This is a genomic window from Janthinobacterium sp. PSRC1-1, assembly GCF_049897525.1.
GTDB lineage: Bacteria > Pseudomonadota > Gammaproteobacteria > Burkholderiales > Burkholderiaceae_D > Janthinobacterium > Janthinobacterium tructae.
Genome location: NZ_JAFCWK010000017.1, coordinates 1 through 103,028 on the forward strand (window position 1 = coordinate 1; position 103,028 = coordinate 103,028).

At 62.6% G+C, this 103,028-nt stretch carries 89 protein-coding genes and 9 tRNA genes; 32 read left to right on the forward strand and 66 right to left on the reverse strand.

Annotation, left to right across the window (positions count from 1 at the left end; all coding sequences use genetic code 11):
• Positions 1 to 156: 156 nt before the first annotated feature.
• On the reverse strand, positions 157 to 1,008 hold the full coding sequence (locus ACP7DW_RS25850) for an SDR family oxidoreductase (protein ID WP_426057414.1): 852 nt from the start codon (positions 1,006 to 1,008) through the stop codon (positions 157 to 159).
• A gap of 116 nt (positions 1,009 to 1,124) precedes the next feature.
• Here ACP7DW_RS25850 and ACP7DW_RS25855 point away from each other — a divergent pair, with 116 nt between their 5' ends.
• The 4 genes from ACP7DW_RS25855 (at position 1,125) to phaP (ending at position 4,855) form a co-directional block, all read left to right on the forward strand.
• A complete protein-coding gene (locus ACP7DW_RS25855) occupies positions 1,125 to 1,550 on the forward strand; it encodes a winged helix-turn-helix transcriptional regulator (protein ID WP_426057413.1) in 426 nt (141 codons plus the stop codon).
• 103 nt (positions 1,551 to 1,653) lie between these two features.
• Complete coding sequence (locus tag ACP7DW_RS25860) at positions 1,654 to 3,906, forward strand: ATP-binding protein (RefSeq protein WP_426057412.1); 2,253 nt, start codon at positions 1,654 to 1,656, stop codon at positions 3,904 to 3,906.
• A 47-nt stretch (positions 3,907 to 3,953) separates the two neighbouring features.
• The gene (locus ACP7DW_RS25865) at positions 3,954 to 4,148 is read left to right on the forward strand and encodes a hypothetical protein (protein ID WP_219134827.1); all 195 of its coding nucleotides are present in this window, start codon (positions 3,954 to 3,956) and stop codon (positions 4,146 to 4,148) included.
• A 107-nt stretch (positions 4,149 to 4,255) separates the two neighbouring features.
• Positions 4,256 to 4,855: a TIGR01841 family phasin gene (gene phaP, locus ACP7DW_RS25870; protein ID WP_071078191.1), complete on the forward strand. Its 600-nt coding sequence runs from the start codon at positions 4,256 to 4,258 to the stop codon at positions 4,853 to 4,855.
• Between the two features lie 197 nt (positions 4,856 to 5,052).
• On the opposite strand, the gene ACP7DW_RS25875 is transcribed toward phaP, so the two are convergent.
• Entirely contained in the window at positions 5,053 to 6,282 is a 1,230-nt protein-coding gene (locus ACP7DW_RS25875; protein ID WP_426057411.1) for an MFS transporter, read from the reverse strand.
• A 156-nt stretch (positions 6,283 to 6,438) separates the two neighbouring features.
• Here ACP7DW_RS25875 and ACP7DW_RS25880 point away from each other — a divergent pair, with 156 nt between their 5' ends.
• The 3 genes from ACP7DW_RS25880 to ACP7DW_RS25890 all read left to right on the forward strand — a co-directional run bounded on the left by ACP7DW_RS25880 (position 6,439) and on the right by ACP7DW_RS25890 (position 11,151).
• The gene (locus tag ACP7DW_RS25880; RefSeq protein ID WP_426057410.1) at positions 6,439 to 7,143 is read left to right on the forward strand and encodes an SMI1/KNR4 family protein; all 705 of its coding nucleotides are present in this window, start codon (positions 6,439 to 6,441) and stop codon (positions 7,141 to 7,143) included.
• Between the two features lie 94 nt (positions 7,144 to 7,237).
• Entirely contained in the window at positions 7,238 to 8,890 is a 1,653-nt protein-coding gene (locus ACP7DW_RS25885) for a VRR-NUC domain-containing protein (RefSeq protein ID WP_426057409.1), read from the forward strand.
• Positions 8,887 to 11,151, forward strand: a complete 2,265-nt coding sequence (locus ACP7DW_RS25890) for a helicase C-terminal domain-containing protein (RefSeq protein ID WP_426057408.1) — start codon at positions 8,887 to 8,889, stop codon at positions 11,149 to 11,151. The genes ACP7DW_RS25885 and ACP7DW_RS25890 overlap by 4 nt, the downstream gene beginning before the upstream one ends.
• Positions 11,152 to 11,167: 16 nt before the next feature.
• Here the strand turns inward: ACP7DW_RS25890 and ACP7DW_RS25895 are convergent, their stop codons facing one another.
• The 16 genes from ACP7DW_RS25895 to pstS all read right to left on the reverse strand — a co-directional run bounded on the left by ACP7DW_RS25895 (position 11,168) and on the right by pstS (position 26,464).
• Positions 11,168 to 11,596 (reverse strand): XRE family transcriptional regulator, encoded by a 429-nt coding sequence (locus tag ACP7DW_RS25895; RefSeq protein ID WP_426057407.1) that lies wholly within the window; start codon positions 11,594 to 11,596, stop codon positions 11,168 to 11,170.
• 21 nt (positions 11,597 to 11,617) lie between these two features.
• Positions 11,618 to 12,022 carry a type II toxin-antitoxin system RelE/ParE family toxin gene (locus tag ACP7DW_RS25900; protein WP_426057406.1) on the reverse strand — a complete coding sequence of 135 codons (405 nt, stop codon included), beginning with the start codon at positions 12,020 to 12,022 and terminating at the stop codon, positions 11,618 to 11,620.
• Positions 12,023 to 12,076: 54 nt separating this feature from the next.
• Positions 12,077 to 12,805, reverse strand: a complete 729-nt coding sequence (locus ACP7DW_RS25905; RefSeq protein WP_426057415.1) for a LytR/AlgR family response regulator transcription factor — start codon at positions 12,803 to 12,805, stop codon at positions 12,077 to 12,079.
• Positions 12,806 to 12,816: 11 nt separating this feature from the next.
• On the reverse strand, positions 12,817 to 13,893 hold the full coding sequence (locus ACP7DW_RS25910) for a sensor histidine kinase (protein WP_426057405.1): 1,077 nt from the start codon (positions 13,891 to 13,893) through the stop codon (positions 12,817 to 12,819).
• 6 nt (positions 13,894 to 13,899) lie between these two features.
• Positions 13,900 to 14,715, reverse strand: coding sequence for a LiaI-LiaF-like domain-containing protein (locus ACP7DW_RS25915; protein ID WP_426057404.1), 816 nt, complete (start codon positions 14,713 to 14,715; stop codon positions 13,900 to 13,902).
• Positions 14,705 to 15,088: a LiaF transmembrane domain-containing protein gene (locus tag ACP7DW_RS25920; protein ID WP_426057403.1), complete on the reverse strand. Its 384-nt coding sequence runs from the start codon at positions 15,086 to 15,088 to the stop codon at positions 14,705 to 14,707. The genes ACP7DW_RS25915 and ACP7DW_RS25920 overlap by 11 nt, the downstream gene beginning before the upstream one ends.
• A gap of 391 nt (positions 15,089 to 15,479) precedes the next feature.
• Entirely contained in the window at positions 15,480 to 16,394 is a 915-nt protein-coding gene (locus tag ACP7DW_RS25925; RefSeq protein WP_426057402.1) for an NAD-dependent epimerase/dehydratase family protein, read from the reverse strand.
• 94 nt (positions 16,395 to 16,488) lie between these two features.
• Entirely contained in the window at positions 16,489 to 18,435 is a 1,947-nt protein-coding gene (locus ACP7DW_RS25930) for a UvrD-helicase domain-containing protein (RefSeq protein WP_426057401.1), read from the reverse strand.
• 33 nt (positions 18,436 to 18,468) lie between these two features.
• Complete coding sequence (gene senA, locus ACP7DW_RS25935; protein ID WP_426057400.1) at positions 18,469 to 19,665, reverse strand: selenoneine synthase SenA; 1,197 nt, start codon at positions 19,663 to 19,665, stop codon at positions 18,469 to 18,471.
• A 73-nt stretch (positions 19,666 to 19,738) separates the two neighbouring features.
• Entirely contained in the window at positions 19,739 to 21,055 is a 1,317-nt protein-coding gene (gene phoR / locus ACP7DW_RS25940; RefSeq protein ID WP_116743881.1) for a phosphate regulon sensor histidine kinase PhoR, read from the reverse strand.
• A 12-nt stretch (positions 21,056 to 21,067) separates the two neighbouring features.
• On the reverse strand, positions 21,068 to 21,757 hold the full coding sequence (locus tag ACP7DW_RS25945) for a response regulator (protein WP_034755074.1): 690 nt from the start codon (positions 21,755 to 21,757) through the stop codon (positions 21,068 to 21,070).
• A gap of 5 nt (positions 21,758 to 21,762) precedes the next feature.
• Positions 21,763 to 22,473, reverse strand: coding sequence for a phosphate signaling complex protein PhoU (gene phoU / locus ACP7DW_RS25950; RefSeq protein ID WP_071078202.1), 711 nt, complete (start codon positions 22,471 to 22,473; stop codon positions 21,763 to 21,765).
• 48 nt (positions 22,474 to 22,521) lie between these two features.
• The gene (gene pstB, locus ACP7DW_RS25955; protein WP_373629715.1) at positions 22,522 to 23,304 is read right to left on the reverse strand and encodes a phosphate ABC transporter ATP-binding protein PstB; all 783 of its coding nucleotides are present in this window, start codon (positions 23,302 to 23,304) and stop codon (positions 22,522 to 22,524) included.
• Positions 23,305 to 23,342: 38 nt separating this feature from the next.
• On the reverse strand, positions 23,343 to 24,239 hold the full coding sequence (gene pstA, locus ACP7DW_RS25960) for a phosphate ABC transporter permease PstA (protein ID WP_426057399.1): 897 nt from the start codon (positions 24,237 to 24,239) through the stop codon (positions 23,343 to 23,345).
• Positions 24,236 to 25,207: a phosphate ABC transporter permease subunit PstC gene (gene pstC, locus ACP7DW_RS25965; RefSeq protein ID WP_232730888.1), complete on the reverse strand. Its 972-nt coding sequence runs from the start codon at positions 25,205 to 25,207 to the stop codon at positions 24,236 to 24,238. The genes pstA and pstC overlap by 4 nt, the downstream gene beginning before the upstream one ends.
• Positions 25,208 to 25,414: 207 nt before the next feature.
• The gene (pstS, locus tag ACP7DW_RS25970) at positions 25,415 to 26,464 is read right to left on the reverse strand and encodes a phosphate ABC transporter substrate-binding protein PstS (RefSeq protein WP_426085242.1); all 1,050 of its coding nucleotides are present in this window, start codon (positions 26,462 to 26,464) and stop codon (positions 25,415 to 25,417) included.
• Positions 26,465 to 26,735: 271 nt separating this feature from the next.
• Between pstS and ppk1 the strand changes: the two genes are divergently transcribed.
• The 3 genes from ppk1 to ACP7DW_RS25985 all read left to right on the forward strand — a co-directional run bounded on the left by ppk1 (position 26,736) and on the right by ACP7DW_RS25985 (position 29,635).
• The gene (ppk1, locus tag ACP7DW_RS25975; RefSeq protein ID WP_141172536.1) at positions 26,736 to 28,829 is read left to right on the forward strand and encodes a polyphosphate kinase 1; all 2,094 of its coding nucleotides are present in this window, start codon (positions 26,736 to 26,738) and stop codon (positions 28,827 to 28,829) included.
• 25 nt (positions 28,830 to 28,854) lie between these two features.
• Positions 28,855 to 29,313: a phosphohistidine phosphatase SixA gene (sixA, locus tag ACP7DW_RS25980; protein ID WP_099759849.1), complete on the forward strand. Its 459-nt coding sequence runs from the start codon at positions 28,855 to 28,857 to the stop codon at positions 29,311 to 29,313.
• A 193-nt stretch (positions 29,314 to 29,506) separates the two neighbouring features.
• Complete coding sequence (locus tag ACP7DW_RS25985) at positions 29,507 to 29,635, forward strand: hypothetical protein (protein WP_257224845.1); 129 nt, start codon at positions 29,507 to 29,509, stop codon at positions 29,633 to 29,635.
• Between the two features lie 69 nt (positions 29,636 to 29,704).
• Here the strand turns inward: ACP7DW_RS25985 and ACP7DW_RS25990 are convergent, their stop codons facing one another.
• From ACP7DW_RS25990 to ACP7DW_RS26025, 8 genes are all read right to left on the reverse strand, one after another.
• Positions 29,705 to 30,820 (reverse strand): polyamine ABC transporter substrate-binding protein, encoded by a 1,116-nt coding sequence (locus ACP7DW_RS25990; protein ID WP_141172535.1) that lies wholly within the window; start codon positions 30,818 to 30,820, stop codon positions 29,705 to 29,707.
• A 205-nt stretch (positions 30,821 to 31,025) separates the two neighbouring features.
• Positions 31,026 to 33,632 carry an ATP-dependent chaperone ClpB gene (clpB, locus tag ACP7DW_RS25995; protein ID WP_426057397.1) on the reverse strand — a complete coding sequence of 869 codons (2,607 nt, stop codon included), beginning with the start codon at positions 33,630 to 33,632 and terminating at the stop codon, positions 31,026 to 31,028.
• A 121-nt stretch (positions 33,633 to 33,753) separates the two neighbouring features.
• Positions 33,754 to 34,227 carry a molybdopterin synthase catalytic subunit MoaE gene (gene moaE, locus ACP7DW_RS26000; RefSeq protein ID WP_298414209.1) on the reverse strand — a complete coding sequence of 158 codons (474 nt, stop codon included), beginning with the start codon at positions 34,225 to 34,227 and terminating at the stop codon, positions 33,754 to 33,756.
• Positions 34,224 to 36,815, reverse strand: a complete 2,592-nt coding sequence (locus ACP7DW_RS26005) for a DUF349 domain-containing protein (protein ID WP_426057396.1) — start codon at positions 36,813 to 36,815, stop codon at positions 34,224 to 34,226. Before ACP7DW_RS26005 ends, moaE begins: the two co-directional genes overlap by 4 nt.
• A 178-nt stretch (positions 36,816 to 36,993) precedes the next feature.
• Complete coding sequence (locus tag ACP7DW_RS26010) at positions 36,994 to 37,599, reverse strand: hypothetical protein (RefSeq protein ID WP_298414214.1); 606 nt, start codon at positions 37,597 to 37,599, stop codon at positions 36,994 to 36,996.
• A 162-nt stretch (positions 37,600 to 37,761) separates the two neighbouring features.
• The gene (locus tag ACP7DW_RS26015; protein WP_426057395.1) at positions 37,762 to 40,443 is read right to left on the reverse strand and encodes a bifunctional acetate--CoA ligase family protein/GNAT family N-acetyltransferase; all 2,682 of its coding nucleotides are present in this window, start codon (positions 40,441 to 40,443) and stop codon (positions 37,762 to 37,764) included.
• A 116-nt stretch (positions 40,444 to 40,559) separates the two neighbouring features.
• Positions 40,560 to 41,552 (reverse strand): DUF2804 domain-containing protein, encoded by a 993-nt coding sequence (locus ACP7DW_RS26020; protein ID WP_426057394.1) that lies wholly within the window; start codon positions 41,550 to 41,552, stop codon positions 40,560 to 40,562.
• Entirely contained in the window at positions 41,549 to 42,832 is a 1,284-nt protein-coding gene (locus ACP7DW_RS26025; RefSeq protein WP_426057393.1) for a winged helix-turn-helix domain-containing protein, read from the reverse strand. Before ACP7DW_RS26025 ends, ACP7DW_RS26020 begins: the two co-directional genes overlap by 4 nt.
• Before the next feature lie 200 nt (positions 42,833 to 43,032).
• Between ACP7DW_RS26025 and ACP7DW_RS26030 the strand changes: the two genes are divergently transcribed.
• The gene (locus tag ACP7DW_RS26030) at positions 43,033 to 45,177 is read left to right on the forward strand and encodes a TonB-dependent receptor domain-containing protein (RefSeq protein ID WP_426057392.1); all 2,145 of its coding nucleotides are present in this window, start codon (positions 43,033 to 43,035) and stop codon (positions 45,175 to 45,177) included.
• Between the two features lie 61 nt (positions 45,178 to 45,238).
• On the opposite strand, the gene ACP7DW_RS26035 is transcribed toward ACP7DW_RS26030, so the two are convergent.
• Complete coding sequence (locus tag ACP7DW_RS26035) at positions 45,239 to 45,907, reverse strand: response regulator (RefSeq protein WP_426057391.1); 669 nt, start codon at positions 45,905 to 45,907, stop codon at positions 45,239 to 45,241.
• A gap of 19 nt (positions 45,908 to 45,926) precedes the next feature.
• Positions 45,927 to 46,298 carry a YajD family HNH nuclease gene (locus ACP7DW_RS26040; RefSeq protein WP_010396763.1) on the reverse strand — a complete coding sequence of 124 codons (372 nt, stop codon included), beginning with the start codon at positions 46,296 to 46,298 and terminating at the stop codon, positions 45,927 to 45,929.
• 282 nt (positions 46,299 to 46,580) lie between these two features.
• Here ACP7DW_RS26040 and ACP7DW_RS26045 point away from each other — a divergent pair, with 282 nt between their 5' ends.
• The 3 genes from ACP7DW_RS26045 (at position 46,581) to ACP7DW_RS26055 (ending at position 54,670) form a co-directional block, all read left to right on the forward strand.
• Positions 46,581 to 49,601: a PAS domain-containing protein gene (locus tag ACP7DW_RS26045; protein ID WP_426057390.1), complete on the forward strand. Its 3,021-nt coding sequence runs from the start codon at positions 46,581 to 46,583 to the stop codon at positions 49,599 to 49,601.
• Between the two features lie 67 nt (positions 49,602 to 49,668).
• Entirely contained in the window at positions 49,669 to 50,895 is a 1,227-nt protein-coding gene (locus tag ACP7DW_RS26050; protein WP_426057389.1) for an exonuclease SbcCD subunit D C-terminal domain-containing protein, read from the forward strand.
• Positions 50,896 to 50,911: 16 nt separating this feature from the next.
• Positions 50,912 to 54,670, forward strand: a complete 3,759-nt coding sequence (locus ACP7DW_RS26055; RefSeq protein WP_426057388.1) for an AAA family ATPase — start codon at positions 50,912 to 50,914, stop codon at positions 54,668 to 54,670.
• On the opposite strand, the gene ACP7DW_RS26060 is transcribed toward ACP7DW_RS26055, so the two are convergent.
• The gene (locus ACP7DW_RS26060) at positions 54,667 to 54,834 is read right to left on the reverse strand and encodes a hypothetical protein (RefSeq protein ID WP_426057387.1); all 168 of its coding nucleotides are present in this window, start codon (positions 54,832 to 54,834) and stop codon (positions 54,667 to 54,669) included. The two genes, ACP7DW_RS26055 and ACP7DW_RS26060, sit on opposite strands and share 4 nt — an antisense overlap.
• 178 nt (positions 54,835 to 55,012) lie before the next feature.
• Between ACP7DW_RS26060 and ACP7DW_RS26065 the strand changes: the two genes are divergently transcribed.
• The 4 genes from ACP7DW_RS26065 to ACP7DW_RS26080 all read left to right on the forward strand — a co-directional run bounded on the left by ACP7DW_RS26065 (position 55,013) and on the right by ACP7DW_RS26080 (position 57,501).
• A complete protein-coding gene (locus ACP7DW_RS26065) occupies positions 55,013 to 55,222 on the forward strand; it encodes a hypothetical protein (RefSeq protein ID WP_034755039.1) in 210 nt (69 codons plus the stop codon).
• A gap of 59 nt (positions 55,223 to 55,281) precedes the next feature.
• A complete protein-coding gene (locus ACP7DW_RS26070) occupies positions 55,282 to 56,130 on the forward strand; it encodes a hypothetical protein (protein WP_426057386.1) in 849 nt (282 codons plus the stop codon).
• Between the two features lie 59 nt (positions 56,131 to 56,189).
• On the forward strand, positions 56,190 to 57,368 hold the full coding sequence (locus ACP7DW_RS26075) for a methyltransferase (RefSeq protein WP_426057385.1): 1,179 nt from the start codon (positions 56,190 to 56,192) through the stop codon (positions 57,366 to 57,368).
• A 56-nt stretch (positions 57,369 to 57,424) separates the two neighbouring features.
• A tRNA-Met gene (locus ACP7DW_RS26080) sits at positions 57,425 to 57,501 on the forward strand.
• Positions 57,502 to 57,996: 495 nt separating this feature from the next.
• Here ACP7DW_RS26080 and ACP7DW_RS26085 read toward each other — a convergent pair.
• The 6 genes from ACP7DW_RS26085 to ACP7DW_RS26110 form a co-directional block, all read right to left on the reverse strand.
• Entirely contained in the window at positions 57,997 to 60,330 is a 2,334-nt protein-coding gene (locus ACP7DW_RS26085; RefSeq protein WP_426057384.1) for a DotA/TraY family protein, read from the reverse strand.
• Positions 60,327 to 60,770 (reverse strand): hypothetical protein, encoded by a 444-nt coding sequence (locus tag ACP7DW_RS26090; protein WP_426057383.1) that lies wholly within the window; start codon positions 60,768 to 60,770, stop codon positions 60,327 to 60,329. The genes ACP7DW_RS26085 and ACP7DW_RS26090 overlap by 4 nt, the downstream gene beginning before the upstream one ends.
• Before the next feature lie 128 nt (positions 60,771 to 60,898).
• On the reverse strand, positions 60,899 to 63,922 hold the full coding sequence (gene mobF, locus ACP7DW_RS26095) for a MobF family relaxase (RefSeq protein WP_426085243.1): 3,024 nt from the start codon (positions 63,920 to 63,922) through the stop codon (positions 60,899 to 60,901).
• On the reverse strand, positions 63,919 to 64,182 hold the full coding sequence (locus ACP7DW_RS26100) for a hypothetical protein (protein WP_426057381.1): 264 nt from the start codon (positions 64,180 to 64,182) through the stop codon (positions 63,919 to 63,921). The genes mobF and ACP7DW_RS26100 overlap by 4 nt, the downstream gene beginning before the upstream one ends.
• A complete protein-coding gene (locus tag ACP7DW_RS26105) occupies positions 64,179 to 64,520 on the reverse strand; it encodes a ribbon-helix-helix protein, CopG family (RefSeq protein ID WP_426057380.1) in 342 nt (113 codons plus the stop codon). The genes ACP7DW_RS26100 and ACP7DW_RS26105 overlap by 4 nt, the downstream gene beginning before the upstream one ends.
• On the reverse strand, positions 64,517 to 64,786 hold the full coding sequence (locus ACP7DW_RS26110) for a hypothetical protein (protein WP_426057379.1): 270 nt from the start codon (positions 64,784 to 64,786) through the stop codon (positions 64,517 to 64,519). The genes ACP7DW_RS26105 and ACP7DW_RS26110 overlap by 4 nt, the downstream gene beginning before the upstream one ends.
• Before the next feature lie 1,086 nt (positions 64,787 to 65,872).
• Here ACP7DW_RS26110 and ACP7DW_RS26115 point away from each other — a divergent pair.
• Together ACP7DW_RS26115 and ACP7DW_RS26120 are read left to right on the forward strand one after the other, a co-directional pair.
• The gene (locus tag ACP7DW_RS26115; protein WP_426057378.1) at positions 65,873 to 66,292 is read left to right on the forward strand and encodes a type IV pilin protein; all 420 of its coding nucleotides are present in this window, start codon (positions 65,873 to 65,875) and stop codon (positions 66,290 to 66,292) included.
• Between the two features lie 84 nt (positions 66,293 to 66,376).
• Positions 66,377 to 66,697, forward strand: a complete 321-nt coding sequence (locus ACP7DW_RS26120; protein ID WP_426057377.1) for a hypothetical protein — start codon at positions 66,377 to 66,379, stop codon at positions 66,695 to 66,697.
• Between the two features lie 102 nt (positions 66,698 to 66,799).
• Here ACP7DW_RS26120 and ACP7DW_RS26125 read toward each other — a convergent pair whose 3' ends face one another.
• From ACP7DW_RS26125 to ACP7DW_RS26150, 6 genes are all read right to left on the reverse strand, one after another.
• Positions 66,800 to 67,963 (reverse strand): hypothetical protein, encoded by a 1,164-nt coding sequence (locus tag ACP7DW_RS26125; protein WP_426057376.1) that lies wholly within the window; start codon positions 67,961 to 67,963, stop codon positions 66,800 to 66,802.
• Between the two features lie 24 nt (positions 67,964 to 67,987).
• Positions 67,988 to 68,527: a hypothetical protein gene (locus ACP7DW_RS26130; protein ID WP_426057375.1), complete on the reverse strand. Its 540-nt coding sequence runs from the start codon at positions 68,525 to 68,527 to the stop codon at positions 67,988 to 67,990.
• A 16-nt stretch (positions 68,528 to 68,543) separates the two neighbouring features.
• Complete coding sequence (locus ACP7DW_RS26135; protein WP_426057374.1) at positions 68,544 to 69,107, reverse strand: hypothetical protein; 564 nt, start codon at positions 69,105 to 69,107, stop codon at positions 68,544 to 68,546.
• A gap of 18 nt (positions 69,108 to 69,125) precedes the next feature.
• A complete protein-coding gene (locus ACP7DW_RS26140) occupies positions 69,126 to 69,737 on the reverse strand; it encodes a hypothetical protein (RefSeq protein ID WP_426057373.1) in 612 nt (203 codons plus the stop codon).
• 60 nt (positions 69,738 to 69,797) lie between these two features.
• Positions 69,798 to 70,082: a hypothetical protein gene (locus ACP7DW_RS26145; protein WP_426057372.1), complete on the reverse strand. Its 285-nt coding sequence runs from the start codon at positions 70,080 to 70,082 to the stop codon at positions 69,798 to 69,800.
• A gap of 138 nt (positions 70,083 to 70,220) precedes the next feature.
• Positions 70,221 to 71,531 (reverse strand): DUF3987 domain-containing protein, encoded by a 1,311-nt coding sequence (locus ACP7DW_RS26150; RefSeq protein ID WP_426057371.1) that lies wholly within the window; start codon positions 71,529 to 71,531, stop codon positions 70,221 to 70,223.
• A 288-nt stretch (positions 71,532 to 71,819) separates the two neighbouring features.
• On the opposite strand from ACP7DW_RS26150, the gene ACP7DW_RS26155 reads away from it, so the two are divergent.
• Positions 71,820 to 72,026 (forward strand): hypothetical protein, encoded by a 207-nt coding sequence (locus ACP7DW_RS26155; RefSeq protein WP_426085245.1) that lies wholly within the window; start codon positions 71,820 to 71,822, stop codon positions 72,024 to 72,026.
• Between the two features lie 123 nt (positions 72,027 to 72,149).
• Positions 72,150 to 72,578, forward strand: a complete 429-nt coding sequence (locus tag ACP7DW_RS26160; RefSeq protein ID WP_426057369.1) for a hypothetical protein — start codon at positions 72,150 to 72,152, stop codon at positions 72,576 to 72,578.
• Between the two features lie 52 nt (positions 72,579 to 72,630).
• On the opposite strand, the gene ACP7DW_RS26165 is transcribed toward ACP7DW_RS26160, so the two are convergent.
• Positions 72,631 to 73,920 carry a tyrosine-type recombinase/integrase gene (locus ACP7DW_RS26165; RefSeq protein ID WP_426057368.1) on the reverse strand — a complete coding sequence of 430 codons (1,290 nt, stop codon included), beginning with the start codon at positions 73,918 to 73,920 and terminating at the stop codon, positions 72,631 to 72,633.
• A 335-nt stretch (positions 73,921 to 74,255) separates the two neighbouring features.
• The gene (locus ACP7DW_RS26170; protein WP_426057367.1) at positions 74,256 to 74,816 is read right to left on the reverse strand and encodes a hypothetical protein; all 561 of its coding nucleotides are present in this window, start codon (positions 74,814 to 74,816) and stop codon (positions 74,256 to 74,258) included.
• Between ACP7DW_RS26170 and ACP7DW_RS26175 the strand changes: the two genes are divergently transcribed.
• The 4 genes from ACP7DW_RS26175 to ACP7DW_RS26190 all read left to right on the forward strand — a co-directional run bounded on the left by ACP7DW_RS26175 (position 74,800) and on the right by ACP7DW_RS26190 (position 79,260).
• Positions 74,800 to 75,069 carry a hypothetical protein gene (locus ACP7DW_RS26175; protein ID WP_426057366.1) on the forward strand — a complete coding sequence of 90 codons (270 nt, stop codon included), beginning with the start codon at positions 74,800 to 74,802 and terminating at the stop codon, positions 75,067 to 75,069. The genes ACP7DW_RS26170 and ACP7DW_RS26175 overlap by 17 nt on opposite strands.
• A 67-nt stretch (positions 75,070 to 75,136) precedes the next feature.
• Entirely contained in the window at positions 75,137 to 75,655 is a 519-nt protein-coding gene (locus ACP7DW_RS26180; RefSeq protein WP_426057365.1) for a sigma-70 family RNA polymerase sigma factor, read from the forward strand.
• Position 75,656: 1 nt separating this feature from the next.
• Entirely contained in the window at positions 75,657 to 76,661 is a 1,005-nt protein-coding gene (locus ACP7DW_RS26185) for a FecR domain-containing protein (protein ID WP_426057364.1), read from the forward strand.
• Positions 76,662 to 76,761: 100 nt separating this feature from the next.
• Entirely contained in the window at positions 76,762 to 79,260 is a 2,499-nt protein-coding gene (locus ACP7DW_RS26190) for a TonB-dependent siderophore receptor (protein ID WP_426057363.1), read from the forward strand.
• Here ACP7DW_RS26190 and ACP7DW_RS26195 read toward each other — a convergent pair.
• Together ACP7DW_RS26195 and ACP7DW_RS26200 are read right to left on the reverse strand one after the other, a co-directional pair.
• Positions 79,251 to 80,084, reverse strand: a complete 834-nt coding sequence (locus ACP7DW_RS26195; RefSeq protein WP_426057362.1) for a helix-turn-helix domain-containing protein — start codon at positions 80,082 to 80,084, stop codon at positions 79,251 to 79,253. The genes ACP7DW_RS26190 and ACP7DW_RS26195 overlap by 10 nt on opposite strands.
• A gap of 141 nt (positions 80,085 to 80,225) precedes the next feature.
• Positions 80,226 to 81,023, reverse strand: a complete 798-nt coding sequence (locus ACP7DW_RS26200; protein WP_426057361.1) for a hypothetical protein — start codon at positions 81,021 to 81,023, stop codon at positions 80,226 to 80,228.
• A gap of 135 nt (positions 81,024 to 81,158) precedes the next feature.
• Between ACP7DW_RS26200 and ACP7DW_RS26205 the strand changes: the two genes are divergently transcribed.
• From ACP7DW_RS26205 to dbpA, 3 genes are all read left to right on the forward strand, one after another.
• A complete protein-coding gene (locus ACP7DW_RS26205; RefSeq protein ID WP_426057360.1) occupies positions 81,159 to 82,823 on the forward strand; it encodes an acid phosphatase in 1,665 nt (554 codons plus the stop codon).
• Between the two features lie 217 nt (positions 82,824 to 83,040).
• Positions 83,041 to 83,277 carry a hypothetical protein gene (locus tag ACP7DW_RS26210; RefSeq protein WP_071078230.1) on the forward strand — a complete coding sequence of 79 codons (237 nt, stop codon included), beginning with the start codon at positions 83,041 to 83,043 and terminating at the stop codon, positions 83,275 to 83,277.
• 102 nt (positions 83,278 to 83,379) lie between these two features.
• Positions 83,380 to 84,807 (forward strand): ATP-dependent RNA helicase DbpA, encoded by a 1,428-nt coding sequence (gene dbpA, locus ACP7DW_RS26215; RefSeq protein ID WP_426057359.1) that lies wholly within the window; start codon positions 83,380 to 83,382, stop codon positions 84,805 to 84,807.
• Here the strand turns inward: dbpA and ACP7DW_RS26220 are convergent.
• The 4 genes from ACP7DW_RS26220 to ACP7DW_RS26235 all read right to left on the reverse strand — a co-directional run bounded on the left by ACP7DW_RS26220 (position 84,794) and on the right by ACP7DW_RS26235 (position 88,817).
• Positions 84,794 to 85,336, reverse strand: a complete 543-nt coding sequence (locus tag ACP7DW_RS26220) for a hypothetical protein (protein ID WP_426057358.1) — start codon at positions 85,334 to 85,336, stop codon at positions 84,794 to 84,796. The two genes, dbpA and ACP7DW_RS26220, sit on opposite strands and share 14 nt — an antisense overlap.
• The gene (locus ACP7DW_RS26225) at positions 85,329 to 85,907 is read right to left on the reverse strand and encodes a hypothetical protein (protein ID WP_426057357.1); all 579 of its coding nucleotides are present in this window, start codon (positions 85,905 to 85,907) and stop codon (positions 85,329 to 85,331) included. The genes ACP7DW_RS26220 and ACP7DW_RS26225 overlap by 8 nt, the downstream gene beginning before the upstream one ends.
• A 42-nt stretch (positions 85,908 to 85,949) precedes the next feature.
• Positions 85,950 to 87,326: a cysteine--tRNA ligase gene (cysS, locus tag ACP7DW_RS26230; protein ID WP_426057356.1), complete on the reverse strand. Its 1,377-nt coding sequence runs from the start codon at positions 87,324 to 87,326 to the stop codon at positions 85,950 to 85,952.
• Positions 87,327 to 87,575: 249 nt separating this feature from the next.
• Positions 87,576 to 88,817 (reverse strand): MFS transporter, encoded by a 1,242-nt coding sequence (locus ACP7DW_RS26235; protein ID WP_426057355.1) that lies wholly within the window; start codon positions 88,815 to 88,817, stop codon positions 87,576 to 87,578.
• Positions 88,818 to 88,944: 127 nt separating this feature from the next.
• Between ACP7DW_RS26235 and ACP7DW_RS26240 the strand changes: the two genes are divergently transcribed.
• Positions 88,945 to 89,775: an AraC family transcriptional regulator gene (locus ACP7DW_RS26240; protein ID WP_426057354.1), complete on the forward strand. Its 831-nt coding sequence runs from the start codon at positions 88,945 to 88,947 to the stop codon at positions 89,773 to 89,775.
• Between the two features lie 207 nt (positions 89,776 to 89,982).
• Here ACP7DW_RS26240 and aqpZ read toward each other — a convergent pair whose 3' ends face one another.
• The 17 genes from aqpZ to ACP7DW_RS26325 form a co-directional block, all read right to left on the reverse strand.
• Positions 89,983 to 90,672, reverse strand: coding sequence for an aquaporin Z (gene aqpZ / locus ACP7DW_RS26245; RefSeq protein WP_426057353.1), 690 nt, complete (start codon positions 90,670 to 90,672; stop codon positions 89,983 to 89,985).
• Positions 90,673 to 90,893: 221 nt separating this feature from the next.
• Positions 90,894 to 91,304 carry a GNAT family N-acetyltransferase gene (locus tag ACP7DW_RS26250; protein WP_426057352.1) on the reverse strand — a complete coding sequence of 137 codons (411 nt, stop codon included), beginning with the start codon at positions 91,302 to 91,304 and terminating at the stop codon, positions 90,894 to 90,896.
• Complete coding sequence (locus ACP7DW_RS26255) at positions 91,304 to 91,762, reverse strand: Ivy family c-type lysozyme inhibitor (RefSeq protein ID WP_426057351.1); 459 nt, start codon at positions 91,760 to 91,762, stop codon at positions 91,304 to 91,306. The genes ACP7DW_RS26250 and ACP7DW_RS26255 overlap by 1 nt, the downstream gene beginning before the upstream one ends.
• A gap of 65 nt (positions 91,763 to 91,827) precedes the next feature.
• Positions 91,828 to 92,238: a hypothetical protein gene (locus tag ACP7DW_RS26260; protein ID WP_426057350.1), complete on the reverse strand. Its 411-nt coding sequence runs from the start codon at positions 92,236 to 92,238 to the stop codon at positions 91,828 to 91,830.
• A gap of 35 nt (positions 92,239 to 92,273) precedes the next feature.
• Positions 92,274 to 93,404 (reverse strand): amidase family protein, encoded by a 1,131-nt coding sequence (locus tag ACP7DW_RS26265; RefSeq protein ID WP_426057349.1) that lies wholly within the window; start codon positions 93,402 to 93,404, stop codon positions 92,274 to 92,276.
• Positions 93,405 to 93,561: 157 nt separating this feature from the next.
• Positions 93,562 to 94,137 (reverse strand): elongation factor P, encoded by a 576-nt coding sequence (locus ACP7DW_RS26270; protein ID WP_071078242.1) that lies wholly within the window; start codon positions 94,135 to 94,137, stop codon positions 93,562 to 93,564.
• Between the two features lie 135 nt (positions 94,138 to 94,272).
• The gene (gene earP, locus ACP7DW_RS26275; protein ID WP_426057348.1) at positions 94,273 to 95,442 is read right to left on the reverse strand and encodes an elongation factor P maturation arginine rhamnosyltransferase EarP; all 1,170 of its coding nucleotides are present in this window, start codon (positions 95,440 to 95,442) and stop codon (positions 94,273 to 94,275) included.
• Between the two features lie 94 nt (positions 95,443 to 95,536).
• Positions 95,537 to 95,612, reverse strand: a tRNA-Glu gene (locus ACP7DW_RS26280).
• 70 nt (positions 95,613 to 95,682) lie between these two features.
• Positions 95,683 to 95,758, reverse strand: a tRNA-Glu gene (locus tag ACP7DW_RS26285).
• Positions 95,759 to 95,880: 122 nt separating this feature from the next.
• Positions 95,881 to 95,956, reverse strand: a tRNA-Glu gene (locus tag ACP7DW_RS26290).
• Positions 95,957 to 96,633: 677 nt separating this feature from the next.
• Positions 96,634 to 96,709 (reverse strand) — tRNA-Ala (locus ACP7DW_RS26295).
• 50 nt (positions 96,710 to 96,759) lie between these two features.
• Positions 96,760 to 96,835, reverse strand: a tRNA-Glu gene (locus tag ACP7DW_RS26300).
• 51 nt (positions 96,836 to 96,886) lie between these two features.
• Positions 96,887 to 96,962 (reverse strand) — tRNA-Ala (locus ACP7DW_RS26305).
• A 134-nt stretch (positions 96,963 to 97,096) separates the two neighbouring features.
• A tRNA-Glu gene (locus ACP7DW_RS26310) sits at positions 97,097 to 97,172 on the reverse strand.
• Positions 97,173 to 97,239: 67 nt separating this feature from the next.
• Positions 97,240 to 97,315: transfer RNA gene (locus tag ACP7DW_RS26315), tRNA-Ala, on the reverse strand.
• A 124-nt stretch (positions 97,316 to 97,439) separates the two neighbouring features.
• Complete coding sequence (gltX, locus tag ACP7DW_RS26320; RefSeq protein WP_426057347.1) at positions 97,440 to 98,846, reverse strand: glutamate--tRNA ligase; 1,407 nt, start codon at positions 98,844 to 98,846, stop codon at positions 97,440 to 97,442.
• Between the two features lie 70 nt (positions 98,847 to 98,916).
• A complete protein-coding gene (locus ACP7DW_RS26325) occupies positions 98,917 to 99,828 on the reverse strand; it encodes a LysR family transcriptional regulator (RefSeq protein ID WP_426057346.1) in 912 nt (303 codons plus the stop codon).
• A 167-nt stretch (positions 99,829 to 99,995) separates the two neighbouring features.
• Between ACP7DW_RS26325 and lysA the strand changes: the two genes are divergently transcribed.
• On the forward strand, positions 99,996 to 101,246 hold the full coding sequence (gene lysA / locus ACP7DW_RS26330; RefSeq protein WP_426057345.1) for a diaminopimelate decarboxylase: 1,251 nt from the start codon (positions 99,996 to 99,998) through the stop codon (positions 101,244 to 101,246).
• Positions 101,247 to 101,309: 63 nt separating this feature from the next.
• Positions 101,310 to 102,875 (forward strand): phospholipase D family protein, encoded by a 1,566-nt coding sequence (locus tag ACP7DW_RS26335; protein WP_426057344.1) that lies wholly within the window; start codon positions 101,310 to 101,312, stop codon positions 102,873 to 102,875.
• Positions 102,876 to 103,028 lie beyond the last annotated feature (153 nt).

Sequence of the window (103,028 nt, forward strand, 5' to 3'; positions counted from 1 at the left end):
TGCGCATCTATAACCAGGAACGGCCGCATACGGCCTTGCAATACAAAACGCCCGATGCGGTGCATCGGGCGTTTCTACAGCAGTAAATACTGTCAACCTATTTTAGGACTGGACACAGAATGCCGCGCGGTTTCCCCAACCTGCGGCACCCTCCCCTTATTTCGCCAGCGCCGCCTTCACGCCGTCTTGCAGGCGCGTCGTCGGACGGCCTGTCAGCGCGCTCAATTGCTTGCCATTGTCTTCCAGACCACCATTGGCCGCACCCGCATCGGAATCGGCCAGCAGGTCGGCAAAGCCTTCCGGCACGCCCACACTCACCAGCGCCGCCTTGAAGTCCGCCTGCGGCAAGTCTTTATACACAATTGCCTTGCCCGACTGGCGCGCCACTTCGGCCGCATACTCGGCCAGGGTAAAGCCCTGGTCGCCAGCGAGCTCATAGATGGCTTGCGGTTTGTCGGCCGTCAGGACGGCGGCGGCGGCGGCGGCGTAATCAGCGCGCGCGGCGGACGAAAAACGCCCGTTTTGCGCCGCGCCCAGCACCACACCATGCTCGAGCACGGGCGCCAGGTGTTCCGTATGGTTTTCCAGGTACCAGCCGTTGCGCAGGAAAGTGTACGGCAGGCCCGACGCGCGAATCGCCGCTTCCGTAATCACGTGCTCGGCGGCCAGGCCCAGCGGCGATGTATCGGCGCGCAACACGCTGGTGTAAGCCAGCAAGGCCACGCCGGCCCGCCTGGCCGCATCGATGACGTTCTGGTGCTGCTGCGCGCGCTGCCCCACTTCACTCGACGAAATCAGCAAGATTTTCGTTGCGCCCTTGAACGCCGCATCGAGGCTGGCGCCATCGTTATAGTCAGCCTGGCGCACTTGCACGCCCAGTGCCAGCAGGTTGGCTGCCTTGGCCGGATTGCGCACGGCGGCGATGATGTTCGCTGCGGGGACGGATGCGAGCAGGCTGGCGATGACGTGCTGGCCCAGCTTGCCTGTGGCGCCGGTGATGACGATCATGATTTCTCCTTGGTACGTGAGTGGTAAAACCCTATAATAGGACTATTACTTACTTATTGTAAGTACGTACCTTTTGGTAAGTACTATTGAATACCATCCTTCGAAGGCCAACTATCATGTCCACAGACACTCCCGGCGCCAGTCTGCGCGCCGCCCTCGCCCGGCAAAACCAGGGAGCGCACCTGCTGGCGGCCGCCTGCCCGTCGCGCGCCGTGCTCAGCCACCTGACCAGCCGCTGGGCCGTGCTGGTGCTGGTATTGCTCTTGAGCGGCACGCGGCGCTTCAGCGAACTGCGCCGCGAAGTGGGCGGCGTCAGCGAAAAAATGCTGGCGCAAACCCTGGACGCGCTGGCGGGCGACGGCTTCGTGCTGCGCCAGGCATATCTGGTGATACCGCCCAAGGTGGAATACAGCCTCACGCCGCTGGGACGCGAGGCGGCCGAACGCCTGGCCGTGCTGGTCGACTGGATCGAGGATAATTATCCGCGCATCGAACAGGCGCGCGCCGAACTCGCGCTGCCGTACGCACCAAACGCAGCGTAGCACGGCGCACAAACGCATTGCTTTTGACCATCAAGAATTATCGTTTACTCCTCCTTGCCTTGATGTAATACTAGCCTCACACTACGCGTAAGGACGCGACACCATGAATCAGTTGATTTCTTCCATCGCCGACCGGGCCAACGTGCTACTGGTGAGCAATTCGCCGAATGATGTGCGCGAACTGCTGTATGTGCTGGACCGGCACAATCTGGGCACGGGACTGGCGGGCGATATCGACGAAGGCGTGGAACTGGCGGCCGGCGGCACGGACCTGATCCTGCTCGACGCGGCCCTGGCCGGCACGAATATCGGCGCCACCTGCATGCGCCTGCGCAATGCGGGCGGACGCCACGGCGTGCCCCTGCTGCTGATGTCGGCCACCCCCAGCGCCGAGGAACAGGGCCGCAGCGTGGGCGCCGGTGCTTCCGACTACATCAAGATGCCCTTCAATGCGCGCGACGTGGCGGAAAAAATTCTCATGGAACTGGCGCTGCACAAGGCCGATGCGCCCGCCGCCCGCCCTTCCGCCACCCTTGCCACGCCACCGCGCCCCCTGCATCCGCAAACGCTGGAAGTCAATTACCACTCCATCCTGGCCGGCTCGCCCGACGCCGTGCTGCTGTTCGATATCGACAACCGCCTGCTGATCGACGCCAACCGCCTGGCCGAAGAATTGTTCGGCATGCCGCTGGCCGAGCTGCTGCAAGGCGGCATGGAGCCGCTGTTCCCCACCCATCAGGACGATGGCCTCGCCTCGCCGCAACTGCTGGAAGACAAGATCCGCGATACCCTGCAAGGCAAGATCGTCGTCTTCCGCGCCAGCTGCCGCCACCGCGACGGCGACGCGATCGCCTGCGAAATCCGGCTGATGCGCTTGTCCGTGCCGGGCCGCCAACTCGTGCATGCGCGCATCATCGACTTGACCGAACGCAACCTCGCCGACGCGATGCGCGCGGGCCAGAGTACCTTGCTGGAAATGGTCGCCAAGGGCGCGCCCCTGATCCCCACACTGAACCAGCTGCTGCTGATGATCGAAGGCCAGTCGCGCGGCGTGCTGTGCTCCATCATGCTGCTCGACGACGACGGCATCCACATGCACAGCGCGGCCGGCCCCAGCCTGCCGCCCGACTACATGGCCCTGCTCGAAGGCGTGGCCATCGGCCCCGGCGTGGGTTCTTGCGGCACGGCCATGTTCCTGCGCGAACCGGTGGTGGTCAGCGACATCATGCGCGATCCGCTGTGGGCGCCCTACCGCGAGCTGGCCGCACCGTTCGGCTTGCGCGCCTGCTGGTCGCGCCCCATCTTCGGCCAGGATGGCAGCGTCCTCGGTTCCTTCGCCATGTACTACCGCGAAGTGCGCCAGCCCGATGCGCGCGACCTGGAACTGATCGACACGGCGACCGACCTGGCCGGCATCGCCATCAGTCGCATGCGCCACGAACGCGAACTGCAGCGCCACCGCGCCCACCTCGAAGAGCTGGTGGCCGAACGCACGGCGGCCCTGACGCAGGCCAAGGAGCAGTCGGAGCAAACCAACCTGGAACTGGCCGCCGCGCTGGAAAACCTGTCCATCACGCAAGAAGAACTGGTGCGCCGCGACAAGCTGGCCGCGCTCGGCGCGCTGGTGGCCGGCATCGCGCATGAACTCAATACGCCGATCGGCAACGGCCTGGTGGTGGCCACCACGATGGCCGAGCGCACGCGCGAAATCCAGGCCAGCTTCCTCGATGGCTTGCGCCGCTCCGAACTGGGCGCCTACCTGACCCAGGCCAGCGAAGCGGACGCCATCATGCTGCGCAACCTGCAGCGCGCCGCCGACCTCGTCTCAAGCTTCAAGCAGATCGCCGTCGACCGCGCCAGCTCGCAGCGGCGCCACTTCCTGCTGCGCCAGTTCGTCGCCGAACTGATGCTGCCCATGTCCACGCCCCTCAAGGCCGCCGGCCTGAGCCTGACGCAAGACGTGCCGGACGGCCTGGCCATGGACAGCTATCCCGGTCCGCTGGGCCAGGTGCTGAGCAACCTGCTGGAAAACTGCCTGCGCCATGCCTTCGAGGGCCGCAGCGGCGGCACCATCGCCATCACGGCGCGCGGCAGCGACGACGGGCAGACGATCACCCTGTCGATTGCCGACACGGGCGTGGGCATCGCCGCCGACGACCTCGTGCATGTCTACGACCCCTTCTTCACGACCAAGCTCGGCTCGGGCGGCTCGGGCCTGGGCTTGCACGTGGCGCACAACATCGTCACGGGCGTGCTGGGCGGCCATATCGACGCCATCAGCAGCACCGGCGCCGGCAGCGGCACCACCTTCACCCTGCAACTGCCCGCCGCGGCGCCGCAGTCGCCCGCCCCCTGAATGGCAGGCGCGCTACAATGCCCGCAGGCTTTTCTTTCGGAGCACCTATGAAATACCTGATCGCCACGGCCCTGCTGGCCGCTTGCGCCTGCGCAATGGCCGGACCGGCGCCCTGGTACCAGTGGCGCAGCAAGATCGACGGCACCCTGTCGTGCGCCCAATCGACCTTGGGATTTGGCTGGGAACTGGCCTCTGGCCCCTACAAAGATAGCCGTTGCGAAAAACCGGCGCTTGTTAAATAATGGGGACATGACCACACGGGGCACCGGCTTGAGAGCAAGCGATGGCATTGCGGCGTCGAAAGAGTATGGAACGATAAGAACGTATCTATTCAAACCGAGGAGACCACATGTTTACGAATCCCGAACAATTCGCATCGGCCACCAAGGCCCTGTTTGAATTCCAGCTGATGACCTTCAACACCCTCACCTCCAAGGCCGTGCAAGGCGTGGAACAGGTGCTGGCATTGAACATGGCCACCGCCAAGTCCGGCATCGAGGATGGCCTTGCCGCCGGCAAGGAAATCAGCCAGGCCAAGGATCCGAAGGCCGCCATGGCCGCCGCCGCTGCCCAGCTGCAACCGGGCGTGGCCGGCGCGAAAGCGTATAAACAGCAACTCGACGACATCATCAAGGAAATCCACACGGAATTCACCACGGCCGCCGAAGCCCACGTGGCCGAAGCGAAAAGCAATCTGAGCGCCCTGATCTACGACGTCACGAAAAACGTGCCGCCAGGCTCGGAAAACGCCGTGGCCATCGTCAAGGCCGCGATCGACAATGCCTTCCTCGGCTACGAGCAAGTCACCAAGGCCACGAAACAGGCCGTGAAAACCGTGGAAGATCAAATTGCCAAAGCGAGCGCGCAAGTGGCGCAGGCCACGGCGGGCGCACAAGCCGCGGCTGAAAAGGCGGCGCCAGCGGCCAAGCCGAAGGCTGCCAAAAAGTAAGCGATGTAGGTCGGATTAGCGCGGCAACGCCGCGCGTAATCCGACGCATTGTTGGCGCTAATGGTGATGTCGGGTTACGCGCGCAGCGCTAACCCGACCTACAACCCGGCCGACGACACATCCACCGGCACGATCCAGTCCCCCCCCTCCAGCAGATATTCGCCGCCCCCCAATACCCGCCGAAAGATAAGCAGCTCCTAGCTGCATACATCCTGGCAGGCCTTCGCGCCCACGGCGCCGTCCAGCTGCCGGCGCCAGGCGGCCATGCGCCACGCGGCCCAGGCGGCGGACACGGCGCCCGCGACGAGGATCAGCCGCGTGTCGATCAGGGTCAGCACGGAACCGCTCAGGGCGACGATGATGTTGGCGATGCAAAAGGTGGTGGCCAGCAAGCCCATCACGGCACCCTGCCCGTGCGCACTGAAGCGCTCGGCGCACCAGCCCTGGATCACCGTGTTGTACAACGCATTCGGAATGCCGAACAGCACGATGGCGGCGATGCCCACCCAGATATTGCCCAGCGCCAGCACGCCTACGGCCAGCGCCACGCCACAGGCATACCAGCTGGCGCGCAGCAAGGGCGCATGGCGGCTGGGACCGCCCGCCAGCAAGGAGGTGATAGTCATCGTGCCGCACAGGCCCACATTCACCCAGGCAATCTCCTGCGCACGGTAAGCGGCCGTCTCGACCAGCCACAGCGGATAAAACTCGTAAAAACTGGCCACGCCGCAGGTCAGCGCCAGCTGCACGATGAACAGGGTGCGCAGCTCTTCATGGCGCAGCAAGTTCAGCGAATGGCGGTCGCGCGCGACCTGCCACCACGACGTCGTCAAGAGCGAAGGCGTTTCGCGCGGCAAGCCCACGGCCACCAGCACGGCGACGAGCATCAGGGCGGCGGCGGCAATCCAGAACGGCACCGTCACACCCCAATGCAGGGTCGCGCCCGCCAGGATCGGGCCCACCAGCCAGCCCAAGTAAAACGCGCCATTCAGCCAGGACATGGCACGCAGGCGCAACGGCCCCGTCAGCTGGTCGGCCAGCATGGCGCGCGCCACGGCGCCATTTCCCTCCAGCAAACCGGTGATGAAACGGGCCACGATGAACAGCGGATAGGACTGGATCACCAGCGCCCAGGCCGTGATCGCATGGCCGATGGCGGCGCCCACGGCCGTGCGCATCAGCAAGGGACGGCGGCCATAGCGGTCCGACAGCGGCCCCAGCAGGGCCGAGCCGATCAGCAAGCCCAGCGGGTTGATGGTCAGCGCCAGACCGAACAGCAATTTGGACGGCAAGCCGAGAAAATTATTGAAGGCATTCGGTGCCTCGGCGGCGAACAGCGGCGGCAGGATCGGATAGGGCAGCGAGGCGCCGATGGTCGACAGCAGCGCCAGCAGACAGGCGGCGGAAATCAGGATGATGTTTTTCATGCGGGTTTGGCGGATTTTAATCTGGCAAGCATACGTGACCATGCCACACCAGCAAACTTAAATGTTTATGAATGATGCCCATCATTACCGCCGTGAAGCGTGCCAGACATCGCCTCGGCTATCATGCCAACATGAATGACGTTGAACAGGGCAAACATGATACTGTCAGAAATGGAACAGCAACACGGCTTTACTTACCCTTCGCTGTACCGCCAACTGGAGCGCGACGCCATGCTGGCCGTGGGCGAATATGGCCCCGACTGGTACAAGCTGGTCTATCCCACATTAAAAGATAAACCCACCCTGCTGCTGCATGCCGACGATTTCGAATTGTTGAGCGTCAAGGCCGTAGCGGCAGCCATGGAAGAACTGGCCGACCCCGATGATTACCGGCGGATCGACCCCGCCTTCCGCTTCATTCCCTTCGCGCAAACGGGCGCGGGCGACCATTACTGTTTTTTCGCTTCCAGCCAGCACGATGGCGAAACGCCCATCGTGCTGCTGTGGCATGACCAGAATGCAGCCCAGTACCTGGCGAAAAACCTGCACGACTTCTTGTTTCACATGTTGTTAAGCAGTATGGCCGACCAGGACACGTACAACGAGGTCAGCGACGAGGAATTCAAGGAACAGCTGGCAAACACACTGGGCACGCATGCGCGCTACCTGACGCCGGAACAGGCGCAAATCCTGCAAACGCTGCTGGCCAGGGACATCATCGATTACGAGGTGCCGCTGCCGAAGGGCCGCAAGGAAGCGCATCGGGGCTTGCTGACCGATACCGAGCTGGCCAGCCTGCGCGCCGAACTGATTCCCTACGAAAGGTTCGACAGCTGTTTCGCCTACAGCACGGCTGGCTGAACATAATTCGCTGGGCAAGCGGCGGCGGAAGGTTTAAACTGTATATAAACACAGTAAAAATCATCGCCTTGCCACTTGCCCTATTACCATCCCCATGCTGAGAGTCCTGGAAAATCCCCTGTACTATCTGGACAATTTCCAGGACGTGCTGAACTGGATCAGCGCGCGTTACGCCGATCTGCTGAGTCTTGAGGAAACGCAGTTCATCGCCGCATTCGGCGCATTGCCGCAGCCGTCGCGGGCGCTGTTCGTGCGCCTCGTCATGCGCAAGGGTTGCCTGTTTCGCGCCAGCAAGCTCAATTACCCGGAAATCGGCGACACGCGCGCCGCCGCCCTGCCCTTGCTGGCAACAGGCTGGGTCGAGGCCGATCCCGCCATCTCGCTCGATGCACTGTTCGAGCTGCTGCTGAAAGGGGAGATCGCCCAGGCCTTCGGCCTCGCCGCGCCCCTGAAGGCGGCGCGCAAGGCCGAGCAGCTCGACGCCTTGCGCGCACTGCATGCGGAAAATAAACCGTTTTCCGCCTGGCATCCGGCCTCCGGCGACGTGCTGTACCGCATCGGCCTGCAAGCGCTGTGTGACCGCCTGCGCCTGATTTACTTTGGCAACTATCACCAGGACTGGTCGGAATTCGTGCTGTCCGACCTCGGCGTGTATCAATACGAAAAAGTGGAATTTTCGCCCGCTTCGCGCGGCTTTCGCACGCGCCAGGATATCGAGCACTACGAAGTGCTGTACCAGTGCCGCGAACGCTACAACGACAGCGCGCCGGCCGACGAGGTGCTGCAGGAGCTGGCGGCGCTGCCCTTGTCCGAGGACAATACCTGGCTGGCCAGCCGGCGCGACAAGCTGCGCTTCCAGATCGCCCAGCACCTGGAGAAATGCCAGGACTGGCCGGCCGCCTACCGCGCCTACGCCGATTGCCGCTATCCGGGCGCGCGCGGCCGCGCCATCCGCGTGCTGGAAAAAGATGAGCAGCCGCAAGCGGCCTATGAGCGATTGACGCTCGCGCTGGCCGCGCCGGAAAGCGAAGCGGAACAGCAATTGCTGCTGCGCATGGCGCCCCGTTTGCGGCGCAAGCTGGGCCATGCGAAACAGGCGGCCAACGCGGCGGCCAGCGTCGAGCGCATCGACCTGCTGCTACCGTATCCTGAACAAGCGTGCTATGTCGAAGGCGTGGTGCAGCAGCATCTGATGCAGGACGACGCACCCGTGTATTACGTGGAAAACACCCTGATCAACTCGCTGTTCGGCCTGCTGTGCTGGCCCGCCATCTTCAAAGCCATGCCGGGCGCCTTCTTCCACCCGTTCCACCGTGGCCCGGCCGACTTGCACAGCGCCGATTTTTACCAGCGCCGCAGCCTGGACTTTGCCGCCTGCCTGGCGCAGCTGGACGACGGCACTTATCCAGCGACGATACGCGCCACGCTTGCGGCCAAGCACGGCATCGTCTCGCCCTTCGTCAGCTGGGAGGTGCTCGACGACGGCTTGCTGGACCTGGCGCTGGCCTGCATCCCGGCCAAGCACCTGAAGAAAGCGTTCGAGCGCATCTTGCTCGACATCAAAAGCAACCGCAGCGGCTTTCCCGACCTGATCCAGTTCTGGCCGGCCGAGCGACGCTACCGCATGATCGAAGTCAAGGGTCCGGGCGACCGCCTGCAAGACAACCAGCTGCGCTGGATCGCGTATTGCGCCGAGCACGCCATGCCCGTCAGCGTCTGCTACCTGCAATGGCAGGTGGCCACATGAGCGCCAGCAGGTACACGATCGCCGTGCGCGCCCTGTGCGAATTCACGGCCAAGGTGGGCGACCTGGACTTGCGCTTCACGCCGTCCCCCACGGCGCAGGAAGGCATGGCCGGCCACGCCACCGTCACGGGCCGGCGCGACGACGATTACCAGCGCGAAATCAGCCTGTGCGGCGACTTTGGGCCTTTGCACGTGCGCGGCCGCGCCGATGGCTACGACCCGGCGCGGCGCCAGCTGGAAGAAATCAAGACCTACCGGGGCGACCTAGATGCCATGCCCGCCAACCACCGCCAGCTGCACTGGGCGCAGGCGCGCATCTACGGCCATTTGCTGTGCCGGCAGCTGAATCTGCCCATGCTGCGCGTGGCGCTCGTGTATTTCGACATCGCCAGCCAGAAGGAAACGCTCATGCACGAGGAATGCACGGCCGAGGCGCTGCGTCTGTTCTTCGAACAGCATTGCGCGCTCTTCCTCGACTGGGCCGAGCAGGAGCTGGCGCACCGCGCCAGCCGCGACGCGCAGCTCAGCAGCATGGTCTTTCCCCATGCAAACTTTCGCCCGGGCCAGCGCCAGCTGGCCGAAGCCATGTACAAGGCCAGCAGCCGCGGCTGCGGCTTGCTGGCGCAGGCGCCCACCGGCATCGGCAAGACGGTGGGCAGCCTGTTCCCCATGCTGAAGGCCACGGCCGCGCATGGCCTCGATAAACTGTTTTTCCTGGCCGCCAAGGTGCCGGGCCGGCAAATGGCGCTCGACGCCTGCGCCATCTTGAAAGATAGCGCGCCGCTGCTGCCCTTGAGGGTGCTGGAACTGAGCGCCAAGAGCAGCGCCTGCGAGCATCCCGACAAAGCCTGCCACGGCGAATCGTGCCCGCTGGCCAAGGGCTTTTATGACCGCTTGCCGCTGGCGCGCGAGGTGGCGCTGACCAGCGGCTTGATTTTGGATAAGGAAGCCGTGCGCGCCATCGCCTTGCAGCAGGGTATTTGCCCCTACTATCTGGGCATGGAACTGGCGCGCTGGAGCGACGTCGTCATCGGCGACTACAATTACTATTTCGACCTCAGCGCCATGTTGTACGGCATGACCCTGGCCCACGACTGGAAAGTCAACGTGCTGGTCGACGAGGCGCACAATATGGTGTCGCGCGCGCGCAGCATGTATTCGGCCGAGCTGGCGCAGATCGACCTGAAGCTGCTGCGCAAGTTTGCGCCCGACGCCTTGAAAAAGCCGCTGGACCGCCTCTCGCGCCAGTGGACGGCCTTGCTGAAGGAACAGGATGGCGATTACCACGTGCATCCGGCCTTGCCCGAGAAATTCTTTGGCGCGCTGCAAGGCGTGGCCACGGCCATCGGCGATTACCTGGCCGAACACGCGGCGGCGCTCGATGAAGACTTGCAGCGCTTTTATTTCGACGTGCTGCTGATCAACCGCCTGGCGGAGAGCTTTGGCGCGCATTCGCTGTTCGACGTCAGCAAGACTGACACGGGTAGCACTGTGTGCATCCGCAACATCGTCCCGGCGCCGTTTCTCAAGGAACGCTTCGCGGCCAGCCACAGCACGGCCCTGTTTTCCGCCACCCTGAGTCCGTGGAATTACTACAGCGACACGCTGGGCATGCCGGCCGACACGGCCTGGGTCGATGTGGAGTCGCCGTTCCAGGCGGAGCAATTGTCCGTGCGCGTGGCCGACACCATTTCCACGCGCTACCAGCACCGCGCCGCCTCGCTGCTGCCCATCGCCCAGCTGATGGCGAAGCAATACGCGGAAACGCCGGGCAATTACCTGGCTTTCTTCAGCAGCTTTGATTACATGGAAAAGACGGCCACGCTGTTTGCCCAGCATTACCCGGACGTGCCCCTCTGGCAGCAGCCGCGCCGCATGGATGACGCTGCCCGCGCGCAATTCCTGGGCCGCTTCGGCCTGGACACGCGCGGCATCGGCTTTGCCGTGCTCGGTGGCGCGTTTGGCGAAGGCATCGACTTGCCCGGCGCGCGCCTGATCGGCGCCTTCATCGCCACCCTGGGTTTGCCACAGATCAATCCCGTCAACGAGCAGATCCGCCAGCGCATGGGCGACCTCTTCGGCGCCGGCTACGACTACACGTATCTGTATCCGGGCATGCAAAAAGTGGTGCAGGCGGCCGGCAGGGTCATCCGCACACAGTCGGACAAGGGTGTCGTCTATCTGATCGACGACCGCTTTTCGCGGCCGGAAATCCGCCAGCTGCTCCCCACGTGGTGGGATGTGCAGCTCGCTGGCGGATAGCACGCAGGTAATCTCTTCAGGTGTTGCCAGCCCGCTTGCGCGACACGCCGGTTTTCCGCTTTCCTGGGGGCGTTGCAGGAGCAGCAAGCGCACTGTCATGGACATCGGCATCAACTTCTTGGCTACGCGGAAAATTCTGCAGTTCGATACGAACGCCGTTTTGCGCAACGACCGACATCTCCAATGTCATGCCCAGCGATTGCAGAAACCGGCGCAAGGTCGAGACATAGGTATCAGTACGCTTTTCCAGTTGGGAAACAGCATGCTGTTGAATCCCGAGCTCCTTGGCGACCTCCGCCTGGGTCTTGCCCACTGCTTTGCGGAAATCCGTCAGCGTGGCAGCGTGCGCTATCATTTCCTGCATTTTTTCCTGGGACAGAACCGCAATTTTTGCCTGCCGCTCGGCTGGCAAACTGTGGATCACATCGTTCAGATTTCTTCCCATCGCAAACTCCTGTTCCTAAAATCATCCCCTGCCTTTGCCCTGCCTTGCTTTCGCCGTGGTCAGGTTTTTGAGGTGTTGCTCGTAACGTGCATTTGCCTTGAACAACAAATCCCTGTAAAACTTGTCCTCGTCGACACCCTGCTTGGCTGCCGCAACCAGAATCACCGCCTCTCGCCGGTTATCGAAAGCAAAGACCGCGCGCCACACCTCTGCCCCGTTATTGGCCTTGAAACGCAGCTCTTTCATGTTCGGGTGTTTAGGATTCTTCAACGTCCCAACATGAGGACGCCCAGCAGCCGGGCCCAGCTTCGACAGCGCATCGGCACTCGCCAGCAATTCATCCTGGACATCTATCGGCAGAGCATCGAATTCCGCATCGAAGTCATCGTGAAACGTAACCGGCCATGTCCTCGGCGCATTCACCATCACCTCCGGATGATATCATGCATAGATGATTATGCATCTATGCCACAGAAAATGCTAACCCACCAATAATCTCAGCTTCTGGTAGCCCGCCTTGCTCACGGGGATCCGCGTATCGTCGCGCAAGATGGCCACGTGGCTGTCTTTGGTCGCCGCCTCGATGCGGCGGATGCCGTCGATATTGAGCAGGTACGACCGGTGCACGCGCAGGAACTTGGCAGGATCGAGCTGGGCTTCCAGCTCCGACAGCCGCTGGCTTTTCAGGTAGGACTTGCCCTCGGAACGGATGCTGATGTAATCGTCCTGCGCCTCGATGTAATCGATGCGCGCGCTGGCGATCACGTGGACCTTGGCGCCATCGCGGATCAGCACGCGGGCCAAAGGTGCGGCGCGCGTGGCCGCCTCGCGCGCCAGCGTTTGCACAGCTTCGGGCGTGCCGCGGTTGGCGCGCGCATGGGCCAGCGCCTGGTCGAAGCGCTGTTCGCTGAACGGTTTCAGCAGGTAGTCCAGGGCATGGCATTCGAACGCCTTCAGGGCATACTGGTCGTAGGCGGTAACAAAGATCAGCTTTGTCTTCGCGCCGATCAGCTCGGCCACTTCAAAGCCGTCCAGGCGCGGCATCTGGATGTCGAGGAACACCAGCTCCGGCGCCAGTTCCGCGATGGCCTTGACGGCGTCGAAGCCGTTGGCGCATTCGGCCACGATGTCGATATCGTCATGGCGCGCCAGATATTCGCGCAACACGCCGCGCGCCAGCGCTTCATCGTCGACGATGGCCACGCGCATTCTTGCCTGCATCATGCTTCCTCCGTGTCGCCGGTCTGCGCCGGCATGGAAATCATCACTTCGAAATGGCCGTCGCGCCGGCCCCAGTGCACGCTGGCCTCGTGGCCATACGCGCCGGCCAGGCGCTGGCGCACGTTCTCCAGCCCTACGCCATTGCCGCGCGCCGGCCCCTGATCCGCATCGACCGGGTTGCGCACGGCAATCTGCAGCAGGCTGCCCACGCGCCGCACCTCGATGGCGATCAGGCCACCCTCCGTCAAGCCGCAGATGCCATGCTTGACGGCATTTTCCACCAGCGGCTGTATCAGCATGGGCGGCAGCAGGCAGGCCAGCGCGCCGGCGTCGATGCTTTCCGCCACTTGCAGTCGTGCGCCGAAACGCACTTGTTCGATGGCGAGAAAGTGGCGGATCAGCACCAGTTCCTGTTCCACGGTAATGTGCTTGTGCGCTTCCAGGCTCAGGCTCTGGCGGAAGAAACTGGCCAGTTGCACCGTCATCTGGCGCGCGCCCGCCGCATTGATGGACGTCAGGGCGCTGATGGAGTTCAGGCTGTTGAACAGGAAATGCGGATCGATCTGCGTGCGCAGCATGCGCAATTGCGCTTCCTGCGCCATCAATTGCGCTTCCAGCCCCCGCTGTTCGGCCATCCTGGCGCGCACGAATTCGAGCAACAGATAATGCACGGCGGCGGCCAGGCAATACAGCAGCGTGCCCAGGCCGAAGAACAGGGCCAGCAGCGATGGCGTCAGGCTCACGCCCAGCCAGCGCACGTCCGGCAACAGGCTGACGCTATTCAAAAATTGCAGCAGGGTAGCCCACAGCAAGCCCGCGAACAGGGCCGCCACGCTCATCACGCCGGCAATGGCGAGAGGATGGCGGACGTGCAAGGGGTAGGCGCGGCACAGGTAAAACGCGGAAAACCCCGAGCCGATCGCATACACGAGCGTGGCGGGCACCACCAGCAGCACGGCGTTGAGCCAGGGCGCATGGGCCACCCTGGCCAGGATGAACGCCAGCGCCAGGCCCAGCGCGACGCACACCAGGAACACCACCACGGCGCCGCGCCGCTTCGACAAGGACGCCGACATGCGCGCCTAGTTGCGGATTTCCAGGCCGCCCATGATGGCGTAACCCGTCACGTACAAACGCTTGTTCTGGTTCGGCGGCACGATGGTCTTTTCTTCGAAGCCGCCGAGGATGGGCGTGCCCTGCAGCACGACGCTCCAGTCGGGCGGAATCTTGATGGTGACGCCGCCGCACAAGGCAAATACGTTGAGCACGGCTTCGCCTTCGATCGACGCCTGGCGCAAGTCGATTTCGCAGCCGGCCATGATGACGTTGATATCGCCGCCCCTGAAGCGCTGCGACGACACGCGCCGCACATAGCCGCCCAGGATGGCCGTCACTTCGATGATGCTGTCGTCGTCCGCCTGGCCGCCGGCGCCGGGTGCCGCAGTGGCATCGGCGGCGTCCTTGTCCAGAGAAACGGCGCCATTCCTGGCCTGGCCGAATGCGTCAGGCGCAGCGCCGCCGTCGGGCGGCGCGGCAAAGTGCCGGCGCCGCTGCCGCTGCTGTGCGCCGGGCAAGGACTTCGACACCACGGCCACGCCAGCGGCAATGATGAGCAGCGGCCACAGCATGCTCCAATTGATATACAACAAGCCCATGGCTTTCAAGGTCCAGCTCAGGCCCAGCAAGACCATCACACCGCCAAGGATGTAGCCGGAGCGGGTATGGCTTTGCGAAATTTTCAGCAAGCCGAAAATGATGAGGATGGTGGGCCAGAAACGGAAGGTATAGCGCACATTGATGAAGCCCAGGTTATCGAGCAGGAACAGCAGCCCCAGGCCGATGACGATGACGCCCAGCACGATCTGCGATGGCGAGTGCAGCGGTGGTTTATTTTTCATGCTCGGACTCCCGGTAGGCAATAAAATGTTTGTTCAGCAGCGGTTCCAGCACCAGGCCCACGCCCCAGGCGATCAGCAAGGCGGGCCAGCTACTATAAAAACTCAGATTCCATAGTTCTTCATACGACACATACCACCAGGCGGCGAAGAAGATCAGCCACAGGCCGCTCAACACCTGCTTGGCGGACACGGGCGTGAGCAATTTGTTCAGGCCGAAGAGCACCAGTATCAGCGGCCAATAATGCCATAGTGCATAGTAATCGCGGAGATAGATCACATCGAGCCGGTCCAGCAGGATGACGGCGCCGATGGCGATCAGCAGCACGCCCCACAGCAGCTGGGTACGGCGGCAATAAGCTGGTTCAGGTTTCACGGTCGCCCCTTGAAGTTGGTTGATCGTAAAGATACGCGGAATTCGGCTAGGGGAAAACACCGCTTCGGCGAATGGCGGACAGGTGGCGGTGAATGGCGTGGCGGAGGAAACAACAGGCAAACGACAGATAAAAAAAGACCGGCTAGGCCGGCCTTGAAAGGGTTCGCGGTACACACCGCGACCTGGAGTTGCAGCGCGCAGCCGCACGGCGCGAGTGCGCCGACGGCAAGAATCTGGTGCCGATCCTTGAGGCGACCGGCTGACCTGCTGGAAGATCGAACATGCCGCCAACTTCACGGCAGTGCGTCTCAACCAAGCAACGCCATCATACTCCCGATCGCCAAACAGCACCGTTCGCTAGCGCACACAGATGCGCTTTTGCTGAGCTGCATCAAACGGCGATGGCGTGCGGCGGCTGGAGCATGTCGTGCTTGATCCACTCCAGCACCGATGGCCCCTGCGGCTGCCAGCCCAGCAGGGTGCGCGCCCGTGCGCCGCGCACGCGGCTATTGGAGCCGAGGCCGTACGACGCCATCTCGTAACCCCATTCGGCAATCGCCTCGGCCAGCGGCCAGTCCTGCGCGGGTCCCAGGTCCAGTGCCGTGGCGATGGCGGCCGTCATGTCGCGGAAAACCGCCTCGCCCGCTTCGACGAAATAAAACGTGCCGGCCGGGGATTTTTCCAGCGCCAGCAGATACAGGCTGACGACGTCGTCGATATGCACGTTCGACCAACTATTGCGGCCCGGCCCCACGTGGCGCACGATGCCGCTCTTGCGCGCCTGTTTCAACAGGCGGGGCAATTGCACGCTGTCGCGCGGCAAGGCGCCATGGCCGTAGATCAGGGTGTTGCACAGCACGCTGGCGCGCACGCCCTTGTTTGCACTGGCCAGCACCAGCTCATCGATGGCGACCCGTGCCGCCTTGTCGGCCGTGGGCGCCGGCAACTTGTCTTCGTAATAAATCTGCTCTGTGCCCTCGCCGCCCGAGGCGTCGCCGACGATGGATGAGCCGCTGGTGTGCAGAAACACCTTGTTCGTGCCCGCCAGCGCTTCGATGATGGCTTCCACGGCGGCCCGGTGGTCGCTGCTGGCCGCATTGATGACGGCATCGGCCGCCTGCGCCTGCTCGATGAGCAGTTCGCGATCATTGAGCGTGCCGACGATGCCGTGTACGCCGATGCTGGCCAGCTCGGCCACCTGTTCCGGCTTGCGCACCAGGCCCGTGACCTGGTGGCCGGCGCGCACGAGGCCCGCCGCGATGGAACTGCCGATGAAACCTGCCGCACCTGTCAAAAACACTCGCATCATTACTCCTTTGTTGGTTCAGATTGCAATCAATCACAGCAACAAAGTATGCCCGCTTTCGTCTTTCGCAAAAAGCGCTCACGCGGCAAAGGATTTATGACTTGGGCGCAACAGTCTTGTTTTTCAGCTGCAGGGCGGCGATGTAGCGGCTCCGGTAGGCGGGGTCTTCCGGCGTCAGCAAGGTGAGCCGGTCACGCGCGCGCGTGGCGGCCACATAAAAACGGTTTTCCTCTTCCAGCGGGTCGGTCTTGCTGCGGGGGAATTCATCGACGGCCAGGTAAGGCAGGATGACATGGTTGTATTCGAGGCCCTTGATCTGGTCGATGCAGGCGATGACCAGCTTGGCCTTGCCGGTCGAGACCGTCACGGCCTCTTCCATCTCGCCCAGCCAGCCGGCAAAGCCACCGAGCGCCACGCCCGCTTCGCGGCACACGGCAATGAAACCGTGCAGCGAACGGGCGACGACCCGCGCCTGGGCCGGGTCGACATAGATGCGGCGCGCCGTCTGTTCCAGCTGCATCAGGCCAAAGATGTGCTGCAGGGCGTCGCCCGCCAGGGCGTCGGGGGGCAGCGCGCGCAGGTAATCGACGGCGGCAAGGGTCAGCGCCGCCTTGTCCTGGTTGTGCGACTTGGCCAGCTGGTTGGTCAGGAAGCCTTCCAGCAAGTCCGGATAATTGGCCACGTCGGCCTTGGCTTGCTGCAACTCCGTGCGCGTAAAAGGGATTTCCGCGAAGGCCACCAGCGCTTCGAGGATGTCGCCACGGCGCGGGCCGCTCTTGATCGCATGTAAATCCTTGCGCGCGATGGCGACCATGCCGCGCAGCATCAGCACTTCCAGGCTCAGCAAATAGCTGTTCATGTCCACCAGGCCATACGCGATGCCGCTCTGGAACAGCGCCGTTTCCACGCGGATGGCCTGGTCGCGGTCGCGCAGCAAGATGGCCGTGGTGCCCGCATGCGCGTGTTCGAGCGCGGCGATCAGCTGGGCGCTGCACGCCTGCGGCTGCGCATGGTCGTACTCGAGCACGTCGATATGGGTGGCGCGCGACAGGGCCGACACGCTGGCCTTGTTTTTCAACACACCGACTGCCTGCGCCAGTTGCGGGCCGTAGCGGTAGGATGCCGTCAGCGGCAGGCGCTGCAAGGCGGGGAATTCCTGTTCGAAGCGCTGGCGCAGGAAGCGGTGATCGGCGCCCGACCACGTGTAGATGACTTGATCCTTGTCGCCGGCGCCGCAGAAAAACGCGTTGCCGCGGCGTATCAGCATGGTCAGCAGGCGGAACGACGCTTCGTTCAAGTCGTGCAATTCATCGGCCACGATGATCTGGAAGGCCGGCAATTGCTGGCGCAGCGGTTCGTCGCCGTCGAGCATGCGCACCAGGTCGTAGGTGGCGTCGAACGGCGCGCGGAACTGGATATCGCCCGTGTCGGCGCCGCGCAAGGCTTCGTATTCGCGCAGCCACAGATAATGCGTGCGCGACATGCCCAGCAGCTCCAGGTTATCATCGAGGGAATTGCTCTCGAAGTCAGGATTTTGAAAATCCAGGCGCGCCTTGGTGCGCAACTGCAGTTTCAAAAATTCGGCGATGGCCCCGTTGGTCGTGTTGATTTCCAGCGGGTAGCGGTGGGCATACTTTTCCGACACGACTTCCAGTGCTTCCCACGCCACGGGGCGCAGCTCTTCATCGCTGCGCATGAATGCCACCTGCATGTTTTCCAGCTGCAGCAGCACCTTGGCGGCGAACGCGTCGAAGGTGTCGACGCTCAGGCGCTTGACGACGCCGAGCGGCACGCCCACTTCCAGCAGGCGCTGGCGCAGGGCCACGCGCGCCGCTTCCGTGAAGACGAGGGCCAGCATGCGCTCGGGCGCGCGGCCACGGTGCAGCGCCTCGGCCAGGCGCAGGGCCAGGGTCGTCGTCTTGGCGGCGCCGGCATTGGCGTCGATCAAGACCACTTTCTTTTGCGCCGTCTGGATGGCGACCTGCTCCGGCGTGGGCGTGATGCGTTTAGGAATGAACTGCGGGGCGTTGTCTGTACTCAAGGGTATCCTGAAATGATGTCTGTTCTCGGCGCGTTACCAGGCGCAGGTGCGCAGGCCGGCAAAGATGTCGCCCCGTTCGGGCGCATGGAAGGCGCGCATGCGGGCCGAATGCAGGCGCAGCGGCGTGGCGAAGGCCGCGCCGCGCAGCACCTGGTGCTGCATGAAAAACGGCGCCGAATACTCGCGCCAGGCATCGGGCGCAAAGCCCGGATACGGCTCGAACGGCGTCGCCGTCCACTCCCACACCTGGCCCCAGTGAAAGCGCGGATGGCCGGACAGCGCAGCATACTCCCATTCCGCCTCCGTCGCCAGGCGGCGCCCCGCCCAGGCGCAGTACGCTTGCGCTTCATACAGATTGATGTGGCGCACGGCTTCATTCGGCGGCAAGGTGGTGCGCTGGCCGAAACGCATGGTGCGCCACTGCGTCGCTTCGCGCAGCCAGTACAAAGGCGACGAGCGCTCCTGCCGCATCAGCCAGGCGCTGCCGGCCGCGCTCCAGAACTGGCGGTTCTGGTAGCCGCCATCGGCGACGAAATCGGCAAACTGGGCGTTCGATACGGCGCATGCATCGATGGAAAACGGCGCCACGTAACAGGCATGAGGCGGCGATTCATTGTCGAAGGCAAACCCGGCACCGCGCGGCGAGCCCAGTTCGATGCTGCCGCCTGGAAAGGCGATCTGCCCCGCGCCGGGCGGCAAGGCCGGGCAGCCAGCCAGGGATTCCGGTGCTTCCAGACCCAGCCATTGCAAGCCGGCCAGCATTTCCTCGCCACACAAGTCTTCCTGCGCCAGCGCCAGCCGGTACGGCGCCAGGGCGCTGTCGACGTTGGGTTCGCGCGAGAGTTTATCGAGCACCCTGTCGAGCACTTCGCGGCAATACGTTTTCACGGCGCCCGGACTGGGCAGTTCCAGCTTCCAGCGCGCACGGTGCTGCACCATGTTGGCGTCGAACATATCGTCGCCACGTGTCAGCAGGGAATTGTAGATGGCGTCGGCCGGATGGCTGGACGCGGCTTCGCGCAGGATGAACCACTCGGCGAACCAGGCGATATGCGCGAGCTGCCATAACGGCGGGTTGAGGCGCGGATGACGGGGCAGGCCCGCTACCACGTCCAGCCCGGCACTGACATAACAGTCGAACAGGGAAAGCGTGTCCTGGCGCGCAGCCTGCAGCGATTGGGCCAGTTGCTGCGCGCCGGCGTGGCGAAAAGAGGCGTTGATTAAAGTCATGACCTGATTGTAACGACTTATGCCAGGCTTGCACCAGTCGCACGGGAAACAGGGGGAAGGCCCCCTGCCCGTCCTACTTGACCAGCAACTCGCCCTGCAGCGGCGTGACGACGGATTTCGGCATGCTGACGATGAAGCTGCTGCCCTTGTCGGCCACGGATTGGATGGCCAACGTGCCCCCGTGGCGCAGCAGCACGTGCTTGACGATGGCCAGGCCCAGGCCCGTGCCCTGGGTTTCGCGCGAACGGCTCTTGTCGACGCGGTAGAAACGCTCGGTCAGGCGCGAGATATGTTCCTGGCTGATGCCGATGCCCGTGTCTTGCGCGATGAATTGCGGTCCGGCCGGGCCATCCTGCCAGCGCAGGGTGATGCTGCCGCCGGCCGGCGTATAGCGCACGGCGTTCGACGCCAGGTTGCCGAACGCGCTATACAGCTCATCGTAACTGCCCAGCACGTCGGGACCGTTGCATTCCATCTTGATCTCGTGCTTGCCGGCAGATAATCCCTTGGCGTCGCGCAAGACCTGCTGCATGAGCTTCTTGATATCCACGGGCTCGGGGCGCAGCGGGTAGTCGACCGATTCCAGGCGCGACAAAGTCAGCATGTCCTCGATCAGATGCTGCATGCGGTGGCCCTGCTCCGTCATCAGCTTGAGGTGGGCGGCGCGCGTGGTGGCATCGAGGTCCAGCTCGGCGGAAGCGATTTCCAGGAAGCCGACGATGACCGTCAGCGGCGTGCGCAATTCGTGCGACGCGTTGGCGATGAAGTCGCGGCGCATCATTTCGATGCGTTCCGTCTCCGTCACATCGTGCGTGACGAGGATCTGGCGGCGGTTCTCGAACGGAATGATTTGCACGATCAGCTTGCGGTTGCGGAAGGTGATCGTCAGCGGCTGGTCGTAGCGGCCCAGGATGATGTAATCCATGAACTCGGGGCTGCGGATCAGGTTGGTGACGCGCATGCCCTTGTCGCGCTCGTGCGTCAGGCCCAGGTGTTTCTCGGCGGCCGGGTTGCACCATTCGAGGAACAGCACATCGTCCATGATGACGACGCCGTCGGGCAGCAGATGCATGGCCTGGCGGAAGCGCGCCAGCCATTCGGTCAGCTCGGCCTGGTTTTTCTCGTCGTCGCGGCGCATGCGGTACAGGCGCGCGAAGATGCTGGTCCAGGCGCCCCAGCCGTCGGGCAACTTGGCGCTTTGCGGATTGTCCAGCCAGTTACTCAGCTGGAACAGGTACGACAGCTGCACGAACACCATCATGGCCATCAGCACGAAGGCGATGCCCAGCGCATACGTGGCGCCAAACAGGTACCAGACGACAGCCACGCCCAGCAGCGCCAGCACCATGCGCAAGGCGGCCGGTACCCAGAACAGCAATTTCGGATTCATAAGAGACAGGCTTTATTTTTCAGACAACATGTAGCCGACGCTGCGCACCGTCTTGATCAGGCTTTCCGCCTCTTTCAAGGCTTTGCGCAAGCGCAATACGTGGACATCGACCGTGCGTTCCTCGATCACCACATGGTCGCCCCACACCTTGTCGAGCAGCTGGCTGCGCGAAAACACGCGCTCCGGATGGGCCAGCAGGAATTTCAGCAGCTTGTATTCGGCATGGCCGATATCGATCTTCTGTTCATCCATCATCACCGTGCAGCTGACGGGGTCCAGCGCCACGTTGCCAGCGCGCATGGGCGCCTGCGCGTGTTCCGGACTCTTGCGTCGCAACAGCGCTTTGGCGCGCGCCAGCAGCTCGCGCGGCGAGAACGGCTTGGTGACGTAATCGTCGGCCCCGCTGTTCAGGCCGGCCAGCTTGTCTTCTTCCATGCTCTTGGCGGTGAGCATGATGACGGGGATGGCGGCGAAATTGCGGTCGGCGCGGATGCGCGACAGCAGGCGCAAACCCGTCTGGTCCGGCAACATCCAGTCCAGCAGGATCAGGTGCGGCGTGCGGTGCTGGATGAATTCCCAGGCGTCGGCGACGTTTTGTACGGAACAGCAATTCCAGCCGGATTCGCGCAGCGAATAGGTCACCAGTTCAACGATGGCCGGCTCATCTTCAACAATCAATACCGTGGTTTTATCAGATGCCATAAAGCTTACTCAGGGAGCTCCTCGGAAATGGCGGGAGCCGCCACCTTGGTGTGGCGGATATCCTTGCCTTCAACCACGTAAATCACGTATTCGGCGATGTTTTTCGCATGGTCGCCGATCCGTTCGATGGCCTTGGCCACCCACAGGGTATCGAGCGCCGCCGAAATCGTGCGCGGGTCTTCCATCATAAAGGTGATCAAGTTGCGCATGATAGACCGAAACTCATGGTCGATGATGGCATCTTGTGCAATTAATTGTAAGGCCTGTTTGCCATCGTTGCGCGCGAATGCGTCGAGCGCATCGTGCAGCATGTCGGTGGCCGTGTTGGCAATGCCGCGCACCATCTCGTAATGGTTGACGACGCCGTTGCCGCGCTTGTGCAGATTCTTCGCCACGCGGGCGATCTTGGTCGCCTCGTCGCCTACGCGTTCGAGGTCGGTAATCACCTTGATGGTGGCCATGATGGTACGCAAATCGTTGGCGGCCGGCTGGCGGCGCACGATCAGATGGCTGCAGGCGTCGTCCAGCGACACTTCCAGCTGGTTGACGACGTCGTCTTCGCGCATCACGCGGTCGGCGCGTTCCGGGTTGCCGATGCGAAAGCACGTCATCGCGTCGAGGAACTGGGTTTCAACGATGCCGCCCATCAGGAGCACTTTCGAGCGGATCGCTTCGAGTTCGTTGTCGTATTGCTTGGATGAATGTTCGCCTAACATGCTGTCTCTCCGTATTCAGTTGTCTTGTATGTCGTTATTCTGGGCGGATCAGCCGAAGCGGCCCGTGATGTAATCCTGCGTTTCCTTGCGGGCCGGATTCATGAAAATCTGGTCCGTTTCGCCGAATTCCACCAGCTCGCCCAGGTACATATAGGCAGTGTAGTCGGAGCAGCGCGCCGCCTGCTGCATATTGTGCGTCACGATGGCGATCGTGTAATCCTGTTTCAGTTCGCTGATCAGCTCTTCCACCTTCGACGTCGAGATCGGGTCCAGCGCCGAGGTCGGCTCGTCGAGCAGCAAGACGTCCGGTTTCACGGCCACGCCGCGCGCGATGCACAAACGCTGCTGCTGGCCGCCCGACAGCGACAGGCCGCTCTTGTTCAGCTTATCCTTGACTTCACCCCACAGCGCGGCCTTTTTCAGAGCCCATTCGACGCGCTCATCCATCTCGCCTTTCGACAGGTCTTCATACAGGCGCACGCCGAAGGCGATGTTGTCGTAGACGGACATGGGGAACGGCGTCGGCTTCTGGAACACCATGCCGACCTTGGCGCGCAGCATGTTGACGTCCTGGTCGGCGTCGAGCACGTTGCGGCCGCGGTACAGGATGGAGCCTTCCGCGCGCTGGCCCGGATACAGGTCATACATGCGGTTCAGGGTGCGCAGCAGGGTCGACTTGCCGCAACCGGACGGGCCGATGAAAGCCGTGACCTTCTTTTCGTGGATGTCCAGGTTGACGTTATGCAAGCTTTGCGTTTTGCCGTAAAAAAAGTTCAGGCCCGAAATCTCGATGGTCTTTTTCTTTGGTGCCAGGTCTTGGGCTGGATTCATTTGCGTATTCATAGGGGTTCGCTTCGCTCGGTATCTGTTTAATTAGGGACTTTTTGGCTGAACACAGTGCGCGACAGGATATTCAAGGCCAGCACGCTGAAGGTGATCAGCAGTGCACCGCCCCAGGCCAGCGAGCGCCAGTTGTCGTACGGGCTCATCGCGAACGAGGCGATGACGGACGGCAAGTTGGCCATCGGCGCATTCATGTTGAAGCTTTGGAACTGGTTATTCAGGGCCGTGAACAGCAGCGGCGCCGTTTCGCCGGCGATGCGGGCCAAGGCCAGCAGGACACCGGTGATGACACCAGCTTTCACAGCGCGCAAGCGCACGAGCGTGGCGACTTTCCAGCGCGGCGCACCGAGGGCAAACGCGGCTTCGAGCAGGCTGTTCGGTACCAAACGCAGCATATTGTCCGTCGTGCGCACCACCACCGGCACGGCGATCAGCGACAGCGCGATGGCGCCGGCGTAACCGGAAAAGTGTTTCACGTGCGCCACGTACAGCGCATACACGAACAGGCCGATGACGATGGACGGGGCCGACAGCATGATGTCCGTCACAAAGCGCGTCACTTGCGCCAGCTTGTTTTCTTCGCCGTATTCGGCCAGGTAGATGCCAGCCAGGATGCCGATCGGGGTGCTGACGACAGTCGCCAGGCCCACCATCAGGGCGCTGCCGACGATGGCATTGATCAGGCCGCCGCCTTCGCTGCCGGGGGCCGGCGTGGTTTGCGTGAACAGGTCGATGGACAGCGCGCCGAAACCCTTGATCACCAGCGTGAACAAGATCCACACCAGCACGGCCAGGCCCAGGGCCATGGCCGCCACCGACAGGGCGATGCCGATGCGGTGCATCAGCAAACGCTTGCGGTAGACAGGGTTCATGGCCGGCTTGGCCGGAACGTCGTGGGTGCTAACTTGGCTGAGTTGGCTCATTTCGTGCCTTCCTTGCGGGACATGCCTGCCAGCATCAGCTTGGCGGCGGATAAGACGATAAAGGTGATGACAAACAGGATCAGCGCCAGCGAGAACAGCGAAGCGACGTGCAGCTCGGATTGCGCTTCGCCGAATTCATTGGCCAGCAGCGAGGTGATGCTGTTACCGGCGGCAAACAGCGACCACGACAGCTTGTTGGCATTGCCGATGACGAAGGTCACGGCCATGGTTTCACCGAGTGCGCGGCCCAGGCCCAGCATGACGCCGCCGACGACGCCGGTCTTGGTGTATGGCAAGACGATCTTGCGCACCACTTCCCAGCGTGTGCAGCCCAGGCCGTATGCGGATTCTTTCAGCACGGCAGGGACGATTTCAAACACGTCGCGCATCACGGAAGCGATGAAAGGGATGATCATGATGGCCAGCACCAGGCCAGCCGTCAGCAAGCCGATGCCCATCATGGGGCCGCTGAACAGCTGGCCGATGACGGGCACGTTGCCCAAGGTGGCTTTCAGGATGGGCTGGACGTGGTCGGCAAACAGCGGCGCAAACACGAACAGGCCCCAGATGCCGTAGATGATCGATGGCACGCCGGCCAGCAGTTCGACGGCCGTGCCCAGGGGGCGGCGCAGCCAGGCCGGGCAGATTTCCGTGAGGAACAGGGCGATGCCGAAGCTGACGGGAAAGGCGATCAGCAGGGCGATGACGGACGTCACCAGGGTGCCGATGATGGGGATCAGGGCGCCGTACTGGTCATTGACGGGGTCCCATTCCGCGGACACGATGAAATGCAGGCCGAAGGTCTTGAAGGCCGGTATCGATTCCATGATCAGCGAAATGATAATGCCGACCAGGACGATCAGCACCGACAGGGCGAACAGCATCGTCACCTTGTGGAACAAAAAATCCTGGATACGCTGCTTGCGCATGGTGGAAAGCATTTGCGCGTGACTGATGGAATCGGTCATGGTGCCGCCTGGCATGGGGATCGTGGAGGAGGTAGATTGTGCGCTCATAATGTGCCATGTGGGTGGTACTGCAGGTACTGCTATTTTTATCGTGCTCTTTTAGCCGGGAACGCCTGCAAGGGCTGGCGGGCGGTCCTGGCTAACTCCCTGCCCCGCCGTGCTGCTGGCGGGGACAAGGATGGATATTGCTGTATTCAGACTATCGGATTAGTAGATCGACTTGCCCGATGCATCTTTCAAATTGGCTTTCCACGATTCCTGCACCAGTTTCACGACCGATGCCGGCATCGGCACGTAGTCCAGTTCAACGGCAGCGGCGCCGCCGTTCTTGTAGGCCCAGTCGAAGAATTTCAGGACTTCTTTAGCCTTGGCTGCGTCAGCCTGGACTTTGTGCATCAGGATGAACGACACGCCCGTGATAGGCCAGCTGTTCTTGCCAGCCTGGTCGGTCAGGACCACGCCGAAGCCTGGGGTTTGCGTCCAAGGTGCCGAAGCGGCTGCTGCCTTGAAGTTGTCATCGTCAGGCTGCAGGAAGTTGCCGTCCTTGTTTTGCAACTGGGTGTGCGACATCTTGTTTTTCTTGGCGTAAGCCCACTCGACGTAGCCGATCGAACCCTTGATACGCTGCACGTTGGCGGCGACGCCTTCGTTACCCTTGCCGCCCACGCCCACGGCCCATTTCACAGCCGAGCCAGCGCCGATTTTCGATTTGAATTCCGGGTTGGTTTTCGACAGGAAGTCGGTGAACAGGAAGGACGTGCCCGAACCGTCGGCGCGGTGCACCACGGTGATTTCCGTGTCCGGCAGCTTGACGCCACTGTTCAGTGCGGCGATCTCAGGTGCGCTCCACTTGGTGATCTTGCCCAGGTAGATGTCGCCAACGACTTTACCGGTCATTTTCAGCTGGCCTGGGGTTACACCGTCCAGGTTGACGATGGTGACCACGCCGCCCATGATGGCCGGGAACTGCATCAGGCCTGCTTCTTCCAGCTCTTCTGCCTTCAGAGGCATGTCCGAAGCGCCGAATTCAACAGTCTTGGCCTTGATTTGCTTGATACCGGCGCCGGAACCGACGGACTGGTAGTTCAGGCCGTTGCCGGTGTTGGCTTTGTAAGTCTCGGCCCATTTGGCGTAGATCGGGTACGGGAAAGTAGCACCAGCACCTGTCATATCTGCCGCCATGACGGAAGCGGAAGAAAATGCCATCGCTGCCGAAGCACCCACGACGATAAATTTGAACATTTGCTTCATTTGCATATCAAGTCCTCAGGGTTGTTAGGGCTCAAAGTCCCGGTTGAATGCTGCGCAGTCTAGCAAGCGAATATGACAGCTTTATGACATGCGCCACATTTCATGAAATATTTGCCTACGCCCGGGGAAATGCCATTTTCAGCGCCGCAAATGACATCCGCGTCGGCGCTTTATGACAGAATATGTCACGGCCATGTCATATTTCATGATTACACTCATTGCGCGTCATACAAGCAAAAATACCGCTAGAATTAATCATCTGCAAAGACAAAAGAATATGAAACCTGAACTGCACATGGAAGTGACCAAATCGGGCATCCTGCTTGACCGCGAACTGTCGCAACTGACTTTCAACCGGCGCGTGATGGCCCAGGCGGAAGACCCGAACATTCCGCTGCTCGAGCGCCTGCGCTACCTGTGCATCGTCAGCAGTAACATGGATGAGTTCTTCGAAGTGCGCGTGGCCAGCCTGCTGGCGGCCGGCAGCATCGGCGGTACGCTGGCGGGCCACCCTGCCTTGGCGGCCAACCTGGAGCGCATCGGCAAGGAATGCCATGCGCTGGTGGAACGCCAGTACGAGATATTAAATAACGACGTCTTGCCGGCCCTGCGCGAAGCGGGCGTGCATTTGCTGCGCGACAGCGACCGCAACGAGGCGCAGCGCGCGTGGGTCAAGCAGTATTTCGACCGCGAAGTGCGCCCCCTGCTGACACCGATCGGCCTGGACCCGGCCCACCCGTTCCCGCAAGTGGTGAATAAAAGCCTCAATTTCATCGTTTCGCTGAGCGGCAAGGATGCGTTCGGGCGCGGCACGGCGATCGCCATCGTCAAGGCGCCCCGTGTCTTGCCGCGCGTCATCAAGCTGCCGGACGAGATATCGGGCGACGGCGTGTCCTTCTGTTTATTGTCCTCCGTCATCCATGCGCACATCTCGGACCTGTTCGCCGGGCGCGAGGTGATTGCCTATTCACAATTCCGCGTCACGCGCGACAGCGACCTGTGGGTCGACGAGGACGAAGTCAAGAACCTGCGCCAGGCCCTGAAGGGCGAACTGGTGGGGCGCCAGTTCGGCACTTCCGTGCGCCTGGAAGTGGCGCGCAATTGTCCACCGGAACTGTCGCAGTTCCTGCTCGACCAGTTCAGCCTCGATCAAAGCCGCCTCTACCGCGTCAACGGCCCCGTGAACCTGGTGCGTCTGTCGGAAATGATCGACCACGTCAAGCAGCCTGAGCTGCGCTTCCCGCCCTTCTTCCCGGGCCTCGCGCATAAAGCCATCGGCAACGACATCTTTGCCGCGCTGAACAAGCACGACATCCTGCTGCACCATCCCTACCAATCGTTCCAGACGGTGATCGACTTCATCCGCAGCGCCGCCTACGATCCGTCCGTCGTCGCCATCAAGCAGACGATCTACCGCACGGGCATGAATTCGGACCTGATGGAATCGCTGATCACGGCGGCGAAGATGGGCAAGGAAGTGACGGTCATCGTGGAATTGATGGCGCGTTTCGACGAAGAAGCCAATATCAACTGGGCCGACAAGCTGGAACAGGCGGGCGCGCAAGTCGTGTACGGCGTGGTGGGACTGAAAACCCATGCCAAGGTGGCGCTCGTCATCCGCCGCGAGGAAGGTGCGCTGCGCTTCTACGCCCACCTGGGCACCGGCAACTACCACCCCACCACCACCAAGCTGTACACGGATTTTGGCTTGCTGACGGCCAACCAGGACCTGGCCGTGGAAGTGAACGAGGTGTTCATCCACCTGACCAGCCTGACCAAGCCGCACAACCTGAACCATTTGTGGCTGGCGCCGTTCGGCCTGCAAAGCGAGATCATCAAGGCCATCCGCAACGAGGCGAAGATCGCCCGCTCTGGCCGGCGCGGGCGCATCATCGTCAAAGTCAACGCGCTGGTCGATGAATCCGTGATCCGCGCCCTGTATGCGGCCTCGACCGATGGCGTGAAGATCGACCTGATCGTGCGCGGCGCCTGCACCCTGAAGCCGGGCGTGCCCGGCCTGTCGGAAAACATCAAGGTGCGCTCCGTGATCGGCCGTTTCCTTGAGCACAGCCGCATTTACTACTTCCGCAACGACCTGGCGCACGATGTTTACCTGGCCAGTGCCGACTGGATGAGCCGCAACCTGTTCCGCAGGGTGGAAGTGGCTTTCCCCGTGCTGGACAGGGCGCTGAAGCGGCGCGTGATCGCCGAGGGCCTCAATCCGTATTTGAAGGATAATACGAATGCATGGGAACTGGAGCCGACGGGCCACTACGCGCGCCGCAAGCCGCGCGGCAAGCAAACGCCGTTCAGCGCCCAGCAGTATTTGATGCACACACTGGGCACGCCGGGCGCGGAGGTCGGCGAATAAGCAACTCTACACACAGGAGCACAGCATGGATCTCATCTTGTGGCGACACGCAGAAGCCGAGCCGGGCCTGCCCGACCTCGAACGCGCCCTGACCATCAAAGGTCAAAAACAGGCGCGCCGCATGGGTGAATGGCTGGCCTCGCAACTACCGGAAAATTGCCGCATCCTCGTCAGCCCCGCCCTGCGCACCTTGCAAACGGCGGAAGCGCTGGGGCGCAAGTTCAAGCTGATGCCGGAACTGGCGCCCGGCGCCGAGGCGGAAGACATCCTCAAGGCGGCCAACTGGCCAGCCGGCAAGGAAAGCGTGCTCATCGTCGGCCACCAACCCACACTGGGCCAGGCGGCCGCCCTGCTGCTGACGGGCGAGGAGCAGGAATGGGAGATGCGCAAGGCCAGCGCGTGGTGGTTCTCGCAACGCGAATTAGGCGACCCGCTCAGCGTCTATTTGAAGGCCGTGATGGCGCATGATCTGGTGGTGAAATAGGCCACGGGGTCTGACCCCAGATTGAAATGCGCGAATAATGCGCTGGGACAAATACTGGCAGGAATTACAACTCGGCAGCCTTGCAAAGCGCTGCCGATCTGCTAGAGTTTAATTGCATCAACTACGTGCAAGAGCCCTGCTCCGGCACATTGAGCAACCCAGCGGACGGCCGTCCAACGGCGGCTGAAAGACCATGTTAATCACCTTCCTCGTTTTTCTCTTCATCGCCATCTTCGCCGCCATCATCGGCTTCGTCGCCTTTGAACTGATCGAAGAAATGCGCGGCAGTCACCACAAGCTGATGGACCGCTACCACGAGTAGTGTTCACCTCGGCACTATCGCATGGCGCCAGCGACGGCCACCAGCCCGTCCCTCGCGCCATCCTTGTCTTTACACTCCCGTCTTGAACTTCGTATAGATGCGCGTCATCAAGCGGCGGATATCGGCCGTGGTCGCTTCTGGCGCCGCCATGCGCTGCTTGTCGGCATCCGACAGGAAGATGGCCTTGTTCTCGCCGATATCCTTGCGCACATATTTGATGCTGGCCGGATTCGGATTCGCGTAAAACACCTTGTTGCTCAGGCTGGCATGCACTTGCGGACGCAAAATGTAGTTGATGAACAGGTGCGCATTGTTCGGATGCGGCGCGTCGGCGGGGATGGCCATGGTGTCGAACATCAGCGCGGCCGTCTTCGGCACCAGCACCTGGATCACATTGCCGTTTTTCGCATCGATGGCGCGCTGGCGCGCGATATTGATGTCGCCCGACCAGCCCAGCGCGACGCAGACGGAACCGTTGGCCATGTCGTTGATGTAGCCTGACGAACTGAACAGGGTTACGTAGGGGCGGATCGCTTGCAGCACCTTGCCCGCTTCCTGATAATCGCCAGCCGTTTTCGAGTACGCGGGCTTGCCCAGGTATTGCAGGGCGGCCGGCAGCACTTCGGACGGCGAGTCGAGGAAGGACACGCCGCACGATTTCAGCTTGGCCGCATATTTCGGGTCAAAGATCAGGTCCCAGGCGTTGTCGGGCATGGGCATGCCGCCCAGCGCGGCCTTGACCTTGTTGACGTTGATGCCCACCGTCGTGTAGCCCCACAGCCAGTCGACCAGGTAATCGTTGTTCGGGTCGATCTTCGACAGCTTGGCTTGCAGGTTCGGGTCCAGGTTGCCCAGGTTGGTCAGCTTGCTCTTGTCGAGTTTGCGCAGCAGGCCCGCATCGATCTGCAGGCGCGCCCACTGAGCCGTCGGCACCACGATATCGTAGCCGGACTTGCCCGCCACCAGTTTCGCATTGAGGATTTCGTTATTGTCGAAAACGTCGTAGCGTACCTTGATGCCCGTTTCCTTCTCAAAATTCTTGATCGTGTCGTCGCCGATATAGTCGGACCAGTTATAGATGTTCAGGACTTTTTCTTCCTGGGCGTGGGCAGGCAATGCCAGCACGGCCGCCGCCAAGGTCAATCCCACTCCAATGCGCCGCCCTGCTTGCCATGTGTTTGCCATCGTACCGCCTCCGCAATTAGTCAGAAAATAGTGACGATCATAACAAGAAGGGCGGCATCAGGTCTAGCCTGATACCGCCCTGCCTTAGATTATGCCGATGTTAGCTTGCGCCAACACCCCACAGCGTAAAACTGGGGTCAGACCCGACGGGGGAAGCTGCCCCAATGGGGTAGCTTCCAATCCCGCAGGGACTGACCAGCCAGCATTACACCTTGTCCAGCCCCACCTGCGCACCCGTAAATACCAGGTTGCCGTTCTGGGCGTCGATGCGGATCTCGTCTTTCGGGCCGAACTTGCCTTCCAGGATCAGCTTCGACAGCGGATTTTCGATCTGCTGCTGGATCGCCCGCTTCAAAGGACGGGCGCCATACACCGGATCGTAGCCCGCTTCGGCGATTTGCTGCAGTGCCGCGTCCGTCAAGCTCAGCTGCATGTCCATGCGCGCCAGGCGTTCTTCGAGAATTTTGAGCTGGATCTTCGCGATCGCGCCGATGTTTTTCTCGTCGAGGCCGTGGAACACGACGATTTCGTCGATGCGGTTGACGAATTCGGGACGGAAGTGCGAGCGTACCTCAGCCATCACGGCCAGCTTCACGACACCGGGATCATCACTTTCCATGGCCTGGATCTTGTGCGAACCCAGGTTCGAGGTCATGATGATGACGGTATTCTTGAAGTCCACCGTACGGCCCTGGCCATCCGTCATGCGTCCGTCGTCGAGCACTTGCAGCAGCACGTTGAAGACGTCGGCATGCGCCTTTTCCACTTCGTCGAGCAAAATCACGCTGTACGGCTTGCGGCGCACGGCTTCCGTCAGGTAACCGCCCTCGTCGTAACCGACATAGCCCGGTGGCGCGCCGATCAGACGGGCCACGGAATGCTTCTCCATGAACTCGCTCATGTCGATGCGGATCATCGATTCTTCCGTATCGAACAGGAAGGTCGCCAGCGCCTTGCTCAGCTCGGTTTTACCGACACCCGTCGGCCCCAGGAACATGAAGGAACCATAGGGACGGTTCGGGTCGGAGAGGCCGGCGCGCGAGCGGCGGATGGCGTCAGCCACGGCCGTGATCGCTTCATCCTGGCCCACGACACGCTCATGCAGCTTCTCTTCGATATGCAGCAGCTTGTCGCGTTCACCCTGCATCATGCGCGACACGGGGATGCCCGTCGCGCGCGACACCACTTCGGCGATTTCCTCGGCGCCCACTTCCGTGCGCAGCAGTTTCGGCTGGTCGGGATCGCGTTTCGGGATGCCGCTGTCAGCCTGCTTGAGCTGGGCTTCCAGCTGCGGCAGCTTGCCATACTGCAGCTCCGACACTTTCTGCCAGTTGCTCTCGCGCGTCGCCTGCTCCATCTGCAGCTTGACGTTCTCGATCTCTTCCTTGATGTGCGTGCTGCCTTGCACCACGGCTTTTTCCGCCTTCAGGATTTCCTCGAAGTCGTTGTATTCGCGTTGCAGCTTGACGATTTCCTCGTCGATCAGGGCCAGGCGGCGCAAGGACGCCTCGTCTTTTTCCTTCTTGACGGCTTCCTTCTCGATCTTCAGCTGGATCAAGCGGCGTTCCAGCTTGTCCATCACTTCCGGCTTCGAGTCGATCTCGATCTTGATCTTCGCCGCCGCTTCATCGATCAGGTCGATCGCCTTGTCGGGCAGGAAACGGTCCGTGATGTAGCGGTGCGACAGCTCGGCGGCGGCGATGATGGCCGCGTCCGTGATTTCCACCTTGTGGTGCAGCGCGTACTTATCCTGCAAACCGCGCAGGATGGCGATGGTCGCCTCCACAGTCGGCTCGTCGACCAGCACTTTCTGGAAACGGCGTTCCAGCGCGGCATCCTTCTCGATGTACTTGCGGTACTCGTCGAGGGTGGTGGCGCCCACGCAGTGCAGTTCGCCGCGCGCCAGCGCCGGTTTGAGCATATTGCCGGCGTCCATCGCGCCGTCGGCCTTGCCCGCGCCCACCATGGTGTGCATCTCGTCGATGAAGACGATGGTTTGCCCTTCATCCATGGCCAGTTCCTTCAGCACGGACTTCAGGCGCTCCTCGAATTCGCCGCGGAACTTGGCACCGGCAACTAGGGCGGCCATGTCCAGCGCCAGCACGCGCTTGCCTTTCAGGGACTCGGGCACTTCGCCGTTGACGATGCGCTGCGCCAGGCCTTCGACGATGGCCGTCTTGCCCACGCCCGGTTCACCGATCAGCACGGGATTGTTCTTGCTGCGGCGCTGCAGGATCTGGATGGTGCGGCGGATTTCATCGTCGCGGCCGATGACAGGGTCGAGCTTGCCCTTGCGTGCCCGCTCCGTCAGATCCAGGGTGTATTTTTTCAAGGCTTCGCGCTGGCCTTCGGCCTCTTGCGAATCGACCTTGTTGCCACCGCGCACGGCGTCGATGGCCGCTTCCAGGGCCTTGCGGGTCAGGCCGTTTTCGCGCGCCAGCTTGCCGCAGTCGGACTTGTCGTCCGTCATGGCCAGCAAGACCATTTCGCTGGACACGAACTGGTCGCCCGCCTTTTGCGATTCCTTGTCGGCCAGGTTCAGCAAGGCCACGAATTCGCGGCTGACCTGCACGTCGCCGCCCGTGCCCGACACCTTAGGCAAGCGTTCGATCGAAGCGCCCAGGGCCTTGGACAGGCCGCCCACGTTGACGCCGGCGCGCTGCAGCAGCGAACGGGCGCCGCCGTCGTCCTGGTTCAACAGGGCCGTCAGCAGGTGGACTGGTTCGATATAGGGATTGTCGTTGCCCACGGCCAGACTCTGTGCGTCGGCCAGGGCTTCCTGTAACTTGGTAGTGAGTTTGTCTTGTCGCATGAAAAGCGCTCCCGGTTAATTAGTTGTTAACCAAATTGGGGTGAGGCAGTACTTTTCAAGCATACACAAAACAGAAAACTGATGCATTCTTGCAAATGCTGGCGTGCGCGGCAGAAACGCCTCACATGGCGGGTGCTTTTGCCGTCCATTTGTCCAGCGCCGTCTCGTCGCTGTCGCGCGCATCGACCCAGCGCGCGCCTTCCGGCGTGTCTTCCTTCTTCCAGAAAGGTGCTTCCGTCTTCAGGTAGTCGATGATGAATTCGCAGGCGGCGAAAGCCTCGCCACGGTGGGCGGACGAGACGGCCACCAGCACGATCTGCTCCTGCGGCAGCAAGGGCCCCACACGGTGGATCACCAGTGCGCCGGACAGGGGCCAGCGGCCCCGCGCCTGCTCGACGATCGCTTCGATGGACTTTTCCGTCATGCCCGGATAGTGCTCGAGCTCCATGGCGGCCACGTCCAGCCCCTCGTTCATGTCGCGCACCGTGCCGACAAAGCCGACGACGGCGCCCACCTTGGGGTTGCCTGCACGCAATTGTGCAATTTCTTGACTCAAGTCAAAATCGGCTTGCTGGACACGCACGGAAGTGCTCATTTGGCATGGCCTCCAATGCGGCGCAGCAGGGTTTCGATACGGCTGGCCGTACGCGCATCGGTGGCGGCGGCAATCGCGCACAGTTGCATCAGCTGCGACACTTGCGTGAGCGGCTTCTGGCCCGATTTCAGCGACGATTGCAGCACCTCCACCTGCATTTTCAAGCGGTCGCGGGCAAATTCGGCGCCGCTGTCGACGCCGGCGACGATTTCCAGGCGCAACACTTCATCGCGCAAGCGCTCCTGGTTGGCCTGCAATTGCTGCACGTAGGCGGCGCTGCCCTCGCCCAATGCCGCCTGGGCGGCGGCAAAGCGCTGCTGCAGGCTGCGTTCATAGTGCGTGTCCAACGCTGGCAAGGCGCTCCAGCGTTCGCTCCACGCTTGCGCGTCGGCGCCGGCGTCGCCATCGGCCAGTGCCGTTTCCAGCGATTGCACCAGGCGCAGCTTGTCGCGCAGGGCGTTGGCCTGGGCCGCGCCGGCGCGCTCGGCGATGGCATCGGCCTGCGCCTGCACGCCGGCAACGGCCGCCTGGTAGCGCTGCTCGATCTTCGCTTCGCTGGCGCGCGGCACGGGACCGGTGGCGTTCCAGGCGGCACGCGTGTCGCGCAGCAAGTGGTCGATGAAGGCGCTGCGGGCCTTGTCGTCGCCCTCGGGCACGACGGCCGTTTCCAGGCTGGCGCACAGCGCTTCGCGCGCATGCAGGTGTTCGCGGCGCTCGTGGTCGGCCGCGTGGGCCGTTTCCTTGCGCCTGGAGAAGATATCATCGCAGGCGGCGCGGAAGCGCTGCCACAGCGCCTGTTCCGCGCGACGCTCCAGCGGCAGGGCTTTCGCCAGTTCCTGCCATTTGTCCTGCAAGGCTTTGAGCATGTCGACCGTGTTGCGCTCCGATGGTTTGAGCAAGCCCACTTCGACGATCAATTGTTCGCGGCGCGCCGTCTCGATCAGGCGCTGCGTATCGAGCGGCTTCGACAGGGCATCCAGCGCGGCGCCGAACTCCGTATCCAGGCGTTTCTTTTCCTTGCGGTCGATGGTGCCCAGGCGCGTCCACGCCTGGCGCAAACGCTGCGAGGCGGAGGCGACGTGTTTCCAGTCGGTACTCTCTTCGGCGGCCAGCGCCGCCGTTTCCGCGATCAGTTCCTGGGCCTTGGCCGCATTGCCGTGGCGCTCTTCGGCCAGTTGCTTGAAATGCTGGGCCGCCGGCGCGTACGCCAGGCTGCAGGCGGCGTCGAAACGTTCCCACAGGGATTTCGGCGCCGGGCCGGACAAGGTGTCGAGCGACTTCCAGCGCTCGCGCAGGCTGCCCACTTTCTTGGCCAGCTCGGCCATTGGAAGTTCTTGCGCCGGCAATTCCTCGCCCGCCTTGACCAGTTCCTCGCGCGACACGTTGCCGCCCCAGCGCGCCCAGTCGGCCAGTTGCTTGAATTGTGCGCGCACATGGGCCAGGCGGTCCGCTTGCGCCGGCGTCAAACGGCCGTGCTTGCTGTCGCGCAAAGTCTTGTCGTGCTCGGAAGCGACGTGCAGCAATCCTTCCTGCAGCGCCGCTTCCATGGCGTCGAGCGTCTTGACGAACTGCTCCGTCGCTTCTTTCGACACGGGCGCGAGCTCCTGGCGCGGCTTGCGCGGCGCAGGTACAGCTGCAGGTGCAGTATGGGCCGGTGCGGCCGCTGTTTCCGCCGTCTGCACGGGCGCCGGGGCGCTGGCCAGCACGGCCGCAAATTGCTGCTGCAGGCTGTCGGACAGCGGCGACTCGGGCAGGCGCGGCAGGGCTTGCCACGCGCGTTTCAGGGCATCCACGTCGAGGGTGGCGGCGTCCTGCGCCTGCCATTCGGTCAGCGCGGCCTGGCGCGCGTCGAACACGGCCTGGTGCTGCTGCAGCGCTTGCAAAGCGGACTGCGCCTGCTCGCGCGCCTGGATGAAGTCGCTTTCCAGGTGTTTCGGCAAGGAGCCGCGCTCGGGCGATTGTGCATGTTGTGCATGTTCCGCATCCAGGCGGGCCAGCGCCTGCGCCAGTTCCCCGGCGGACTGGCCATTGCTGGCCAGCGCGCGCGCGGCGACGACGGCGTCGATCACGGCGCGCTGCAACACCACTTGCGCTTCCAGGCGCGCGGCCAGCGCGGCACGCGCGGCGACAAAGGCGCTCGCCAGCTCGGGCGTGGCCTTGATGACTTGCCATTGGCGGTCCAGTTCGGCTACCTGGTTGGGACTGAGCTTGTCATCATTCAACAGGCGCTCGGCCGTGGCGATGCTGGCCTGGGCGCGCTGGGTTTCCGCCGCCTGATGGCGGATCAGGTCGATGCGACCCTGCATCAGCTTGGCGACGCGGCGGTCCGTGTTGCGCATGGCCTGGTGGACTTTTTCCAACAGGGGCAAGGCATGGACGTGTTCAGCGGCGATCAGACGGGCATCGGCAAATTCGCTGGACAGGATGAATGCAACGGCGGCGGCTTCGTCGCCCGCCACGGCGTGGGCACGCGCAACCTGTTCGGCGCGGCGCGATGCGCTCTGCGCCGAGGCGGCGGCCTGTTCTGCCACGACAGGGTCTGGTGCGGAAGGCTTGCTGGCAGAACGCTTGAAAAGAAATTCGAACATGACGGGTTTCGCGTGGATCAAAACCACCATCATAACAAAGCCCGGGGTATTGCATCGGACAGGTCTGTACAAGTTACCAAATGACTAACGCAAGATTTCTTTCTTGCTGGCGCCAGCGCAAAATCCGGCGCGCGCAGCCGGCGCAAACGGGCGGACGGGGTGGGCGCTCGCTACCCGCTCAAGCCTGTGCGCGCAGCGGCGGCTGCATGGCAGGCAAGGCATCGTCCGCCGAGGTGCCGGCGCTCCCTGCGGTTTCAGCAGCGCCAGCAGGCGTGCCCGGCGCTGGCAAAGGCACGGGCGAAACAAAGGGCAGCACTTGCGCCTTGCCACGGCGCGCTTCCTGCGCGCGCGCATCGTGGGCGAGGAACTGATAGGCGATGGCGAACCACGCTTCGCCCACGATGACCTTGCGCGCCAGCGCGAACAGTTCGCGCTCTTCTTTTTCCAGGCGCTGCAGCAAGGCCGCGCAAAAGGCGTCGATGGCCGCGCACAGCTGCTCGGCCTGCAATTCGGAATGGTCGATGGCGGCGCCCGCGCGCTGCTGCACCAGATTGATGCTTTCCAGCGCCGCGTGGTTCAAGCCGTTCAGCTCATTGAGCAAACCATCCGCATGCGGCGTGGCCTGGCGGATGGCGGGGATCAGATACATCTCCACCTTGCGCCAGTAACCGCCCTGGTACAGCCGGTTCAGCCAGTCGCCCGTGTACTGCAGTTGCGCCAGGCTCAGCCTGCTCTGCTGGCGCAGTTGCACCTGCATGTATTTTTGAAATGCCAACAAACTCATGCGGATACTTGCCTGTTCTACCGACAGGGAAACCAATATATATGTTGCAGTAAGCATGCACTCACTCCCGAAAATACGCTGGATGTCTGATCCTGGAAGTGAAAGTGTAAAGACTGCCGACAGGGGTGGGGTTGATCCTGCACAAACCCGCAGCGGCTTTTTTCACGGCGCGCGCAGGCCGATATGCAGGTTGACCACGCCCGGCTCTTCCGATGGCGTGACTTCGCCGCCAAAACTTTTCACCAGCCGCTGCATGCCCTTGTTGCGCGCCATCGCCTCGCCCACCAGCGCTTCCGTGCCGCGGCTGCGGAAGTAGTCGACCAGTTTTTCAAACAGGATGTGGCCCAGGCCCTTGGCTTTCAGGGCCGAGCGCACGGCGATGGCGAAATCGGCATGGATATTGTCCGGGTCGGCCACGGCGCGCACCACGCCCAGGGTTTCCGGCTTGCCGTCCGGGCCAGTATGCGTGGCGATGAAGGCCATGGCGCGGTCGTAGTCGATCTGCGTCAGGCGCGCCAGCTGCGACACGGGCAGCTCGCGCATGGACGTGAAAAAGCGCAGGCGCACGTCGTCCGGGTCCAGCGCATTGAACAGGTCCATGTGCTGCGGCGCGTCTTCCGGGCGGATGGGGCGCAGCAAGATGGATTGCCCCATCCACGTCACCTGCTCTTCCAGCTCTTGCGGATACGGACGGATGGCCAGGCGGTCGCTCTTCTGGCCCGGTTGCAAACGGATGCGCGCGTCGAGCGCGATCACGCCGTCGGCGTCGGCCACCAGCGGGTTGATGTCGAGTTCGGCCAGCTCGCCGATATCGGCCACCAGTTCGGCCACCTGGATCAGGGTGTAGCAGATGGCGTCGATGTCGGCCGGCGGCTGGTTGCGGTAGCCGGCCAGCAGTTTCGACACGCGCGTGCGCGCCAGCATGTCGCGCGCCAGCACCATGTTCAGCGGCGGCAGGCCGATCGAATGGTCGGCCGTCACTTCCACGGCGATGCCGCCCTGCCCCACCAGGATGACGGGGCCGAAGGCGGCGTCCGTGGTGACGCCGACGATCAGTTCATGCGATTGCGGCCGGCGCGCCATCTGCTGCACCGTAAAGCCGTCGATCAGCGCATCGGGGCGCATGCGGCGCACGCGCTTGAGCATGGCGGCAGCGGCCGCGCGCAGGATGTCGGGCGTGTCGAGGTCGAGCGCCACGCCGCCCACGTCGGATTTGTGGGCGATGTCGGGCGAATGGATTTTCAGCGCCACCGGGTAGCCGATGTCCGCCGCCACGGCCAGCGCCTCTTCCACGTCGGCCGCCATGCGCGTGGTGGCCACCGGGATGCCGTAGGCGGCCAGGATCTCCTTCGAGCGGCATTCGCCCAGCACCGTCTGGCCGGCCGCCAGCGCGGCGGCGACGATTTCGCGCACGCGCGCGCGGCGCGGCGTGGCCGACATGGGCAGCTGCGCCGGCACCTGCATCAGGGTTTCCTGGTTGCGCCGGTACTGCACGATCTGCATGAAGCCATGCACGGCCTTTTCCGGCGTATCGTAGGTGGGAATGCCGGCCCGGTTGAAGACCTGGCGCGCGGGCGCCACGGTGGTGCCGCCAAGCAGGCACGACAGCACCGTGCGCGAGGTGGCCTTGATCAGCGGCGTGACGGCTTCGGCGATGTCGATCGACGAGACCATGGCCGTGGGCGCGTGCAGCAGCAGCAAGGCGTCCGCCTGCGGCTCGTCGAGCAGCGGCTTGATGGCGTCGACATAGCGCTGCACGGGCGCGTCGCCGGGCAAGCCGACGGGGTTGTCGTGCGACCAGCCGCGTGGCAGCGCCTTTTCCAGCGCGATGACGGTATCGGGCGACAGCTCGGCCAGCTTGCCGCCGCTGCCCACCAGCGCATCGGTGGCCATCACGCCCAGGCCGCCGCCGTTGCACAAGATCGCCAGGCGCTCGCCGCGCTGCGAACGGATATGCGTGAGCGTTTCCACCGCGTCGAACAACTCTTCGGCCGAATACACGCGCAGCATGCCGGCGCGGCGGATGGCCGCGTCATACACGGCGTCGGAGCCGGCCAGCGCGCCCGTGTGCCAGGCCGCCACGGCCGCGCCTTCGGCCTCGCGGCCCGCCTTCAGGACGATGACGGGCTTGCTGCGCGCGGCGGCGCGCGCCGCCGACATGAATTTGCGCGCCGCCTGGATGTCTTCCATGTACAGCAGGATGGCGGCCGTGTCGATGTCGCCGGCCAGGTAGTCGAGCAGGTCGCCGAAATCGATGTCATAGCTGCCACCGAGCGAAATGAACTTGGAAAAGCCCACGCCGTGCGCGTTGGCCCAATCGAGCACGCCCGACACCAGCGCGCCCGACTGCGACACGAAGGCGATCTTGCCGCTCGTCGCGCCGACATGAGCGAAGCTGGCGTTCAAGCCCAGTTTCGGCACCAGCAGCCCCATGCTGTTGGGACCGAGGATGCGCAGCAGATGCGGCTTGGCCGCGTTCAGCATGGCCAGGCGCAGCGACTGTTCGCGCACGGGGTCGAGGCCGGACGTCATGACGATGGCCGCGCGCGTGCCCAGCGCGCCCAGGTCGCGGATCAGCGCCGTGATGGTGGCGGGCGGCGTGCAGATGATGGCCAGGTCCGGCGCCTTGGGCAAGTGCGCCAGCTTGCGGTAGCATTTCAGGCCCATCAGCTCGTCGTACTTGGGATTGACGGGCCAGATATCACCTTTGTACTGCGCTCCTTGATCCCCGCCTCCCAGCAGGTTGGCCAGCGCGATGGCGCCCAGCTTGTGGTCGCGCGCCGTGGCGCCGATCAGGGCCACCGAGGCCGGCTTGAACAACTTGTCGAGATTACGGATACTCATGTTCTGGCCTCATGGATTGCCGGGGCGGGATTGCCGGAGTGGCTGCGCCAGTGTATAGGATGCGCCGTCAAAAAAACTTGACCTTGTGGCGCGTTTCGCAAAAAAACCGCGCGCGCCTACCAGCGCGAGCGGTGGCTTTCCGTCACGCCCGCCAGCTGCGCCACGATGCGCTTGGGAGATTGCGCGCTGGCGCGTACCCAGCCGCTGAAAGTGCCGATGGGCTGGATGTAGCGGCTGGCGGCGATCCCCAGGTTCTTATCTTCGCGCCGCGCCCCTTCCGGCTTGAAGTGCAGGTCCAGCAGATCGTCGTCCGTCCATACGTGCCACGGCGCCAGCGGGTTGTCGGGATTGAAGTCGAAATGCGCGCGGCCCAGCGCATACAGCTGGCCATCGAGCCACAGCGCGTTTTCATGCGCGCCGAAATAGCCGGCCTGCAGGTTGAAACCCAGGTCCAGGCTGTGCGCCGAGGCCCAGCGCCATTCCGTCTCGCGCGCCAGCAAGCCGTTCGAATAGTCGAAGCTGGCCACGCCGTCATCGAGGCTGTAGCCGATGGCGCCGCAGCGCACGCTGCCCCACAAGGGCAGGCCGCCCGACTTTTGCGTCGCATGCACGCTGCCGCCCTCGGCCACCGGCCCGATCGCCAGCAGGGTCGGCGCCACGGGCGGGCCGAATTGCGCATCGATGCCGAAAAGGCCGCAATCGAGCTGCAAACGGTAGCGCTGCTGCGGCTGGGCCTCGATGGAGATCACTTGCGAGAGGAAGCGGAAACGGCTGCAGGCAGCAGCATGCGGCGCCACCGATGCGCACAGGCCGGGAATGCCATCCTGCGAAAAGCTGGCCACGATCTTGCCCTTGTTGCGGTCGAAGGCATACGCGAACGCCGTGCTGGTCCAGCCCAGGTCGACGATGGCCACACCGCAGAACAGGGTGGGCGTGGACAGGGCCACGTAATGCCAGCGCTTGTGGTGAAACAGGCGCCAGAGGGCGCCGCGCGCATGCGGCGGCGCCAGCGCGGCCCAGTCGAAGGCGTTCAATTGTCCCGTGTAGCGGCCAAAGCAGGGAACGCCATTGGCGTCGAGCAGCGCGGGTGGCGCCGGTGGCAGCATCATGCGGCCCGCCTTGCCGCCTGGCCCGCATCCTGCCAAGCGGCGGCCAGTTGCACGCCGAAGGCTGCCGGCTGCGCCTGCGCAATATCAATCGCGGGACAGGCATGCCAGAGCGCCAGGCGCTGCACGGCGCCGGCCACGTCCCGCACCAGGCGGGGGCTGAGGCGCACGCCGTCTTCCAGCGCCAGCGACTTGATCTCGAAGCGCCCCTGCGCGCGGTGCGCCTTGGCGTCCAGCCGCCCCACCAGCGCGCCGCGCCGCAAGATCGGCAGCGTGAAATAACCATAGCGGCGTTTTTCGGCCGGCGTGTAGCATTCGAGCCGGTAGTCGAAATCAAACAATTCCAGCGCGCGGCGCCGGTCCCACACGACGGGATCGAACGGCGACAATATCGTCGTCAGGGTGGGCGAGAGCTTGCCGGCCGCCGCCGCGTGCAGTAATTGCCCATGCTCCGCATGCACGTAGACGGCATCATCCCAGCCGGCCACCGCGCAGCGCAGCAGCACGCCCTCGTCCACCAGCGCCTGCAGATCGTGCGCCAGGCTGGCGCGCGCTTGTTTCGTGCGGAAGTAGTCGCTGATCCAGCTGGCCCGCGCCAGGCCCAGCGCCTTCACGCTGGCCAGCAGCAGGCGCCGGCGCACCTGCTCTTCCGGCGGCAGCAAGCCATCGTGCCAGCCGGGCAAAATGCGTTCGGCGAGGTCGTAATAGCGCTGAAAATTGTGGCGTTTGGCGATCATCAGCACGCCCGACGTAAACAGCACCTCCAGCGAGCGCTTTTCCGGCTTCCAGCTCCACCAGCCGCCCGCCTTGCCGTCCGTGCGCTCAAAATCGGCCGAGCGCGCGGCGCCGTTGGTGCGGATATGCTCGAGCACCGAGGCCACGGCGTCGCCCTGCTCGGCCATCCATTTGACCGAATACTTCCAGCCCATGGCGGCCGGATCCAGCATGCGGTGGCGGTACAAGCCATAGTCTTCGATGGGCACGAAGCACGCTTCATGCGCCCAGTATTCGAACAGCGCGCCCTCGGCCAGCAATTGCTCCAGCCACGGCTGCGGATAGTCGCCCAGCCGGCTCCACAGCACCAGATACGGGCTGCGCGCCACCACGTGGATGGTGTCGATCTGCAGCACGCCCATCTGGCGCACCGCGGCCAGCACGTCGGCCTTCACGGCTTTCTTGCGGCGCGCCTGCAGCAAACCCTGCGCGGCCAGGTGCAAGGCGCGCGCGGCGGCCAGCGATAACGGGGGGAGGTCGGAAGGAATGGGCTGGTGTGGGCTAGGCATAGCTGAAAGATACCGCATTCCGCGTGACACTTGCACGTTTTATCGCTATTAAGAATCTCTTAAGAACTTCTGCGCATGATCCACAGCGAAATATTTTTTGGGAAGCCATGCCCGCAATTGTGAATGATTCTTATTATTTCCATGATTCCCATTACCCAAACAAACCAGACCAATAACTAATCCACCCTCCAGGAGTTTGCATGTCCAACAGCCCCCGCCGCGCGCGCCTGCCGCGTCCCACCACCCTGGCCCTGGCCATGGCCGCCCTGTCCTGCCTGCCGGCCTACGCCCAGACGGGCTCGCCTGCCAGCATGCCCGAAGTGGTGGTCTCCGCCTCCGGTTTCGAGCAGGACATCAAACAGGCGCCGGCTTCCATTACCGTGCTGACGCGTGAAGAGCTGTCGAAAGAGCGCTTCGGCAACCTGACGCAGGCGCTGGAAAGCGTGGAAGGCATCGACGTGGGTGCGGCGGGCGACAAGACGGGTGGCATGAACATCAGCATCCGCGGCATGCCCAGCGACTACACGCTGGTGCTGATCGACGGACGGCGCCAGAACGCGGCCGGCAACGTCACGCCGAACGGCTTCGGCGGCACGCAGACGAGCTTCATGCCACCGCTGGCCGCCATCGAGCGCATCGAAATCATCCGCGGCCCCATGTCGACCCTGTACGGCTCGGACGCCATGGGCGGCGTGATCAACATCATCACGCGCAAGGTGGGCAAGCAGTGGATGGGCTCCGTCTCGGCCGACTACACCGTGCAGGAAGAATCGGATTTCGGCGACGTGAAAAACGGCCGCTTCTACCTGAGCGGCCCCATCGCCACCGACCTGCTGGGCCTGTCCCTGCGCGGCAGCAAGCAGCGCCGCGATGCGGCCGACATCCGCTACGACGGCGCGAACGGTCCGGGAACCGCGCCGACCATGGGCGCCAACCCCGTGCGCGCGGACATCGACAACTTCGGTGCGCGCCTGGCCTTTACGCCCAACCGCACCCACACCGTCATCCTCGACGCCGACGCGGGCCGCCAGACCTACGACAATTCGAAGAAGCAACTCGGTACCCTGGGCTTGCAGGGCGGCTACGGTCCAGAGCAGAAATACAACCGCGACCAGTGGACCCTGTCGCACACGGGGCGCTTCGGCTTCGGCACCCTCGACAGCAGCTACATGGTGAACCAGACGGAAACCCTGGGCCGCACGATTCCGCCAGGCACGCCAGGCGCCGTGGCCGGCAGCGCGCGTACGCTGGAAGTGGAAAGCCGGGTGTTTGACACCAAATTGGTCATGCCTTTGGGCAAACACATGGCGACCGTCGGCGCGCAATGGTGGAAGGCGGAAATGACGGATGGCGTGGCGCCAAAGACATTCGAATTCACGCAAAAAGCCCTGTTCGTGGAAGACGAATGGCAGGTGCTGGAGCATCTCGCGCTGACCTTCGGCGCCCGCTACGACGATCACAGCATCTTCGGCGGCCAGACCAGCCCCCGCGCGTATGCCGTGTGGAACGCGACGCCGAGCTGGACCGTCAAGGGCGGCGTCAGCAAAGGCTACAAGACGCCGCGCGTGGAACAACTGTCGCCAGGCATCAACGGTTTCGGCGGCCAGGGCACGATTCCCCTCGTCGGCAGCCCGAATCTGAAGCCGGAAACGAGCACGACGACGGAAATCGGCGCGTATTTCGACAACCTGGCGGGCTGGACCGCCAGCGGCTCCCTGTTCAACAATACCTTCAAGGACAAGATCACGACGGGCACAGGCCTCGTCAATTGCGACTACCGTCCCTCGCCGAACCGTCCCGGCTGCGTCAGCTTCGGCAACTGGCCCAACGTCGATGCGTTTGGCCAGTCGGTCAACGTGGATGAGGCCGTCACGCGCGGCGTCGAGCTGAACACCCGCTTCCCGCTGGGCAAGGCGCTGTCGGCCAGCGCCAACTACACCTACACGGAAAGCGAACAGAAGAGCGGCAGCAACGCCGGCAAACCGCTGAGCGACACGCCCAAGCACGCCGTCAACGCGCGCCTGTCGTGGGATATCTCGCGCGCATGGAATGGCTGGCTGCGCGCCGAATACCGCAGCGAACGCTTCCGCGATCCCGGCACCTCGGCTTCCACGCGCGCCGCCAAGGCCGCGCTGGGCGACTACAAGGGCTACACCATGCTGCACCTGGGCAGCAGCTATCAGCTGAACCAGCGCGTGACCCTGAACGCGGCCGTGTACAACCTGCTCAACAAGGACTTCATCGACTATCAGCCGTACCGCGCCCCGGCATTGACCTACGCCAACCGCTATGTCAACAGCATGGACGGTCGCCGTCTGTGGCTGTCGGCGACTGTCGATTTCTGATGATGTGATGACCTGTCGGTCATGAGCATAACGGGCGGCCTCAGAGCTGCCCGTTTTTTCGTCAAGCCGCTTTGGGCTTGTCGATGCAGTAGCCGATCGCATGCACGGTGCGTATCAGGTCCCGCCCCAGCTTCTTGCGCAGGTGGTGGATATGCACTTGCACGGCATTGCTCTCCACTTCATCACCCCAGCTGTACAGGTTTTTCTCCAGCTGCTCCCGGCTCAGCACCCGGCCGCCGTGCTCCAGCAGCAATTGCAGGATGCGGAACTCCTTTACCGTCAGGGTCACGGGCAATCCCGCTTGCGTTACCTGCCGGTCGGCGATATCGAGCACCAGCTCGCCATGCACGAGGTGCTCGCGCAGGCGGCCGGCGGCGCGGCGGCAGGCGCTGCGGATGCGCGCGGCCAGTTCGTCGAGGTCGAACGGTTTCACGATGAAGTCGTCGGCGCCCGCGTCCAGGCCGGCGATGCGCTCGCCCACCGTGTCGCGCGCCGTGACGATCAGCACGGCGCCGCTGTAGCCATTGTCGCGCAGCACGCCCAGCGCCTGCATGCCGTCCTGCCCCGGCAAGCCCAGGTCGAGCAGGATGCAGTCATAGTCGTGCAGGCGCACGGCCGTGTGCGCGTGTTCAGCGCTCGTGACCCAGTCGACGGCATGGCCGCCCTGTTCCAGGCCGATCTGCGTGGCGCGGCCCAGTTGCGGGTCGTCTTCGGTCAGCAGGATGCGCATGGGGAAGCGGCGCGCCCGCTCAGTCCTTCTTCTTGATCAGGCCGGCCAGCGCGGCGAACGGATTGTGCGTCGCGGGCGCCACCTCGGCCGACAGCAGGCCGGCGCCACGGTCCGCTTCCAGGTAGCGCGAGTGCTCATTGTCGTGGCAATACAGGCACAGCAGCTCCCAGTTGCTGCCGTCCGGCGGATTGTTGTCGTGGTTGTGGTCGCGGTGGTGCACCGTCAGTTGCTGCACGTTGGCGCGCGTGAATTCGCGCGTGCAGCGGCCGCATACCCACGGATACATCTTCAGCGAGCGCTCGCGGTAGCCGCTCTCGCGCTGGTCGGCGGCGCGGCGCGCTTCGGCCACGATCTTGTCCAGTCTTGCCGCGTCGGGCTTTTTACTCTGCATGACAACTTTCGATATGGGAGGGAGAAGCGCCCATTTTAATGAGGATGGGGGCGCAATTGTACTTTTTCTGCCACGCCGCCAGCCCGTGTCGTCGCCGGCGTGCCTTTTTTAGCGTGCACGGCACCACAACTACTTGATTTAACGCAGAATAAGCCCAGCGACAGACCGTGAACAGACGATGGGAGCGGCGGCAACACGCTTGCGCGCAAGGCAGCCGATTTCGGCTATCATGCGCGCCACGCCGCCCCTCCCCTTTACCATGACTCTAGCCTGCAAGCGCCCGTGATAGCGATAACAAGACCCCTGCAACGCCTTGCCCGCCGCCTGTACCGTCTCAGCCTGGTGCCCCTGTTCGCGCTCATCCTGCTGCTGGCGCTGTGGGCGGCCGTCTTGTACCAGGTGGGCCAGGAGCGCGCCAGCGCCGTGCGCGACGCCGTGGCCGTCAGCCAGTCGCTGGCGCGCACCCTGGCCGACCATACCAGTTTCACCCTGCGCCAGTCGGACCACGCCACGCAATTGTTCAAGCTCAAATACGAGGAAACGGACGGCGGCCTGCGCCTCAATGAATTCACGCGCCGCCAGGGTCTGCTCGACAGCGTGCTGCCGTCGAAGCTGGCCTTGCCGATCGCCCTCATCGACGCGCAGGGCAATGTGCTCGACAGCGCCAATGCGTATTGGCCGGAAAACCTGGCCAGCCAGGCATTTTTCAGGGCGCTGGCCGCCAATGCATCCGACACGGCCATGGTCGACACGCCCATGCTCGACCCGGCCAGCAAGCACTGGACCATCCGCCTGGCACGCCGCCTGAACGATGCGCACGGCCGCTTTGCCGGCGCCATCATCATCCACGTCGACCCGACCTATTTTGTCGACGATTACGACCGCCTGGATCTCGATGAACAGGGTGCGCTGATGCTGGTGGCGCGCGACAGCGGCCTGACGGTGGGGCGCATCGGCGAACAGCGCATCCTCAGCGACCGCATCGACTTCCGCATGCCCGGGGCGCCCCTGCATGCGGCCGAAGAACTGCTGATCGAGCCGCCGGTGGACACGACGGCGCGCATCTACAGCTACCGTGAACTGGCGCGCTACCCGCTGCTGGCCGTGGTAGGCGTGAGCCGCGCCGTCGCCCTGGCACGTTTCGAACAGCGCCGCCTCGTGTATCTCGGCGCGCTGCTCGCCGCCAGCGTGCTCATTGCCGGCTTTACGGGCCTGCTGATGCGCCAGAACGCGCGCCTGCGCCGCAGCATCCGCCAGGCCACGGAAACGCAAGCGCTGCTGCGCGCGGCGCACCACGGCAGCCTCGACTCCGTGCTGCTGCTGAAAGCCTGGCGCCCCGCGCCGGGCAAGCCGGTGGAAGACTTCATTTTCGCCGACGTCAACGAGCGGGCCGCCGACATGCTGGGCAAGCCACGCTCCGAACTGCTGGGCCTGCGCGTGCTGCAGCACATGCCGCTGCTGCGCGGCGAGCGCTTCTTCCAGCGCTTCGTGCGGGTGATGGAAACGCGCCAGCCGCTGGAAGACGAATTCGAGCTGCCGCTGGCCTCGGGCGGCACGCGCTGGCTGCGCCACCAGGTGGTGCCCATCATCGACGGCGTGGCCGTCACCTCGCGCGACATCAGCGCGCGCAAGCATGACGAACTGGCGCTGCAGGATAACCGCAGCTTCCTGCAGTCGCTGATCGACCATTTGCCCGTGCTGGTCTACGTGAAAAGCGCGCGTCCGGAAAATTTCGGCAAGATGGTGGTGTGGAACAAGGCCGCCGAGGATATCACCGGCCACCTGGCCGCCGACGTCATCGGCAAGACCGATTGCCAGGCCTTTCCACCCGACTTCGGCCTGCACGACGCCGAAGACGACCGCGCCATCCTGGCCGAGCGCGGCGTCATCGACCATACGGAAAAGCCGCTGCGCCTGGCGGACGGCAGCCTGCGCTACGTGCACGCCGTGTCCGTACCCGTGTTCGACGAGCGCCAGCAGATCGAACATATCCTGTGCATCGCCGAGGATGTCTCGCAGCGCCGCCAGCAGGAACTGGAACTGCGCCAGAAACAGGCCGAGCTGGCCGCCGTCAACGATGCCTCGCCGCTCGGGCTGGTGCGCCTGGACCGCCAGCGCCGCTGCACCTACGTCAACCGCACCTTCGAATCGATCACGGGCCTGCCGCGCGCCGCCGCCCTGGGCGCCGGCTGGACCAGCGCCCTGCACCCGGACGACTATCCGCTGATGCACGTGGCGCTGGAACAGCTCACGCGCGGCCACGCGCCGTTCCAGTCCACCCTGCGCTGCCTGCAACCCGACGGCAGGCTGGTCTGGGTCTCCGTCAAAATTGCCCCCATCCTCATCGACGGCCAGATCGAAGGCTACGTGGGCAGCCTGGACGACATTACCACCTTGCGCGAGTCGGAAGTGGCGCTGCTGGAGAGCGAAGCGCGCCTGCGCACCATCGCCGACACCCTGCCGGCCATGATCGCCTACATCGACGCCGACCAGGTCTACCGCTTCCTGAACATCGCCTATGAGCGCGAATTCGACCTGACGGGCCGGCAGGCGCTGGGCAAGAGCGTGCGCGAGACCGTCGGCGAGGCGCGCTACCGCACGGTGGCGCCGTATATCGAGCGCGTGCTGTCAGGTGAAACCCTGAGTTTTGAAGAGGATGATGAAAAAGAAGGCATCGAGCGCTGCCTGGAAGTGATTTACATTCCGCAGCTCGGCGAAGACAAGCTGCAGGTGGCGGGTTTTCACGTGATGCGCCAGGATATCACCGTGCAAAAGCGCGAAAAACAGCGCCTGCTGCAGCTGGCCCAGGTCGACGTGCTGACCGGCTTGTCGAACCGCGCCGGCTTCCAGCAAAAACTCAGCGACGCCATGCACGCCAGCCGCCAGCAGCAGCACCTGATGGCCGTCATGTACATGGATATCGACCGCTTCAAGCCCGTCAACGACACGCATGGCCACGGCACCGGCGACGCCCTGCTGCGCGCCTTCGCCCAGCGCCTGACGCAGACCATGCGCGTCACCGACATCATCGCCCGCCTGGGCGGCGACGAATTCACCATCATCATGGAACAGATCACCCGGCCCGACGACGCGGCTCTGCTGGCGGAAAAGATCGTCACCGCCATGCAGCAGCCGTTCGAACTCGACGGCATCACCGTGCGCATTTCCGCCAGCATCGGCCTGGCCTTCTACCGCGACGAAGACATCTCCCCTGCCGTGCTGCTGCAGCGCGCCGACGTGCTGCTGTACCAGGCCAAGCAGGATGGGCGCAATACCTACAGGGCCGGCGTGCTGACTACTTGATATGGCCGCTGGCGCAGGCCGCCATTCCTGCTATATTGGCGCCTGTCTTCCCTACCCTTGCCCCATCATGCGCCTGCTGCACACTTCCGACTGGCATCTGGGCCAGACCCTGCACAACTATGAACGGGGCTACGAACACCAGCGCTTCCTCGACTGGCTGCTCGACACGCTCGTGGCCGAACGCGTCGACGTGCTGCTCGTCGCCGGCGACGTGTTCGACAACGCCAACCCGTCGGCCGCCTCGCAAAAGCAGCTGTATGTGTTCCTGCAGCAGGCGCGCGCGCGCCTGCCCGCGCTGCAGCTGGTCGTCGTCGCCGGCAACCACGATTCGGCCGGCCGGCTCGAAGCGCCCGCGCCCCTACTGGCCGCGCACGGCACGCACGTGATCGGCCATTTGCTGCGCGGCGAGGATGGCGACATCGACCTGGAACGCCTGCTGCTTCCGCTCACCGGCAGCGATGGGCAGGTGCGGGCCTGGTGCCTGGCCGTGCCCTTTTTGCGCCCCGGCGACGTGCCGAAGCTGCCCGCCGGCGACACCCAGGATGCCTACCTGGGCGGCATCGCCCTGCTGTACCGCCAGTTGACGGACCTGGCGCTGGCGCGCCGCCAGCCCGGGCAAGCCATCGTTGCCATGGGCCACTGCCACATGGTGGGCGGCGAAATGTCCAACGATTCCGAGCGCCGCATCGTCATCGGCGGCACCGAGATGCTGCCGTCGGGAATTTTTGATACCGCCATCGCGTATGCGGCGCTGGGCCACCTGCACAAGGCGCAGGCCGTCGGCGGGCAAGAACATATCCGCTATTGCGGCAGCCCGATCCCCCTGTCTTTCGCCGAAGTGAACTACCGCCACCAGGTGCTGTGCCTCGATATCGACGGCGAAACGCTGCAGTCGGTGCGTGTCATCGAAGTGCCGCGCGCCGTGCCCCTCTTGCGCGTGCCCGCCACGCCGGCGCCGATCGCCGAAGTGCTGGCGCAGCTGGCGGCCCTCGACGTGCCGGACGCACCGGCCGAGGAGCAACCGTTCCTGGAAGTGCGCGTGCGGCTGGACGCGCCCGAACCGGGCCTGCGCACGCGCATCGAAACGGCGCTTGACGGCAAGCCGGTGCGCCTGGCAAAGATCGAAACGTCGAGCGCCGCGCGCAGCAGCGCGCCCGAGAACATGACGCTCGACCAATTGGGCCAGCTGCAGCCCGACGACATCTTCCGCCGCCTGTACCAGCAAAAATACGCCAAGGAAGCGCCACCCGAACTCCTCTCGGCCCTGGCCGAACTGCTGCTGCCCGGCGCCTGACTGCTCCTGAAAAACCATGAAAATCCTGAACATCAGCGGTAAAAACCTGGCCTCGCTGGCCGGCGAATTTGAAGTCGACTTCCAGCAGGAGCCGCTGGCGTCTTCCGGCCTGTTCGCCATCAGTGGCCCCACGGGCGCGGGCAAGAGCACCCTGCTCGACGCCCTGTGCCTGGCCCTGTACGACGCCACGCCGCGTTTGCTGAAAGTGCTGGGCCGGGGCAGCGCCCTGCCCGACGTGGGCAAGGAAACCGTCAACGCGCAGGATACGCGCACCCTGCTGCGCCGCGGCACGCCGGACGGCTACGCGCAAGTGGACTTTGTCGGCAACGACGGCGCTCACTACCGCGCGCGCTGGAGCGTGCGCCGCTCGCGCACCCGCGCCGAAGGGGCGCTGCAATCGACCGCCATGAGCTTGCACCAGCTGCCCGCGCTGCAAGCCATCGGCGGCACCAAGACGGAAGTGAAGGAAGAGATCGAAAAACGCATCGGCCTGTCCTTCGACCAGTTTACGCGCGCCGTGCTGCTGGCGCAGAACGAGTTTTCCACCTTCCTCAAGACGGAAGACAATGAGCGCGGAGAGTTGCTGGAAACCCTGACGGGCAGCAGCATCTATACCGACATTTCCATGCGCGCCTTCGAGCGGGCAAAGAAGGAAAAGCAGATCCTCGAACGCCTGGGCGAAAAACTGGCCGACCAGCGGCCCCTGTCGCCGGAAGAACGGGCCGACACCGAGGCGCTGTGCGGCGCGGCCGAGACTACCCTGCAACACATCGACTTGCGCAAGGCGGTGCTGGAACTGCAGCAGCGCTGGCACCAGGAGACGCACAAGCTGCAAACCCAGGTGACGGCGGCGCAAGAAGCGCTCGATGGCGCGGATGCCGAACGCGCCGCCGCCGAAGAGCGCCGCGCGGCGCTGGCGCAGTGGGAACTGCTGCAGCCGGCGCGGCCCCTGATCGACGACGTGGCGCGCCTGGCCAGCGACATCGCCGGCAGCGGCGCCGCACTGGAAGCGTCGCGCGTGCAGGCGGCGCAAGCCGTCGCCGCCGAAGCGCAACTGGCGCAGGCCGTGCAGCTGGCGACGGCGGCCTTGCTGGCCAGGGAAGCGGCGCAGCGCGATGCGGCGCCCCTGCTCGATCAAGCCAAGGCGCTCGACGCCAGCATTGCGGCGCAATTGCCCGCGCATGGCCAGGCATGGCAGGCCGCGCAGGCCGCAGACCAGGCCAACGAGGCGGCGCGCAGCGCGCTGCAAGCGCTGCAGCAGCGCCAGCATGCCGCGCTGGCGGAGCAGGAAGCAGGCCGCCAGTGGCTGGCATCGCACCAGCAGTGGCAGGCGCTGGCGCAAGCGTGGCAATTGTGGGATCAATTGTTTGCCCAGGCAGGACAAGCGGCCGCGCAAGCCGATGCGGCCGACGCCAGCATGGCTGAATCGGCCCGGCAGGTGCGCCAGGCCTCTGACGCCACACTGGCGGCGCAAGCGGCGCTGGCCAGCGCCGCTGCCGCGCTGGCCATGCGCGAGGCGGAAAGGCGCGAGGCGACAGCCGCCGTGCAAGCCATCGATGGCCTGGCGCTGCAGGAACAGCGCGGCCAGCTGGAGGCGCACGCACGCATCTTGACCAGTGCGGAAAAAACCTGGAGCGAACTGGCACGCCAGCAGCAGGCGCTGGCGCACTGGCAAGCCAGGGCCGCCCAGCTGGCGCAGGCCGCGCAAACGGAAAGTATGGCGCTGGCGGCGGAAGCGGCGCAAACGCCGCTGCTGGAAGCGCGCCTGGCGCAGGCGGAAAAGTCCTTGAAAGGGGCGGAAGCGGCATGCGCGGCCAGCGTCGAGCAGTTGCGGGCCACTTTGCAGGATGAGCAGCCCTGCCCCGTCTGCGGCGCGCTGGAACACCCGTACAGCCACGCCGACCACGCCTTGCAGGCGATGCTGGCCAGCTTGCACGATGAGGTGCTGGCTTGCCGCACGCAGGCGCGCGGCAATGTGGAACGCCTGGCCACGCACAAGGCGGCGCTGGCCGCCCATATGCACGAACAGGCACAGACGGCGGAAGAATTATCGGCACTGCCGCCCATCATCGACAGCCTGAATGCCCAGTGGCAGCCGCATGCGGACACCCTGCAACTGCCGCAGGAAGAGCAGCGCGCGGACTGGTTCACGCAGCAGCTGGCAGCCAATGCGGCCGGTTTGCAGGCGCTGGCGCAGCAGGAAACGGCGCTGCGCCAGGCCAGCGCGCGGCGCGAGCAGGCGCAGGCGGCATATGAACTGGCGTCAAACGAGCATGCGCGCTGCACCAGCAGCGTCGCCGATGCACAGGCGCGGTTGGCGCAGCTGCAGGCGCAGCAAGCGGGCAACGCCGACAAGGGCGAGACGGCGCGCGCCGCGCTCGATGACTTGCTGGCGCAGCTCGATGGCGCGTTTACCGACGCCGACGGCGCCGAGGACTGGAAAGACAGCTGGCGCGCCGGCCCGGCCGCCTTCCGCGCCGCGCGTGAAACGGAAAGCCGGCAATGGCTGAAACAGCAGGCGGACCAGGACCAGCGCGGCCACGCGCTGGCCACCTTGGCCGCGCAGCTGGACGCGGCGCTGCTGGCCGCCGGCAAGGCGCAGCAAACGGCGCAGGAGACCCACGCCGCGTTTGCCGCCGCCGACAAACAGCGCACGACCCTGCAAGCCGGGCGCGACGCGCTATGGCAGGGCCAAGCCGTGACCGAGGTGGAAGGCGCGCTGGCAGGCGCCATCGCGGCGGCCAAAGCGCTGCTGGCGCAGCAGCAAACGGCGGCGCAATTGGCCAGCCAGCAGCGCACGCGCCTGGACGAAGCGTGCGCGCAGCTGTCGCAGCGCCTGGCCGCCTTGCGGGAACAGGAACACGGCGCCACCGCCGCGCTGCACGAGTGGCTGCGCCAGTTCCAGCAGCTTCACTCCAGCCAGGCGCCCGCCACGATCGAAGCGCTGCGCGCGCGCCTGGCCGTCTCCGCGGAGAGCATGCGCGCCGAACGCGACGCCCTGCAAGTGGTCGCCGACCGCCACACGGCGGCCGTTTCCGTGCTGGCCGAACGCCGGCAGCAGCTGGCCGCGCACGTGCAGCAGCCGCCGGAAGCGCTGGAAATGGACGTGGCCGCGCTGCAGGCCGCGCTGGACGCACTGGCGCTGGAACGCCAGGCGGCCAACCAGGAAGCGACGCGCTTGCGCCTGGCCATCGCGCAGGACGACGCGCGGCGCCACAGCGCGCAAGCGATGCTGGCGCAAATCGAGGCGCAAGCCGTCATCGAGCGGCGCTGGGCCAGCCTGGATGAATTGATCGGCTCGGCCGACGGCAAGAAATTTCGCAACTACGCGCAGCAATTCACCTTGGAAGTGCTGCTCGGCTATGCGAATGCGCATTTGAACCACCTGGCGCGCCGCTATCAGCTCGAACGCATCGACAATCCGGACAAGCCGTCGCTGGGCCTGATGGTGCGCGACCAGGACATGGGCGGCGAGCTGCGCTCCGTGCACTCGCTGTCGGGCGGCGAATCGTTCCTCGTCTCGCTGGCTCTGGCGCTGGGCCTGGCCTCGCTATCCTCGAACCGCGTGCGCGTGGAATCGCTGTTCATCGACGAAGGCTTCGGCAGCCTGGACACGGAAACCCTGCGCGTGGCCATGGATGCGCTCGACGGCCTGCAAGCGATGGGACGCAAGGTGGGCGTTATCTCGCACGTGCAGGAAATGACGGAACGCATCGCCACCCGCATCCTCGTGCAGCCGGGGTCTGGCGGCAAGAGCGTGGTGACGGTGCGCTAGCGTGGCACAGGTTCGCGACCCAGCCTGAGCATATCCCAGCCCAGTTCGCGGCGGATCTGCTCGGGGTCGGGCGGAGGCCGGCGCTGTGCCAGCTCCGCTTTCAGCCACTTCCTGACCAGCTCCTTGGCGGGCTGTACAGGCTTTTCCTTGTCATGCTTGTCCATGGTGCTACCTCTTCAACGGCGGTCAGACGACCTCCTATATACGCTCAACGTCATGGCGCGGATTCAGTTGACGTGCGCGTGGCGCAGATGCAACAACGTGTAACGATGGCCGGAGTGCGTTAAAATCGCCGCCTTCGCGCAGGCACCGCCTACGCCCCGCAACAATTCAAGGAACCCCATGAAAGCCGCCCGCAGCCTCACCTTCAAGTGCGTAAAATGTCACAAATCGATGCAGGTCTACCTGCAAAAAGTCTCCGCCTGCTCGCATATCCAGCCGTATCAGGGCATTTGCGCATGCGGCGAACTCAAGCGTCACGCCACGGGCCAGGCCGATGCCGTCAAGTCCTACCTGGAATCGGCGGACGGTAGCTGGTCGCACCACCACTAATGGTTAAAGAATGGGGCGATATTGCCGTTAATTGCTTATCTTCCCCATTTGAACCGACCATGTCCCAGCTCCCCGCCCTCACCTCCGGCTCGCGCCAGCCTGCCGCCAGTATCCTGGCAGGGCAAACGCCGCAAAAAGCGGGCGCCGGCGCGTCCGGCCTGGCCGGCTCGCCCCTGATGCAGCGCACGGCGCAAGACGTGGTGGCCCTGTCAAAAAACGGCCTGGACCTGTCGGCGAAGGGACTGTCGCAACGGACCGATGCGCTGGGCAACGCCACTGTCGATGTGGCGCAAGATTTTCTTGGCACCATGACGCGCCAGCTGTTCGGCGACGGCGCCACGGTCGCCTTCGATTCGGTCGACCTGCAAGCCGGCTCCAGCTTCAGCGGTGGCAGCGCCAGCGTCTCGGGCGCCAACGGCAGCAGCCGCGCGGCCGCCTTCAGCCTCGATGAGAACGCGCACTTCATCGGCAAGGGCAAGATCACCACGGCCGATGGCCAGACCTTCGACTTCGAACTGGAAGTGCAATATCAATCGAACATCAGCGCGGGCGTCCTTGAGCAAACGCAAGAGGCAGGCGAGGAAGCCAGCTCCGCCGATGAAGCCGCCCTGCCCGCCAAAGAATTGCCCGCCACGACCTTCGCCGGCAATCTGCACGACCTGTTCAAGCTGCTGGGCCAGCAATTGCAAAGCAATCTCTATCAGGGCACGTCCGACGGCGCCAGCGGCAACAATGGCGAGCTGGCGGGCAGCCTGAGCTTGCGTTTGCTCAAGCTGGTGCAGCCGGACAATACCGCCGAGGGCGCCAAAAAAACCGTGGAAACCACGCCCGCAGACCAGGCGCGCGCCCGCGCGCTGGCACTCGCCTATGGCACGGACGCCGCTGACGGCACGGCCAGCGACGTATAATGGAAGACGGCCTGCGCAGGCGACCATGCCGCGCGCCCCCCTTCTATCGATTGAAACCCATGTCCGACACCTCTTCACCTACCGTTCATCCGCAGATCCACTGGAGCGAAAACGGCGCCGAGCATTCGGCCCGCTGGCGCTCGGAAAGCGGCATGCCGCCACCCAAGCGCGTCGTCATCGCCGATGACCGCACGACGGCCGACCAGGCTTACCGCCTGGCCTGCGAAGGCACGGCCATGCTGTGGCGCGGCGACTTCCAGAACGCGCGCCAGCTGCTGCAGGCGCTGGCGCGGCGCGCCGACCACAAGAACGACAAACCGAGCAAAAAAGCCATGGCCGCCAAGCTGGCCAAGCCGGAACCGTCCGCCACAGAAGCGTTTCACCTGCACCGCCAGGCGCAGTCGCAGCGCGCGCGAACGCTGGCCATGCTGCTGCTGCCTTTTGACGCCGACTACACGATCCCGCTGCGCCGCGCGCCGGACGTGAAACTGGCCTGCAATGAGGCGTATGGCCGTGGCGAAGCAGCCTTCGTCGCCTCGCTGCGCGAGCTGCTGGGCCTGATCGGCGCGCACGAATGGCGCCGCACCGGCGTGGAACTGCCGGCCCTGGGCCAGCGCATCCACCCGCATTACGGCGTGTTCGCGCCGATTCGCGGCGAATACGTGGGCCTGGTGGCGGACGCGCCGCTGCCCGCGCGCGCCAGCCTGGCCTTCGACATCGGCACCGGCACGGGCGTGCTGGCCGCCGTGCTGGCGCAGCGCGGCATCCAACGCATCGTCGCCACCGACCAGGACCCGCGCGCCCTGTCCTGCGCGCGCGAAAACCTGGCGCGCCTCGATCTGCTCGATAAGGTCGACGTGGTGCAGGCCGACCTGTTCCCTGCCGGCCGCGCGCCGCTCGTCGTGTGCAATCCGCCATGGCTGCCGGCACGTCCAAGTTCGCCGATCGAATATGCCGTCTACGATCCGGACAGCCGCATGCTGCGCGGTTTCCTCGCCGGCCTGGCCGATCATCTGGAGCCAAACGGCGAAGGCTGGCTGATTTTATCGGACCTGGCCGAGCACCTGGGCCTGCGCCCGCGCGCGCAATTGCTCGAATGGATAGCGCAAGCGGGTTTGAAAGTGATCGACCGCCTGGACGTGAAACCCACGCACCCGCGCGCGCAAGATGCCACGGACAGCCTGCACGCTGCCCGCTCGAAGGAAATCACGTCGCTGTGGCGCCTGGCCGCGGCGTAAGCCAGGGTCTGACACCAGGCCATTGCGCATTGCAGCAAACCCGGCTATAATTCGGCTGCGGGGTGGAGCAGTCTGGCAGCTCGTCGGGCTCATAACCCGAAGGTCACAGGTTCAAATCCTGTCCCCGCAACCAGTTTCCTAAGTCGTTGATTCCCAAAGGTTTTCCCTCAGTGTGCTGGGGTTTTTGGGGGTCTCGCAAGTGTAACACTAAGCAACGCGCCTCGGATGATTCCGCGACGCGTTTTTTTTCGTCTATTTCTCGCCGGGGCCGCGCCCAGGGCGCGCCTGTGAGCTTCGAGCTGCGGGTGGTGGGACTCCCTCGGGCTTGGCCTGCGGCGGCGCCGCTTGCTCGAATCCTTTGGGCATTTCGATGATTTTAGCGTTGCTGCCGCGAATCGCTGGATTAAATTCTCTGTTGTCCGTCGGCTTAGATCCGCTGCTTCCGACGCATGTCGAATCGCGTTGCGACGGGATGCGACAATCCACTGCCGACGCCGTGGCGGCGGATGCTGCAAGCATTACCCAGATAGCCGCGCGAAAAATAGATTTGCATGAAAACATATTCCCTCCTGATAGATTGCGCCAAGGCCTTGCACTGCGTCGTCGCCTTGGCGCCATTCCTCCGCGCCTACTGCTCGCCGGGGCCGCGCGTAGGGCGCGCCTGCGGGCTTCGGGCTGGCGGGGGCTGGATTCCTTCGGCCTTGGCCTGCGTCGTCGCCTGCGGGCCTCCTGCGGCGGCTGCTGACGATTCCCGAGCGCTTGGGCTGTCACTGTCTGCCGCCACCGCTTTCTCCTCCATCGCCGCGCCCGGCTGTTCTTTACCTTCGCCAACGTCCCTAGCTTCTTTGTCGCCTCCTCTGCTGCTGGGGCGGGATAGCGATTTCGTCGCTGCTGCAACACTTGCCGCGCCTGCGGCGCCTGCTATCTTCTCGCCAGCGCCGCCGAGGCCTGTTGCAGCTTCACCCATTTGCTCCTTGCCGCCGCCGACCCATCGCAACAGATTGTCGCCGATTTTGTGAATGAATCCGACGCAATGCTTGATTAGATAGACGACTGCGCCGAAGTAGATTGCAATCATCATAATGGACGTGCCGAGACCGGCAAGCGAGCCGGTTTGCGACATTTTGAAGGCAGACGCAAAGACTTCATTGAAAGCACCGAGCACGGGGCCGAGGGCGGTCAATGCGGCGACATAGCCAAGCGTTATGAATGCCGGGCGAAGCAGCACGCCCAATAGCATCATATAGCCCGCCCTAGCGTTGCCCGCCAGCCCGTCGCCGTGTGGGTTCAAGTGCATCACGGCCCACAACGGCGCCGCTATCACCGCTTCAATGCACAGTAGCAGCCAGCCCAGGGCGGCGCCGAAGTAGAGCAAAAAGGGCAGCATGGGCAGAAATACGGCGACGCTTCCAGCGAAGACGAAGAGCGTCGAGCATATGCCAATCATGATCCAGCCCACAGCATTGAGCGCCCCCACCGCCGCCCCCGCAATGGCTTTCGATGTGCCGAGCGTGAGCACGCCGAGCACCTCACCCCACGCGCTTCCATTTGTTGCCTTCGTCGCTTCGCTCGCTCCGACCATAGCCACGCCTGCGACAATGCCAAGCTCACTGCCAACCATTAAATTATCGCCAAAGTCTTTCATCGACATCATTGGGTGGCGGTCTTGATTGAGCATGAGAGCGCTTAGAACTCCGTCGGTGAAAATTGAGGCGCTAAGGTCTTTGACGACGCGAGACAGCGGATTGCTCGAATCTCCGACGCGTCCCGACGCGTCTGTAACGTCTTTATCTGCGATTCGTGCGCCACCGCTTCGGGACATGATGCCCGCGAGGGCTTGGACATATTTGCCAGTGTCGGCGCCTGCGGCGTAGCTGTTCGAGTCGAGGCTTGGCGCCGACGCGGTCGGAACGTCGGCAATAGCCCGGCGCACTTCGTCTTGCATTTGTGCCGACTTCATGAACCAAGCCCCTGCGAGCATCCAGCCGTCCTCCTTGGCCGCGTCCATAAATTTTTTCATGTCATCTTTTTTTGTGAAGACGCTTGCGGCGGCTGCTACGCTCTTTTGATATTGACCAATGGCGGCGTTTGCATCGCCGACAACGTCGGGCGCCTTGCCTCCATCCTTCGCGAATTCGACGACCGCTCGGGCGGTCTTGTTCATCGCTTTCTCCATCGTCAACAGGGCCGCAATGTGGGCATCTTGCACTGTATTCAGAGCGCTCGGGTCTGTCGTCGTGCCGAGTAGTGCGGCCTTGGTTTTTGCTGCTGCGAGCCGAATGGTGTTGTAAGCGACGCCCCCGCAATCGTTGCCGCCGTTGATGCCGTAGAAGCGCGCGCCGACGGCGCTCTTTGCAGTCATTTTCGTGTTCATGCCCTCGATTACTGAGCTGTTGTAAGACTCAATGCATAGCTGCGAAATGAGCACGCCCTTGGCAAGCTCAGCGACTGCTGGCATGACAATCGTCGGTGCTAGACCCTCGGGCGAGCTTGTCGCGTCAATGTAGCCGCTCCAAACGTTATCGGCCAAAGCGACGCCTTGCCCGATGAGGAAGCCGAAGAGCAATTGGGCGACGCAGTAGCCGCCCGCGACTGGGACGACGAGACCGACACCCAAGGCTGTGCGGATCGGAATCCACATGCTTGACCATTGCTTGCCAAGGGCCGCTCCGTCGTGAGCGGTTTGCATCGTTCCGACAACGAGCGTATACGCTGCAATCACGCCGCCAATGGTCATCATTCCGGCATTAAAGACGCCCATCGTCTTCTCGAATGCGTTCACGACGCCGCCGCACTCTGAAAACATCGAGCCAAAAATAGGGACGAGAAAAGTTTTTACCGCTTGCGACTTGCAAGAGACTTCGAAGAAAGTCGACGCATTCGCAACGGTTGGCAAGAGGCCAAGGCCCACCAGTGTTAAAAACTGCCAAGCCCTCGCGGCCCATTTCGTCATGATGTTCATTGCTGCCCCCCATTTTGTTTTTGTTGTTCGCTCGCGCTCATGTCGTAGCAGATCAATGCTTGCAGCCGCTGTTTGCGATCCGCTTCGGCTAGTCGCTGCTGCTGCGCCTCCTCTTCGTCCTCTGCGTCCTTTTGACGCTTCGCCCGTCGCTTTGCTTCGCGCGCGGCTTTCTCGCGATTTAGTTTTTTGTCGAGGTGATAGCTCGGGCGGCAGCAGGCCCGCCAGAGGTTCGGCGAGTATTGCCAAAGTGCGACGAGACCGAATACAAGGACGACGATGAATGCCACCATTGTCGGCGCGGTGGCGAGGCGGTCGAAGACGTTTTTAAGAAAATCGACGACGATTGCGCAAATGAAAAAGGCAACGACGAGACTCGTCCGAACAACGTGCCCAGGGGCTTTTCTGAGCGCTTGAATGATTTCGCTGCTGTGCTCTGCCATGCCTTTCTCCCGTGTGTGTATGTGTTCATTTTTAACACACGCCGAGAGCCGGGGCCAGGCCGCTGGGCGCCCGATTGTCGGCGGCTGATTGGCGGCGAGCGCTTCGGCCTTTGGCCTCGCCGATTGCTCTACGCGCGGGGGCCGCGCGTCGGTTGAACGCTTGACGGCTGCGCTTCGCGCTGCCGACGCTCTGCCAGTCGTGAAGCCATCGACGGCAAGGCGGGGGCTTCCGTGGCTGCTTCCTTGGCGATTTCCTCGGGCTTGGCGGCAACGGTTTCGGCGGGCGGGCATGGCTTCGGAGTCCCGTAACAGATGGATTCATGCGGCTTTTTGGGCGTCTCTGGCGGCAGGGCTGGCGGGCGCTGCTCGGTCTCTTTCTTGACGATTTCGGCGGGCGAGGTCTCGCTAACAGGATCGGCCTTGGGTGTTGGCAAAGCGTCGGGAAGCGGTGGAATGGCTGGCGGCTGGCTCTCGCTCTTCGAGCGCTTGGCCTCGGCCAATGCCTCTGCCATGGCGTCGGGCTTGTTCAGCGCTTGCTCGATGATTTTGCGTTGATCGTCGTCGAGATAGTCAAGCGAATAATCGGCGCTCTTGTCTACACTGAGAGCGCGGCCCAGCGTTTTTAGAGTCGTGTCTTTGCCCTTGCCGTCGAATGTTTTCGAGGCAAATAGGACGGTTTCAGCGGTCGAGCGTGAGGCTGCGACATAGCCGTTTTGCTGACATGCTCGCTCGTCGATGTAGGCGAAGGCCTTCGCGACTGTCGCGCCTTGGGCGCCGACTGCTGTCGAGCAATAGGCGTATGAAAGATTGGCATAGTCTCGAAGACCTATTTTTAGCTCTGTCCCATTCGCGTGTTGCACTGTCAGAAAGGTCTCGCCGCTGGGCGCTTTGCCCACGTGTGAAACGGTGCAAGTCTCGCCATTGCGGACTTGCTCGCCGCTTTTTAGCTTTTTGTTTTTCGTGAATTTCAAGCGTTCGCCTGTGCGAATTTCGACGGCGAAGGCCTCCGTCCCTTTTGAATTCTCGAATTGCATGAAGTGGGCCACTTTGCCCAATTCGCCGCGCTCGATCAAGAGCCTGCGGGCTTCGTCGTTGACGATCTTGGCTTGCTTGTGTGTGCTTGCCATTGCGATTTTTTTGTCCATGGGATTCTCGTCGTTGATATATGAGTGGGCCAAAGCCCGAAGGGCAGCGCCCGAATTCTCGAACGCTTTAAAGCAATCCTTGTCCGCGAATGCCGCCAAGCCCTCAATGCCTCGGCCCTCTTTCATGTCGTGAACGGCGGCGAGGTGCCAGCCGATTTTTTGGCGCTCAATGTCCGAGAGGGTGGAATGGGCGTGGGTCTCTTGCATGCTCGCAAACCAGCCGCCACCGCGCGCGATAGCTCCAAATTGGGCTTTGTCGCCGATAAAGATAAGTTTGGCGCCCGTGGCGTCGCTCGCTTGCAGCAGCTCCAAAATTTGAGCGCTCCCGACCATGGCGGCTTCGTCAACTATGATCGTGTCACGCTCGCTTAGCTTAGTCTTGCCGCTCTTGATTGAAAATAGAAGGCTGTGCAGCGTCCCACCCTTGCCGATGCCCGCTCCACTCTTCAAGCCTTCCGCCGCTACTGCGGCGAGGCTGACGCCGTGCACGGTCTGCCCGCTTGCTTCTTCAAGATCGCGAACGGCTCCCGCTGCGAATGATTTGCCTGTGCCTGCCGAGCCTTGCACCAGCCCGACGCGGCCGCACTTTGCGAGCGCTTCGGCCATTTTCCGCTGCTCGTCTTTGATCTTCACAGGCTTGCCGAACTTTGCCGACATGCTGGCCTCGTAGCGAGCCATTGCGGCGCCTGTGGCTTGTTCGCTCCGGTCGTGTCGGTGGTCTTGCGTTGCCGCTTCGTAGAGCTTCGCCAATTTGATCTCTTCGACGAGGGCGGCGGCTGTGGTGTAGAGCTTGCGACGCTTGGGCGCTTGCGGGACTTTGCGAGCATGTCGCAGGGCGTTGATCTTGTCGCTTTTGAGTTCGTGCAAGCCAAGATCGAAGATCGCCGCGTCTTTTAGAAACTCGTCGGTTATTCTAATGCACTCGTCACGCGATAGCCCACCGTTCCGCGCTGCTTTCTGAGCGACAGCGCAAAGCAAATCCTTTCGCTCAAAAGTGCTTTTGTTTTCTGTGAGAGCGTCCGCAAGCTCTTGAACATTGAGCGCGGCAAGGGCGTTTTGTTTTGGTGCTTTTCTGAGCGCTTCAATGGCGTTGGCATTGAGACCAAAGGGTGCTCCACGGATTGCCCACTCCGCTTGCAGTCCCTCCATTTCTGTCTCTTCTTTCGTCTTTCTCGTGTTCGCCCATGCCTTATTGTCATCGCTCGGCTTGCTCATGTCGAGGCCTTTGGCGTCCGCGTGGGCCATGATTTCGGCATGACGCTGTGAGAATTCTAGCTCGGCTTCCTCACTGATTCCCGCAACTTTGAACGCCCAGCCGTTCCTCGGGCTTTCTTCGATGCCGAAGCCCATCGCGGCCAAACGGCTCGCAAGATCGCTCGCGAAGATGCTGCCCGTTTCCTTTTGCAGTGTTCGAATGTCTCGCTCGTCGATGCTTCCCCATGTCCCATCCTCGCGGCGGGCGGCTGCAAAAATCACGTTATGAATATGCTTGCTCATGTCAGTGCCGCGAGGGCCGGGGCGGGCGGTGAAATGACCGAAGCCCGCAATGGTGACGCCATCGCACTTTTCGCGATGCTGCCCGCCCTTGCCTGTTGCGATTTCAAGATTCGCCGCGAGGTATTCCATCGCCACAGCGTTCGACGCCGTGATTGCCGCAATGATTTTCACCCGCAGCGGCTCCGCCGCAAATGCCATCAACAAATCGACGCTTTTCGGGGGTGTCATTACGCAATCAAAGCCAAGCTTGTTCCTGCTCTTGCTGCCTGCGTTCTGCGTTAGCTTCTCGCCAGTTTTCGGGTCAAGGCCTTCAAGGAGTCGCTCGAATGCTTTCAATGTTACCGCGCTGCCTGCGATTCCTAGCGCCTTAGCCCCGCCACCTATATAGAAGCTTATACCACTCTCTTTGCCGTCTTTCTTGACGTAGTAAGCTGATCGGAGCGACTCCGTCAGATAGTCGCCCACGGCCCCGGCGTTCGATCTTTCGATAACATGCGGCCTTGCCATCATAGCCTTCCCCTCTTTTTTTGTTGCTTCTGTTTTTCAGATTCCAGTCTGATCGCCGCAAGTTTTTTTGCCGCTTCTCTCGCTGCTTTCGCCGCGCTGTCTGCTTGCTCTTCGAATGCTCTGAGCGTCTCTTCTGTGATGTATTCATCTGTGCTAAAAATGTCGCAAAGCTCTTGTCTTGTCGCAATTTTTAAAGCCCTCGCGGCTCGAAAGTCGGCAAGGGCTTTTGTCATATTCTTGAAAGCGAGAGCAGGCTTTTTCATCGCTTCGGCTCTTGTTGTCTCTCGATTCCGAGTAGATCGCTAAGAGTTTCGAGGGCTTGATAGATGTTGCTGCTATCTTCGTCTCTTTGCAGTTTCTCCGACATTCTTCGCCGCTCTTGCTCTTCAAGAATTTGAACGATTGCTACGTGCCGCTGCTCTGCTTGCTCCGACATTTTGGAGGCTTGGCAATGCCCGGCCAAGGCATCGCGCATCAGGTCGGCCCGAGTCTTTCCAGCTGCCACCGCCAAGGCGTCAAGTTCTTCGACAAGATCGACAGCTACACGGACATGCAGCGCTGCCATGCTTTTAGCCTTGGGCTTTTGTTTTTGATTTTTCATTGTTGGCCTCTCGCTGCTCGGATTTGTTTGCGGGCTTCCGCAATGGCCGCATCAATTGCCATTGATGTCTCTGCCATGCGAGCTTCTCTTTCAAGTTTTTCAACGGCCTCTTGCGTCTCCTCTTCAAGCTCATCGAAGAACTTGACCACGGCAATTTCAAAAAATTTTTCCACGGTCATGCCGCGAAATTTTAGAAGCGACGGAAGCCCAGCGGCCACCTCTGCCGGGATTTTGAAGTGCGCAAGCACCGAATTTTTGAAAATCATCTTTTTATGCTCCCCGTTTTTGCATAGCGTTACATGAGTGCCTTTTGCGTGTGTCTGGAATAGACACGTCTCCCCCTTCTAACCCTCTCCAAACTCTCATGGGTTGGAATCGGACACAAGCGCCGCCCGTCGGAAACGTGTAGCCGCTTCGGCGACGTGTCCAACGGATACGCGGCAACGCCCCAGCCGCTGCGGCTTTGCCGCGTGTTCGGTGCTACTCCGGTCTACGCTTTTTTTTCGTGTTTTTTTCGTGTCTGTGTCATCTGAGAATGCGAACACAAACCGGCGCGCATCATGGCGAATAGCTGGCCCCGCTGCGGGTTTGCCGTGAACACGCCAGGGCGTGAAACGTGTCGCCGATTTTGCTTTTTGAGTCGTTCTTGGATTTAACCAACAGGTTAGTAATGTGCATGAGTATCAGCTTTTGAATTTTCTGCTTCGAGCGCTTGGGGTGGGTCTCACTTGTGAGACACGCACCAAGCGCGGGCCGGATTTTTCTCTGTTGCCGCGTTTTTGATCTTTGTCGCGCGCACGGCTTTTTTTTCGATGTTTGAATTTTTGACGGCGAAGCGTGAAAAATTTCCGGCGCCTTGGCTTGCCCTTGCCCGCTCCATCTTTTATTTTTCCGCTCGCTTGCCCGCCGCTTTTCGAAGTCGCCCAGGGCTAAGCATGGATTTTTTTGATTGCTTGTTCTGCCCTTCGCCTGCCTCGTTTTTTATTTTCCCGCTCGCTTGCCGTCTGCTTTCTTGAAAAATTTCCGCTGCTTGCTCCTGATTTTTTGACGCGCCTCGACCGCTCCCCCCGCTTGATTCTGCAAAACTTTTTGGACAATCCCGAGCTGCTCGAAGTGGGTGCGGCAGCAGGGCGTTCTTTCGGTTCACCGCCCCCAGCCCCGCAGGGGGCTGGCCCACCGTCTCCCAGGGCTGGCTCCACCAGCCCTGCCACCGTCCGAAGATCGTCCGATGTTCGTTAGTCGTCGCTCCGCTCGTCGTTTGATGTTCGTCTTGGGATTGTTTGAGGTTCGTCGATGCGCGATGCTTTTAGCGTTCGAGATTCGTCGGGCAATCACACCAAGGAGATTTAAAAATGTCTAAAATTAAACAAGCCGCTATCGCCGGATTCACCCTCGTCGAGCTGGTTATTGTCGTCCTCATTTTGGGAATTTTGGCGGCGATTGCTTTGCCGAAAATGATCAACATGAAAGACGAGGCAGGCGCGGCGGCGGTTGCGGCGCTGGCTGGAAACGTGGCCGGGGCTTCATACACAAATATGGCCGCGAAGATGGTCGGAAATCCGGCTGGTGTTGCCTTGAATTCCGCGACGGCATGCAGCGTAACGGCTCTCGCTCCGTTGATGAATGGCGGAATATTCCCCGCCGAGTTTTCAGTTCAAGCCGCCCCCGGTGGGGAGGATTGTTCAAAGCCCGCAGTTATAACAGTCAATTGCAGCTTCATGCATGTCGCGACGGGCAAGAGTTCAACATCTGCAATCACATGCGCACGCTGAGTTGCGGGAATGCTTTGGCATTGTCAGATTTTCAAATGTGCGCAATAATGCAATTTCCGAAACGCAACAAAAATGGAGAGAAAAATGGCAAAGAAGACAGCGGAGAAGCTCGAAGAAGTCGTTTACAAAAACGACTCGGCGGCGATGACTGCAATGCTTAAAGAGATGATTGCAAACCCCAAAGCCCACCGCCCCGCGACGCTCAAAGATTCCCTTGAGCCGCTCTGGCCCCTGATTCAGCAAACCCTCGCCGCAGGTGTTCCGGCTGGCTCGATTGCAGCAAAGTTTCGCGACGAGAAACAGCTAAATGTCAGCGATGCCGCTTTCCGCAAGTTTGTAAGCGAAAAGACGCAGAAAACGGACGACGCCGCCGCGAAAGCGGCGGCGGGCAAGTCGAAGGCGTAAAAATCGCCAGCAAAAAAGCCGCTCACGCGGCTTTTTTTTCGTCTGTAGATTTCGAAAAGACCGCCGCCGCTTCAAGGCGGCGGCGGTATTTGCTCGACCGCTTTACTCACACAAAAGCATGATGTTTGAGTTTGAAAAGCTATGCTTCCAACCCGTCGCTGTGCATGTGTATGTTTCGCCTTTCGGATAGCCCGTTGAGCCGTTATTGACGAGACAAGGCGAGTAGCTCTTTCCAATTGTGCCGTCGAATCCGCTCACAAGGGGGCAGAGCAGGACAGGCTCGGGAATTGATGGCTCTTCTGTGTAATACGTGCCACCGTTGGCGTCTTTGCACTGATATAGCGTCCCCGTTTGCATGGGCTTGATGGCGACGCAGAAAGGTGCGGGCGTCGGGGTTGGTGTGGGGGCTGGCGTCGGCTTATCGACGCAAAAATTATTGCCAAAATCCTGTCCCGGCTGGCTTTGCTCGTCGCATTTCGGTGGGGCTGTTGGGGTGGGTGTTGGTGTCGGGGTTGGGGCTGGTGTCGGCTCGGGTTCCGTTGGCCGTGTCGGATGACCTTGCCACACCCCCGCCGGGGGTATCGGCGTGGGGGTGGGAAGTGGGTAGAGCGTCGTTGATTCATCGCCCCCGGCAGTCCAGCCGCCGCCGTCGGTGATCGCTGGCGGTGGGGCTATCCATGGCGGCAGCGATGACGGCACCACGTTCGCCCAAAGCGGATTGACGCTTGCGGCTCGGGTAGTCAGAGAGAGCGCTAAAAATTGCACGGAATTCACGGCTTGATTGCAGTAGTGCGCGGCCTCATCGGGCGCGACGGCTTCGCCCTCCTTTGCGGTGTTGCCTTGCATGTTGATGCCGGTGAACGCAAAAAGCGGCGAGGCTTGCACGACAAAAGCAGCACAGGCGTCGCGAGGGATGCTGTCAAAAGTGACGCTCCAACGGTCGCCGGGACGTTGATCGGATTCCGCTAATAGCGTCGCCAGGCCCCACGGCGTTAAAATTGCATTGCCGTCGATCTTGACGCCATCGACGAATGTGGGCGGCTCCGCTCCCGCTCCAGAGTAGTTTGCAGTCGTCGAATAGCGTGCATCCATTCCCGTGATGATGCTGCGGGCCGTTGCCGTGGCCGTGGCAATGTTTGAGCGCTGCGAGACTACGCCGCCGAGCCGGATGGCTCCGACGGTGATCGCCGAGACGCCTGCGAGGACTAGCAGAATTTCGATCAGTGTATAGCCTTGGGCTTTGTTTGGCCTCTTGTTGGTCTTCATGTTTGTCGCTCCTTTTTGTTGGTATTAGAGCCAGCCAGAACGGCGGGCGGGTGCTGGTCTTGCGGGGATGAGTGCGGCCAAGGCGCGGCGGTCTCTCTCTGCTGAAAGCGCTGCATTCTCGGCGATCATTTCGGCCATAGCTTTGTCTATCTCGCAGCCCGCGACGACGTGGCGTAGGCGGTTATGTTCGTCGCTGATTGTGATCGCGGCCTCTTCGGCTAGGAAGTTTATGCAGTGGAAGCCAGCGGGGGCGGGGTTGATGGCGTCATAGCCCCATGCCGCTATCAGCGGAAGGGCAAGACGTAGGAGCCGCCTTTTTGCGGCTGTCGCTCTCTTGTTTGCGAAGTGTAAATCTGCCCACGCTTCCCCGAGCCGGGCAATTTCTTTTGTCATCGAGAGTTGAATATAGAAGGGAAATTCGAGAGCAAAAAGGGATTGCCACGGGCCGAGCGGGTCGAAAGTGCGAAGCTCAAACACTCCTGTCAGCGGGTCGAGGGTAAGCGATAGGCTCCACCCCGCAGCGTCGATGATTTCCCAATTTTCATTGATTGATCTGTTTTCCATGTGTGTCTCCTTGTTGTTAGAGCCTGCCGCCTTGGCGGCGGGTGGGCGTGGGTGTGGTTGGGATGATTGCGGCCAGTGCGCGCCGCTCACGCTCAGCCCGAAGGGCTGGGGTGTTCTCGATCATTGTCGCCATGGCCGCGTCGAGTTTGCCGCCGTTGCGTGCCGCCGCCCAAGCCGCTTCGCCGTTGCATTCGCGAGCGAGGGCGGGGGTAATGATCGCTTTCGCGCACGCGATGCAGAGATAGCCGTGGCAATCGCCGCAGGCGCTGCAATGCTTTGCAGCGAGCCATTGCGCCGCGTTGAGTTTCCCGAATCCGATATTTTTCGCAGTGATGACGGCCCGCAGCGTTTGCTTGTTCAGATCAGTCCCTGCATTGCTTTGTGTTAGCAAGTCGTCGAGTATAAGGGGAAGGCAAACGCAAGCATCCCAACCGCTCGCGTTGCCGACTTGCCAAGCGATGCTATCGCGTAGCGTGATCGCTTCATATCTTTCCGCTGGAAAATTTCCGCCGAGCGTTCGCTGGATTGTGTAGCCCGCTCTTTCGATGAGCGCCCAGTTTTTATTAATTGTCTTAGCCATGCTGGCCTCCTTGATTTGTTAGAGCCTGCCGGATTGGCGGCGGGTTGCTGTGGGTGTTGCGGGGATGATTGCGGCCAGTGCACGCCGCTCACGCTCGGCGAGCAGGGCCGGGGTTGCTTCGATGAACGCGAGCAGAGCGCTATCGAGTGCTGAGCCTCTCGGGGCTGTGGCCCAAGGCTCCACCTCTTGAAGCGGCCCGAACGCGTCGAACGGGAGAATCATGAATGTATGCATGTAGTGCCGCAAAGCGGCGACGTGTGGGGCTTGGCCATCAGAGCCGCGCCATCCCGTTCTTTTGATAAAGTCCCAATGTTCATTGACGTAGACGAGCACGCCCGCCAAGGCGTTGCGGCGTCTTTGTTCAGCCCGCAAGGCGGGGGTGTCTTCTATCATTGTCGCCATGGCTCTATCAAGCACGCCGCCCTTGCGTGCTGCGGCCCAAGCCGCCAGCCCTGATGACTCCACGCTGCGACGAGCTTGCGAGCTTAGAAAAACCCACAGTCCCAAGGCAAGGCGGTTGGCCGATGGAACGCCGGGGACGGCGGTGAAGTAGTGTCGAAAGCACTCCTCTCGAATCGTATAGCCCATGCTCTCGATGAGCGCCCAGTTTTCATTGATTTTTTTAGCCATGCTGGCCTCCATGATGTTGAAAGAGCGGCGCTAGGCGCCGCCTTGGGTTGGCTTAGAGGGCTAAGGCTTTGCGGCTTGAATGGCTCGGGAAAGTGCCGCACGCTCGAGGCGGGCCAGCTCGCGGAAGATGGCCTCTCGATCTTCTACCAGTTTGCGAAGGGCGGCACCCAAGTGGGTGCCAGCCTTGGTGGCGGGCGCCCTGCTTTCAAGCTTTGCGGCGTTCATGTTGTTGCTGCGAAAGGTTGCGAAGTAAGGGCCGATGTAGGCCCGCGCCCAGCCGTTATTTTGCGATGCGATGCGGAATGGGAGGCCGGTGGCGATGAGGGCTTGATAGTCTGCGTTCATGTGTTGCTCCTTTTTTTGTTGCCACGGCCTCGCCGTTGCTGTCTTCACCTTCTCACACTGTTGAGAGAATGCAAGAACCTCAACAGCTTGGGCGACGCACGGCAAAAGCGGCCCCTGAGCGGGGCCGCGTGGGGCTTCTTATTGGCGCATGTTTTTGAGTGTGGCGACGATGTTCTCGGCCATGGCTTGATCGTCGCGGGCGGCGTGGATGCCTATCCGAACGCTGCGGGGGGTTAGCGTCTCCCCTTTACCCGTTAGCCTTTTTTCGAGGGCCATAGCCTTCGTTAGCGCGGCATTAGCGTCGGGCGATTTCTTGGCGATGAGCCGGGCGGCGTCGGCGATGTGTAGACGCGTTAGGCGCATGGCCCACTCAACATCGACGACTGTAATCTTGTCGGAGGCGTCGCCAAGGATGATGTGATAAGCCAAGGCGAGGCGGTGGCTTCGCTGCATGAGACGCCGGAAAAAACTAACATCCAACCCTTTGCCCGCGTCAATGATTCGCCCCATCGTCGTAAAGTGGCGCTTGTATGCGTCGAGGGCTTCGGGGCTGTATTCATATTGCGAATGCAGCGGGACGCTCATAATTCTAGCCCATGCGCTCCCGGTAACTTTCTCGATTTCGTCATTGCTATAAATCGGATAATCCGCAAAATGTCGCTCCGGGTCGCGTTCTGCGAGGACATAGGCGAAGCGTTGGGCGAAGCCGTCAAGAAGGCTTTCCGCTGTCAGGATTTTCATAAAAGTCTCGTCCACGTTGAGGCCTAGAATGGACATGTTCGAGCGGGCGACTTCGATGGTTTCCGCTTTCGTTGCTCGCGAGAGTGGCCCGCCGTCATAAGCTTTTAGTAGATAGCCCTTGGCATCAAAGAGCGCGTTTCCGTCTTGCTCCAAAGCTTTGAGTTTCTGCCCAAATTCGTCTTCGAGCCATGCTTGTGGTTTGCCTGCTTCTTCGTTGTCGCGCATCATTTCGATAAGTTTTGCGCCGCTTGCGAAGCCCTCGATAGTTGCCCGAGCGCCGATTGGTGCATGGGTTGCGATGCGTGAGAGCGAGTAAGATTTTCCCGAGCCGCTTGGGGCGAGGAGGACTGTCCACAATTCCGGGGTGATTAGTTGCCCGCCAACTTTGATCGAGACGCCATTGCTAAGCAGGTAGTTCGACAAGAAGAAGAGGAATGAATGAAAAGACAAATCCAGGGGTAAATCTGTGTGCATCTTGAAAGCTTCGAGAATGTCATGGACGGGCGAGCCGGGTGGGATTGCGGCATCGCCGCGCCAATTTAGCGCCTCCATTTGTTCATCGAGTGAGACGCCACCCGCCCAATTCTTGGCGCTCTGGCCTTTGCCTGCGGCCTCTGCAAACATTTCACGCATCGCCTTTTTAACTTCGCTAGCAACGTCTGCCGCGTGGACTGCCTTGCCGCTCTTTGCTGTCGGTTTGTAAGCCATTCTTATTTCTCCGTTTGTTGAGTTTTTCTTGCCCTCTCAACTTCTCAAACTGTTGAGATAACGCAAGGCCTATCAACACGGAATCCGACGAGCGGTAATCTTTGATTTGTGTGCAGTTATTTTTCGAATTTGGCAGACACGCGGATTTTTCAGATTACATGGGAACGAACGCCCAGAGAGGGGGGGTAGGGGTTTTTTGCCTAAAATCGACCGCTCGTCCCGGTTTCCCCTATGGCGATGAGCGGAAAATGGCCTAAAAAAAACCTCAACAAACGCACAACAGATTACATGGAAAAGCAGCAAAAACTGCAAATTTTTGCCGTTTTTTGTTGCGTGGCCTCGTTTTTTCTCTACATAGTAAAGAAAGACGGACACAGAAAAAAGATCGGACGAGCGGCAAAAAATCGAGCCGGGAGCGATCAAGGCGCGGCAGGGGCGCCGGGATTTTTGAGCGGTGAGAGGTTGGCTGGGTGGCCGTCGGCTCTGACAGTCTGACACTCTGGCAAACTTTTCTCGATGGAAATAATTGCAGCGCGCATAATTTCCAAGAAAAAATCCTGCGTTTATTGTCTTGCGGAAATTGCAAGCTGCTACAATTTGTTTTTTTGAGGAGCAAGCATGGGGTTTTTTTCTGGAATAAAGAGCACTTTTAAAAAAAGTGAGGCCGCTGTTGTTGTCCAAAATCTTTTTGAGATTCAGGCAAAAGTTGGCATTTTTCAATATGACCCCGCAAAAATAGCGACCCACCTAGTCGCGCATGTGTGGGATCAAACACCGGACATTTTTGAAGGAAAATTTGGCGTGCGTCCTCATAAATTGGCGGTTGCGGCGGTTGCACTTGGAAATGGTTTTTTTGTTTTCGAAGCAGACCCGTCTTTGCGGGCTTCTTGTCTTGTAGCGCTCGGGGAAATATTAAAAACGATTGGTGTAAATGGATCGTTGTTTCCATTTACTAATGTGGATCACACGCTTTTCGAGAGCGCCATGCAAATGTTCACGGAAGAGGCAGAGCAAGCCGAAACGCGTGAAGGGAACTTCCTCGGATAGCCCGCACGTTAAAAAAAGGCCGCAAAAGCGGCCTTGGAGCGGCGGCGGGCGGCTATGGCTTGGCCTTGGCGCCGGTGAGGCGGGCGCGATTCGCGCGGCGGCGAGCGAGGTCGGCGGCTTTCGCCTCGGCCTTGACCTCCGCCCAATTCGCGCGGTTGGCGATGAAGTCGCGGAATTGCCCGGAGTATTTGAGCGCCGCAAGGTCGATGGGATGGCGGACAAGGTCGGCTATCTTTTTGAGGTCGGGAAGGTCGCGGACGTAGCCCGCATGCGTCGAGACGCCCTCGCCCACGGCGTGGCCGACGATTCTCATGGCTTGCATGGTGTTGGCGCCCTCGTTGGCGAGCATTGTCGAGACCCCAACGCGGAAAGAGTGGAAGCTTTTCCGGTCGTTGGGGTCTTCGATGTTGAGCGCCCGGCGTCGGGCAAGCATCGCGATGGATAGCTCCTTGGCGTAAGACTCATTGACCAAGCCACGATGCGGGAACAGTCGGGGAGCGCCTGCGGCGCGCACTTCGGCAACATAGTCGAGGAGGCCCAAATCTATCAAACTCTCGCAGATTGGGACGTTGCGAATCCCCGCGCTCGTCTTCGATTGCGGGATGTGAATATAATGCACGCCCGCCACGGTCTTCACATCGTCGGGCTTGATCGCTGCGGCCTCGCTGATACGCATACCAGTGAAAAGGCCAAGGAGCGGCCCCCAATAAGTATCCGGGGCCACCATCGCGGCGAGGTAGCTTGCAGGCTCGAAGAAGCGGGCGAGGTCGTCGGGCGTGAAAAGGTCATAGGGTTGGTTCTTGTTTTTTCGCTCTGTCTTCGTGAGCATGAAGAGACCCGCCACAGGGTTCTCGGCGCCGCTGTGCATGCCGTGAGCGCTCAAATATTTGAAGAAGTCGAACAAGCTCATTAGCTTGTTGTCGATAGTCTTCGGTGTCTGCTTCTCTTTGATTAGAGCTTGCTTGTATTCGACGATCTTCGCCCGCGTGATGTCGTCAACGCATGCCCGTGCGGGCATTAGCTTGATGAAATTGGCGACATGATAGCCCTTGGCGGCGACGGTGCGAGGGGCATTCTTGCCGCCGCACTCTTCTAGCCAAAGCTTGGCGGCGTCGGTCAGCTTGTGCGATGGCGGCAAGGCGGCGGGCGCCTGCGGTCGTGGGGGCTGGTCTTCAACGTCAATAGGGCCAATGCGTTCGATTGCTTCAAGCATCTGCATTGCGCGCAGGTGATCGGCCTCGCTGCCGTCCGTTTTGATCGTCCTGCCGTCTTTGAGTGTTATCTCATAATCGCGCAAGCTTGCTGCGTCAAAATTAAAATCCGATATTTTGGGATTGCTCATTGCGCGCGCTCTTTCTATGTTTAAATTTAGTTGCAACGCGACAATGTTAGCAGTGTGAGCGCATCTTGTGCGAAGCGAGATGCGGCGGTCGGTTCCGCCAGATTTGAGGCGGAAATAGTAGATGCCTGCTGGTGTGCGTCCGAGACGCGGGGAGGATATGGCCACGGTGGTGCTTTCGGTGTGACACTGAGCGCGCGGGGGCGAAAAAAAATCCCTTGAGATTCAACGACTTGCACAAGAGTGCAGAAAATCCTGTCCCCGCAACCAATACATAAAAACCGCTGACTCCTGCAAGGGATGCAGCGGTTTTTTCATTCCAGGCCGGGTCGATACTGTTACGCGGTGACGCTGGCCCGGATCTGCCTGGCCGCTGCGTGCAGGCTGGCCGCCACCCGTTCCAGCTTGTCGGCGCCCGCCGTTTCAGCCAGGGCGGCAAAGGCGCTGATATGCAACGTGGCCACCATCGCCGGCGACACTTCGAACTCCAGCGCGGTCTTGCTCAATTCCGTCGATGCCTCGAGGTAAGGCTCGCTGCCCGCCTCGAAAGCCTGCTTGGTTTCCAGCAATTCCTGGCCGCCTTCCGCCTTGGCGAGGCAAGCATCGACCTTTTGCTGGAAGGCCGGCAAGGTATCGCGCACGGGGCCTGGCTCAGGCGCCGGTGCCGGCTCCGCTGGCGCAGGAGCGGCAGGCGCCGGCCTGTCCGCCATCGGCATTTCGCGCAACGTCAGCCAGCGCTCGACGGCGAGAAAATCGGCAAACGGCTCCTCCACCTTGGGATTCATCAACCAGACCTCGCCCGTGCGCCAGTCGATCCGGGCGCCGCGCTCATTTCTCGCCAACAAAATATCCTTGCCACCATCGGCATTCGACACCCGGCCGATGTCGAGCCAGTTCATCAGTTCCGCCTGGCGCGACATCGCGTTGACCCGATGGAAAAAGGCCAACCATAAAAATCTGGCGACCAAAAGAACCAGGACACCGCCAACCATCCACATCATTTTGCGCTCCGCACCACATCGACAAGCCGCATTTTCTCACATGAAAGCTTGCGCCAAGGAAACTTTTACATCTGCCGTGCGGCAGCGCAAAGCCACCACCGCACGCGGCCCGGGCGCGCAGTCGCATTTCAGCAACGCCGCGTTTTCCTGATTGCCTGGCGTGCGCCGCTGCGCTATTATGAGAACAATTCTCATTTAGATTAAGCCGTACTGTACCCATGCTGTCCACCCCTTCCCCGCCGTCCGATTTCCAGGCCCTGTATGCCGAGCACCACTCGTGGCTGCTGCACTGGCTGAAGCGTCGCCTGCACGACGCGGGGCTGGCGGGCGACCTGGCGCAGGATACCTTCCTCAAGATTTTCCTTGCACGCAGCAGTGCTGAAATCGCGCAGCCGCGCCCCTTCCTGGCCACCATCGCCAGGCGCCTGCTGGCCAATCACTGCCGGCGTGAAGAACTGGAACGGGCCTACCTCGACGCCCTGCGGCATCAGCCGCAAGCCTGCGCGCCCTCGCCGGAAGCGATGTCCATCCTGCTCGAATCGCTGCAAATGATCGACCGCGCGCTGGACCAGCTCTCCGCCAAGGCCAGGGCCGCCTTCCTGCTGGCCCACCTGGACGGCATGAGCTACGCCGAGATCGCCGCCGAACTGGGCACCACCACGCATTCCGTCAAAAAATACCTGAGCAAGGCCAATCTGCTGTGCTTTTTTGCCGTGCCCGATTTTGCCGCGTCCTGACATGCGCACCGCCACCGTCCATGCACTGGGCCAGCCCATCGACCTGGCCATCGCCATGCAGGCGGCCGAATGGCTGACCACCCTGATGAGCGGCGCCACCACGCCGGCGGAAAGGACGGCCTGGCAAGCGTGGCGCCAGGCGCACCCCGACCATGAACGGGCGTGGAAACACATCGAAAGCGCCAGCGGCGGCTTGCGCGATCTCGATGCGCAGGCGTGCCGCACGGCGCTGGCACGGCGTCCTGCCTCGCCCATCTCGCGCCGCAACAGCCTGCAGCTGCTGGCGTGGGTATCGGCCATCGGCCTCACGGGCTGGTTCGGCGCGCGCTCGCCCTACGCACCCGACATGGCCCGCGCCGCACTGGCCGACATGGCCACGGGCGTGGGCGAGCGCCGCGAGCTGGCCCTGCCCGACGGCAGCCGTTTGCACCTGAACAGCGGCAGCGCCGTGAATATCCGCTTTACGGGCACGCAACGGCTGCTGCAACTGGTGCGGGGCGAAGTGTTCATCGCCACCGCGCGCGAAACGGGCCGGCCCTACCGCCCCTTCCTCGTCGATACCGCGCATGGCCAGGCGCAGGCGCTGGGCACGCGCTACTCGGTGCGCCAGGCGGACGGCGATACCCTGGTCGCCGTCGAGGAAGGCGCCGTGCGGCTGACGCCGCGCCATGGCGACGGCAACCGGGTGATCCATGCGGGCCAGGGCGGCGGCATGACGGCGCAAGGCGTCTTGCCCGCGCACGCCGTCTCGCCCGACATCTGGGCCTGGCGCCAGGGCTTGCTGCTGGCCGACGCCATGCCGCTGCGCGACTTCCTGCATGCATTGAGCCGCTACCGCCACGGCTTGCTGGGCTGCGACGACGCCGTCGCCGGCCTGCGGATTTCCGGCGTCTTCCCGCTGGCCGACCTGGACGCCGTGCTGCTGTCGCTGCCCGACTCCCTGCCGGTGGACGTGCGCCTGCGCACGCGCTACTGGGTACAGGTGGAGGCGCGCCGGCAGCGCTAGGCATTTATTTTAAGTCCGCCACAAAAAAAGTACCCGTTTTCGTTTCTCGCGTGACCTGTGTAGGCAACGTTCTTTTTGACGACTACACCACAAGGTAACCATGTCCCAAGCTCTCTCTTCCAGGCCACGCATCAAGCGCATGGCATATGCCATCCAGTTCATCTGCATCGGTTCGGCCCTGCTGCTGAACGCCCAGGCGCCGGCCCTGGCGCAGGAAAGCGCGGCTGCTGCGGCGGCGGCCAGCCTCGACTTCCAGGTGCCGGCCGGCGACCTGGCGGCGGCGCTGCGCCAGGTCGCCAGCCAGTCCAGGGTCATCCTCAGCTTTACGCCGGAACAGACGCGCGGCAAGACCTCCGCAGGCCTCACGGGTCGCCACGAGGTGCTGGCGGCCCTGAACGGCGTGCTGCGCGGCACGGGCCTGAAGGCCGAGCGCAGCGCCAATGGCAGCTATGTGCTGCGCCCGGCCCTGTCGGAATCCGGCGCGGACGCCATCGCCATGATGCCGGAAGTGTCGGTCAAGGCGCAGCAGGATGCGACGGAAGGCTCGGGCACGTACGTCTCCGCCCTGCCGGTTTCCACGGCCACGCCGCTGGGCCTGTCGATCCGGGAAACGCCGCAGTCGGTCAGCGTCATCACGCAGCAGCGCATGCAGGACCAGGGCTTGAGCACCATCGCGCAAGTGATGGCGCAAACGCCGGGCATCACCCTGTTCTCGCTGGGCAGCGAGCGCACGGGCTTTACGTCGCGCGGCTATTCGATCACCAATTACCAGCTCGATGGCGTCAGCACGCATTCGGAAAACCTCGGCCTCAATGCGATACCGTCGCAAAGCCTGGCCGACATGGCGCTGTACGACCGCATCGAAGTGCTGCGCGGCGCCTCGGGCCTGATGACGGGCGCGGGCGACGCCTCGGGCGCCATCAACATGGTGCGCAAGAAGCCGACGGCGCAGTTCCAGGCGTCCGTCGAGGGCGAGCTGGGTTCCTACGATGAACGGCGCGCCATGGCCGACATCGCCGGTCCGCTGAACGAGGCGCGCACCGTGCGCGGCCGCCTGGTGACGGTGTACGAGGAAGGCGACGGCATCATCGACGGCTACAGCCGCGACAAGAAAGTGGTCTACGGCGTGGTCGAAGCGGACCTGTCCAGCGACACGAAGCTGACCGCCGGCGTCACGCACCAGCGCAAGCGCTCGAATGGTTCGCTGTCCTACCTGGGCTTTCCCCTGTTCTACAGCAATGGCGCCATGACGGACCTGCCGCGCTCCTTCAGCCCGGCGGCCAAGTCGAATCGCTTCGGCACCAATTCGACCGACCTCTTCGCCACCCTGGAACACGCCCTGGCGAACGACTGGAAGCTGAAAATCTCGGCCAACCGCGTGCAGTCGTCGCAAGAAGAGCGTTCCATCTACCTGGACGTGAGTGGCGGCTTTCCCGACCAGGCCACGGGCGACGGCCTGCTGCTGAATGCCGACTACCGCGATTACCAGCTCCAGGTCAACAGCGTGGACGTCAATGTGCGCGGCCCGTTCAGCGCGTTCGGCCGCCAGCACGAACTGGTGCTGGGCATGGACTACAGCGAATTCCAAAGCACGACGGATGGCCGCTTCGGCGGCGGCGTCGCAAGCACGCCCGCCAACCTGTACCGCTGGAACCGCACGGCAACACCCGCGTTTGGCAATGCCGTCGTCACTTACGACAGCACGCGCCGCCAGGCAAGCGCGTATGCCGCCACGCGCCTCAACCTATCCGAGCGCCTGAAACTGATCGCCGGCGCAAAAGTGCTGCGCTACAGCGAGAATTACATCTCGGACGCGCCTTCCGTGAATTTTTACAGCGCGTCGCCAGCCTCGGAAAGCCGGGTCTTCACGCCGTATGGCGGCCTGGTGTTCGACATCGACGGCACGCACAGCGCCTACGCCAGCTACTCCACCATCTACCAGCCGCAGGCCTCGCAAGACCGCTACGGCAAGCTGCTGGCGCCGCGCGAAGGCAAGACACTGGAAGCGGGCATCAAGAGCGGCTGGCTCGATGGCCGCCTGAACACGGCTGCCGCGCTGTACCAGATCCGCCAGAGCAACCTGGCCGAATCAGATCCCGGCTACACCGTACCCGGCACGAACAATCCCGCCAACCGCGCCATCAAGGGCGCCAGGACCCAGGGCGTGGACCTGGAAGCGACGGGCGCCATCACCCCAAGCTGGAACATCTCGGCATCGTGGTCTTACAGCCAGACGGAAAACAATAGCGGCAAGGCGATCCTGACCACCTTCCCGCGCCACCTGGTGAAACTGTGGACCACGTATCGCCTGCCCGGCGAGCTGCATCGCCTGACGCTGGGCGGCGGCGTGAACTGGCAAAGCCGCGTGTATTCCGACATCGACGCGTGGCAGATCAACAGCACCCTGCACTGGGAACAGAAGGCGTACTCGGTGGCCAGCCTGATGGCGCGCTACGACGTCAGCGACAAGCTGTCTGCCACCGTCAACGTGGCCAACCTGTTCGACAAGCATTACACGGCTTCCGTATCGGACTGGTGGTACTCGGGCATGCATGGTCCGGCACGCAAGGTGGCGTTGACCGTGCGGTATCAGTTCTGACCCTTGCCCAGTTTGCGGATCAGGCTGGGAGGCATCCCAGCAGCGGCCTGGAAGGCGCGCGTCATGTGGGCAAGATCGGAAAAGCCCTCGTCGGCGGCGATCATCGTCAGGCTATCCCCGGACGGTAGCCGGTGCGCTGCACGCACGAGGCGCGCGGCCTGGCGCAGCGCCTCGGCCGTCATGCCCGCTTCGCGCAATCGGCGTTCCAGCGTGCGCTGATGGCAACCCAGTCTGCCGGCAAGCTGGCTGATGGGGAGGTGGCCTTCGCTTTCAAAGACGAACGCCACTTCCGCCGCCGTGGACGATTCGATGCCCAACAACAGGGCAAGCGTACCCAGGCTGCGCTGTGGTGCGCCGTCCGGCGCAGCCGCATTGGCGCGCGTGGTGGCCAGCATGGTGTCGACGATGGCAAGGGTGCCATGGCGGCAGCTATCGGGGTCGCTGGCGGCCACGCGGGAAGCGCGCGTCGCGCCGCGCGCCACATTGCCGGCACCCCGCCCGCCAAGACTGGTCTGCACGCCCAGGTTCGCAGACTGGTTGTAGGCATTGAATGCGACGAACACGTCGGCTTCGCGGCGGAATGAAGAGAGCAGCAGATAGCTGGGATTGATGTCGGTTGCCAGGAAGTCATTCACCAGGCGTTCGATCACGCCCGGTGCCGATCCCTTGGGACTCCTGGCCATGCCGGCGGCATGGTAGCGCTGATAAGGCAAATGCCCCTGGATCACGTGCGAGACGGCCGAAGCGAAGCGCGCCATGGGTGTCCAGCCGGCCCGCCCCTCCAATGCATGGACAACCACGTGATACGCAAGCGAGTTCGACATTCCTGACATCCTGTAGCATCGATGATGGGGCCGCAGGCATCGGTCTGCCTGGTCAGGCCTGCATCACGACGCCGCGCTTATTAGTTTCCATAATACAATGAAAACACGGCAAAATGGCATTTTTGAAAACATTAAAATGTTCTATAAGCCCATCGATGCCGGGCTTGGCGCCACCGGGCGCTGGCGCTGCATCTCCTGCACCCGCGCGCGGGCCTTTTGCCACTCTTCCTTGACACACACGGCCGTAGCGAGCGGCATGCGCAGAAAGATTGCCGAAAACGGTCCCTGCGCCTCACTTTCGCGCAAGCGCCGTCCCGCCAAGGTATTTCCCGAAAATATTTTTGACGTGATTGTCAAATCAGATTGCCCCGTTCCCTGCGTATGCACCCCGTCCGGTGTTTCCAGGATCACATGTTCGAAGCCGCGATCGGTGATTTCAACTGAAGGCGTCCATTTTGTAAGGTAATGCTCCACCATATTTTCAGATGCATACATGGAAATATCTTCAGCGGGCAAGAACACGTCGAATGCGCCGCGCCGCACCTGATATCTGGCTCCCGTTCTAACGTAGAAGCGCTTGCCCCTGGACTGGATGCGCAGCTGGGCGCTGGCATAATCGAGCTCCATCGTGAAGCGCGCCGATTCCAGGACCCAGGTCCGTCCCTCTATCCCTCCCACGCTGACGACTTTGTCCCGCGCGCGCGCCGCGCGCGCACGCGAGCGCCACCACCACACAAGGCCCAGGACAACGGGAATGGAATAGGGTAAAAAAATGAGCGTCAAGCCCAGGGCGGCTGGCAGGATAAAAAAGATAAACAGCAACAACTTCAAGACTAGCCACATGAACGCCTCCCTGCGTGTATAGATCGTGTATCGGGGCGCGCAGACGCCCATGCGGTAACGCCGTGCGCGCGGCACGAACATGGCGACCATCGCCATTCGTACGCCCCATCTTTTCATGCGCCGGCCAGGCACGCTTGAATCCATGCGACACGCCGTGAAATTTCACATTTGCCAAGCCACGGTGATACAATTTTCGCGCATCAGCAAACGAATGACACCCAAGGAGAATGTGTGAAGGACCTCGCCCCCGCCCTGCCAGCCGATCCGGCCGACCAACCCGCCAATCCCTCGCGCCGGCGCATTTTTCAGGCCGCTTCCGCAGTCGGGCTGGCCGCCAGCCTGCCGGCGCTGGCCGACGCCGCGCCCGCGAAGAAAACCATCGCCAAGGGTTCGCTCGACGCGAAACTCAAGGCCCACGTCAAGAACGTGGTGGTGATCTACCTGGAAAACCGCAGCTTCAACAACCTGTTCGCCAACTTCCCCGGCACCAGCGCGCCCCTGTCCGCCGTCACGGCGGAACAGGCGCGGCAGCTGGACCGCGATGGCAAGCCGCTGGCCACCCTGCCGAAGATCTGGGGCGGCCTGGTGCCGAACCAGCAAAATATCGGCGGCATCGATTACCTGATCAAGGAAGAGCAGATTTCCGGCCTGCCCAACGCGCCCTACAAATTGAGCGACGCGGCCGGCAAGCCCCTGCCCGAGAGCATCATCACGCGCGACCTGGTGCACCGCTTCTATAACAACCAGATGCAGATCAATGGCGGCAAGAACGACGGCTTTGCCGCATGGGCCGACAGCGGCGGCCTGGTGATGGGCCATTACGGCGAAACGTCGAAAAACCTGAACCTGTGGCAGATCGCCGAACAGTACACCTTGTGCGACAACTTCTTCATGGCGGCCTTCGGCGGCTCCTACATGAACCACCAGTTCCTCGTCACGGGCCGCGCCAACGAATATTTCAATGCAGCCGAGACGGCGGCGAAGAAAAAGATCGCCGTGCTGTCGGACGGTCCGCAAGGCGTGCGCCTGGCGATTGCTCCCGACTGCCCCGCCTCCGCGCTCGACGGCAAGCCGAAGTACGTCAACGACGGCGCCCTCACGCCGGACGGCTATGCCGTCAACACCATGGCGCCGCCATATCAACCGAGTTACGTCCGCCCGGCCTTCGACGGCGATCCGCTGCATGCCGACCCGGCCGACGCGAACACCCTGCCGCCGCAAACCTATGACACCATCGGCGACCTGCTGTCGCGCAAAGGCGTCAGCTGGGCGTGGTATGGCGGCGGCTGGCAAGCGGCGCTCGACCACAAGGGCGGCGGCAGCAAGCCGAACTTCCAGTTCCACCACCAGCCGCTGAACTACTTCAAGCAGTTCGCGCCCGGCACGGCGGCGCGCGCCGAACATTTGCGCGACGGCGGCACGGGCGACAGCCCGATCTCGAACAAATTCCTCGCCGCCGCCGTGGCGGGCAAGCTGCCGGCCGTGACTTTCTACAAGCCGCAGGGCAACCTGAACCTGCACGCCGGCTATTCGGATATCGAGTCGGGCGACCAGCATGTGGCCAACATCATCCAGCATCTGAAGGAATCGCCGCAGTGGAAAGACATGATCGTGGTGATCACGTTCGATGAAAACGGCGGCTGGTGGGATCACGTGGCGCCGCCGAAGGGCGACCGCTGGGGTCCGGGCACGCGCATTCCCGCCATCGTCGTCTCTCCGTACGCGAAAAAAGGCGCCGTCGACCACAGTTTTTATGACACGACGTCGATCCTGCGCCTGATCACGCGCCTGCACGACCTGCCGCTGCTCGAAGGCTTGAAAGTGCGCAACGACGCCTTCGCGGCGCGTGGCGCGCTGCCGCCCGGCGATTTGACGGGCGCCCTGAGCTTCCGTTAATTGAGCAACGGCGCCCCACACGGTGCGGCACGCCTGTGATACACTGCGTGCCGCACTTAAATCCGCAGGTCTGCTTTCCCTGCCGATAATATTCACAATGAGCCCGACTCCAGTAGCCGGGCTTTTGTTTTGTGGATGAAGTTAAAGCGTATAGACATAGGCGGGCAGCACCTTGCCCGCCCCTTGGCTTTCGCAGGCCAAGGACAGAGGTTAGTAAATGAGAGATAAAAAAGACAACGCCACCATCGACTTGCCCGGCTTCGGCCCGCTGCCAGCGCACGAGGCGCCAGAGCCGGCGCCGGAACCGCAGCGCCGCACGCGCGCGCGCAAGGTGGCCTTGAAGCAGGTGCAGCTCGAATTGCTGGAGCCGACCGACGCCACGGGCCTGCCCGTATGGACGCGCGACGCCGGCCTGGATCTCACCGGCTTGCCCATCTGGGCGCCCGATAATTAATCCCATGCCGGCGGCCGTTTGCCGCCGGCTTCCACACCACCGCACAAGGGCGTAAGCCTGTAGACTGTGCCCATCCACCCGCTTTTTACCGGCTCCGCCCCTATGAACACCACCACTGACACCACCCATTCCTTTGCCAGCCTGCCGCTGACGCCCGCCTTTTTGGCCAATCTGGACTCGCTCGGCTACCACGAGATGACCACCATCCAGGCGCAAAGCCTGCCGGCGGTGCTCGATGGCCGCGACCTGATCGCCCAGGCCAAGACGGGCAGCGGCAAGACCGCCGCCTTCGGCATCGGCATCCTGCACAAGCTCAATCCGGCCTGGTTTGCCGTGCAGGGCCTGGTGCTGTGTCCCACGCGCGAACTGGCCGACCAGGTGGCCAATGAGCTGCGCCGCCTGGCCCGCGCGGCCGGCAACATCAAGATCCTGACCCTGACGGGCGGCGCGCCGATGCGCCCGCAAATCGCCTCGCTGGAACACGGCGCCCACATCGTCGTCGGTACGCCGGGCCGCATGCGCGACCACCTGGGCCGCGGCACCATCAACCTGAACCACGTGCAGACCCTGGTGCTCGATGAAGCGGACCGCATGACGGACATGGGCTTTTACGAGGAAATCGCCGGCATCGTCAGCGCCTGCCCCGCACGCCGCCAGACCCTGCTGTTCTCGGCCACGTATCCGGAAGACATCCGCCGCGCCACGGCATCGTTCCTCGTCAATCCGCTGGAAGTGACGGTCGAGGCGCAGCACGACAACGACAAGATCGAGCAGCGCTTCTATGAAATCGGCTTCGACGAGCGCAATGGCGCCGTCGGCAAGCTGCTCAAGCACTTCAAGCCGGAATCGACCTTGGCCTTCTGCAACACCAAGGTGCATTGCCGCGAACTGGCCGACGAACTGCGCCAGCAAGGCTTTTCCGCGCTGGCACTGTATGGCGAGCTGGAACAGCGCGAGCGCGATGAAATCCTGGTGCTGTTCGCCAACCGCAGCTGCTCCGTGCTGGTGGCCACCGACGTCGCCGCGCGCGGCCTCGATATTTCCGACCTGGGCGCCGTGATCAACGTCGACGTCTCGAAAGACACGGAAGTGCACATCCACCGCATCGGCCGCACGGGCCGCGGCAGCAAGAAGGGCCTGGCCCTGTCGCTGTGCGCGCCGAACGAGAAAAAATGGGTCAAGCTGATCGAGCAGTACCAGAACAGCGCCGCCGAATGGCACGACCTGAAGGAGCTGGCGGAAGATGACGGGATCGAGGCGCTGCCGGCGCCGATGGTCACCCTGTGCATCATGGGCGGCAAGAAGGACAAGCTGCGTCCGGGCGACTTGCTGGGCGCGCTGACGGGTGACGCTGGTCTGACCAAAGAGCAAGTGGGCAAGATCAACGTGTTCGAGTTCATGACCTACGTGGCGCTCGACCGCAAGGTGGCCGAAGCGGCCTTCAAGCGCCTCAACGCCGGTAACTCCCTGGGCCGCGACTTCGGCAACATCAAGGGCCGCAGCTTCAAGATGCGCTTTATCGAGGCGTAAGCTGCTGCAATGCACGCAGGGCCGCCATGGTCCTGCGTCCCGGGTAATCGTCCCACACGGGATATTGCCCGCGGTAGTAGCAGCTCCAGTAACTGATGCTGCGCCGCTCCAGGGTCGCCACATACGTGGGGTTTTCCCGCAGGTAGCGCGCCAGCGCCTGCGTATTCCAGGCCGGCAGCGCCGCGCCAATCACCTCGACAATCTCCAGCACGTATTCGCCGCACAGGTGCACGACGAACGGCACCGTCCACGCCCGCTCCTGCAGCAACAGCTGTCTGACACACGCTTCGCGCAGATGGCCGTCATGGTGGCGCGTGCCCAGGCACAGGGCGACCACGCCAGCGTCGCCTGCCAGCCGCGTACAGGCCAGTAGCTGCTCGCGGTCGTAGTACGTGCGCGTCGGAATCAGCAAGGCCTCGCCATTCTGATACACGGCAAATGGCGGGTGTGCCCGGCTGCTGCCCAGCGCGGGCAGCAGCTGCGTCACCGTGACGGCCAATGCGGCTGGAAAGGCGTGCGCTTCAGCCATCGCGCCCCTCCCGGCACACCTTGCGTACACCCAGCGCGGGCTGGTCCATCTTTTCAAAGATCACGTTCGAATACCATGCGGCAGGATCGCCTTCGGTGGGCTTGCCCAGCGAAATATAAAAGCCGCCATGCGTGAACAGGGCCGTGGTTTCCTTGCCCGGCGTGGCCCCCTGCAGGAAGGCCGGCCAGGCCGCCTTGTCGACTGGTGTAAAACGCGCGGCCAGCAGCGCCAGCAAGCGCGCGTGCGTGGCCGGCGCATACGGGAACAGATACAGGTATTCGACCAGCTCAGCGCCATCGGCCAGGCGCGTGACGGCGGCCGTCGCGGCATAGGCCGTCCCCTCGTCGCCGCCAAAGCGGCACAAGGTGCCGCCGCTGTAGGCGAAGTCGATGACGGTCGCCGGCGCGCACGCCTGCCGTTCGCGGTCGACACCGACGGGCGGCAGCGCGCGCACTTGCGCCAGCAGCGTCTCGCCCGATGTAGCCAGTGCTGGGAAGCCCGGACACTCGCTGGCCGCCTGCGCGGCAGAAAAGGCCAGGCAACAACTCAATAGCAGCACACGACGCTTCACGGCATCTCCAGTGTCATCAGGCGGCCATTATGCAGGACATCTTCACAAAGGCCGCGCCTGTTGCCCTTGCGGCGTATCGTCGATGTCATAGCCGGCCGCGCGCGCCAGTGCACGCAAACGGTCCGCCTCGGCCCACTGGCGCTGCGCGCGGGCGCTGGCCCGCTGCGCCATCCATGCCAGCACCGGCGGCGGCACGTCCACCTGTGCCGGCTGCCAGGCCAGCAGATCGAGTCCCAGCGCCGTATCGAAGCGGGCCATGGTGGCCTTTTTCACGCCGTCGGGCAGATCGCTTTTCAGCAGCTCCCAGGCCACGGCCAGCGCGCGCGGAAAGTTCAGGTCATCGTTGACGCAGCTCATGAAACGCTCATGCCATGCAGGATCGGCCTCGCCGTCCGCAGCACCGAGGCCATGCACGGCCACGCGCAGGCGCGCCAGGCCGCTGGCGGCGGCACGCAGGGCGTCGTCGGTGAAATTGAGGCTGCTGCGGTAATGGGCGCCCAGGCACAGGTAGCGATAGGCCAGCGGATCGACGCCCTGCTCCACCAGGCTGTGCAAGCGCAAAAAGTCGCCCGAGGATTTCGACATCTTCGCATCCTGGGTCTTGAGGAAGGCGCCATGCAGCCAAAAGTTCGCCAGGCGCGTGCCGTGGCGCGCTTCGGTCTGCGCGATCTCGTTGCTGTGGTGGACGGCCACGTGGTCTTCGCCGCCGCAATGGATGTCGAAATACGTGCCCAGGTGTTTTTCCGCCATGGCCGAGCATTCGATGTGCCAGCCGGGGAAACCCAGGCCCCACGGGCTGTCCCACTCCATCTGCCGCTGACCCGGTACGCCGCTGAACTTCCACAGCGCGAAGTCGCAGATATCGCGCTTCTCGCCCAGTTCCACCCGCTTGCCCGCCTGCAGGCCGTCGCGGTTCAGGCGCGCCAGCTTGCCATAATCGTCCTGGCGCGTCGTGTCAAAATAGATGCCATCGTCGGTGCGGTAGGTATAGCCCTTCGCTTCCAGGTCGCGGATGAAGGCGATCTGTTCCGCGATGTGGTCGGTGGCGCGGCACCAGACGCTGGGCGGCAGGATATTCAACTGGCGCAGATCGTCCTCGAACGCGCGCGTAAATTCCGCCGCGATGTCCCAGGCCGACTTGCCGCTGCGGGCGCTGCGCGCCTCGATCTTGTCGTCGCCGCTGTCCGCGTCCGACGTCAAATGGCCCACGTCCGTGATGTTCATCACATGGCGCACCTGCAAGCCGTTGAATTCCAGCGCGCGGCGCAAGCCGTCGACGAACAGATAGGTGCGCAGGTTGCCGATGTGCGCGTAATCGTAGACGGTGGGACCGCAGGCGTACAGGCCCGCCTGGCCCTGGGCGATGGGTTCAAACGGCCGCAGGCTGCGGCTATACGTATCGTACAAATGAAGTGTCATGCGGGACTTTCATGCGCGTTGCGGAAAAAGAAAATGGCCACAGGTTTTTCAACACTGTGGCCATCGAATGAGGAGTAAAAAGTTTAACGGCGCCGGGCCGCATCCTCACGGGGCCAGGTACACGGACACAGCGCAGCGGCGGCGCCGGATGCAAAGCCGGATGCAAAAACTGGAGGGAGGATGAAAGTGCTCATGGGATAAATATCGCATGCGCGCGGGCGGGCCGTCAAGCCCTCCCGCGTCACCCGCTTATTTTTTCGCCTGCCCGATATGCGGCAACAGCACCGTCAATATGCCCAGCAGCGGCAGGTAGGAGCAGATTTTGTACACATAGGCGATGCCCGCCACGTCGGCCAGGTGGCCCATGGCGGCGGCGGCGATGCCGGAGACGCCGAACATCAGGCCAAAGAAGATGCCCGCGATCATGCCCACCTTGCCCGGCACCAGTTCCTGCGCGAAGACGACGATGGCGGAAAAGGCGGAGGAAATGACGAAGCCGATGATCACCGTCAAGACAGCCGTCCAGAACAGGTCGACATACGGCAGCAGCAGGGTGAACGGTGCGGCGCCCAGGATGGAAATCCAGATCACGCGCTTGCGGCCGATGCGGTCGCCGATGGGGCCGCCCATGAAGGTGCCGGCCGCCACGGCGGCGAGGAACAGGAACAGGTACAGCTGCGCCGCGCCGATGGACAAATGGAATTTGTCGATCAGGTAAAACGTGTAATAGCTCGACAGGCTGGCCATGTAGATGTACTTCGAGAACACCAGCAGGGCCAGCACGCCCAACGCTTGCAACACCTTGTTGCGCGACAAGTTCGGCCCATGGCCGCCCGCCTTCGGCTTGAAGCTGGCCAGATGGCCGCTGTACCAGTGGCTGACCTTGTACAGCACGCCGATGGCCAGCACGGCGAGCAGGCTGAACCAGGCGATATTGCCCTGGCCACGGTTCACGATGACGGCCGCCGCCAGCAGCGGTCCCAGCGCGGAACCCACATTGCCACCCACCTGGAACAGCGATTGGGCAAAGCCGTAGCGCCCGCCCGAGGCCATGCGCGCCACGCGCGATGCTTCCGGGTGGAAAGTCGAGGAACCGACGCCGATCAGGCCCGAAGCGATCAACAGGGTCGGGAAGGTCGAGACGATGGACAGCATCAGCACGCCGGCCAGGGTAAAGCACATGCCGACGGGCAGCAGGAATGGCAGCGGACGGCGGTCCGTGTACAAGCCGATCCAGGGCTGCAGCAACGATGCCGTGCACTGGAACGTCAGGGTGATGAGGCCGACCTGGGTAAAACTGAGTGAAAACTCGGCTTTCAGCATCGGGTAAATCGACGGCAATAATGCCTGGATCAGGTCATTGAGCAAATGCACGAAGGCGACGGCGCCCAGGATGTGCATGGCCAGACCGGATGGTTGTTGGGAACGATGAAGCGAGGGGGCCGCCGGCACGGGCGTGGCCAATGCTGGGGCAGGTGTGGTTGTGTGCATGTGTCATCCGCAATAATCGGGCACGGCGGGCGGCCCGGCAAAGAAGCCAGTATAGTATGGTCGCTGAACTGACAACTTCCAATAATCGTCGCCCAAGTGACAACCAAGAGACTAGCCCACGCCCCACATGTACAGCCCCCCAACCGCCCAGACCCACCCCGATGGCGTGCCGTTCAGCCGCAGCACCAGCTCACACGATTACCAGCACGTGCCGCGCCCCGTGACGGCCATGTCCCGGCAATATGCGCTGGGCGACTATACGGCGCCGCACAGCCATGTGCGGGCGCAACTGCTGTATGCGACGCAAGGCGTGATGCGCGTCTCCACCGGGCACGGCGTGTGGATATTGCCGCCCCGGCGCGCCCTGCTGATCCCCGTGGGCGTCGTGCATGAAGTCCATATCTTGAGCGAACTGAGCATGCGCACCGTGTATATCGATGCGCAGGTAGCGGCCCGGTATGGCGCCGATTGCAAGGTGCTGGAAGTGAGCCGGCTGCTGCGCGAGCTGATCCTGGCCTTGCTGGCCGAACCGATCGAGTATGCGCTGGCGGGGCGCGGCGACTGGCTGGCGCACCTGATCCTGTCGGAACTGGCGGCCGCCGATACCGTGCCGCTGGCCATCCCCTGGCCGCGCGACCGCCGCCTGGTGGCCGTCTGCTCGGCCATCATGAGCGCACCGGGCAGCCGGCGCAGCATCGAAGACTGGGCGCAGGATGCGGGCGCCAGCGCGCGCACCCTGATCCGTCTGTTTCCCAAGGAAACAGGCTTGCACTACCGCCAATGGCTGCAGCAAGTCCACCTGGCCGAGGCATTTTGCCGCCTCGACCGGGGCGAAGGCGTGGCCGCCATCGCGTATGCGCTGGGCTACGCCAGCCCCAGCGCCTTCAGCGCCATGTTCCGCCGCATCCTGGGCCGCACGCCGCAGCACTACCTGAGCGAGTGGCGCGCCGCCGATTAAACGAAAAAGCAGCCCGCAGGCTGCTTTTGTCCAGTCGTTTGCCGGCAATTGTCGGCTTACGCCCTGCGGGCTAAGCCGACCTACCGCACCGGACATGGCGCCAATGATGGACGCCACCGTAGGTCGGCTTAGCGTGGCGCAGCCGCGCGTAAGCCGACAAGCTACGCTGTTGGCATTGTCGGCTTACGCCCTGCGGGCCAAGCCGACCTACTCCTTCTCGCCAGCAATCAAGCGGTAGGCCAGCGCGCCCAGCAAGGCGCCGATGATGGGTGCCAGCCAGAACAGCCACAACTGGCTGGTGGCCCAGTCGCCCACGTACAAGGCCACGCCCGTGCTGCGGGCCGGGTTGACGGAAGTGTTCGTCACGGGAATGCTGATCAGGTGGATCAGGGTCAGCGCCAGGCCGATCGGCAGTGGGGCAAAACCGGCCGGGGCGCGCCTGTCGGTGGCGCCCAGGATGACGATCAGGAAGAACATCGTCAGCACGATTTCAATCACCAGCGCCGACAGCATCGAATAGCCGCCCGGCGAATGGGCGCCATAGCCGTTCGAGGCAAAGCCCTTGCTGACATCGAAACCGGCCTGGCCGCTGGCGATCACATACAGCACGCCGCCGGCCACGATGGCGCCCAGCACTTGCGCGATGATGTACTGCAACAGTTGCTTGGCGGGAAAGCGGCCACCGGCCCACAGGCCGATCGAGACGGCTGGATTCAAATGGCAACCCGAGATGTGGCCGATGGCGTAAGCCATGGTCAGCACCGTCAGGCCAAACGCCAGCGCCACGCCGGCAAAACCGATGCCAAGGCCGGGAAAGGCTGCCGCCAGCACGGCGCTGCCGCAACCGCCCAGCACCAGCCAGAACGTGCCGAGAAACTCGGCGCCATATTGTTTCATGATGGATTCCTTTAAAGTGACGAGAAAACGTGCAGGGACGACCAATCGGACCGCTCACCACCTTTGCCTGCGCTTGGGGGGGGGCGACGACAAAGCACAGCACCAGCAACACCACACGCTGCAGAGCACGAATAATGACATGACGTCATTATCAATGCAACACTATTTCGTATAATAATGCCAATAGTTTTCTTGCCATTTAAAGGTTTTTTTGATAATTATTAAGGCGCGGGGCGGCGCATGTATTTTTGCGGCGCCTCCAGCGGCGCAAAACCAAAGCCCGCATACAGGCCATGCGCGTCGTCGGTCCCCAGCATCCAAACGACACCACGCAAGCGCGCATCGCCGAGCACGGCGGCCACCATCTGCTTGCCATATCCGCGCCCTTGATATCGCGGCAGCACAAAGACATCGCGCAGGTAGGCGAAATCCGTGTAATCGGTGATGACCCTGGCGAACGCCACTTGCTGACCATCGACATAACCGCCGAAACACAGCGCGTTGTCGATCCCCTTGCGCACCGCGTCTATCGCCACGCCGCGCTTCCAGTACGACTGCTCGCTCAGGTAGCGATGGATCATGGGCACATCCAGTTCGTCGCGGTCACTGGAGATGCGCAGCGGCGCGTGCATCAGTTCTTGAGCAGCAGATCGGCTTCGGCGATGCTGGGTTCGCCGAAGTAGACGGTGCGCGAGCCGCCCTTGCCATCGCTGCCGATATACACGCCTGTCATGCTGCGCTCGGCCGGGTCGTACAAAATGCTATAGCGGTGGCCGCAATTGTGCGGTTCGCAGACGCTGCTGAGCAGGCGCGCCTTGCCGTCGATCTCGACAGGCTTGAGCGGACTGGCCACGCCGTTCGGCACCCAGCGCTGCCGCTTCAGGCCCGCCTTTTTCAAGCCCACATTGAAGGCATTGCGAAACGCGTAGTCCGCCTTGTAGACGTCGGGGAAATACGGGCAGGTATGGCCGCCATCGCAGCTTTGCGCCTGCTCGATCAGCGACAGTTTGGGTGTGCGCGCTTGCGCCGGCATGGCGGCCAGCGCCACGGCGGCGACCAGGAACAGAGGGGACAACAAACGTGCGGACATGACTTCTCCTAAAAGCATTCGGTAATGCGGGCAGCATAGCAGAATGCCATGCTGGCACACCCGCATCAGGGAGCGCAGCGGATGCCGACGACCCCGTTGACCTTGCCTTCCGGCCAGCCCGTCTCGCGCCAGCGATACACGCCGGGCGCGACGATAATCAACTGCCATTCCACCAGCTTGCCAGCGGCATTGAGGCGCGTTTCATTGTCATAGCGCAAAGTCAGGCTGCGCTCCGTTTCCGCCACCACGGTTGCGGCAAAGCGGTTGGTTTCACCGAGCTTGCTTTTCCAGGTGCGGTCGTTGAAGATCGCCAGCCGCTGATGATCGTCCGACAGCTGCATGCGCGTAAAGTGCCGCGCTTCTTCGCAAACACTGCTCGTATTCACGCTGTCGGACCAGCTGCCAGACAGTTGCGCGGCATCAAAAGGAGTCGGGGTGGCGGCCACGGCCGCACTGAGCAGCAAGGTTGCGAGCATAGTTTATCGAAAGAAAGCGAAAAGTATCATCATGGTCAACGCAGCGCCTGCGTGATGCTGGACGGTAATGCCGGCGTGCGCCGGTGCAACGTCGCCTGTTCATAGGCATAGGCCATCGCGATGAGCGGCATGTCACCGTGGGCAGGTCCGATGAAGGACAAACCGACGGGCAAGCCCTCCACCACGCCGGCAGGCACCGTAATCTGCGGCATGGCGCACTGCGCCTGCGAGACGCCATGGCACGTGGGTCCCACCAGCGCATCGAGTTCATGCGAACACAGCAACGCCGCGATGCCGCCTGGCCCGGGCGCAGGCGGCGTCTCGATCAGTTCCGCGCCCTGTTCGCGCAGCACCAGCAGTGCCTGCTCGATCACGGCATCGGTCCCGGCACACTGGCCGAACAGGTGGCGCGCCACGCCGATGCGGCGCCCAAGCAAGCCGGCGGCGTCGAGCACCATGCCATCGGCCAGGCGCTCGCCCGTCAGGGCAGCGAGCAGCCAGGCCGCTTCACGCACGCTGGGCGCCATCGGTCCGGCCGTGGCTGGCTCGCCGCCCTGCCCGGCGACTGCCCTGCCCGTGGGTTTGATGGCGACCAGGCCGCAGTTTGAAGCAGGCGCGACAATGGAGCCGTCCGCCGCGCTGTCCACGGCCAGGATGGTCAGGCCGGCCCAGCTGGCACTGGCATGCGGCACGCTGACGGCGGCCCACTGGCGCAAATTGCTTTTGCCGATGATGACGGCGCCGGCCGCGCGCAAGCGCGCCGCGACAAAGGAGTCGCAGCTGGCCTGCGTGGCCAGCGGCGCCTGCGTGCGCGTCTTCATGCGGTCGCCGGTGGCGATATTGTCGCGCAAGACGATGGGGATGCCATGCAAGGGGCCGCGCACCTTGTGCCCCTGCCGCTCGCGGTCCATTTCCAGGGCAATTTTCAGCGCATCGGGATTGATTTCAATGCCGGCATAGGCACGCGCGCCGATGCTGCACAGGGAGCGGATACGCGCCAGGTACTGCGACGTCAGCGCATGCGAACTGAGCTTGCCTGCCTGCATCATCTGCTGTTGCGGCAAGACGCCCGCATCGAGCAGGTGGGCCATGGGGCTGGCGGGCGCCGTGGCACGGGCCAATACGGGACGCGACGCGCCACCGCGTAACATCTGACTGCGCTGCATGGTATCTCCAGGAAACTTCAATGTTTCTGCCGCAATAATGTTCTAGCTATAGCATAGCAGTCCTTGCAACACAATTGTTGTCAAAGGTAATTATTTTTTAAGCAAAAAAAACGCTGCCCGAAGGCAGCGTTTCTTGATGATTTGGCACTGGGGCAAATCAGTTGCGTACGACACGCTTGTATTCGTTGGTACGGGTGTCGATTTCGATGACATCGTCCTGTGCCACGAACAGCGGCACTTGCACGATGTGGCGGTGCGCTTCGATGGCGTTCTCGATCTTGGCTTCTTTCAGGACGTTGCCCGAAGTGTTACCCTTGACCGCAGGCTCCGAGTACACCACTTGACGGGCGATGGTCGTAGGCAGTTCAACGGAGATGGCCTTGCCGTCGTAGAAAATGGCTTCGCATTCCATGCCATCCTTCAGGTAATGCAGTGCATCGCCCAGGTTTTCTTCTTCGATTTCATACTGGTTGTACTCGGTGTCCATGAAGACGAACAGCGGGTCGGCGAAGTACGAATACGTCACTGGCTTTTTATCCAGAACAACAACGTCAAACTTGTCGTCGCCGCGGAACACGTTTTCCATCGGGGTGTTCGTCAGAAGATTTTTCATCTTCCATTTGTAGGTGAAGCCCGTGCGGCTCGAACCGTTGACATCAGAACGCAACACGATCATTGGCTTGCTGTCGACCATGATGATATTGCCAACACGAATTTCTTTTGCGGGTTTCATAGGAATGTACGTAAAAAGTGGGTTGCATGAAGACCATCTGCCGCCTGTGCGCCATCAGCGCCGCAAGCTTGCGTTTGATCGGTTAAAAATACGTTAGAAATAACCGGGCATTTTACCTTAATTTTTGGCAAGCGCCTATCTCGTCGCGCCGGCGAACGCCAGCAAGTTACTTGCCAGATCGCCATTGGACTGCATCTGCCGCTGCCAGGCCTGCGCGCGCGCGCGAATGCGCGGCAGGTCGGCCTGCAAGGCGGGCCACAGCTGCGTCCACGGCAAGGCGTCCGCGCTGGCGCCATTCCAGGCCAGCGCCGCCTGCACCAGGCTGTCGATGACACCATCGGCATCGGCCGCATAGCGCTGCAGGAAGGCGCGCAATTTCACGTGATGCAAGTTTTCATCCTGCAAATAGATATGCCAGAGAAACGGCTGGCCGGCCCATTGCGCGCGCACGAAGGAATCCTCGCCGCGCACGAGATTGACGTCGCAGGCCCACAGCAGGCGGTCGTAATCGTCTTGCGGCACGAAAGGCAGCACGCGCACCGTGAGCGCGCCACGCGTGCGCGCCGCACCAGCCGTCGCCGCATCGTCGCCGATAAACGCCTGAACGGCATCGAACGCGACGCCTTCCGGCACCAGGCATATCATGGGCTCGCTGCCCGCCTGCCACACGTCAAACAACTCGGCGACGGGCGCGGACGGGTAACAGAACAGCGATATTTTCAAGGCAGACATTTCCGCAGGACGCACGCCGAATTGCCCGAGGAATGCCGCCATGGCGCCGGCATCGGCCTGGAATGCCAGCCTTTTTTCATCGAGCGCCGCTTCGCGCAGCAAGCCGCCCGTTTTATTGGTAAAACCGGGGAAGAAGAAATGCTTGATCATGCCGTGGCGCGGCGACGTCAGCGCATGGCAGCCCTCGACCCACTCTTCCGCCGTCAAGCCTTCCAGGTTCAGCCACACCGGCTGCGGCGCGCACTGCGCCATGGCGGCGATGTAGCCGGGTGGAATGTCGCAGGCAAAAAACTCGATGACGATATCGGCGATATCGGCCGGCGCAAACACGCCCTCCTGATCGCACCAGTGGCGTACCGTGACGCCGCCTGCCTGCTGCACTGGCGCCGTCACATCGATTTCGGGACAGATGCGCCGGAAACTGGATAAATCGTCGACCCACAGGGTGACGGCGACGCCGTGTTCGCCGCTCAACTGCCGCGCCAGGCGCCAGCAAATGCCGATATCGCCGTAGTTGTCGACGACTTTGCAGAAGATGGCCAGGGATGGCGCGCGATCGGTAGCTAATGGCATATTCAAAGGGAAAGAAAAGACATGGCATGGCAGCAAACAACAAAAAAGCCGCGCTGTTACCAGGCGGCTTTGTTGTTGGCTGATTCAGCCGGTCTGGCGTCCCCAAGGGGATTCGAACCCCTGTACTCACCGTGAAAGGGTGATGTCCTAGGCCTCTAGACGATGGGGACAGAAAATCTGTCCTGGATGCGCTGCTTTGCATCCCGACCTGTTACTTTACTTGCTTACTGCTTGCGAATCTGGCGTCCCCAAGGGGATTCGAACCCCTGTACTCACCGTGAAAGGGTGATGTCCTAGGCCTCTAGACGATGGGGACAGAAATCTGTCCTGAATGCATTACTTCGCATCCTGACCCGGTACTGCAGCAATATGACAGAAACAAAAAAAGCCTGACTTGTCAGGCCCGTTCAGCACTGCACTCACTTTACAACTAAATCCTGGCGTCCCCAAGGGGATTCGAACCCCTGTACTCACCGTGAAAGGGTGATGTCCTAGGCCTCTAGACGATGGGGACCTGTGCTGGCTTACCTCTCAGCGGACTCTTCGTTGAAGGCTTTGCTTAGCCCCTCAAAAAAGCGTGCGCGAAGTTTAACACGAAGCGATTCACGAAATCAACTGCTGGCCTTCTTATTTTCCATCTTATTTGCAGAGATCTCCCTATGTAACAGAAGATACTCATACGATATGGAAATACTGCGTCATTGCAATTTCAGCAGGCGCAAAAAAAAAGCCGCATCAGCGACCTGACATGACTATGGATGTTGATTTAAGGCGACGGTGTTGTCGGATGACGCTGCGCCTAAACCCTTGTTCCATTTGACATTCCTTCTCTGCATCGAAAAAGTGTCAACTTATTCCAGGATGGGTCAGATTTCTGCGCTGTTGATGGAGGTCAGCGGGAGCTAACCCTGACCCCTTGCATGCCATGCAAGCGCACTCACAGCTTAGCCACATTCCCCCGAGGGGTATGGCGGAAATATTTCAGACATAAAAAAAGCCGCTCAAGGCGACTTTGATTATCATGTGATTTCTGCGCTGTTGGCGGAGGTCAGCGGGAGCCAACCCCGACCTCTTGCATGCCATGCAAGCGCGCTCACAGCTTGGCCATACTCCCCCGAGCGAAGAAACCGCCAGCACAAATAAAAAAAGCCGCTCAAGGCGACTTTGATTATCATGTGATTTCTGCGCTGTTGGTGGAGGTAAGCGGGATCGAACCGCTGACCTCTTGCATGCCATGCAAGCGCTCTCCCAGCTGAGCTATACCCCCCGGGCGCAGAAACACTGCTACTTCTTCACTACCACAACACCAGACCGAACTGGCGTCCCCAAGGGGATTCGAACCCCTGTACTCACCGTGAAAGGGTGATGTCCTAGGCCTCTAGACGATGGGGACCTTGGCACTACATTTTTACTTCTACAGTTTGCTGCCTTACTTCCGCGCTGTTGGTGGAGGTAAGCGGGATCGAACCGCTGACCTCTTGCATGCCATGCAAGCGCTCTCCCAGCTGAGCTATACCCCCCGGGCGCAGAAATAATAAAAGCCGCACTTGGCGACTTTGTTCCACTACTTGCTTTCCATCCAGAACCTGTTTTTTACGGGCCTGAACTTACAACAATCAGTACAAACAACTGCCACTACTATACCACAACTACCTGGCGTCCCCAAGGGGATTCGAACCCCTGTACTCACCGTGAAAGGGTGATGTCCTAGGCCTCTAGACGATGGGGACCGCGGAACTTCCAAACAACATCTGCACCACTTCAACGACTAACAAAACCCGACTGCGATTTTGCTGCTGGTGGAGGTAAGCGGGATCGAACCGCTGACCTCTTGCATGCCATGCAAGCGCTCTCCCAGCTGAGCTATACCCCCGTTGGTGCAGAAACAAGAGTATAGCAAAGAAGTTTCACTCTGCAAATACCCTTTTTCGTCTATGAGCAACTTTTCATAGGGGCGGTTTCCGCACGCTGTTTTTACGCATATTTCTACGCGCAGATTACAGCCACTTTGCCAGGCGCGCCAGCACGGTCTCGCGGCCGAAGATCACCACCACCTGGTCGATGGCCGGCGTCTGCAACTGGCCCGTCAAGATCAGGCGCAAAGGCATGGCCAGCAGCGGCATCTTGATGGTGTTGGCGGCCAGCACTTCCTTGATCATGGCGGCGACGGCTTCCTTGCTCCACTCCACCGTGGCGATGCGCTCGGCAAACTGCGCCAGCACGGGCTTGATGGCATCCGTGATGTGCTGCGTTACCAGTTCCGCTTCCGGCTGCGGTTCGCGGAAGAACAGCATCGAGGCGGCAGCCAGCTCATTGACGGTGTTGGCGCGCTCTTTCATCATGCCCAGCACTTGCGCCAGGTCAGGCGCGCCTTCGAAGACGGCGCCGGCGGCGACCATTTGCGGACGCGCCAGGTCGGCCAGACGCGTGTTGTCGGCCTGCTTGATATAGTGGTTGTTCAGCCAGGCCAGTTTTTCATTGTTGAACTGGGCCGCCGATTTCGACAGGTGGTTCAGGTTGAACCACTCACAGAACTGCTCGGTCGAAAATACTTCATCGTCGCCATGGCTCCAGCCCAGGCGCGCCAGGTAGTTCAGCATCGCTTCCGGCAGGAAGCCCTGCGCCGGGTAATCCATCACGCTGACGGCGCCGTGGCGCTTCGACAGCTTCTCGCCGTCCGCACCCAAAATCATCGGCAGGTGGCCGTACAGCGGCAGCGGAGCGCCGATGGCGCGCAGGATGTTGATCTGGCGCGGGGTGTTGTTGACATGGTCGTCGCCGCGGATCACGTGCGTGATCTGCATGTCCCAGTCATCGACTGCCACGCAGAAGTTGTATGTTGGCGTGCCGTCCGGGCGGGCGATCACCAGATCGTCCAGCTCGCGGTTGGAAATCGTGATCGTGCCCTTGACCACGTCGTCCCACGTCACGTCGCCATCGAGCGGATTCTTGAAGCGCACGACGGGCTTGCGGTCGGCAGGGATGGCCGGCAGGGTCTTGCCCGGTTCCGGACGCCAGGTGCCGTCGTAGCGCGGCTTCTCGCCGGCGGCGCGCATGCGCTCGCGCATCGCTTCGACTTCTTCCGGCGAGGAATAGCAATGGTAAGCCGTACCCTCTGCCAGCATCTGCGCCACCACTTCGCGGTAGCGGTCCATGCGTTGCATCTGGTAGAACGGGCCTTCGTCGTGGTCCAGGCCCAGCCACTTCATGCCTTCGATGATGGCTTGCACGGCTTCCGGCGTGGAGCGCTCCACGTCCGTGTCTTCGATGCGCAGCACGAAAGTGCCGCCGAAGTGGCGGGCATACGCCCAGCTGTATAAAGCGGTGCGGGCGCCGCCCAGGTGCAGATAGCCGGTCGGGCTGGGAGCGAAACGGGTACGGACGGGAGTAGCGGTTGTGGTCATCGAAGTAATCAGGCTTGAATAAGTAAAACGCCATTTTACTCTGTTGACCGCCGCCGCTCCACAAGCACCGTCACAGCTGCAGCAGCCGCCTTTTCACTTCGTCCGCCTGCGCATGCAGCGCCTGCTCGAACAGGGCGACCAGTTGCGACAGGGGCCGGTGCAAAGGTTTCACCAGATTCACCGTGAACGGCAAGGACACGGCGAAGCGGCGGATCTGCAAGCCCTGCCCCGCGTAGTCCAGTGCCGTGAGCGGATTGACGATGGCCAGCCCCACGCCTTCGCGCACCATGGCGCAGACGGAGGCGGCGCTGTGCGTGTCGAGCGCCATGCGCCGCTCCACGCCCGCCTGCGCGAAGATGGCGTCGATCTGCTGGCGGTAAGGGTCGACGGCGGCCAGGCTGATGAAAGGCAGGCCCGCGAAGTCCGCCGGCTGCAGCACCGCCTTGCCGGCAAGCGCATGGCCGTCGGGCAGCACACACACTTCATCGACGGACATCAATGTCGCGAGTGCGGTGCCCGGCGGCGCATTGCCCACTTCCGTCAGGCCGATGTCGTGGCGCTGCGCCGACAGCCACTCTTCCAGCAGCGGCGACTCCTGCGGCGTGATGCTGATGCTCACCTTCGGAAACTCAGCGACGAAGCGCTTGCACGCCTGCGGCAGCAGCGACTGGGAAAACACGGGCAGGCAGGCGATCGACAGCTGCCCCTGGTCGAACTGGCGCAAGGCCGCCGCCGTGCTGACGATGCGCTCCAGGCCGAAGTACGCACGCTGCACTTCCTCGAACAGCTGCAGCGCCTGCGCCGTCGGGCGCAGCCGCCCCCGCTCGCGCTCGAACAGGGTCAAGCCCGTCAAGTGTTCGAGGCGCGCCAGCTCGCGGCTGACGGTGGGCTGCGACGTGAGCAGCATCGTGGCGGCCGCCGTCACGCTGCCCGTCGTCATGATGGCGCGGAAGACCTCGATATGGCGCAATGAGATAGTCATGCCCATATCATAAATGAATAAGGTAGCCCTAAATGGATATTTTATGTTTACAAAGAAAACCCGCATCATGATCGGCACGTAGGTCGGATTAGCGCAAAGCGCATAATCCGACACCACCTCCGACACCACCTCCGACACCACCCCACAACACGACAAAGACAACCACCATGAAACCAGTGCCAGACGCCACCCTCGCCCAACTCGCCCAGGAACACGGCACGCCCCTGTGGGTGTATGACGCGGCCACCATCCGCGCGCGCATCGCCCAGCTGGCACAGTTCGACACGGTGCGCTTCGCGCAAAAGGCCAATTCAAATATCCATCTGCTCACCCTGATGCGCGAAGCGGGCGTGCACGTGGACGCCGTCTCGCTGGGCGAGATCGAGCGCGCGCTGCAGGCAGGCTTCACGCCGGCGCAAACCAACGGCGCCGCCGGCCTGGTGTTCACCTGCGACCTGTTCGACCGCGCCACCCTGGCGCGCGTGGCGGCGGCCAAGATCGAAGTCAATTGCGGCTCCGTCGACATGCTGCGCCAGCTGGGCCCCGTGTCGCCCGGCCACCGCGTCTGGCTGCGCATCAATCCAGGCTATGGCCATGGCCACAGCAACAAGACCAATACGGGCGGCGAAAACAGCAAGCACGGTATCTGGCATGAGGAACTGCCGGAGGCGCTGGCCGTCATCCGCGCGCATGGCCTGCACCTGGTCGGCCTGCACATGCATATCGGCTCCGGCGTCGACTACAGCCACCTGGAAACCGTCTGCGGCACCATGGTTGATCTTGTAAAAAACATGGGCCACGATATCGAGGCGATTTCCACCGGCGGCGGCCTGTCGGTACCGTACCGCGACGGCGAGCAGCCGGTCGACACCGACCACTACTTCCAGCTGTGGGACGCGGCGCGCAAGCAGATCGAAGCTCACCTGGGCCACCCGGTACACCTGGAAATCGAACCGGGCCGTTTTTTAGTCGCCGACGCGGGCCTGCTGGTGGCCGAAGTGCGCGCCACCAAGCAAATGGGCGGCAACCATTTCACCCTGCTCGACACGGGCTTCAATGAACTGATGCGTCCCGCCATGTACGGCAGCTACCATGCAATGTCGGTCATCGCGCACGACGGCCGCGCGCTCGACGCGCAGCGTGCCACCGTGGTCGGCGGCCCCTTGTGCGAATCGGGCGACGTGTTTACCCAGCGCGATGGCGGCGTGGTCGAAACCCGCCTCCTGCCCGCGGCGCAGGTGGGCGACTACGTGGTGTTCGAAGGCGCGGGCGCGTATGGCGCGTCGATGTCGTCGAACTACAACAGCCGCCCGCATGCGGCCGAATACCTGGTCGATGGGGCGGATGAACAACACCCTTCGCGTTTGATCCGCCGCCGCCAGACGGTGGCCGAGCTGATCGCGCTGGAACAACTGTAACACCGCGCCCGCGTGCGGGCATGCGCATCTGCTAACATCGGGGCAACTCGATGAAAGCCCGCCATGCCCGCCCAAGTACCTCTTTTCCGCAGCGCCACCCGGTTGCTGCTGCCCCTGCTGCTGTCCGCCATCCTCGCCGGATGCGCTTCATTGCCCTCGCTGGAAGGCCGCATGCCTTCCAGCGTCATCACGGATACGGCGCAGACCAAATTAGCCACGGCCATCGCGCCCATGGTGGCGCAGCATCCCGGCACCTCCGGCATTTACCCGCTGGTCGACGGGCGCGACGCCTTTGCCGCGCGCGCACTGCTGGCCGCCGCCGCCCAGCGCAGCCTGGACGTGCAGTACTACATCTGGCACAAGGACATCACCGGCACGCTGCTGTTCGACGCCCTGCGCCAGGCGGCCGAACGGGGCGTGCGCGTGCGCCTGCTGCTCGACGATAACAACACGGCGGGCCTGGACCAGACCTTGAGCATGCTGGGCAAGCAGCAGCATCTGGAAATCCGCCTGTTCAATCCCTTCGTGCCCCGCGCGCCGCGCGCGCTGGCCTTTGCCACGGATTTTTCGCGCCTCAACCGGCGCATGCACAATAAATCATTCACGGCCGACAACCAGGCCACCATCGTCGGCGGGCGCAACGTGGGCGATGAATATTTTGGCGCGGCCGGCGACGTGCTGTTTGCCGACCTGGACGTGCTGGCCGTCGGCCCCGTCGTCGACGAGGTTTCGCGGGATTTCGACCGCTATTGGAACAGCTCCTCGGCCTACCCGGCCAGCTTGCTGCTGACCAACCCGGTCGACGGCGACGCGGCCACCATCGCCGCCGAAGCGGACCGCATCGACGACACCAGGGCGGCCGAGGAATACGTGCAGGCGCTGCGCACCTCGCCCTTCGTCAGGCAGATGATGGAACGCACCCTGCCCTTCGAATGGGCGCAGACGCGCATGGTCAGCGACGACCCGGCCAAGGTACTGGACAAGGCCCGGCCCGGCACGGGCGTGGCGGACAACCTGCAAAACCTGCTGGGCGTGCCGGAAAAGGAACTCGACCTGGTGTCGCCGTATTTCGTGCCCGGCAAATCGGGCACGCAAGCCTTTACCGACCTGGCGAAAAAAGGCGTGGGCGTGCGCATCCTGACGAATGCGCTGGAAGCGACCGACGTGGCGGCCGTGCATGCGGGCTATGCGAAGTGGAGAAAGCCGCTGCTGGAAGCGGGCGTGCTGCTGTATGAATCGCGCCGCTCGTGGGAAGCCGGTGATGCGCGCGAACAGCCGGGCCGCTTCGGCAGTTCCGCATCGAGCCTGCACGCGAAGACCTTTGCCGTCGATGACCGGCGCATCTTTGTCGGCTCGTTCAACTTCGACCCGCGCTCGATCGAGTTGAACACGGAAATGGGCCTCGTCATCGACAGCCCCGCGCTGGCCAGCCAGCTGGGCCTGGCCATGCGCACCACCATCCCGCAGCGCGCCTACCAGGTGCTGCTGGGCGACGACGGTGCGCTGTACTGGATCGCCCGCGACGCCAGCGGCGCCACCACGCGCTACGACACGGAACCGGGCACCAGCGTGTGGAAGCGCATCGGGGTGGCGATTCTGTCGGTGCTGCCGATAGATTGGCTGCTGTAAGCTGTTTTGCCAACACTGTTGTCGGATTACGCGGGGCTTTGCCCCGCTAATCCGACCTTGTATTATTCCCTTCATGCCGTTCGCGATATTGCGGACGGTATCGACCGCTGTCAAAATCTTGGTAGGCATATCAAGACCGGGTAACTGGATGCC

Bases quoted from the DNA above. Each gene is read 5' to 3' on its own strand.
- ACP7DW_RS25850 (WP_426057414.1), bottom strand. From the start codon at position 1,008: ATGATCGTCATCACCGGCGCCACAGGCAAGCTGGGCCAGCACGTCATC.
- ACP7DW_RS25855 (WP_426057413.1), top strand. From the start codon at position 1,125: ATGTCCACAGACACTCCCGGCGCCAGTCTGCGCGCCGCCCTCGCCCGG.
- ACP7DW_RS25860 (WP_426057412.1), top strand. From the start codon at position 1,654: ATGAATCAGTTGATTTCTTCCATCGCCGACCGGGCCAACGTGCTACTG.
- ACP7DW_RS25865 (WP_219134827.1), top strand. From the start codon at position 3,954: ATGAAATACCTGATCGCCACGGCCCTGCTGGCCGCTTGCGCCTGCGCA.
- phaP (WP_071078191.1), top strand. From the start codon at position 4,256: ATGTTTACGAATCCCGAACAATTCGCATCGGCCACCAAGGCCCTGTTT.
- ACP7DW_RS25875 (WP_426057411.1), bottom strand. From the start codon at position 6,282: ATGAAAAACATCATCCTGATTTCCGCCGCCTGTCTGCTGGCGCTGCTG.
- ACP7DW_RS25880 (WP_426057410.1), top strand. From the start codon at position 6,439: ATGATACTGTCAGAAATGGAACAGCAACACGGCTTTACTTACCCTTCG.
- ACP7DW_RS25885 (WP_426057409.1), top strand. From the start codon at position 7,238: ATGCTGAGAGTCCTGGAAAATCCCCTGTACTATCTGGACAATTTCCAG.
- ACP7DW_RS25890 (WP_426057408.1), top strand. From the start codon at position 8,887: ATGAGCGCCAGCAGGTACACGATCGCCGTGCGCGCCCTGTGCGAATTC.
- ACP7DW_RS25895 (WP_426057407.1), bottom strand. From the start codon at position 11,596: ATGGGAAGAAATCTGAACGATGTGATCCACAGTTTGCCAGCCGAGCGG.
- ACP7DW_RS25900 (WP_426057406.1), bottom strand. From the start codon at position 12,022: ATGGTGAATGCGCCGAGGACATGGCCGGTTACGTTTCACGATGACTTC.
- ACP7DW_RS25905 (WP_426057415.1), bottom strand. From the start codon at position 12,805: ATGCGCGTGGCCATCGTCGACGATGAAGCGCTGGCGCGCGGCGTGTTG.
- ACP7DW_RS25910 (WP_426057405.1), bottom strand. From the start codon at position 13,893: ATGTCGGCGTCCTTGTCGAAGCGGCGCGGCGCCGTGGTGGTGTTCCTG.
- ACP7DW_RS25915 (WP_426057404.1), bottom strand. From the start codon at position 14,715: ATGAAAAATAAACCACCGCTGCACTCGCCATCGCAGATCGTGCTGGGC.
- ACP7DW_RS25925 (WP_426057402.1), bottom strand. From the start codon at position 16,394: ATGCGAGTGTTTTTGACAGGTGCGGCAGGTTTCATCGGCAGTTCCATC.
- senA (WP_426057400.1), bottom strand. From the start codon at position 19,665: ATGACTTTAATCAACGCCTCTTTTCGCCACGCCGGCGCGCAGCAACTG.
- phoR (WP_116743881.1), bottom strand. From the start codon at position 21,055: ATGAATCCGAAATTGCTGTTCTGGGTACCGGCCGCCTTGCGCATGGTG.
- ACP7DW_RS25945 (WP_034755074.1), bottom strand. From the start codon at position 21,757: ATGGCATCTGATAAAACCACGGTATTGATTGTTGAAGATGAGCCGGCC.
- phoU (WP_071078202.1), bottom strand. From the start codon at position 22,473: ATGTTAGGCGAACATTCATCCAAGCAATACGACAACGAACTCGAAGCG.
- pstB (WP_373629715.1), bottom strand. From the start codon at position 23,304: ATGAATCCAGCCCAAGACCTGGCACCAAAGAAAAAGACCATCGAGATT.
- pstA (WP_426057399.1), bottom strand. From the start codon at position 24,239: ATGAGCCAACTCAGCCAAGTTAGCACCCACGACGTTCCGGCCAAGCCG.
- pstC (WP_232730888.1), bottom strand. From the start codon at position 25,207: ATGACCGATTCCATCAGTCACGCGCAAATGCTTTCCACCATGCGCAAG.
- pstS (WP_426085242.1), bottom strand. From the start codon at position 26,464: ATGCAAATGAAGCAAATGTTCAAATTTATCGTCGTGGGTGCTTCGGCA.
- ppk1 (WP_141172536.1), top strand. From the start codon at position 26,736: ATGAAACCTGAACTGCACATGGAAGTGACCAAATCGGGCATCCTGCTT.
- sixA (WP_099759849.1), top strand. From the start codon at position 28,855: ATGGATCTCATCTTGTGGCGACACGCAGAAGCCGAGCCGGGCCTGCCC.
- ACP7DW_RS25985 (WP_257224845.1), top strand. From the start codon at position 29,507: ATGTTAATCACCTTCCTCGTTTTTCTCTTCATCGCCATCTTCGCCGCC.
- ACP7DW_RS25990 (WP_141172535.1), bottom strand. From the start codon at position 30,820: ATGGCAAACACATGGCAAGCAGGGCGGCGCATTGGAGTGGGATTGACC.
- clpB (WP_426057397.1), bottom strand. From the start codon at position 33,632: ATGCGACAAGACAAACTCACTACCAAGTTACAGGAAGCCCTGGCCGAC.
- moaE (WP_298414209.1), bottom strand. From the start codon at position 34,227: ATGAGCACTTCCGTGCGTGTCCAGCAAGCCGATTTTGACTTGAGTCAA.
- ACP7DW_RS26005 (WP_426057396.1), bottom strand. From the start codon at position 36,815: ATGTTCGAATTTCTTTTCAAGCGTTCTGCCAGCAAGCCTTCCGCACCA.
- ACP7DW_RS26010 (WP_298414214.1), bottom strand. From the start codon at position 37,599: ATGAGTTTGTTGGCATTTCAAAAATACATGCAGGTGCAACTGCGCCAG.
- ACP7DW_RS26015 (WP_426057395.1), bottom strand. From the start codon at position 40,443: ATGAGTATCCGTAATCTCGACAAGTTGTTCAAGCCGGCCTCGGTGGCC.
- ACP7DW_RS26020 (WP_426057394.1), bottom strand. From the start codon at position 41,552: ATGATGCTGCCACCGGCGCCACCCGCGCTGCTCGACGCCAATGGCGTT.
- ACP7DW_RS26025 (WP_426057393.1), bottom strand. From the start codon at position 42,832: ATGCCTAGCCCACACCAGCCCATTCCTTCCGACCTCCCCCCGTTATCG.
- ACP7DW_RS26030 (WP_426057392.1), top strand. From the start codon at position 43,033: ATGTCCAACAGCCCCCGCCGCGCGCGCCTGCCGCGTCCCACCACCCTG.
- ACP7DW_RS26035 (WP_426057391.1), bottom strand. From the start codon at position 45,907: ATGCGCATCCTGCTGACCGAAGACGACCCGCAACTGGGCCGCGCCACG.
- ACP7DW_RS26040 (WP_010396763.1), bottom strand. From the start codon at position 46,298: ATGCAGAGTAAAAAGCCCGACGCGGCAAGACTGGACAAGATCGTGGCC.
- ACP7DW_RS26050 (WP_426057389.1), top strand. From the start codon at position 49,669: ATGCGCCTGCTGCACACTTCCGACTGGCATCTGGGCCAGACCCTGCAC.
- ACP7DW_RS26055 (WP_426057388.1), top strand. From the start codon at position 50,912: ATGAAAATCCTGAACATCAGCGGTAAAAACCTGGCCTCGCTGGCCGGC.
- ACP7DW_RS26060 (WP_426057387.1), bottom strand. From the start codon at position 54,834: ATGGACAAGCATGACAAGGAAAAGCCTGTACAGCCCGCCAAGGAGCTG.
- ACP7DW_RS26065 (WP_034755039.1), top strand. From the start codon at position 55,013: ATGAAAGCCGCCCGCAGCCTCACCTTCAAGTGCGTAAAATGTCACAAA.
- ACP7DW_RS26070 (WP_426057386.1), top strand. From the start codon at position 55,282: ATGTCCCAGCTCCCCGCCCTCACCTCCGGCTCGCGCCAGCCTGCCGCC.
- ACP7DW_RS26075 (WP_426057385.1), top strand. From the start codon at position 56,190: ATGTCCGACACCTCTTCACCTACCGTTCATCCGCAGATCCACTGGAGC.
- ACP7DW_RS26085 (WP_426057384.1), bottom strand. From the start codon at position 60,330: ATGAACATCATGACGAAATGGGCCGCGAGGGCTTGGCAGTTTTTAACA.
- ACP7DW_RS26090 (WP_426057383.1), bottom strand. From the start codon at position 60,770: ATGGCAGAGCACAGCAGCGAAATCATTCAAGCGCTCAGAAAAGCCCCT.
- mobF (WP_426085243.1), bottom strand. From the start codon at position 63,922: ATGATGGCAAGGCCGCATGTTATCGAAAGATCGAACGCCGGGGCCGTG.
- ACP7DW_RS26100 (WP_426057381.1), bottom strand. From the start codon at position 64,182: ATGAAAAAGCCTGCTCTCGCTTTCAAGAATATGACAAAAGCCCTTGCC.
- ACP7DW_RS26105 (WP_426057380.1), bottom strand. From the start codon at position 64,520: ATGAAAAATCAAAAACAAAAGCCCAAGGCTAAAAGCATGGCAGCGCTG.
- ACP7DW_RS26110 (WP_426057379.1), bottom strand. From the start codon at position 64,786: ATGATTTTCAAAAATTCGGTGCTTGCGCACTTCAAAATCCCGGCAGAG.
- ACP7DW_RS26115 (WP_426057378.1), top strand. From the start codon at position 65,873: ATGTCTAAAATTAAACAAGCCGCTATCGCCGGATTCACCCTCGTCGAG.
- ACP7DW_RS26120 (WP_426057377.1), top strand. From the start codon at position 66,377: ATGGCAAAGAAGACAGCGGAGAAGCTCGAAGAAGTCGTTTACAAAAAC.
- ACP7DW_RS26125 (WP_426057376.1), bottom strand. From the start codon at position 67,963: ATGAAGACCAACAAGAGGCCAAACAAAGCCCAAGGCTATACACTGATC.
- ACP7DW_RS26130 (WP_426057375.1), bottom strand. From the start codon at position 68,527: ATGGAAAACAGATCAATCAATGAAAATTGGGAAATCATCGACGCTGCG.
- ACP7DW_RS26135 (WP_426057374.1), bottom strand. From the start codon at position 69,107: ATGGCTAAGACAATTAATAAAAACTGGGCGCTCATCGAAAGAGCGGGC.
- ACP7DW_RS26140 (WP_426057373.1), bottom strand. From the start codon at position 69,737: ATGGCTAAAAAAATCAATGAAAACTGGGCGCTCATCGAGAGCATGGGC.
- ACP7DW_RS26145 (WP_426057372.1), bottom strand. From the start codon at position 70,082: ATGAACGCAGACTATCAAGCCCTCATCGCCACCGGCCTCCCATTCCGC.
- ACP7DW_RS26150 (WP_426057371.1), bottom strand. From the start codon at position 71,531: ATGGCTTACAAACCGACAGCAAAGAGCGGCAAGGCAGTCCACGCGGCA.
- ACP7DW_RS26155 (WP_426085245.1), top strand. From the start codon at position 71,820: ATGGAAAAGCAGCAAAAACTGCAAATTTTTGCCGTTTTTTGTTGCGTG.
- ACP7DW_RS26160 (WP_426057369.1), top strand. From the start codon at position 72,150: ATGGGGTTTTTTTCTGGAATAAAGAGCACTTTTAAAAAAAGTGAGGCC.
- ACP7DW_RS26165 (WP_426057368.1), bottom strand. From the start codon at position 73,920: ATGAGCAATCCCAAAATATCGGATTTTAATTTTGACGCAGCAAGCTTG.
- ACP7DW_RS26175 (WP_426057366.1), top strand. From the start codon at position 74,800: ATGTCGAGCCAGTTCATCAGTTCCGCCTGGCGCGACATCGCGTTGACC.
- ACP7DW_RS26170 (WP_426057367.1), bottom strand. From the start codon at position 74,816: ATGAACTGGCTCGACATCGGCCGGGTGTCGAATGCCGATGGTGGCAAG.
- ACP7DW_RS26180 (WP_426057365.1), top strand. From the start codon at position 75,137: ATGCTGTCCACCCCTTCCCCGCCGTCCGATTTCCAGGCCCTGTATGCC.
- ACP7DW_RS26185 (WP_426057364.1), top strand. From the start codon at position 75,657: ATGCGCACCGCCACCGTCCATGCACTGGGCCAGCCCATCGACCTGGCC.
- ACP7DW_RS26190 (WP_426057363.1), top strand. From the start codon at position 76,762: ATGTCCCAAGCTCTCTCTTCCAGGCCACGCATCAAGCGCATGGCATAT.
- ACP7DW_RS26195 (WP_426057362.1), bottom strand. From the start codon at position 80,084: ATGTCGAACTCGCTTGCGTATCACGTGGTTGTCCATGCATTGGAGGGG.
- ACP7DW_RS26200 (WP_426057361.1), bottom strand. From the start codon at position 81,023: ATGGCGATGGTCGCCATGTTCGTGCCGCGCGCACGGCGTTACCGCATG.
- ACP7DW_RS26210 (WP_071078230.1), top strand. From the start codon at position 83,041: ATGAGAGATAAAAAAGACAACGCCACCATCGACTTGCCCGGCTTCGGC.
- dbpA (WP_426057359.1), top strand. From the start codon at position 83,380: ATGAACACCACCACTGACACCACCCATTCCTTTGCCAGCCTGCCGCTG.
- ACP7DW_RS26220 (WP_426057358.1), bottom strand. From the start codon at position 85,336: ATGGCTGAAGCGCACGCCTTTCCAGCCGCATTGGCCGTCACGGTGACG.
- cysS (WP_426057356.1), bottom strand. From the start codon at position 87,326: ATGACACTTCATTTGTACGATACGTATAGCCGCAGCCTGCGGCCGTTT.
- ACP7DW_RS26235 (WP_426057355.1), bottom strand. From the start codon at position 88,817: ATGCACACAACCACACCTGCCCCAGCATTGGCCACGCCCGTGCCGGCG.
- ACP7DW_RS26240 (WP_426057354.1), top strand. From the start codon at position 88,945: ATGTACAGCCCCCCAACCGCCCAGACCCACCCCGATGGCGTGCCGTTC.
- aqpZ (WP_426057353.1), bottom strand. From the start codon at position 90,672: ATGAAACAATATGGCGCCGAGTTTCTCGGCACGTTCTGGCTGGTGCTG.
- ACP7DW_RS26250 (WP_426057352.1), bottom strand. From the start codon at position 91,304: ATGCACGCGCCGCTGCGCATCTCCAGTGACCGCGACGAACTGGATGTG.
- ACP7DW_RS26255 (WP_426057351.1), bottom strand. From the start codon at position 91,762: ATGTCCGCACGTTTGTTGTCCCCTCTGTTCCTGGTCGCCGCCGTGGCG.
- ACP7DW_RS26260 (WP_426057350.1), bottom strand. From the start codon at position 92,238: ATGCTCGCAACCTTGCTGCTCAGTGCGGCCGTGGCCGCCACCCCGACT.
- ACP7DW_RS26265 (WP_426057349.1), bottom strand. From the start codon at position 93,404: ATGCAGCGCAGTCAGATGTTACGCGGTGGCGCGTCGCGTCCCGTATTG.
- ACP7DW_RS26270 (WP_071078242.1), bottom strand. From the start codon at position 94,137: ATGAAACCCGCAAAAGAAATTCGTGTTGGCAATATCATCATGGTCGAC.
- earP (WP_426057348.1), bottom strand. From the start codon at position 95,442: ATGCCATTAGCTACCGATCGCGCGCCATCCCTGGCCATCTTCTGCAAA.
- gltX (WP_426057347.1), bottom strand. From the start codon at position 98,846: ATGACCACAACCGCTACTCCCGTCCGTACCCGTTTCGCTCCCAGCCCG.
- ACP7DW_RS26325 (WP_426057346.1), bottom strand. From the start codon at position 99,828: ATGACTATCTCATTGCGCCATATCGAGGTCTTCCGCGCCATCATGACG.
- lysA (WP_426057345.1), top strand. From the start codon at position 99,996: ATGAAACCAGTGCCAGACGCCACCCTCGCCCAACTCGCCCAGGAACAC.
- ACP7DW_RS26335 (WP_426057344.1), top strand. From the start codon at position 101,310: ATGCCCGCCCAAGTACCTCTTTTCCGCAGCGCCACCCGGTTGCTGCTG.